Source organism: Symbiobacterium terraclitae (assembly GCF_017874315.1).
GTDB lineage: Bacteria > Bacillota > Sulfobacillia > Symbiobacteriales > Symbiobacteriaceae > Symbiobacterium > Symbiobacterium terraclitae.
Genome location: NZ_JAGGLG010000008.1, coordinates 1 through 113,353 on the forward strand (window position 1 = coordinate 1; position 113,353 = coordinate 113,353).

At 67.9% G+C, this 113,353-nt stretch carries 98 protein-coding genes, 12 tRNA genes, 1 rRNA gene and 1 riboswitch (1 of these 112 cut by a window edge); of the genes, 73 read left to right on the forward strand and 38 right to left on the reverse strand.

Going from position 1 to position 113,353, the window contains the following annotated elements; all coding sequences use genetic code 11:
* The first annotated feature begins 134 nt into the window (after window positions 1–134).
* The 16 genes from rrf to J2Z79_RS06255 all read left to right on the forward strand — a co-directional run bounded on the left by rrf (window position 135) and on the right by J2Z79_RS06255 (window position 6,924).
* Window positions 135–242, forward strand: a 5S ribosomal RNA gene (gene rrf / locus J2Z79_RS06180).
* Between the two features lie 124 nt (window positions 243–366).
* Window positions 367–440, forward strand: a tRNA-Gln gene (locus tag J2Z79_RS06185).
* Between the two features lie 5 nt (window positions 441–445).
* Window positions 446–521: transfer RNA gene (locus J2Z79_RS06190), tRNA-Glu, on the forward strand.
* Between the two features lie 59 nt (window positions 522–580).
* Window positions 581–663: transfer RNA gene (locus tag J2Z79_RS06195), tRNA-Leu, on the forward strand.
* A gap of 45 nt (window positions 664–708) precedes the next feature.
* A tRNA-Leu gene (locus J2Z79_RS06200) sits at window positions 709–799 on the forward strand.
* 5 nt (window positions 800–804) lie between these two features.
* Window positions 805–880: transfer RNA gene (locus J2Z79_RS06205), tRNA-Thr, on the forward strand.
* Between the two features lie 33 nt (window positions 881–913).
* Window positions 914–989 (forward strand) — tRNA-Arg (locus J2Z79_RS06210).
* Window positions 990–994: 5 nt separating this feature from the next.
* Window positions 995–1,070, forward strand: a tRNA-Arg gene (locus J2Z79_RS06215).
* Window positions 1,071–1,078: 8 nt separating this feature from the next.
* Window positions 1,079–1,154: transfer RNA gene (locus J2Z79_RS06220), tRNA-Trp, on the forward strand.
* A gap of 10 nt (window positions 1,155–1,164) precedes the next feature.
* Window positions 1,165–1,241: transfer RNA gene (locus J2Z79_RS06225), tRNA-His, on the forward strand.
* 3 nt (window positions 1,242–1,244) lie between these two features.
* Window positions 1,245–1,320, forward strand: a tRNA-Ala gene (locus tag J2Z79_RS06230).
* A 7-nt stretch (window positions 1,321–1,327) separates the two neighbouring features.
* Window positions 1,328–1,404, forward strand: a tRNA-Pro gene (locus J2Z79_RS06235).
* A 3-nt stretch (window positions 1,405–1,407) separates the two neighbouring features.
* Window positions 1,408–1,484: transfer RNA gene (locus J2Z79_RS06240), tRNA-Pro, on the forward strand.
* 465 nt (window positions 1,485–1,949) lie between these two features.
* Window positions 1,950–3,170: an MFS transporter gene (locus J2Z79_RS06245; RefSeq protein WP_209466006.1), complete on the forward strand. Its 1,221-nt coding sequence runs from the start codon at window positions 1,950–1,952 to the stop codon at window positions 3,168–3,170.
* Between the two features lie 95 nt (window positions 3,171–3,265).
* Window positions 3,266–4,828 carry an L-glutamate gamma-semialdehyde dehydrogenase gene (gene pruA, locus J2Z79_RS06250; RefSeq protein WP_209466007.1) on the forward strand — a complete coding sequence of 521 codons (1,563 nt, stop codon included), beginning with the start codon at window positions 3,266–3,268 and terminating at the stop codon, window positions 4,826–4,828.
* A 137-nt stretch (window positions 4,829–4,965) separates the two neighbouring features.
* Window positions 4,966–6,924, forward strand: a complete 1,959-nt coding sequence (locus J2Z79_RS06255; RefSeq protein WP_209466008.1) for an ATP-dependent DNA helicase — start codon at window positions 4,966–4,968, stop codon at window positions 6,922–6,924.
* Window positions 6,925–6,935: 11 nt separating this feature from the next.
* Here the strand turns inward: J2Z79_RS06255 and J2Z79_RS06260 are convergent, their stop codons facing one another.
* Window positions 6,936–7,583 (reverse strand): hypothetical protein, encoded by a 648-nt coding sequence (locus J2Z79_RS06260; RefSeq protein ID WP_209466009.1) that lies wholly within the window; start codon window positions 7,581–7,583, stop codon window positions 6,936–6,938.
* 122 nt (window positions 7,584–7,705) lie between these two features.
* On the opposite strand from J2Z79_RS06260, the gene J2Z79_RS06265 reads away from it, so the two are divergent.
* Genes J2Z79_RS06265 through J2Z79_RS06275 form a run of 3 tightly spaced genes read left to right on the forward strand, consistent with a single transcriptional unit; the run spans window position 7,706 to window position 10,637 of the window.
* On the forward strand, window positions 7,706–9,016 hold the full coding sequence (locus tag J2Z79_RS06265; protein WP_209466010.1) for a homoserine dehydrogenase: 1,311 nt from the start codon (window positions 7,706–7,708) through the stop codon (window positions 9,014–9,016).
* Between the two features lie 3 nt (window positions 9,017–9,019).
* The gene (locus J2Z79_RS06270) at window positions 9,020–9,673 is read left to right on the forward strand and encodes a LysE/ArgO family amino acid transporter (protein ID WP_209466011.1); all 654 of its coding nucleotides are present in this window, start codon (window positions 9,020–9,022) and stop codon (window positions 9,671–9,673) included.
* A 19-nt stretch (window positions 9,674–9,692) separates the two neighbouring features.
* Window positions 9,693–10,637 carry a glycerophosphodiester phosphodiesterase family protein gene (locus J2Z79_RS06275; RefSeq protein ID WP_209466012.1) on the forward strand — a complete coding sequence of 315 codons (945 nt, stop codon included), beginning with the start codon at window positions 9,693–9,695 and terminating at the stop codon, window positions 10,635–10,637.
* 134 nt (window positions 10,638–10,771) lie between these two features.
* Here the strand turns inward: J2Z79_RS06275 and J2Z79_RS06280 are convergent, their stop codons facing one another.
* Window positions 10,772–12,862 (reverse strand): stalk domain-containing protein, encoded by a 2,091-nt coding sequence (locus J2Z79_RS06280; RefSeq protein WP_209466013.1) that lies wholly within the window; start codon window positions 12,860–12,862, stop codon window positions 10,772–10,774.
* Between the two features lie 184 nt (window positions 12,863–13,046).
* Here J2Z79_RS06280 and J2Z79_RS06285 point away from each other — a divergent pair, with 184 nt between their 5' ends.
* From J2Z79_RS06285 to J2Z79_RS06315, 7 genes are all read left to right on the forward strand, one after another.
* A complete protein-coding gene (locus tag J2Z79_RS06285; protein ID WP_209466014.1) occupies window positions 13,047–13,535 on the forward strand; it encodes a BsuPI-related putative proteinase inhibitor in 489 nt (162 codons plus the stop codon).
* 163 nt (window positions 13,536–13,698) lie between these two features.
* Window positions 13,699–15,471 (forward strand): phospho-sugar mutase, encoded by a 1,773-nt coding sequence (locus J2Z79_RS06290; RefSeq protein WP_209466015.1) that lies wholly within the window; start codon window positions 13,699–13,701, stop codon window positions 15,469–15,471.
* Between the two features lie 979 nt (window positions 15,472–16,450).
* Complete coding sequence (locus J2Z79_RS06295; protein WP_209466016.1) at window positions 16,451–16,654, forward strand: hypothetical protein; 204 nt, start codon at window positions 16,451–16,453, stop codon at window positions 16,652–16,654.
* 220 nt (window positions 16,655–16,874) lie between these two features.
* Window positions 16,875–18,380: a UDP-N-acetylmuramoyl-L-alanyl-D-glutamate--2,6-diaminopimelate ligase gene (locus tag J2Z79_RS06300; protein WP_209466017.1), complete on the forward strand. Its 1,506-nt coding sequence runs from the start codon at window positions 16,875–16,877 to the stop codon at window positions 18,378–18,380.
* A 230-nt stretch (window positions 18,381–18,610) separates the two neighbouring features.
* On the forward strand, window positions 18,611–19,360 hold the full coding sequence (locus J2Z79_RS06305; protein ID WP_209466018.1) for a LiaF domain-containing protein: 750 nt from the start codon (window positions 18,611–18,613) through the stop codon (window positions 19,358–19,360).
* A gap of 1 nt (window position 19,361) precedes the next feature.
* A complete protein-coding gene (locus J2Z79_RS06310; RefSeq protein WP_209466019.1) occupies window positions 19,362–21,008 on the forward strand; it encodes an ATP-binding protein in 1,647 nt (548 codons plus the stop codon).
* Complete coding sequence (locus tag J2Z79_RS06315; protein ID WP_209466020.1) at window positions 21,005–21,637, forward strand: response regulator; 633 nt, start codon at window positions 21,005–21,007, stop codon at window positions 21,635–21,637. The genes J2Z79_RS06310 and J2Z79_RS06315 overlap by 4 nt, the downstream gene beginning before the upstream one ends.
* Here J2Z79_RS06315 and J2Z79_RS06320 read toward each other — a convergent pair.
* Entirely contained in the window at window positions 21,629–22,684 is a 1,056-nt protein-coding gene (locus J2Z79_RS06320) for an ArsR family transcriptional regulator (protein WP_209466021.1), read from the reverse strand. The genes J2Z79_RS06315 and J2Z79_RS06320 overlap by 9 nt on opposite strands.
* A 1,294-nt stretch (window positions 22,685–23,978) precedes the next feature.
* Window positions 23,979–24,554 (reverse strand): ECF transporter S component, encoded by a 576-nt coding sequence (locus J2Z79_RS06325; protein WP_209466022.1) that lies wholly within the window; start codon window positions 24,552–24,554, stop codon window positions 23,979–23,981.
* Between the two features lie 138 nt (window positions 24,555–24,692).
* Window positions 24,693–24,866: riboswitch (FMN riboswitch) on the reverse strand.
* Window positions 24,867–25,463: 597 nt separating this feature from the next.
* On the opposite strand from J2Z79_RS06325, the gene J2Z79_RS06330 reads away from it, so the two are divergent.
* Together J2Z79_RS06330 and J2Z79_RS06335 are read left to right on the forward strand one after the other, a co-directional pair.
* Window positions 25,464–27,206: an ABC transporter ATP-binding protein gene (locus J2Z79_RS06330; protein ID WP_209466023.1), complete on the forward strand. Its 1,743-nt coding sequence runs from the start codon at window positions 25,464–25,466 to the stop codon at window positions 27,204–27,206.
* Window positions 27,207–27,212: 6 nt separating this feature from the next.
* The gene (locus J2Z79_RS06335; protein WP_245302357.1) at window positions 27,213–29,009 is read left to right on the forward strand and encodes an ABC transporter ATP-binding protein; all 1,797 of its coding nucleotides are present in this window, start codon (window positions 27,213–27,215) and stop codon (window positions 29,007–29,009) included.
* A 307-nt stretch (window positions 29,010–29,316) separates the two neighbouring features.
* On the opposite strand, the gene J2Z79_RS06340 is transcribed toward J2Z79_RS06335, so the two are convergent.
* Complete coding sequence (locus J2Z79_RS06340) at window positions 29,317–31,515, reverse strand: O-antigen ligase family protein (protein ID WP_209466025.1); 2,199 nt, start codon at window positions 31,513–31,515, stop codon at window positions 29,317–29,319.
* A gap of 243 nt (window positions 31,516–31,758) precedes the next feature.
* Between J2Z79_RS06340 and J2Z79_RS06345 the strand changes: the two genes are divergently transcribed.
* The 4 genes from J2Z79_RS06345 (at window position 31,759) to J2Z79_RS06360 (ending at window position 39,632) form a co-directional block, all read left to right on the forward strand.
* Window positions 31,759–33,609, forward strand: coding sequence for a polysaccharide biosynthesis protein (locus tag J2Z79_RS06345; RefSeq protein WP_209466026.1), 1,851 nt, complete (start codon window positions 31,759–31,761; stop codon window positions 33,607–33,609).
* A gap of 1,152 nt (window positions 33,610–34,761) precedes the next feature.
* Window positions 34,762–35,670, forward strand: a complete 909-nt coding sequence (locus J2Z79_RS06350) for an ABC transporter permease (protein ID WP_245302345.1) — start codon at window positions 34,762–34,764, stop codon at window positions 35,668–35,670.
* 36 nt (window positions 35,671–35,706) lie between these two features.
* A complete protein-coding gene (locus tag J2Z79_RS06355) occupies window positions 35,707–36,450 on the forward strand; it encodes an ABC transporter ATP-binding protein (RefSeq protein WP_209466028.1) in 744 nt (247 codons plus the stop codon).
* A gap of 41 nt (window positions 36,451–36,491) precedes the next feature.
* Window positions 36,492–39,632, forward strand: a complete 3,141-nt coding sequence (locus J2Z79_RS06360; RefSeq protein WP_209466029.1) for a glycosyltransferase — start codon at window positions 36,492–36,494, stop codon at window positions 39,630–39,632.
* 197 nt (window positions 39,633–39,829) lie between these two features.
* On the opposite strand, the gene J2Z79_RS06365 is transcribed toward J2Z79_RS06360, so the two are convergent.
* On the reverse strand, window positions 39,830–41,131 hold the full coding sequence (locus J2Z79_RS06365) for a nucleotide sugar dehydrogenase (RefSeq protein WP_209466030.1): 1,302 nt from the start codon (window positions 41,129–41,131) through the stop codon (window positions 39,830–39,832).
* Between the two features lie 235 nt (window positions 41,132–41,366).
* Entirely contained in the window at window positions 41,367–42,671 is a 1,305-nt protein-coding gene (locus J2Z79_RS06370) for a glycosyltransferase family 4 protein (protein ID WP_209466031.1), read from the reverse strand.
* A gap of 235 nt (window positions 42,672–42,906) precedes the next feature.
* On the opposite strand from J2Z79_RS06370, the gene J2Z79_RS19120 reads away from it, so the two are divergent.
* The 4 genes from J2Z79_RS19120 to J2Z79_RS06390 are packed head-to-tail and all read left to right on the forward strand — an operon-like array spanning window position 42,907 to window position 46,602.
* The gene (locus J2Z79_RS19120; protein ID WP_342589433.1) at window positions 42,907–44,121 is read left to right on the forward strand and encodes a glycosyltransferase family 4 protein; all 1,215 of its coding nucleotides are present in this window, start codon (window positions 42,907–42,909) and stop codon (window positions 44,119–44,121) included.
* 38 nt (window positions 44,122–44,159) lie between these two features.
* The gene (locus J2Z79_RS06380; RefSeq protein WP_209466033.1) at window positions 44,160–45,296 is read left to right on the forward strand and encodes a DegT/DnrJ/EryC1/StrS family aminotransferase; all 1,137 of its coding nucleotides are present in this window, start codon (window positions 44,160–44,162) and stop codon (window positions 45,294–45,296) included.
* A 3-nt stretch (window positions 45,297–45,299) separates the two neighbouring features.
* Window positions 45,300–45,917, forward strand: a complete 618-nt coding sequence (locus tag J2Z79_RS06385; RefSeq protein ID WP_209466034.1) for a sugar transferase — start codon at window positions 45,300–45,302, stop codon at window positions 45,915–45,917.
* 28 nt (window positions 45,918–45,945) lie between these two features.
* A complete protein-coding gene (locus tag J2Z79_RS06390) occupies window positions 45,946–46,602 on the forward strand; it encodes an acetyltransferase (RefSeq protein ID WP_209466035.1) in 657 nt (218 codons plus the stop codon).
* Window positions 46,603–46,753: 151 nt separating this feature from the next.
* On the opposite strand, the gene J2Z79_RS06395 is transcribed toward J2Z79_RS06390, so the two are convergent.
* Window positions 46,754–48,052: an MFS transporter gene (locus tag J2Z79_RS06395; RefSeq protein ID WP_209466036.1), complete on the reverse strand. Its 1,299-nt coding sequence runs from the start codon at window positions 48,050–48,052 to the stop codon at window positions 46,754–46,756.
* A gap of 122 nt (window positions 48,053–48,174) precedes the next feature.
* Here J2Z79_RS06395 and J2Z79_RS06400 point away from each other — a divergent pair, with 122 nt between their 5' ends.
* Window positions 48,175–49,833: a putative polysaccharide biosynthesis protein gene (locus J2Z79_RS06400; protein ID WP_209466037.1), complete on the forward strand. Its 1,659-nt coding sequence runs from the start codon at window positions 48,175–48,177 to the stop codon at window positions 49,831–49,833.
* Window positions 49,834–49,872: 39 nt separating this feature from the next.
* Here J2Z79_RS06400 and J2Z79_RS06405 read toward each other — a convergent pair whose 3' ends face one another.
* The gene (locus J2Z79_RS06405) at window positions 49,873–50,382 is read right to left on the reverse strand and encodes a MarR family winged helix-turn-helix transcriptional regulator (RefSeq protein ID WP_209466038.1); all 510 of its coding nucleotides are present in this window, start codon (window positions 50,380–50,382) and stop codon (window positions 49,873–49,875) included.
* Between the two features lie 307 nt (window positions 50,383–50,689).
* Between J2Z79_RS06405 and pheA the strand changes: the two genes are divergently transcribed.
* From pheA to J2Z79_RS06470, 13 genes are all read left to right on the forward strand, one after another.
* Window positions 50,690–51,517 (forward strand): prephenate dehydratase, encoded by an 828-nt coding sequence (gene pheA, locus J2Z79_RS06410; RefSeq protein WP_209466039.1) that lies wholly within the window; start codon window positions 50,690–50,692, stop codon window positions 51,515–51,517.
* Between the two features lie 69 nt (window positions 51,518–51,586).
* On the forward strand, window positions 51,587–51,961 hold the full coding sequence (locus J2Z79_RS06415; protein WP_209466040.1) for a response regulator: 375 nt from the start codon (window positions 51,587–51,589) through the stop codon (window positions 51,959–51,961).
* Window positions 51,962–51,964: 3 nt separating this feature from the next.
* Window positions 51,965–52,795, forward strand: coding sequence for an HD-GYP domain-containing protein (locus J2Z79_RS06420; protein WP_209466041.1), 831 nt, complete (start codon window positions 51,965–51,967; stop codon window positions 52,793–52,795).
* Between the two features lie 598 nt (window positions 52,796–53,393).
* A complete protein-coding gene (ilvN, locus tag J2Z79_RS06425) occupies window positions 53,394–53,927 on the forward strand; it encodes an acetolactate synthase small subunit (protein WP_209466042.1) in 534 nt (177 codons plus the stop codon).
* Window positions 53,902–54,918, forward strand: a complete 1,017-nt coding sequence (ilvC, locus tag J2Z79_RS06430) for a ketol-acid reductoisomerase (protein WP_209466043.1) — start codon at window positions 53,902–53,904, stop codon at window positions 54,916–54,918. The genes ilvN and ilvC overlap by 26 nt, the downstream gene beginning before the upstream one ends.
* A 32-nt stretch (window positions 54,919–54,950) precedes the next feature.
* Window positions 54,951–56,522, forward strand: a complete 1,572-nt coding sequence (locus J2Z79_RS06435) for a 2-isopropylmalate synthase (protein WP_209466044.1) — start codon at window positions 54,951–54,953, stop codon at window positions 56,520–56,522.
* Between the two features lie 22 nt (window positions 56,523–56,544).
* Complete coding sequence (ilvE, locus tag J2Z79_RS06440; RefSeq protein WP_209466045.1) at window positions 56,545–57,417, forward strand: branched-chain-amino-acid transaminase; 873 nt, start codon at window positions 56,545–56,547, stop codon at window positions 57,415–57,417.
* Window positions 57,418–57,511: 94 nt separating this feature from the next.
* Window positions 57,512–59,191: a dihydroxy-acid dehydratase gene (ilvD, locus tag J2Z79_RS06445; RefSeq protein ID WP_209466046.1), complete on the forward strand. Its 1,680-nt coding sequence runs from the start codon at window positions 57,512–57,514 to the stop codon at window positions 59,189–59,191.
* 85 nt (window positions 59,192–59,276) lie between these two features.
* Complete coding sequence (gene ilvB, locus J2Z79_RS06450) at window positions 59,277–60,989, forward strand: biosynthetic-type acetolactate synthase large subunit (protein WP_209466047.1); 1,713 nt, start codon at window positions 59,277–59,279, stop codon at window positions 60,987–60,989.
* Between the two features lie 140 nt (window positions 60,990–61,129).
* Window positions 61,130–61,984: a class II fructose-1,6-bisphosphate aldolase gene (locus tag J2Z79_RS06455; protein ID WP_209466048.1), complete on the forward strand. Its 855-nt coding sequence runs from the start codon at window positions 61,130–61,132 to the stop codon at window positions 61,982–61,984.
* Between the two features lie 78 nt (window positions 61,985–62,062).
* On the forward strand, window positions 62,063–63,004 hold the full coding sequence (locus tag J2Z79_RS06460) for a carbohydrate kinase family protein (protein WP_209466049.1): 942 nt from the start codon (window positions 62,063–62,065) through the stop codon (window positions 63,002–63,004).
* Complete coding sequence (locus J2Z79_RS06465; RefSeq protein WP_209466050.1) at window positions 62,997–64,286, forward strand: O-acetylhomoserine aminocarboxypropyltransferase/cysteine synthase family protein; 1,290 nt, start codon at window positions 62,997–62,999, stop codon at window positions 64,284–64,286. The genes J2Z79_RS06460 and J2Z79_RS06465 overlap by 8 nt, the downstream gene beginning before the upstream one ends.
* 76 nt (window positions 64,287–64,362) lie before the next feature.
* Window positions 64,363–64,779 (forward strand): CoA-binding protein, encoded by a 417-nt coding sequence (locus J2Z79_RS06470; protein WP_209466051.1) that lies wholly within the window; start codon window positions 64,363–64,365, stop codon window positions 64,777–64,779.
* Window positions 64,780–64,936: 157 nt separating this feature from the next.
* On the opposite strand, the gene J2Z79_RS06475 is transcribed toward J2Z79_RS06470, so the two are convergent.
* Window positions 64,937–65,788 (reverse strand): 5'-3' exonuclease, encoded by an 852-nt coding sequence (locus tag J2Z79_RS06475; protein ID WP_209466052.1) that lies wholly within the window; start codon window positions 65,786–65,788, stop codon window positions 64,937–64,939.
* A 78-nt stretch (window positions 65,789–65,866) separates the two neighbouring features.
* Between J2Z79_RS06475 and J2Z79_RS06480 the strand changes: the two genes are divergently transcribed.
* Window positions 65,867–66,190, forward strand: a complete 324-nt coding sequence (locus tag J2Z79_RS06480) for a hypothetical protein (protein ID WP_209466053.1) — start codon at window positions 65,867–65,869, stop codon at window positions 66,188–66,190.
* Between the two features lie 374 nt (window positions 66,191–66,564).
* Here J2Z79_RS06480 and J2Z79_RS06485 read toward each other — a convergent pair whose 3' ends face one another.
* Both J2Z79_RS06485 and J2Z79_RS06490 read right to left on the reverse strand, forming a co-directional pair.
* Window positions 66,565–67,164: an RNA polymerase sigma factor gene (locus J2Z79_RS06485; protein ID WP_209466054.1), complete on the reverse strand. Its 600-nt coding sequence runs from the start codon at window positions 67,162–67,164 to the stop codon at window positions 66,565–66,567.
* A 385-nt stretch (window positions 67,165–67,549) separates the two neighbouring features.
* Window positions 67,550–68,440: a LysR family transcriptional regulator gene (locus J2Z79_RS06490; RefSeq protein ID WP_209466055.1), complete on the reverse strand. Its 891-nt coding sequence runs from the start codon at window positions 68,438–68,440 to the stop codon at window positions 67,550–67,552.
* Between the two features lie 206 nt (window positions 68,441–68,646).
* Between J2Z79_RS06490 and J2Z79_RS06495 the strand changes: the two genes are divergently transcribed.
* Window positions 68,647–69,723 carry a M42 family metallopeptidase gene (locus J2Z79_RS06495; protein WP_342589427.1) on the forward strand — a complete coding sequence of 359 codons (1,077 nt, stop codon included), beginning with the start codon at window positions 68,647–68,649 and terminating at the stop codon, window positions 69,721–69,723.
* On the opposite strand, the gene J2Z79_RS06500 is transcribed toward J2Z79_RS06495, so the two are convergent.
* Window positions 69,714–69,908, reverse strand: a complete 195-nt coding sequence (locus tag J2Z79_RS06500) for a hypothetical protein (RefSeq protein ID WP_209466056.1) — start codon at window positions 69,906–69,908, stop codon at window positions 69,714–69,716. The genes J2Z79_RS06495 and J2Z79_RS06500 overlap by 10 nt on opposite strands.
* 279 nt (window positions 69,909–70,187) lie before the next feature.
* Between J2Z79_RS06500 and hpt the strand changes: the two genes are divergently transcribed.
* Complete coding sequence (gene hpt / locus J2Z79_RS06505) at window positions 70,188–70,718, forward strand: hypoxanthine phosphoribosyltransferase (protein WP_209466057.1); 531 nt, start codon at window positions 70,188–70,190, stop codon at window positions 70,716–70,718.
* On the opposite strand, the gene J2Z79_RS06510 is transcribed toward hpt, so the two are convergent.
* On the reverse strand, window positions 70,715–71,677 hold the full coding sequence (locus J2Z79_RS06510; protein WP_209466058.1) for a GntR family transcriptional regulator: 963 nt from the start codon (window positions 71,675–71,677) through the stop codon (window positions 70,715–70,717). The genes hpt and J2Z79_RS06510 overlap by 4 nt on opposite strands.
* Window positions 71,678–71,946: 269 nt before the next feature.
* Here J2Z79_RS06510 and J2Z79_RS06515 point away from each other — a divergent pair, with 269 nt between their 5' ends.
* Window positions 71,947–72,228: a hypothetical protein gene (locus J2Z79_RS06515; RefSeq protein WP_209466059.1), complete on the forward strand. Its 282-nt coding sequence runs from the start codon at window positions 71,947–71,949 to the stop codon at window positions 72,226–72,228.
* Between the two features lie 31 nt (window positions 72,229–72,259).
* Here the strand turns inward: J2Z79_RS06515 and J2Z79_RS06520 are convergent, their stop codons facing one another.
* Window positions 72,260–72,718 carry an OsmC family protein gene (locus tag J2Z79_RS06520; RefSeq protein ID WP_209466060.1) on the reverse strand — a complete coding sequence of 153 codons (459 nt, stop codon included), beginning with the start codon at window positions 72,716–72,718 and terminating at the stop codon, window positions 72,260–72,262.
* Between the two features lie 208 nt (window positions 72,719–72,926).
* Here J2Z79_RS06520 and J2Z79_RS06525 point away from each other — a divergent pair, with 208 nt between their 5' ends.
* A complete protein-coding gene (locus J2Z79_RS06525; RefSeq protein WP_209466061.1) occupies window positions 72,927–73,166 on the forward strand; it encodes a hypothetical protein in 240 nt (79 codons plus the stop codon).
* 84 nt (window positions 73,167–73,250) lie between these two features.
* On the opposite strand, the gene J2Z79_RS06530 is transcribed toward J2Z79_RS06525, so the two are convergent.
* Window positions 73,251–74,765 (reverse strand): DEAD/DEAH box helicase, encoded by a 1,515-nt coding sequence (locus J2Z79_RS06530; RefSeq protein ID WP_209466062.1) that lies wholly within the window; start codon window positions 74,763–74,765, stop codon window positions 73,251–73,253.
* Window positions 74,766–74,878: 113 nt separating this feature from the next.
* Here J2Z79_RS06530 and J2Z79_RS06535 point away from each other — a divergent pair, with 113 nt between their 5' ends.
* Complete coding sequence (locus J2Z79_RS06535) at window positions 74,879–75,118, forward strand: hypothetical protein (RefSeq protein ID WP_209466063.1); 240 nt, start codon at window positions 74,879–74,881, stop codon at window positions 75,116–75,118.
* Between the two features lie 29 nt (window positions 75,119–75,147).
* Entirely contained in the window at window positions 75,148–75,660 is a 513-nt protein-coding gene (locus J2Z79_RS06540) for a putative periplasmic lipoprotein (RefSeq protein WP_209466064.1), read from the forward strand.
* A 69-nt stretch (window positions 75,661–75,729) separates the two neighbouring features.
* On the opposite strand, the gene gluQRS is transcribed toward J2Z79_RS06540, so the two are convergent.
* Window positions 75,730–76,701: a tRNA glutamyl-Q(34) synthetase GluQRS gene (gene gluQRS, locus J2Z79_RS06545; protein WP_209466065.1), complete on the reverse strand. Its 972-nt coding sequence runs from the start codon at window positions 76,699–76,701 to the stop codon at window positions 75,730–75,732.
* A 112-nt stretch (window positions 76,702–76,813) separates the two neighbouring features.
* Here gluQRS and J2Z79_RS06550 point away from each other — a divergent pair, with 112 nt between their 5' ends.
* From J2Z79_RS06550 to J2Z79_RS06570, 5 genes are all read left to right on the forward strand, one after another.
* Window positions 76,814–77,545: a peptidylprolyl isomerase gene (locus J2Z79_RS06550; RefSeq protein ID WP_245302347.1), complete on the forward strand. Its 732-nt coding sequence runs from the start codon at window positions 76,814–76,816 to the stop codon at window positions 77,543–77,545.
* A gap of 87 nt (window positions 77,546–77,632) precedes the next feature.
* A complete protein-coding gene (locus J2Z79_RS06555; RefSeq protein WP_245302349.1) occupies window positions 77,633–78,373 on the forward strand; it encodes an endonuclease III domain-containing protein in 741 nt (246 codons plus the stop codon).
* Window positions 78,374–78,386: 13 nt separating this feature from the next.
* Window positions 78,387–79,007 carry a M48 metallopeptidase family protein gene (locus J2Z79_RS18835; RefSeq protein ID WP_209466066.1) on the forward strand — a complete coding sequence of 207 codons (621 nt, stop codon included), beginning with the start codon at window positions 78,387–78,389 and terminating at the stop codon, window positions 79,005–79,007.
* Window positions 78,994–81,438, forward strand: coding sequence for an ATP-binding protein (locus J2Z79_RS06565; protein ID WP_209466067.1), 2,445 nt, complete (start codon window positions 78,994–78,996; stop codon window positions 81,436–81,438). Before J2Z79_RS18835 ends, J2Z79_RS06565 begins: the two co-directional genes overlap by 14 nt.
* A gap of 41 nt (window positions 81,439–81,479) precedes the next feature.
* Complete coding sequence (locus tag J2Z79_RS06570) at window positions 81,480–82,469, forward strand: ABC transporter ATP-binding protein (protein ID WP_209466068.1); 990 nt, start codon at window positions 81,480–81,482, stop codon at window positions 82,467–82,469.
* Between the two features lie 246 nt (window positions 82,470–82,715).
* On the opposite strand, the gene J2Z79_RS06575 is transcribed toward J2Z79_RS06570, so the two are convergent.
* Window positions 82,716–83,117, reverse strand: coding sequence for a GIY-YIG nuclease family protein (locus J2Z79_RS06575; RefSeq protein ID WP_209466069.1), 402 nt, complete (start codon window positions 83,115–83,117; stop codon window positions 82,716–82,718).
* A gap of 290 nt (window positions 83,118–83,407) precedes the next feature.
* Between J2Z79_RS06575 and J2Z79_RS06580 the strand changes: the two genes are divergently transcribed.
* Both J2Z79_RS06580 and J2Z79_RS06585 read left to right on the forward strand, forming a co-directional pair.
* Entirely contained in the window at window positions 83,408–84,559 is a 1,152-nt protein-coding gene (locus J2Z79_RS06580) for a CapA family protein (RefSeq protein ID WP_209466070.1), read from the forward strand.
* Between the two features lie 153 nt (window positions 84,560–84,712).
* A complete protein-coding gene (locus J2Z79_RS06585) occupies window positions 84,713–84,961 on the forward strand; it encodes a hypothetical protein (RefSeq protein ID WP_209466071.1) in 249 nt (82 codons plus the stop codon).
* Between the two features lie 56 nt (window positions 84,962–85,017).
* Here J2Z79_RS06585 and J2Z79_RS06590 read toward each other — a convergent pair whose 3' ends face one another.
* A complete protein-coding gene (locus tag J2Z79_RS06590) occupies window positions 85,018–85,626 on the reverse strand; it encodes a hypothetical protein (protein WP_209466072.1) in 609 nt (202 codons plus the stop codon).
* Between the two features lie 22 nt (window positions 85,627–85,648).
* A complete protein-coding gene (locus J2Z79_RS06595) occupies window positions 85,649–86,548 on the reverse strand; it encodes an arginase (protein WP_209466073.1) in 900 nt (299 codons plus the stop codon).
* Between the two features lie 145 nt (window positions 86,549–86,693).
* On the opposite strand from J2Z79_RS06595, the gene J2Z79_RS06600 reads away from it, so the two are divergent.
* Window positions 86,694–86,939, forward strand: a complete 246-nt coding sequence (locus J2Z79_RS06600) for an alpha/beta-type small acid-soluble spore protein (protein WP_209466074.1) — start codon at window positions 86,694–86,696, stop codon at window positions 86,937–86,939.
* 226 nt (window positions 86,940–87,165) lie between these two features.
* Here the strand turns inward: J2Z79_RS06600 and J2Z79_RS06605 are convergent, their stop codons facing one another.
* The gene (locus J2Z79_RS06605; protein ID WP_209466075.1) at window positions 87,166–87,759 is read right to left on the reverse strand and encodes a DNA-3-methyladenine glycosylase I; all 594 of its coding nucleotides are present in this window, start codon (window positions 87,757–87,759) and stop codon (window positions 87,166–87,168) included.
* Between the two features lie 363 nt (window positions 87,760–88,122).
* Between J2Z79_RS06605 and J2Z79_RS06610 the strand changes: the two genes are divergently transcribed.
* Window positions 88,123–89,358 (forward strand): IS110 family RNA-guided transposase, encoded by a 1,236-nt coding sequence (locus J2Z79_RS06610; protein WP_209466076.1) that lies wholly within the window; start codon window positions 88,123–88,125, stop codon window positions 89,356–89,358.
* 361 nt (window positions 89,359–89,719) lie between these two features.
* On the opposite strand, the gene J2Z79_RS06615 is transcribed toward J2Z79_RS06610, so the two are convergent.
* The 4 genes from J2Z79_RS06615 to J2Z79_RS06630 form a co-directional block, all read right to left on the reverse strand.
* Window positions 89,720–90,421 carry an SDR family NAD(P)-dependent oxidoreductase gene (locus J2Z79_RS06615; protein ID WP_209466077.1) on the reverse strand — a complete coding sequence of 234 codons (702 nt, stop codon included), beginning with the start codon at window positions 90,419–90,421 and terminating at the stop codon, window positions 89,720–89,722.
* 140 nt (window positions 90,422–90,561) lie between these two features.
* A complete protein-coding gene (nikC, locus tag J2Z79_RS06620) occupies window positions 90,562–91,395 on the reverse strand; it encodes a nickel transporter permease (protein WP_209466078.1) in 834 nt (277 codons plus the stop codon).
* Window positions 91,388–92,317, reverse strand: coding sequence for a nickel ABC transporter permease (gene nikB, locus J2Z79_RS06625; RefSeq protein WP_209466079.1), 930 nt, complete (start codon window positions 92,315–92,317; stop codon window positions 91,388–91,390). Before nikB ends, nikC begins: the two co-directional genes overlap by 8 nt.
* Window positions 92,318–92,322: 5 nt before the next feature.
* Window positions 92,323–93,876 (reverse strand): glutathione ABC transporter substrate-binding protein, encoded by a 1,554-nt coding sequence (locus tag J2Z79_RS06630; RefSeq protein WP_209466080.1) that lies wholly within the window; start codon window positions 93,874–93,876, stop codon window positions 92,323–92,325.
* A gap of 418 nt (window positions 93,877–94,294) precedes the next feature.
* On the opposite strand from J2Z79_RS06630, the gene J2Z79_RS06635 reads away from it, so the two are divergent.
* Window positions 94,295–95,614, forward strand: coding sequence for an NAD(P)/FAD-dependent oxidoreductase (locus tag J2Z79_RS06635; RefSeq protein WP_342589428.1), 1,320 nt, complete (start codon window positions 94,295–94,297; stop codon window positions 95,612–95,614).
* A gap of 8 nt (window positions 95,615–95,622) precedes the next feature.
* Here the strand turns inward: J2Z79_RS06635 and J2Z79_RS06640 are convergent, their stop codons facing one another.
* The 3 genes from J2Z79_RS06640 to J2Z79_RS06650 all read right to left on the reverse strand — a co-directional run bounded on the left by J2Z79_RS06640 (window position 95,623) and on the right by J2Z79_RS06650 (window position 97,620).
* Window positions 95,623–96,783 carry a DUF4097 family beta strand repeat-containing protein gene (locus J2Z79_RS06640; protein WP_209466082.1) on the reverse strand — a complete coding sequence of 387 codons (1,161 nt, stop codon included), beginning with the start codon at window positions 96,781–96,783 and terminating at the stop codon, window positions 95,623–95,625.
* A 111-nt stretch (window positions 96,784–96,894) separates the two neighbouring features.
* The gene (locus tag J2Z79_RS06645) at window positions 96,895–97,155 is read right to left on the reverse strand and encodes a YqhV family protein (protein ID WP_209466083.1); all 261 of its coding nucleotides are present in this window, start codon (window positions 97,153–97,155) and stop codon (window positions 96,895–96,897) included.
* Window positions 97,156–97,167: 12 nt separating this feature from the next.
* Entirely contained in the window at window positions 97,168–97,620 is a 453-nt protein-coding gene (locus J2Z79_RS06650; RefSeq protein WP_209466084.1) for a DUF441 domain-containing protein, read from the reverse strand.
* A 115-nt stretch (window positions 97,621–97,735) separates the two neighbouring features.
* Between J2Z79_RS06650 and J2Z79_RS06655 the strand changes: the two genes are divergently transcribed.
* The 5 genes from J2Z79_RS06655 to comA all read left to right on the forward strand — a co-directional run bounded on the left by J2Z79_RS06655 (window position 97,736) and on the right by comA (window position 102,435).
* Window positions 97,736–99,088 carry an MFS transporter gene (locus J2Z79_RS06655; RefSeq protein ID WP_342589429.1) on the forward strand — a complete coding sequence of 451 codons (1,353 nt, stop codon included), beginning with the start codon at window positions 97,736–97,738 and terminating at the stop codon, window positions 99,086–99,088.
* A 77-nt stretch (window positions 99,089–99,165) separates the two neighbouring features.
* Window positions 99,166–99,966: a GNAT family N-acetyltransferase gene (locus tag J2Z79_RS06660; RefSeq protein ID WP_209466086.1), complete on the forward strand. Its 801-nt coding sequence runs from the start codon at window positions 99,166–99,168 to the stop codon at window positions 99,964–99,966.
* A 70-nt stretch (window positions 99,967–100,036) separates the two neighbouring features.
* A complete protein-coding gene (locus J2Z79_RS06665; RefSeq protein WP_209466087.1) occupies window positions 100,037–100,909 on the forward strand; it encodes a PH domain-containing protein in 873 nt (290 codons plus the stop codon).
* A 109-nt stretch (window positions 100,910–101,018) separates the two neighbouring features.
* Window positions 101,019–101,507, forward strand: coding sequence for a DinB family protein (locus J2Z79_RS06670; RefSeq protein WP_209466088.1), 489 nt, complete (start codon window positions 101,019–101,021; stop codon window positions 101,505–101,507).
* Between the two features lie 118 nt (window positions 101,508–101,625).
* The gene (gene comA, locus J2Z79_RS06675) at window positions 101,626–102,435 is read left to right on the forward strand and encodes a phosphosulfolactate synthase (RefSeq protein ID WP_342589430.1); all 810 of its coding nucleotides are present in this window, start codon (window positions 101,626–101,628) and stop codon (window positions 102,433–102,435) included.
* A 48-nt stretch (window positions 102,436–102,483) separates the two neighbouring features.
* On the opposite strand, the gene J2Z79_RS06680 is transcribed toward comA, so the two are convergent.
* From J2Z79_RS06680 to J2Z79_RS06700, 5 genes are all read right to left on the reverse strand, one after another.
* On the reverse strand, window positions 102,484–103,851 hold the full coding sequence (locus tag J2Z79_RS06680; RefSeq protein WP_209466089.1) for a GH1 family beta-glucosidase: 1,368 nt from the start codon (window positions 103,849–103,851) through the stop codon (window positions 102,484–102,486).
* A gap of 13 nt (window positions 103,852–103,864) precedes the next feature.
* Entirely contained in the window at window positions 103,865–104,716 is an 852-nt protein-coding gene (locus J2Z79_RS06685) for a carbohydrate ABC transporter permease (RefSeq protein WP_209466090.1), read from the reverse strand.
* Window positions 104,713–105,744 (reverse strand): carbohydrate ABC transporter permease, encoded by a 1,032-nt coding sequence (locus J2Z79_RS06690; protein ID WP_209466091.1) that lies wholly within the window; start codon window positions 105,742–105,744, stop codon window positions 104,713–104,715. The genes J2Z79_RS06685 and J2Z79_RS06690 overlap by 4 nt, the downstream gene beginning before the upstream one ends.
* 103 nt (window positions 105,745–105,847) lie before the next feature.
* On the reverse strand, window positions 105,848–107,266 hold the full coding sequence (locus J2Z79_RS06695) for a sugar ABC transporter substrate-binding protein (RefSeq protein ID WP_209466092.1): 1,419 nt from the start codon (window positions 107,264–107,266) through the stop codon (window positions 105,848–105,850).
* A gap of 120 nt (window positions 107,267–107,386) precedes the next feature.
* Entirely contained in the window at window positions 107,387–108,400 is a 1,014-nt protein-coding gene (locus J2Z79_RS06700) for a LacI family DNA-binding transcriptional regulator (RefSeq protein WP_209466093.1), read from the reverse strand.
* A gap of 381 nt (window positions 108,401–108,781) precedes the next feature.
* On the opposite strand from J2Z79_RS06700, the gene J2Z79_RS06705 reads away from it, so the two are divergent.
* Window positions 108,782–109,156: a hypothetical protein gene (locus J2Z79_RS06705; protein ID WP_209466094.1), complete on the forward strand. Its 375-nt coding sequence runs from the start codon at window positions 108,782–108,784 to the stop codon at window positions 109,154–109,156.
* 440 nt (window positions 109,157–109,596) lie between these two features.
* On the opposite strand, the gene J2Z79_RS06710 is transcribed toward J2Z79_RS06705, so the two are convergent.
* From J2Z79_RS06710 to J2Z79_RS06730, 5 genes are all read right to left on the reverse strand, one after another.
* Window positions 109,597–109,755, reverse strand: coding sequence for a hypothetical protein (locus tag J2Z79_RS06710; protein ID WP_209466095.1), 159 nt, complete (start codon window positions 109,753–109,755; stop codon window positions 109,597–109,599).
* A gap of 282 nt (window positions 109,756–110,037) precedes the next feature.
* Window positions 110,038–110,613 (reverse strand): Fe-S-containing hydro-lyase, encoded by a 576-nt coding sequence (locus J2Z79_RS06715; protein ID WP_209466096.1) that lies wholly within the window; start codon window positions 110,611–110,613, stop codon window positions 110,038–110,040.
* On the reverse strand, window positions 110,613–111,455 hold the full coding sequence (locus J2Z79_RS06720) for a fumarate hydratase (RefSeq protein WP_209466097.1): 843 nt from the start codon (window positions 111,453–111,455) through the stop codon (window positions 110,613–110,615). Before J2Z79_RS06720 ends, J2Z79_RS06715 begins: the two co-directional genes overlap by 1 nt.
* A 19-nt stretch (window positions 111,456–111,474) precedes the next feature.
* Window positions 111,475–112,194, reverse strand: coding sequence for a succinate dehydrogenase/fumarate reductase iron-sulfur subunit (locus J2Z79_RS06725; protein WP_209466098.1), 720 nt, complete (start codon window positions 112,192–112,194; stop codon window positions 111,475–111,477).
* 18 nt (window positions 112,195–112,212) lie between these two features.
* A protein-coding gene (locus J2Z79_RS06730) for an FAD-binding protein (RefSeq protein WP_209466099.1) crosses the window boundary here: on the reverse strand, window positions 112,213–113,353 show its 3' portion. It continues 581 nt past the right edge of the window; only the last 1,141 of its 1,722 coding nucleotides appear in the window; its start codon lies off the right edge, out of view; its stop codon occupies window positions 112,213–112,215.

The window sequence follows — 113,353 nt, forward strand, 5'->3', positions numbered from 1 at the left end:
AGACCAGGTAGATAGGCCGGGAGTGGAAGCGGCGTAAGTCGTGGAGCGGACCGGTACTAATCGGCCGAGGGCTTGATTTCGCAAGAGCCGATGCGAGTTCACTGTACAGTTTTGAGGGTGTGACCTCAGAGATTTCGGGTGGCTATGCCGGAGGGGATCACCCGTTCCCATTCCGAACACGGAAGTTAAGCCCTCCAGGGCCGAAGGTACTCCGCAAGGGGGAGAATAGGTCGCTGCCCGAGCTAGTTTCAGCGGTAAGCGACCCCCTGGCGACGCAGCGTCGCCAGGGGGAGCGCAGCCGGGTGACAGGTCCGGTAGGCCTGTACACAAGTCCCGGCTTCACGGGAGCCTGTTTCGCGTGTATACTGGGGATTGGGGTAACGGTAGCCCGCCTGACTCTGGATCAGGTAGTCTAGGTTCGAATCCTAGATCCCCAACCAATCCCGGCCCCATCGTCTAGAGGCCTAGGACGGCGCCCTCTCACGGCGCAAACAGGGGTTCGAATCCCCTTGGGGTCACCAAGGCGTCCGCAGGGGGTGCGCCAGCACCCCCGAGGATCGCCTACCGCAAGCAGGATATTGTCGGAGTGGCGGAATTGGCAGACGCGTACGTTTGAGGGGCGTATGGGCAACCGTGCGGGTTCAAGTCCCGCCTCCGACACCAAGAGCGCCTCGTGAAGGGGCACCAGCCCCTTCACGAGCGCACAATGCAGATGTGGCGGAATTGGCAGACGCGCACGGCTCAGGACCGTGTCGGGTAACCACTCCCGGTGGGAGTTCGAGTCTCCCCATCTGCACCACAGGCGCTGATGTAGCTCAGTAGGTAGAGCACGTCCTTGGTAAGGACGAGGTCACCGGTTCGATCCCGGTCATCAGCTCCAGGCGCGGCGGGCCCGGCTCGCCGCACAAGAGATGCGCCGGTAGCTCAGTGGATAGAGTACCTGACTACGAATCAGGTGGTCGTAGGTTCGAATCCTGCCCGGCGCGCCAGGGTTGCGCCCGTAGCTCAGCGGATAGAGCGCTTGCCTCCGGAGCAAGAGGTCGTAGGTTCGAGTCCTGCCGGGCGCGCCAGTTCCCTCAGGGGTGTAGCTCAATTGGTAGAGCAACGGTCTCCAAAACCGTAGGTTGCGGGTTCAAGTCCTGCCGCCCCTGCCAGACAGACATGCAGACCGTAGCTCAGTTGGCTAGAGCGCCAGATTGTGGCTCTGGAGGTCGCCGGTTCGACCCCGGTCGGTCTGCCCATACGGGGCTGTAGCTCAGATGGGAGAGCGCTTGAATGGCATTCAAGAGGTCAGGGGTTCGATTCCCCTCAGCTCCACCAGGTTCCTCGGGCTGTGGCGCAGCTTGGTAGCGCGCTTCCTTGGGGTGGAAGAGGTCGTGGGTTCAAATCCCGCCAGCCCGACCAATTCGGGGTGTGGCTCAGCTTGGTAGAGCGCACGGTTCGGGACCGTGAGGTCGCAGGTTCAAATCCTGTCACCCCGACCAAATCGAAGGCAGGCATGCTCTGCATGCCTGCCTTCGATTTGGGGGGCCCGACAGCCCTTTGCGGAGCAAAGGGCGAGAGGGCCGACCATTCAAGGGCCGTGAGGACGTGCTTCCGCAGTCTGGGACTACACTGGCCCGACAGCCCTTTGCGCAGCAAAGGGCGAGAGGGCCGACCAACAACACCTGAGCCATCCCGTGCATGCCTGCTTTCGTTTTGGGGGGCCCGACAGCCCTTTGCGCAGCAAAGGGCGAGAGAGCCGACCACATCCAGAACTGATGAGAGACGTGCAACGGCACGTCTTCTTGCATGTCCGCACGCCCCCATGCGGCGGGGGCGCGGGCGGTGTTCTTCGGCTATGCAGCGGCCGGATACGGCCATGACGATTTCCGAGCAGGAATCCGGCGCGCGGCCGAGCAATACTTTACACTGCAAAGTAACCCGGGGACCGGGTGGAGGTTTACGCGATGAGTACTGACCACGGCGTACTGGCACTGATGCGCCACCGCAACTACATGCTCTACTGGTTCGGCTTCCTCATCTCCAACGCCGGCGCGTGGATTCAGTCGGTGGCCCAGGGGTGGCTGGTCTACGAGATCTCGGACAGCGCCGCCTGGCTGGGTACCGTGGGCTTCGTGCGGGCGTTCCCGCTGATCCTCCTCTCGCTGATCGGGGGCACCGTGGCAGACCGCTTCCCGAAGCGCCGCATCCTCTACATCACCCAGTCGGTGCAGCTGCTGAGCGCGTTCATCCTCGGCACGCTGACGCTGCTCGGCCACATCCAGGTCTGGCACGTCGTGCTGCTCTCCGCCGTCTCGGCAGCGGCGCAGGCCTTCGACCAGCCCACCCGCCACGCGCTCGTGCCGCAGCTCGTGCCCAGGTCCATCCTGCACTCCGCCATCTCGTTCAACTCCATCGCCTTCAACGGCGCCGCGCTCTTCGGACCGTCGCTCACGGGCGTGCTGGTGCCGCTCATCGGCTTCGCCGGCTGCTTCTACGTCAACGCCGCCAGCTTCGTTGCCGTGTTCATCGCCCTGGCGCTGATGGACTTCCCGCCGCACCGGCCGGGCGAGCGGAAGCAGTCCATGCTCCAGGACCTGCGGGAAGGGCTCGCCTTCATCCGCCACAGCCCGATCATCCTGGCGCTGATCTCCATGGCGGCGGTGACCTCGTTCTTCGCCCGGCCGTACCAGCAGTTTATCACGGTCTTCGCCAAGGACGTGGTGCACGGGGACGTGGGCATCGCCGGACTGATGCAGGCGGCCCCCGCGCTGGGCACCGTCATCTTCATGCTGGCCATCGTGTCGGCGCCGGACATCCAGTGGAAGGGCAAGATGCTGCTGGGTTCGGGCGTGCTCTTCAGCCTGGCGCTCGTCGCCTTCAGCTGGTCGTCCAACCTGTACCTCTCGCTGGCCCTGCTGGTCATCGTCGGCGGGTGTGCCATGACCTGGCAGACCACGCTGAACACCCTGCTGCAGACCAACGTCGACGACCGCATGCGCGGCCGCGTCATGTCGGCCTACACCATGACGGCGCTGGCGATGATGCCGCTGGGCCAGGGGCCGCTGGGCGTGGCCGTGGACTACCTGGGCCCGTCGCTGGCGGTCACCCTCGGTGCCCTGATCTCGCTGGCCTGGCTCGTCTACATGGGGATCCTGCGGGTGCGGGAGATCCGCGCGCTGCCGTAGCCGCGATGACGAATGGTGCTTTGTGCCTGCAGGAAGGATGGCAGCCGTCAGGGAATATTCATTCTTGAATACCCCGCGAAGGAGGTTGCCGCTGGATGGCTGTCGTACCGTTCAGGAATGAGCCGCTGACCGATTTCTCCCGTCCCGAGAATCGCGATGCCTTCCGCCAGGCCCTGGAACTGGTGCAGAGCCGCTTCGGGCGCGAGTACCCGCTCGTGATCGGCGGGGAGCGGATCATGACCAAGGACCGCATCGTCTCCACCAACCCCGCCAAGCCCGATGAGGTCGTGGGTTACGTCGGCAAGGCTGACCGTGAGCTGGCCGACAAGGCCATGGCCGCGGCGCTCGCCGCCTTCGAGGAGTGGAGCCACGTCAACCCCAAGGCCCGGGCGCGGATCCTCCTGAAGGCCGCCGCCATCATGCGCCGCCGCAAGCACGAGTTCTCGGCGACCATGGTGGTGGAGATCGGCAAGAACTGGGCCGAGGCGGACGCCGACACGGCCGAGGCCATCGACTTCCTCGAGTACTACGCCCGGGAGATGTACCGGCTCTCCGAGCCGCACGAGCTCACCCGCATCCCCGGCGAGGACAACGAGCTCTACTACATCCCGCTGGGCGTGGGCCTGATCATCCCGCCGTGGAACTTCCCGTGCGCGATCATGGTCGGCATGACCTCGGCGGCGATCGTGACGGGCAACACCGTCATCCTGAAGCCGGCGTCCATCACACCCGTCATCGCCGGGCTGTTCGTCGAGGTGATGGAGGAGGCCGGCCTGCCGCCCGGCGTGCTCAACTTCCTGCCCGGCCCCGGCGGCTCGGTGGGCGACTACCTCGTCGCGCACCCGAAGACCCGCTTCATCTCCTTCACCGGCTCCAAGGAGGTCGGCCTCCGGATCAACGAGGTGGCCGCCAGGACGGCCCCCGGCCAGGTCTGGATCAAGCGGGTCATCGCCGAGATGGGCGGCAAGGACGCCATCGTCGTCGACAAGGACTGCGACCTGGATGAGGCCGCGGCCGGCATCGTCACTTCGGCCTTCGGCTTCCAGGGCCAGAAGTGCTCGGCCTGCTCCCGGGCGATCATCCACGAGGACGTCTACGAGCCGATGATCGACCTGATCGTCGAGAAGACCAAGGCCCTGCTGCAGGGCGATCCGCGCAACCCGGACGTCCACCAGGGACCCGTGGCTGACAAGAACGCCTACGAGTCGATCCTGCGCTACATCGAGATCGGCAGGGGCGAGGGCCGGCTGCTGCTGGGCGGCGGCCCATCGGCGCTGGCGAAGGAGACGGGCGGCTACTTCATCGAGCCGACGGTCATCGCCGACGTGGACACCAAGGCCCGCATCGCCCAGGAGGAGATCTTCGGGCCGGTCCTGGCCGTCATCAAGGCCAAGGACTTCAAGGACGCCATCCGCATCGCCAACGACACCGAGTTCGGCCTCACCGGCTCGGTCTACTCCCGCAACCGGGCCAACCTGGAGTATGCCCGCCGCCACTTCTTCGTGGGCAACCTCTACCTGAACCGGAAGTCCACCGGTGCCCTGGTCGGCGTCCACCCGTTCGGGGGGTTCAACATGAGCGGCACCGATTCCAAGGCCGGCGGCCCGGACTACCTGCTGCTCTTCACCCAGCCGAAGGCGGTCAGCGAGAAGCTGTAGCGCTCTGGCGGCGGCCGGGCGATCGAGTTGGCTGTACCGGTAGGAACTTGGGGAGGCGACGTCCGCCTCCCCTTTCCAATGGCTGCCTTCTTGGGTATCCTTTTTAGACGACTAGCGTGTCGCCAGGAGGGGTCCCGTTGCAGATTCGCTGGACGAAGCTCCCGTTCACCGCCCACAACGAGGCCGAGTACCGGAAGGGGCTGAACGACTGGCTGGGACACGTCTTCTACGACCTGCTGCCGGAGCACGGCTTCGAGGTGCGGGAGGAGCAGATCTACACCGCCTTCCGGATCGCCCGCGCGCTGACCGAGGGCGCCACGCTGCTGGCCGAGGCCGGCCCCGGCACCGGCAAGACTTTCGCCTACCTGCTGCCGGCGGTCTGCCACGCCCGGATGCGGGGCGCCCCGGTGGTGGTGGCCAGCGCGTCCGGCGTGCTGAAGGCGCAGCTGACGGGCCCGGACGGCGACATCCACACGCTCTCCCGCCTGCTGGGCCTCGACATCGACGTGCGGGTGGCCGGCGACCCCGCCGACTACGTCTGCGAGCTGAAGGTGGAGACGGCCGACCTCTCCGTCGACCGCGAGCCCGAGGGCTGGCACGAACTGGTCGACTGGGCCCGGCGCACGGCCACCGGCGCACGCTCGGAGGTGCCCGGGGTCGACGACGAGCTCTGGGAGCTGGTGGGCTGGGACCCGTCGCTCAGCTGCGACACCTGCCCGCGCCGCGGCCACTGCCTGATGATGGCCGCGCGGCGCCACCACCGGGAGGCGGCGGACCTGGTGGTCTGCGACCACCGGCTCTTCGCCCAGGACCTGCTCACCCGGAACGACCTGCTGGAGGGCGGTCTGGTGCCGGTCCTGCCCGCCTACTCCGCCGTGATCTTCGACGAGGGCCACTACCTGCCCGAGACGTGGCAGCGGCTCCAGGGCTGGTCGCTCAGCGCCGACCGGCTCCGCCGGACGCTCGGGCGGCTGGAGGCCTGGCAGGCCCGGGAGCAGATGGCCTGGCGGCTGGAGGCCGCGCTGCGCGCCGCGGAGAACTTCATGCGCGGCATGGACGCCCACACCCGCCCCGGCGAGGGCAAGCGCGACGTGGACCGCTCGGACCTGCTCCTCAAGGCCGCGGCCCGGCTGGACAGGGCCCTGGACGACCTGCAGACCGAGCTGGTCACCGAGGAGGCCATGAGCGAGGGGCAGACGGCCGAGACCGAGCTCAACGCCTACCAGGCGCGCATCGACGAGATCCGGGCCGCGCTGCGGCTCTTCCGCCAGCCGGCGTCTGTGGTTTGGCGGGAGGGCGACGAGCTCTGGGTGGTCCCCCAGCGGCCGAAGCCGCTCTTCGGCGGCCAGCACCTGAAGCCGGGCACGCCCGTCGTCTTCTCCTCGGCCACCCTGGAGCCGGCCTACCAGGCCCGGGTGCTGGGGCTCACCAAGTTCGACCAGATGCAGGTGGGCGTGCCCTTCGACCTGGGCCGGCAGGCGCTGGTCTACCTGCCGGCGGGTGGTGCAGGCGCCGGGGAAGGTACCGCCGGGGAGGAGGCACTGATCGACGAGGCGGTGCGGGTGCTGCACGCCACCGACGGCCGGGCGCTGATCCTGCTGCGGTCCCTGGCCGAGGTCGGCCGCTGGCGGCGGGCGCTGACCGCCCGGAACCTGCCCTGGCCGGTGCTCTACGAGGGTGAGGGCGACCGCGGGGCGCAGCTGGTGCGCTTCCGGACGGAGGTGCACTCGGTGCTGGTCGGGGCCAGCTTCTGGGAAGGGGTGGACGTGCCCGGGGAGTCGCTCTCCTGCGTCATCATCCCCCACCTGCCCTTCCCGGAGCACGACCCGCTCATCCGGGAGCGGCGGGCCCAGGCGCAGGCGGCCGGCGATGACCCCTTCCGGGCCGTGGACCTGCCCGAGATGCTGATCAAGCTGAAGCAGGGCGTCGGCCGGCTGATCCGCACCGCCGCGGACCGGGGCGTCATCGCCCTGCTGGACCGCTCCCACGCGGGCACCGACTGGGAGGAGGCCGTCGAGGCGGCCTGCCCCGAGGACGCCAGGCGCGTCTCGGACCTGGCGGCGGTGAGGGCGTTCCTCGCCGGCGGGGAGGCGTGAGCGCCCAGGGCTCACATCAGGCGGAACAGCGACGCCATCTCCTTCATCCGCCGGTCGCCGACCTGGTGACCCCAGTTCCAGAGCACCAGGTCCACCACCCGGATGCGCTCGCCCACCTCCTCGGCCGTCCGCCGGACGAGGTCGTCGGGCGTGGTCTCCAGGAAGGCCGCCAGGCGGGGCACGGGGCCGGTCTGCACGACCACGTCCCAGCCCAGGTTGCGGGCGAGGTGGTACCGGCTGGTGGGGCCGACCCAGGGCAGGGTCTGGAGCCACGCCAGCGCCTCCGGCACGGGGCGCGCCGCCAGGCGGGCCATCTGCCCCGGCTGCTCCGCCAGCGAGTCGGCCATGGCGAGGATCGCGCCGATCTTGCGGGGGTGCTTGAGGACCGACAGCGCCTCGATCTGCGCATCCCGGGCAGCGGTAGCCACCGCCGCGGGATCCCAGTTGCGGAAGGCCGCGCTGAGTCCCGGCCAGAGCCGGTCGGTCACGTGGGCGGTCATGCCGCACGAGACCACCACCCAGGCATACTCGGCGAGCAGGTCCCGGTCGGTGCGGTTCTCCGGTCGCTCCCGGCGCCACTGGTCCAGCAGGCCGTCGGGGTCCGGTTCGGTCGCCCGGAGGTGGTCCAGGGCGTGTTCGTACAGGGCGCGGTGGTTCATCGGGATACCTCCTCGTGTGCGTCGGGAGTCAGGCGCTGCCTTCAGCGGTGCGCAGTGGTGCAGGAGGTCGCGGATTTTACACGAATCCATCTTGCGGGGGAAGGTCAAAGGGGGAGCTTTGGATGGAGAAACAGACGATGCGGATCGCAATCCTGGGCCTGGGCACCGTGGGGAGCGGCGTGGTCCGCCTGCTCCGGGAGAGCAGGGAGATGCTCCACCTGAAGACGGGCCTCAACCTCGAGCTGGCCAAGGTGCTGGTGCGCGACGCGCGGCGGCCGCGCCCCGGGTTCGAGGATCTCCCGCTCACGGACGACGTGGACGAGATCCTCGGCGATCCCTCGATACGCATCGTGGTCGAGCTGATGGGCGGCATCGAGCCGGCCCGCACCTACATGGTCGAGGCGCTGAAGCGGGGCAAGACCGTCGTCACCGCGAACAAGGACGTGATGGCGGATTACGACAAGGACCTGTACGACGCCGGCGAGATCGGCGATGCGGAGCTTTACTTCGAGGCGTCCGTGGGCGGCGGCATCCCCATCATCCGGCCGCTGAAGGAGTCGCTGGCGGCCAACCGGATGGAGCTGGTGATGGGCATCGTCAACGGGACCACCAACTACATCCTGACCCAGATGAGCCAGTACGGCAAGAGCTACGAGGAGGCCCTGCGGGAGGCGCAGGAACTGGGGTACGCCGAGCCCGACCCCACCAACGACGTGCAGGGGTACGACGCCGCCCGCAAGCTGGCGATCCTCTCCTCCATCTGCTTCCTCTCCCGCGTCAAGCCGGGGATGGTCTACACCGAGGGCATCACCCGCATCACGCCCCGGGACATCGAGTACGGGCGCCGCTTCGGCTGGGTCGTGAAGCTCCTGGCGATCGGCAAGGAGGTGGACGGGAAGATCGAGGCGCGGGTCCACCCCGCCTTCATCCCCGAGGGGCACCCGCTGGCCAATGTCTCCGGCTCGCTGAACGCGGTGTTCACCGTCGGCGACCCCGTGGGCGAGTCGATGTTCTTCGGCCGCGGCGCGGGCGCCGGCCCCACGGCCTCGGCGGTGGTCTCCGACCTGATCGCCGCCGCGCTCTCCAAGCGCACCCCGGGCCGCCGGGCCGGCGACGCCAGCACGGTCTTTTTCGAGAAGCCGGTGCTGCCGATCTCCGAGACGCGCAGCCGCTACTACCTGCGCCTGCACGCCACCGACGCCCCGGGCAGCCTCGCCCGCATCGCCGAGCGGTTCGGCTTGCACGAGGTCTCCCTCGCCCAGGTGGTGCAGGGCTCCGGCGGGCCCGACCGGCCCAACGGGCGCGGCTCCGCCGAGCTGGTCCTGGTCACCCACACGGTGCAGGACGCCAACATGCAGGCCGTCGTCCGCGACCTGAAGGAGATGGCCGACACCGTGATCAGCGTCGACAACGTCATCCGGGTGGAGGGGTAGCCCGTGGCGGCGGCGCTGATACACGGGCTGCTGCTCGCCTTCGGCCTGATCCTCCCGCTGGGCGCACAGAACACGTTCATCCTCAGTCAGGGCGCGCTGCACCGGCGCTGGGCGGGGGCCCTGCCGGCGGTGCTCACCGCCGCGGTCAGCGACACGCTGCTGATCGCACTGGCGGTCTCCGGGCTCTCGCTGGTGCTGCTCACCGTTCCCTGGCTCCAGTCCGCGCTCCAGTGGGCCGGGGTGCTCTTCCTCGCCTACATGGGCTGGTCCACGTGGCGCTCCGCCGCCAGCCTCGCCGCCGTCACCGGCGCCGCGCCCGGCGCGGTCGCCGCAGCGGGTTCCGCCGACGAGGCCTGGCCCGCCCGGCGGCAGGTCGCCTTCGCCGCGTCGGTCTCGCTCCTCAACCCCCATGCGATCCTCGACACGGTGGCCGTGATCGGCACCAGCGCGCTGCAGTACGACGGCGGCGCCCGCCTGGCCTTTGCGCTGGCCTGCATCGGGGTCTCGTGGGTCTGGTTCTTCGGACTCGCCACCGCCGGCCACCTGATGGGCGTCCTCGCGGCAGGCGCCAACCTGCAGCGGGGGCTGGTCCGGATCTCCGCGCTCATCATGTGGGGGGTGGCCCTTCAGCTGCTCCGTTCGCTCCTGACCGCGTGAACTACGGGGGGCATGCTTCATGGAGACTGTTGCGCTGAGCCGCCGCCTCCGGCGCCGCCAGCGCCGCTGGCCGCGGGTGCTCCTGGGGATCGTGGTGCTCCTGGTGGCCCTTGGCCTCGTCCGGGCGTTCACCATCCAGCCGCTGCCCGACCGGGCGTACACCGCGCCCCGGCCGGTGGTCCTCGCCCACCAGGGCGCCTCGGGACACGCACCCTCCAACACGATGGAGGCGTTCCGGCTCGCCCTGGAGCAGGGGGCGGACATCCTGGAGCTGGACGTCCACATGACCAGGGACGGCGTGGTGGTCGTCAGCCACGACGAGACCATCGACCGCATGAGCGACGGCTCGGGGCTGATCAAGGAGATGACGCTGGCCGAGCTGCGCCAGTACGACTTCGGCTACGACTTCACGCCGGACGGCGGCTTCAGCTACCCGTACCGGGGAAAGGGCGTCACCATCCCGACCCTGGAGGAGGTCTTTCAGGCCTTCCCCGGCGTACCGGTGAACATCGAGATCAAGCAGGCGGACCCGCCCATGGAGCAGCAGGTGTGGGAGCTGGTCCAGAAGTACGGGGCGGAGGACCGGGTGCTGGTCGCCTCCTTCGACGGCACCGTGGCCCGGCGGTGGCGGGAGCTGGCGGGCACCCGGGTGGCCACGTCGGCGCCGGCCAGCCACATGTACCTGGTGACGGCGCTCCACCTGCCGTATCTCGACCGGCTCTACGCCCCGGTGTACGACGCGTTTCAGCTGCCGGTAGCGCAGAAGGCCGGACCGATCACCGTGCGGTTCGACACGCCCCGGTTCCTGGCCATGGCCGAGCGGCTGAACATCGCGGTGCACTACTGGACGGTGAACGACGAGGCGGAGATGAAGCGGCTCTATGCCCTGGGCGCCCACGGCATCATCACCGACTACCCCGACCGGGCGGTGAAGGTACTGCGGGAGCTGGGACTGCGGGACTAGCGCGGGCCACGGGAGGAGCCCGCCGCGACAGCACGGGAGCTCCCCCCGGCTGTTGGGCGCAGCGTTTCGAGGCAGCGTGAGCGGTCTGCGCGCAGAGGCGGCCCCCATTCGGGGGCCGCCCTTCTCGCTTTCGATCAGAACTGGATCTCATCCAGTGCGAACAGGTCGTTCTCCTTCATGATGTTGATCAGCTTCACCGGGTAGTTGGGGTCGGTGGCGTAGCCGCCCTTGCGGAGCCCCCAGGCGCCCAGGACCGGGTCGCTCATCACCGCCCGGAACACGTCGTACCACGAGGCGGTGAGCAGCAGGTCCTTGTGATCCTGCCAGCTCTCGGCGGGGCTGTAGTAAGCCCGGAACCGGGCGTCCACGGTGTAGCTCTGCCCGTTGTAGACCTCCCACGTGGTGGAGACGATCGACCCGGCGCTGCCGGTGCCCTTGATGCCGAACAGGTTGTTGGACATCTGGCCCGTGTACTTGTCCACCGGGATGTACTGGCCCCAGCCGGTCTCCAGGATCGCCTGCGCCACCTGCAGCGCCGCGGACATGCCGGTGTCCCGGTAGGACCTGACCGCCATCTCGGCGGCGAAGTCCTTGAAGCGGGACTTCTCCACGATGGGCCGCGGCCCGTAGGTGGGCTCCATGTAGGCGGTGACGTAGAACGGGGCGGTCGCGACGACCCATTGGCCGTTCAGCCAGGCGTTGGCGTAGATCTTCAGGCCGCCGCTGCGGGGCGGGGTCCACGCCACGTACTGACCGGGCTTCGCCTCGCTGATCAGGGTGATAACGCCGTCCTGCTCCGCGTAGAACTTGATGGTGTCGGCGGGGACGTTGGGCATGGCCATCAGCTGGACCTCGCCGGTGATCACCTGGCCGGGCCCGACGCCGTAGAGCCAGAGGCCGGGCTCCGTGTCGATCTCGAAGCGGATCGGTCCGACGGTGTGCACGACTCCCCGGTCGTCGGTGACCTCCACCGTCAGCGTGTGGCTGCCGTTGTCCGAGGGGCCGTAGGTCCACCAGTAGTTGTTCTCCGTGGCCAGCACCCGGCCGTCCAGGATGAAGCGCACGGACTGGATCGGGTAGTTGGCCGAGACGGAGAGGGTCCGCGCCCGTCCGGTGACCCGCTCGCCCTCCGAGACCGAGGAGAAGGCGGTGCGGTAGCCGGTGTTGACCAGCACCGGGACCGGGTCGGAGTGGTAGGCGTTGCCGTCGCGGTCGTAGGCCACCACCTGGAAGGCCTTGGCGCCGTTGGCGGTCGTCGGCGGGTACCAGGTGAAGCTCTCCCCCGGACCCAGGGTCGCCAGGTGGGTCACCGAGCCGGTGGCCGTGTCGATCATCTGGTAGACCACGTGGGTCGCCACGAAGTTGATGGTGTGGCCGATGGTGGCGGGGTCCGTGAAGGTGCCGCCCGGCGTCAGCCCGGTGAGCTGGATGCGGGTGTCGGGCCGGACCGTGACCGAGACCGGGGCGGAGTAGACCAGGGTGCCGTCGCTGCGGCGCACCGCCGCGATGATCTCCCGCGGTCCCGCCAGCGTCGGGTCGGGGGTGTAGGTGTAGGCGGCGCCGACGTCGGCCCCGGCTGCGATGACGCGTCCCTTCCGGGTGACCGGGTCCACCAGGTAGAAGAAGGCGTAGGTGCCGTCAAGCCCGACGGCCCGCAGGGCGGTGGGGCCGGTGATCACCTGGCCCTGGGTCACGCCCTCGAGCGTCACGGGCGAGGCCGGGATCCCGGGCCCGGGGGTGCCGGGCGTGCCAGGGTCGGGCGTGCCGGGCACCTCGGTGCCGGGCTCGGTGCTGAGGCGCACGGTGCGCGTCGCCTCGTCCCACTCGATCCCGAGGCCCATGGCCTCCGCCAGCGCCCGGACGGGGATGAACGTCCGGCCGGCGACGATGGTGGCGGGGACGTCCAGCAGCTGGGTGACCGCACATTCGGGGGCGACGCAGGCCAGGCGGTTGCCGATCTGCAGCCGGAGGTAGCGGTCGCCGTCGGTGACGACGACGGTGCGGTCCGTCTCGTTCCAGATGGGTTCGGTCCCCAGCGCCTCGGCGATCGGGCGCACCGGCGCCAGGGTACGGCCGTCCTGGATGAAGGCGCCGGGGTCCAGCGCGAGCGGCTGGCCGTTCAGGGTCACCTGCACCGGCGCCGCGGCCAGCGTGACGGGGGCGGGAACAAGGGAGGTGAGCACGGCCAGGCCGACGGCTGCGGCGAGCCAGTCTCGGGTGCGCATGGTTGGCATTCCTCCGCTCGGATAGATACACGAGTTCTGTCACCTTGGACGTGTTTTAGCCCCGCAATGTTTCACACCAGATTCCGGCATGCTGCTACCCATCAGGGAGGAGGAACCGCACAGGTGTCGTATCGTTGGTGGGTAGGGCAAGATAACGCGAAACCACAACAGAAGAGGTGCAGACATGCGGCGTTTTCGGTTCCCTGTACTTCTCACCCTCGCGCTCGTCCTGCTCCTGTCGGCCTGTGGCGGGAAGCAGGGCCCGGAGTGGGGGAATCTGCGCCTGACGCTGGAGGGCATCCAGCAGAGTGACACCCAGTGGTCGGCGCGCATGGTGCTGACAAATCCCACGGATAAAGTGCAAGTGATTCAGTATACCGGGCCCTACCGCTACACGATGATCGTCACGCAGAATGGCAAGGAGATCCTCACCCGGCCCTTTGACAAGCGCACCAAGGAGACGCCCGAGATCCTGAACCTGACCAAGGGCGTGTCTACGGAGTACGCGGTGGCCTGGACCTACCTCGACCAGGACGGCAACCGGGTCCCGCCGGGCACCTACGAGGTCTCCGTCCGGCTGGAGGCCATCACCGTCGTGCAGAAGACCGGCCAGTCCGAGCCCACCGTGATCGAGCCGAAGACCGTGGGCCCGGTGCGGGTGAAAGTCCAGTAACACGGCCCTGCCCTTCGAATCAGCAGGAGAGGGGGGAGAGGTGCAGGACCTCTCCCCCTCGGTCTGCGTTCCCCGGGCGCCAGCCCGGCGGCCAGGCCGTCCGCCCCCCGGCGGCGGGTGCCGCCGATCCTGAGATGCATGCGACTGGAGGGAAACATGACCCATGGCCACGGCAGCTGAACAGTACCGGTTGTGGAGTCAGGACCCCTACTTCGACGCGGCGACGCGCGCCGAACTGGCGGCGATCGCCGGCGATCCCGCCGCCATCGAGGACCGCTTCTACCAGATGCTCGCCTTCGGCACCGGCGGGCTGCGGGGTGTCATCGGCGCCGGGACCAGCCGAATGAACCGCTACATGGTGCGCCTGGCCACGCAGGCGCTGGCCGACTGCATCCGCCCCCTGGGCGAGGCGGCGATGGCCCGGGGCGTGGTCATCGCGCACGACTCCCGCCGCTTTTCCGCCGAGTTCGCCCGCGAGGCGGCGCTGACGCTGGCGGCGAACGGCGTCGTGGCCTGGCTGTGGGACGGGCTCCGCCCCACGCCGATGCTCTCCTTCGCCGTCCGGGAGCTCGGCGCGGTCGCCGGGATCGTCATCACCGCCAGCCACAACCCGCCCGAGTACAACGGCTACAAGGTCTACTGGGAGGACGGCGGCCAGGTCCCGCCCGACCGCGCCGGTGCGATCCAGGCGGCGATGCGGGCCATCGCCGACATCCGGACCATCCGGCCCCTGCCGGAGGACGAGGCCCGGGCCCGAGGGCTGCTCAGGCCGGTCCCGGCGGCGGTGGACGAGGCCTACACGCAGCGGCTGCTCTCGCTGGCCACTGCCGCGCCCGGGCAGCGGGCCGCCCTGCGCATCCTCTACAGCCCGCTGCACGGTGCCGGGCACCGTCCGGTGGTGACGGCGCTGGAGCGGGCCGGCTTCCCCGTCACCGTGGTCGCGGAGCAGGCCCAGCCCGACCCGGACTTCCCGACGGTGGCGAAGCCGAACCCGGAGGAGCCCGAGGTGTACGAGATCGCGCTGCGGTATGCCACAGGGCTGCCTGGTGCGGGTGCAGGGGCGGCGCCCGGGCCTGCCGCCGGGGCAGGCTCCTTCGACCTGATCATGGCCACCGATCCCGACGCCGACCGGCTCGGGGTGCTGGTCCGCGACCGGGACGGCCAGTACCGGATGCTCACCGGCAACCAGCTCGGCGCCATCCTCACCGAGCACATCCTGCGCTCCCGCAAGGCGGCAGGCACCCTGCCCGCCAACGGAGCCGTGATCAAGACCATCGCCACCTCCAACCTGGTGGCCCCGCTCTGCCGGGAGTACGGCGTGACCCTGCTGGAGACCCACACGGGCTTCAAGTTCATCGGCGACAAGATCAAGGAGTTCGAGGAGACCGGCGCCCACGAGTTCCTGTTCGGCTTTGAGGAGAGCTACGGCTACCTGGGCGCGACCTTCGTCCGGGACAAGGACGCCGTCATGGCGGCCCTGCTGGTGGCCGACGCCGCCGCCCACCACCGGGCGGAGGGCCGCACCCTGATCGACGCCCTGGAGGCCATCTGGCAGCGCTGCGGCTACTTCCAGGAGGGGCTGCACAACGTGACGCTGCCGGGCCGGGACGGCCAGGCGCGCATCGCGGCGCTGATGGCCGGGCTGCGGTCCAACCCGCCGGAGGCCTTCGCCGGGATCCCGGTGGCCTTCCGCGACGACTACGCCACCGGCACGGGGGTGGAGCCGGCCACCGGGCGCACCTACGCCCTCGCCCTGGGCCGGGCCGACGTGCTGCACTACCGCTTCGCCGACGGCGGGTTCGTGATGGTCCGGCCGTCGGGCACCGAGCCGAAGCTGAAGCTCTACGTCTCGGTGGTCGGGCCCGACGAGGCCTCGGCGGTGCAGCTGCGGGACCGGGTGATGGCGGACGCACTGGAGCGGATGGGGCTGCGCTGAGTCGATTCGTGCGGCGACCGGGGCCGCGTGGGGCCCCGGTCGCCCTGTGTTCTGTTCGTGGGGGCTGTTGGCGATGACGGGGGAGGGCACGTTGCCGCCTTGCGTTCCGTCCGTGTGGGCTGTTGAAGACGACGGTGGAGGGGGCACCCATCCCCCCTTGCGGTCTGTTCGTGGGGGCTGTTGGCGGCGACGGGGGAGGGGGCACCCATCCCCCTTGCGCTCTGTTCGTGGGGGCTGTTGGCGGCGACGGGGAAGAGCACGTTGCCGCCTTGCGTTCCGTTCGTGTGGGCTGTTGATGACGAAGGGGGAGGGGGCACCCGGCCCCCCTTGCGTTCTGTTCGTCGGGGCTGTTGGCGACGACGGGGAAGGGCACGTTGCCGCCTTGCGTTCCGTTCGTGGGGGCTGTTGAAGACGACGGTGGAGGGGGCACCCATCCCCCCTGCGCCCTGTTCGTCGGGGCTGTTGGCGGCGACGGGGAAGAGCACGTTGCCGCCTTGCGTTCTGTTCGTGAGGGCTGTTGAAGACGACGGTGGAGGGGGCACCCATCCCCCTTTCGTTCTGTTCGTGGGGGCTGTTGGCGACGACGGGGGAGGGTACCCTGTCGCCGCACGATCTGTTCGCGTTGGATGTTGGTGCGCGACGGATGGAGCCCCGGACGCCCTATGTTCTGACTGTGCGCGCACCGAGAGCTCGTGGACGAGGGCGGGCCGCTGGCCCATCCCCCACTGACCTGGGGGCGGGGGGAGCAGCCACAGAAGGGGGCGGTCCGTCGGGCAGCGGTCCACCAACACGCAGTGCGAACAGACACTACGCGGCGGGAAACGGGTGGCCCCGGCGGGCACGTCGTTTCAGCGCAGAAACGTTCGTAGAAGGATGTGTCGATCCAAGACTATTACAGCATGCAGGTGCGGGGGTGGTATGGAATACTGCCGTAGTGGTTAGAATTGGGATGAACAGGTCCTGAGAGGTTGGTGAGCAGATGCGTCTGATCAGGCTCAACGAGGCGGCCAGAATGCTGGGCGTGGACGGCGACACGCTGCGCCGGCGCGCCCGGAACCGGGACTACGTGGAGATCTACGGGCTCAGGTTCCGGGTCTACCGGATGGACCCCAGGCCCGACGCCGAGCGCCGGTTCGATGCCGACGAGATCCGCGCGGCGCTGGAGCAGCTGAAGCAGGCGTAGCCAGGTCCTCGGTGCGCCGCCCTGCGCGCACGGTGCGCAAACGTGGGGGGTCAACGTCCGGCGCGGCCCAGAATCGACCTGCGGGCGGTATGTCTTATGTCGCCGGCGGATACAATTTCGGTGTGTCCCCGAATTGCCCGCCTCGGTCGACAGGATGGATGACATACGCGTCGAAAGAGGCTTAGACAGTCAGGGCTTGTACTACCAGGAGGGACCACCGTTGAAGCTTGCCGATTTGCTGCTCGCCCTGGATTCCGCCCAGGTGCTGGCCGTCCCGGACGTGACCGTGACCGGGATCACCGCCGACTCCCGCCAGGTGTCGCCCGGCGACCTGTTTGTCTCGATTCCCGGTGCCCGCGTGGACGCGCACCGGTTCATCCCCGATGCCATCGAGCGCGGGGCGGTCGCCGTCGTGAGCCAGCGGCCCTTCGAGGTGCCGGCGGGCACCGGCGCGGCCGTCGTGCCTGACGCCCGGCGGGCTCTGAGCGCACTGGCGGACCGCTTCTACGGCTACCCCTCCTGCACGCTCAAGATGGTGGGCGTCACCGGCACCAACGGCAAGACCACCACGGCTTTCCTGCTGGAGGCGATCGCCCGGGAGGCCGGCAAGACCATGGGGGTCATCGGGACCGCCGGGATGATGCTGGGCCGGGAGGTCCTCGAGGGCAAGGCAGGCTACACCACCCCCGAGCCGCAGACCATCCACCGGCTCCTGGCGACCATGCTGGAGCGGGGCGCCTGGGGCGCGGTGATGGAGGTCTCCAGCCACGCCCTGGAGCAGCACCGGACCGACCACTGCCGGTTCGACGTCGCGGTCTTTACCAACCTCACCCACGAGCACCTCGACTACCACGGTGACATGGAGTCGTACTACGCCGCCAAGGCGCGCCTCTTCCACGAACTCCGGCCCGGCGCCACGGCGGTGATCAACATCGACGACCCCTACGGGCGGCGCCTGGCCGGTGAACTGCCCCGCGGGGTTCGGCTGTACACCTACGGCTTCGCCGCGGACGCCGAGGTCCGGGCGGAGGAGGTCCACCTGACGGCCGGCGGGGCGCGCTACCGCCTCGTCACGCCGGTCGGGGCGGTGGACGTCGAGGCGCCTTACCTGTTCGGCGCCTACAACGTCTCCAACGCGATGGCGGCCGTCGGCGCAGGGCTGGCGCTGGGCTTCGGGCTCAACACGGCGGCCCGGGCGCTGCGCACCGCCAAGGGCGCCCCCGGCCGGTTCGAGCGCATCGACGAGGGGCAGGACTTCACGGTCGTTGTCGACTACGCCCACACCCCCGACGGGTTCGAGAAGCTGCTGTCGGACGTGGCCCGGCTGAAGGAGCCGGGGACGCGGGTGATCATGGTCTTCGGCTCGGCCGGCCACCGGGACCGGTCCAAGCGGCCGGACATGGGCCGGATCGCCGGCGACTACTGCGATGTACTGGTACTTACCGAGGAGGACCCCCGCACGGAGGACGCGCTGGAAATCGCCCGGGAGATCGCTGCGGGCGTCACCCGCGACGACGTGGAGATCCACCTGATCGAGGACCGGGTGGAGGCGATCGAGCATGCGATCCGCATGGCGCAGCCCGGCGACATCGTGCTGATCACCGGCAAGGGGCACGAGACCGACCTGGAGGTGCAGCACCCCACCACCTGGCGGGGCGACGTCCCTGCAGCGGTGGCCGCCCTGCAGAGCCGGGCCCGGGAGGAAGCCCGGGGCGTGCGGGCGTAGTGCGCTGAGACTGGTGCTGGATGCAGGCCCAGCGCTGCGGACCTGGCGCTGGCCGGGCGCCGGATGCGGACTCGGCGCCGGGTGCGGGTGAACCGCAGCGCACTGACGGGAAGTACAGCAGAGGGGCATCGTACCCAGGTACGATGCCCCTTTTCACACCCTCGTACCTATTCAGTTGCTCTCCTTTCCGGTAGGATAGAACCGGGCTCACCGGAGGGAGGAGATTCTGCATGGGCCGTTACGCCGTGGGCCTGCTGCTGATCATCATGGGCGGGCTCTTTCTGATGCAGACGCTGGGCCTGGCCAGCGGTATCTCGTTCGGGTCGCTGGTGCTCGTTTTCGTGGGACTCGTCATCGCCGGCGATGGCCCCCGCCGTCGACGTTTCAGCCTGTTCAGCACGGGCCTTGGGCTCTGGCTGGCGGCGATCGGACTGTTCAACATGCTGTCCCGCGCCGGGATCACCACCACGACTGGCGGTGACATCCTCCGCGTGGGCTGGCCGCTGCTCCTGATCCTCCTCGGCCTGTCCATGCTGCTCGGCCGGGGGATGCGGGTCTACGTGACTGCCATCCGTCCGCGCAAGTCCACCCAGTTCTCCAGCTTCGTAGGCGACCTGAATCTCGGCACCGAACCCTGGGTCCTGGACAAGGATCTGCAGGTGCAGACCTTCGCCGGCGACCTGCGCCTCGACCTGACCACCGCCACCATCGCCCCCGGCGTGCACCGGATCGAGGTGACGCAGTTCGTGGGCGACACCCTGGTACGGGTGCCCGACACGGTTTCGGTCCGGGCGAGGGCCGAGGCTTTTGCGGGGGAGGTATCCATCTTCGGCGTGGAGCGATCCGACGTCGGCATGGTCTACCTGGAGCGGGAGGAGATCGTGCCAGGCGCGGATGCGGAACTGATCATCGATGCCCGCGTACGCTTCGGAGAGGTCACGATCGAGCGGGTGCCGATCTCTGACTTCCGGGTGTTCTGACATGGAGGAACGGCGGAATCTCGGGCTGCAGTGGCGGCTGGTGGCGGTCACCCTGGCCGCCGGCGTGTTGAGCAGCGGTCTGGCAGTCTTCGGCTTCTGGGCGGCCGACGAGTACGGACTGGGGCGGGAAGACGCCCTCCTGGTCGGTGCGATCGCAGGGCTCGCCGGTGGGCTGGTCGCCTCGGTCTGGAGCTTCTGGCTCGCCCGCCGCATCAAGTACCGTCTGTGGAAGGCGGGCGACCTGGCCCTGCGGATCCGGCGGGGGGACCTTTCCGCACGGCTGCCGGTGGGCGACGACGACGAGATCGGCGAGCTGGAGAGGCAGCTGAACCAGATGGCCGCCTACCTGGAGCAGGCGGTGGGCGACCTCTCCCGCATGGCGGAGCAGAACCGGCTGCTGGCCGAGGAGGCCGGCCGGGGCGCCGCCCTGGAGGAGCGCGCACGCCTGGCCCGGGACCTGCACGACACGGTGAACCAGCAGCTCTTCGTCCTCTCGCTCCGCGCCGCGGCGGTGCGCAAGCGGGTGAGTCGCGAGCTGTCCCGCGATGGCGCCGGGCAGACGGTGGGTGACGGGCCCAGACCGCCGGGCGACGGCGTCGTGCCCACGGCGGGTGACGGGCCCAGACCGCCGGGCGATGGCGTCGTGCCAACTGCGGGTAACGGGCCCAGACCGCCGGGCGATGGCGGCGTGCCAACTGCGGGTGACGAGCCCAGACCGCCGGGTGATGGCGTCGTGCCCACGGCAGGTGACGGGCCCAGTTCGCCGGGCGGTGGCGTCGCGCCCACGGCGGGTGACGGACCCAGACCAACGGGCGGTGGCGCCGGGCAGACGACGGGTAACGGGATCAGACCGACGAGCGACGGCACCGTGTCAACGGCGGGTGACGGACCCAGACCGACGGGTGACGGCACCGTGCCGGCGGCCGGTGACGGGGCCTCCCCGGCTGATGGGTCCGGGGCCGCAACTGCAGCCGGGTCTGGCGGTTCCGCACCGACTCCCGGTGGCGTCCTCCTGTCGTGGCTGGCGTCGCTACCCGACGAACTGGCCGCGCTGGAGGAGCTGGCGCGGGCGGCCCACAGCCAGACGCGGGAGCTGATCCTGCAGCTGCGGCCGACCACCCTGGAGCAGCAGGGGCTGGGACCGGCGCTGGCCGAGTACGTGCGGACCGCGGCGACCCGTGAGGGGTGGGAGGTCGAGACCGAGATCGACCCCGCACTGCGGCTGCGCGGCCCGGAGGGCGAGGCGCTCTTCCGCGTGGCCCAGGAGGCGCTGAACAACGCCGCGAAGCACGCCAGGGCGAGCCGCATCCGGGTCGCACTGCAGCGGGTGGACGGCGAGGTCCGGCTGCGCGTCGCCGACGACGGGGTTGGCTTCGACCGGAGCAGCGGCATCCGGCCCACCGCCGTGGGGCTCGTGGGCATGCGGGAGCGGATGGCGGCGCTGGGCGGGCGCATCCAGGTGCGCACCGCACCGGGCAAGGGGACGGAGATCACGGCCATCCTGCCGGCACCCCATCCCGCAGAACCGGGAGAGGCAGGGAGCCGGCGCGCCGAGCCCGCCGAGCAGCGCAGCGAGCCGGTTGGGGGCGCACGGTCGGAGGAGCGCGCAGAGCACGAAGCAGGGCATCCAGGAGGTGTCGCAGGATGATCCGCCTGTTGATCGTTGACGACCACAAGATGGTCCGTGAGGGGCTGAAGATCTACCTCTCCACCGAACCCGAGATCCATGTGGTGGGCGAGGCGGAGAACGGCGAGGAGGCGGCGCGCCTGGCCGCTGAGCTGCGGCCCGACGTGATCCTGATGGACCTGATCATGCCCGGGGTGGACGGCATCGAGGGGACGAAGCGCTGCCTGGCGGCCTGTCCCGAGACCCGGGTGATCGTGCTGACCTCCATGCCCGACGACGAGCTGGTCGTCCCCGCGATCCGGGCCGGCGCCCTGTCGTACATCCTGAAGGACATCTCGGCCGACGAACTGGCCGAGACCATCAAGAAAGCGGTCTCCGGCAAGCCGACCCTCCATCCCGTCGCCGCCCAGCGCATGATGCAGGAGCTCACCGCACCGCCGAAACCGCGGCCGGGGGTGGACGAGATCAGCCCCCGGGAGATGGAGGTCCTCCGGCTGATTGCCCAGGGGCTGTCCAACAAGGAGATCGGCGACCGGCTGTTCATCGGCGAGCGGACGGTGAAGACCCATGTCTCGCACCTGCTGGAAAAGCTTCAGCTCCAGGACCGGACACAGCTCGCCATCTACGCGCTGCAGAACAAGTTAGTATAGGCCCTGTCGTAGCTGCGGCAGGTTCGGGTCCCCCCGGGCGCTGAGCCCCGGGGGATCTTTTTTTGTGGGCGGGGGAAGAGGGGTACGCTGGCGATAGGCGGCGGAGAGGGCTTCCAGGTGGGCGACGAGTATCTCCTGGCCTTCGAGGCAGCGCAGCGGCAGTCGATCCGGGATCAGGCGCAGCATGCCGGCCAGTGACAGGTCGTCGCTGTGGACGGGAATGAGCAGGATGCCGCGCTGCCTGCAGATCGCCTGCTTGATGAGGTCGCGTCCCTGTTGGCGCCGCGCCGCCTCAGGGTCCGGGTAGAGCGGCGTGGGGCCGTAGTGCTGCGCTCCGTTGAACTCGAAGCCCACGAGAAACTGCCAGTACAGGCGGTCGATCTGCATCTCTTCGGATGTATACGGGTTGATGAGAAAGCCGGGTGTGGCGTTGTCTTCGAAGTCGGTGCTGTCGACGAGAATGTTGAGCCATTCTCGCATGAGGCCCTCGCCGAAGTAAGGAGCCTTCCGCAGGCGGTGCTCGACGGCCGCGATCTGCTGCTGCTGTGCCTCAACGTGGGGGTTGCGTACCGTGATCGAAAAAGCGCGCCGGGCACCCGGGCGGTCGATGATGATCCATCCAGAATCGTGGAGGTGTTGAAGCGACTTCCTGATGGTCGGGTGACTCCTTCCGGTGACCTCGCGCAACTGGCTGTACCCAGTGATGACCGCGGAGGACTGGTATCCCGGGAGCACCTGGAGAACGGCGTACAGCACCTTCTGTGATGCCAGGGTGGTGGTGCTTCTCAGCAGGTCTACGGGAATTGTGGCGAACAGCCCGGGGCGCTTCGGAATGGGGAGGCTCCGCAGCAATCCAAACTGCCTCAACAAGGAAAGACTGTAAACTGCACTGTGTCGACAGAGGCCGGCTAGTTCTGCAAGCTGTCGCTGGCTGGCAGGACCCAGCTGATAGGCCGCCCAGGCGATCTTCGCTTGGTCGGTCAGGCGGGGGTCGAGCAGGATCGACCGGGGGACATAAACCTGTCCTGGACGGATAGGGATCTCCATGTCAGATCACCGGAATACCTGTTCGCTCCACGGAAGGTAATTCCTGCCATGCACGGAAATCGATTGTGTCTATCCTGCCGTGTCGCGGGGTTGGCAGGGCCGACCGCCAACACCGCAAGCCACGGAGTCGGTCTGGACTCTCCCTGCCGGGGTGCGGATGGGGTTGGGTGCTCCGCTCGAGGTGGTCGTTGAACGGTGAAGTGAAACTCCATGAGCCATGTCGTGATCGAGGGTGGCTCATGGAGTTACAGTTGCGGCAGGGTGGAGGGCGGCGCCGGTGTCGACGAGCTGGTGCCGGGGCGGGTTGGAAGGGCGGCTGAACAGTTTGGTCCCCGCTGCCGGGGTTAGGGGGCTCCGCTCGATGTGGTAGTTAACGGTGAAGTGAAACTCCATGAGCCACGTCGTGGGCGAGGGTGGCTCATGGAGTTACAGTTGCGGCAGCGTGGAGGGCGGCGTCGGTGTCGACGAGCTGGTGGCAGGGCGGGTTGGAAGGGCGGCTGAACAGTTTGGTCCCCGCTGCCGGGGTTAGGGGCTCCGCTCGATGTGGTAGTTTAACGGTGAAGTGAAACTCCATGAGCCACGTCGTGGGCGAGGGTGGCTCATGGAGTTACAGTTGCGGCAGGGTGGAGGGCGGCGTCGGTGTCGACGAGCAGGTGTCGGGACCGGTTGGAAGGGCGAGACAACAGTTTGGTCCCCGCTACCGGGGTTAGGGGCTCCGCTCGATGTGGTCGTTTAACGGTGAAGTGAAACTCCATGAGCCACGTCGTTGGCGAGGGTGGCGCATGGAGTTCCAGTTGCGGCAGGGAGGAGGGCGGTGCCGGTGTCGACGAGCTGGTGGCAGGGCGGGTTGGAAGGGCGGCTGAACAGTTTGGTCCCCGCTGCCGGGGTTAGGGGCTCCGCTCGATGTGGTCGTCTAACGGTGAAGTGAAACTCCATGAGCCACGTCGTAGGCGAGGGTGGCTCATGGAGTTACAGTTGCGGCAGGGTGGAGAGCGGCGCCGGTGTCGACGAGCAGGTGTTGGGGCCGGTTGGAAGGGCGGGAGAACAGTTTGGCCCCCGCTGACGGGGTTGGGTGCTCCGCACGAGGTGGTCGTTGAACGGTGAAGTGAAACTCCATGAGCCACGTCGTTGGCGAGGATGCCGCATGGAGTTTCAGTTGCGAAAGAGTGGAGGACGGCTCGCATATCGTCTCGTGGCGCGGTGGAGCAGATGCGGGCGCACGCGAGGCGTGCTCGGTCAGCGAATCAGACAAGCAACAGCCCTGCGGCGTACGCCGCAGGGCTTACTCCACTGTTTACGCAACCCGGTCCCTCGCACGGCCCAGGAGGAACGGCTCGAGCCGGCGGTAGAAGGCGAGGCTGAGGCTGGTGGAGAGCAGCCCCTTGAACAGGTTGAAGGGCGTTGACAGCGTGAGCGCTCCGGCCCAGGCAGCGGCGCCCTTCATCCCCCACAGCGGGTAGATGAACAGGGCGTTGGCCGGGATGAGGATGGCGGTCATGATCACCGTGCCGATGGCGGCGGAGAGGAAGGTCCAGCCCCAGTGCCGCAGTCCGGCCCGCTCGAACATCTGCTGCGAGGCGCCGGCGCCGATCACGAGCGCCGCACCCGCCACGAAGTTGGCCAGGGCGCCGATCCAGCCCGAGGAACCCTTGCCCGAGAGGAAGAAGAGCCCCGCCTTGATGCCCTGAATCGCCACGCCCGCGCCCGGGCCCAGCGTGTAGGTGGCCACCACCGCCGGCACGTCGCCGGGGTCGTACTTGAGGAACTCCGCAAACGGGGGAATGTAGACCTCGCCGAAGAACATCAGCAGGAAGGCCATGGCGCCCAGCATCGCAATCATGACGAGACGGTGGAGTCGTTCGTTCCGCATCGAAATCCCACTCCTTCTTGATCTGCGCCTGGAGAGCCACAACCCGTCCCGTCCGGGAAAAGACAAACACCCCGGGCCTTCCGGGGTGCGGGTTGCGGGCACAGCAAGAAAGAGCCTCCCTGCGCGCAGGGCTGCCTCTCTCGCCTTCTCCCATCCGGACTGTACCGTCGGCCCCGGATTCTCACCGGAGTCTGCGCAGAACGCCACCAGGTGGTGGCGACGCGCTCGCGGCGCTCGTCTCCCCGCTCAGGGAGCATCACCGCCGGTCGGGAATTGGCGGCATCACCGCCTCACCCTGCCCTGAAGGCGCTTCTTTGCCTGCCATGATACCACGGTAACGAGCCCGATGCAATATGCGGGAGGACCATGAATGCATTGCTGTTGGACCGGAAATTCAAGTACGTTTGACTCATGGAAGATTGGCCGGGCGGCGCTCAGTAGGAGGGCCGCCCAAAGCACCGCGGGCGGATACACAACACGACAGGCAGGCTGCTCGAACACCCAGGGGGGATAGACAACACGACAGGCAGGCAGCCCTCAGCGCCAGGGGAGATGCACAACACGACAGGCAGGCTGCCCGCAGCGCCCGGGGGAGATGCACAACACGGCAGGCAGGCTGCCCGCAGCGCCCGGGGGAGATGCACAACACGGCAGGCGGGCTGACCGCTACTCCCGCCGTGCATGCCCAACTAGACAGGCGGAGGCGGCCGGTGGGGACCGCTGGATGACCGCCCGCCGGCATCCCCCGGGGATCTGAGGGGTCGCCACGGATGGCCGACCTCATGCCCCTGTGCTGCGGCGTGTCGCACCCCACGCCGTTCACCCGCAGAACAGTCAACTATACTAGTTATTAATATTGCCCACAATCCGTCCGGCAGGCTATACTGGTGCCACGGAGGTGAGCGGGCCGTGCAGATCATCAAGCGGCTCTGGCCCCTGTACCGCCCTGGTCTGCCGCTGGTCCTGTTCAGCTTGGTCCAGATCGGGCTGGTCTCCCTGCTCAACACCGCCCAGCCGCAGATCATCCGGTTCGTCACCGACCGCGTCCTCGAGGCCGGCCAGTGGCAGTGGCTGGTGCCCGGAGCTCTCGCCGTCATCGGCGTGGCGCTGGTGCAGGGCGCGATGCGGTTCGGCCAGCGCTACTCCATGGAGGCGGTCTCCACCCGCGTCGTGGCCACGATGCGGTCGCAGCTGTACAGCCATCTGCAGCGGCTCTCCTTCGCCTTCTACGACCGGGCCCAGACCGGTGAGCTCATGTCCCGGGTCACCGCGGACGTCGACGCCGTGCGGATGGCGGCGGGCATGGCCCTGGTCAACGGGCTGACCCACCTCGGCACCATCCTCTCCGTCGTGGTTGCCATGTTCCTCATGGACTGGCGGCTGGCCGTCGTCTCGCTGCTGTTTCTCCCCCTGCTGGTCCACGCCATCGCCCGGTTTCAGCGGGGCTCCCGCGAGGCGTGGGGCGAGGTCCAGGCGGACCTGGCCCACCTCTCGGCCACGCTCCAGGAGAACATCGCCGGCGTGCGGGTGGTGAAGGCCTTCGCCCGGGAGGAGGACGAGGCCGCCCGGTTCCAGGCGGCCAACAGCGCATTCCAGGCGGCAAACCTGCGGGCGATCCGGCTGAACGCCTTCTGGACCAACTACATGAACTTCCTCACCGCCGTCGGAGCGGTGGCCGTGCTCTGGTACGGCGGCCGCCGGGCGATGACCGGGGCGATCTCGATGGGTACGCTCGTCGCCTTCAACGCGTACGTCGCGCAGCTGACCGGCCCGGTGCGCATGCTGGGCATGGCCATCTCCCACTTCACCCGGGCGGCGGCGGGGCTGAAGCGGATCTACGCCCTGCTGGACACCCCGGTGGAGATCGCCGACCACCCCGGCGCCGCGGACCTGGGACCTGCCCGAGTCACCGGCCGCGTCACCTTCGAGGGTGTATCCTTCCACTACCCCGGCGGTGAGACGGTGCTCGAGGACATCAACCTCGACGTCGCCCCCGGCACGCGGGTGGCGGTGCTGGGCCTCACCGGCTCCGGCAAGTCGACGCTGCTCCACCTGATCCCCCGGTTTTACGAGCCCACGGCGGGGCGGGTCTGCATCGACGGCGTGGACGTGCGGGACGTCACCCTCGCCTCCCTGCGGCGGCAGATCGCCATCGTGCCGCAGGAGACCTTCCTCTTCTCCGCTACGCTGCGGGAGAACATCGCCTACGGCCGTCCCGACGCCACGCCCGAAGAAGTCGAAGCGGCGGCCCGGGCGGCGCAGATCCACGACTTCATCCAGTCCCTGCCCCAGGGCTACGAGACCGTGGTCGGCGAGCGGGGAGTGGGGCTCTCCGGCGGCCAGAAGCAGCGCATCGCCATCGCCCGGGCGCTGCTGACCGACGCGCCCATCCTCCTCCTGGACGAGTCGACCTCGGCGGTGGACGTGGCCACCGAGCGGCTGATCCAGCAGGCCCTGGACCGGCTGATGACCGGCCGGACCACCTTCATCATCGCCTCCCGCCTCTCCACGGTCATGAAGGCCGACCTGGTGCTGGTCTTGCAGGACGGCCGCATCGCCGCACGGGGCACCCACGACGAGCTCATCCGCCAGGACGGGCTCTACCGGCGCATCTACGACCTGCAGCTGAGGCCCGCCGAGGAGGTGGTCTAGGTGGCGATGCGCGGCGGTCCCGGCGCCTTCCGGCTGGACGACTACAACGTGAAGCTGAGCGAGGTGGACCCCCGGGTCTACCGGCTCCTGCGCGACCTCATCCGCCCCTACCTGGGCCGGCTCGGCCTGGGCGTGGCGATGATGGTCGTCACCGCGGTCACCGGCCTGGTGGGGCCCTACCTCACCCAGGTGGCCATCGACCGGTTCATCGCCGGCGGCGACCCCGCCGGGCTCGACCTCGTCGCCCTAGCCTTCCTGGCCACCGCCCTGCTCAACTGGTGGTCCAGCTACGGGCAGACCTACATCGTCTCCTTCGTGGGCCAGTCCATCATCTACGACCTGCGCGACCGGATGTTCCGCCACCTGCAGCGGCTCTCCTTCCGCTTCTTCGACTCCATGGCCACCGGCCGCATCATGTCCCGCCTGATCTCCGACGTGGACGCCGTCAACCAGCTGGTCTCCTCGGGCCTGGTGACGCTCTTTGCCGACTCGCTGGTCCTCATCACCATCATGGGCACGATGCTCTGGATGAACTGGCGGCTGGCCCTGGTCTCCTTCATCACCATCCCGACGCTGCTGCTGGTGCTGCGCGGCTTCCGGGGCTGGATGCGCGACGCCTTCATGACCATGCGCCGCCGTGCGGCCGACCTGAACGCCCACCTGGCGGAGGCCATCGCCGGGATCCGGGTCACGCAGGCCTACAGCCGGGAGGCCCGCAACCAGGCGGAGTTCGACGGGATCAACGAGCGGTTCCGCCAGGCGAACATGCGGGCCGTGCAGGTGTGGGCGACCCTGATGCCCGCCATCGAGGTGGTGTCGGCCTTCGGCGTGACGCTGGTGCTCTGGTACGGCGGCGTGCTGCTGCGGGGCGGGACGGCCGACGTCACCGTGGGCCAGGTGGCCGCCTTCATCCTCTACCTGAACCGCTTCTTCATGCCCATCCGGGACCTGTCGCAGGTCTTCAACGTCTTCCAGGCCGCGGTCGTCTCTGCGGAGCGGGTGGCCGAGCTGCTGAACCAGCAGCCGGAGATCGCGGACCGGCCCGACGCCCGTCCGCTGCCGCGGGTCAGGGGCGCCGTGGAGTTCCGGGACGTGGTCTTCGGCTACGAGCCGGGCCAGGCCGTGCTGCACGGCGTCAACCTGCGGGCGGAACCAGGCGAGACCGTAGCCCTGGTGGGGCCGACCGGCGCGGGGAAGTCGTCGATCATCAACCTGCTGGCCCGCTTCTATGAGCCCTGGGAGGGGCAGGTGCTGGTGGACGGGGTGGACCTCAGCGCCGTGACGCAGCGGTCCTGGCGGTCGCAGCTGGGCATCGTGCTGCAGGACACCTTCCTCTTCTCCGGTACGATCCGGGAGAACATCCGCTACGGCCGGCCGGACGCCACCGACGCCGAGGTGGAGGCCGCCGCCCGGGCGGTGGGGGCGCACGACTTCATCGTCCGGCTGGAGCAGGGGTACGAGACGGAGGTGCAGGAGCGGGGGGCCAAGCTCTCCGTGGGCCAGCGGCAGCTGATCGCCTTCGCCCGGGCGCTCTGCGCCGACCCGGCGGTGCTGATCCTGGACGAGGCCACGTCCAACATCGACACCTACACCGAGTCGGTGCTCCAGGAGGCCCTGCGCACGCTGCTGCACGGGCGGACGGCGTTCGTGATCGCCCACCGGCTCTCCACCATCCGGCAGGCGGACCGGATCTATTACATCGAAGACGGCCAGGTGGTGGAGGAGGGCCGGCACGAGGAGCTGCTGGCCCTGGGCGGCCGGTATGCGCAGCTCTACCGGGGGCAGTGGGCGGGGGAGGAGTAGGAGTAGGGCACCTCACGCGGAGTCGTGTGGTCGGTGCGGCTTGACAGGGGCTGGGTTCGGGGGAGGGCCTTGAAGCTGATCTTCGGAAGCGATGGGGGAGCCGTAGGGTTCGGCAGTGTCATGGAGCCCCGCCGCGCAGGCGGGGCTCTTTGCCGTGGTGGACGGGTATGCCCACACGCGTAAGAGAGGCGTCGGGGAGTGGTTCACGTGGCGAGACACCGGGGGCCGCGAGGATTGCCAAGTGATAGGAACATGAAAAGGGACCCGACGAGTACCGGGTCCCCTTTCCTCTGTCGATATGTTCGCCTTACCGAATGGCAGTCAACGCTGCGTACAGGCTGGAACTGAGTGACGTCTCCGACGGCAACGGGCGCAGTGTTCTCAAAGCCTCCTCGTCCCCCGTCCGGGTGTAGAGGGCATGCAGCCAAAGGGCGGCGTCGGCGGCGGTCTGTTCATCTTCCAGAGCTGCAGCCAACCTTTCCTGTGCTGCTGGCAGGTCACCGGACACTAAGTACGCCTTGCCCACGGCCAGGTTGAGGCGGCTCGTCCAGGTCAGCGCAGGGTAGGCATAAAATGTGCTCTTCTGCCGCTCGAGGGATGGTGCCCCCCGCTCTTCCACGGCTTGCCCGAGAGCGACTAGGTCGTTTGCAATGGTAACTGCTTCGCTGGTCTGCCCCTTCTCAAGAAAACCTGTCATCTTGGCAACCATCAGCTGGGCGACCCGTTCGTAGTGGTTGATCGACATCGGGCGCAGCTGCAGAGCTTGCTGGGCCGCGGCAAGGGCAGCTTCAGAGTCGCCTTGCTCCTCGAAGAGGTCAGAGACGAACCGCCAGAGCTCCTCGTTTCGCGGGTCGAGGTCGAGGGCGCGGCGGATATTCTCAGGGGTGGGGATCATGGTACGGAACTGGCTGTTGAGGGGATCGAGCTGAATCGCTCTGGTACCGGCCCTGAGGGCGGTGTCGTTGTCGCCAAGGAGGACGGCCGTTGCTGCTCTATCGTAGGCGCGCGCGGCCGTCAACAGGCTGCTCGAAAGCAGAAGCACCGCTGTGGACACGACGAGCAGGGCCGGGAAAACGACAGGCCGTTCCACCTTGAGAGGTCTGGGTTCGGGATCGGGCTGAGAGGCTCCGAGCAGCGCCCAGAGGAGCAGCCAGAGCATGTAGTACGACAGATCGATGTCGATGGCGGCATGTACGGCCAGCGTCAGGGCTACCGCCGCCATGGCCCAGCGGAGCGGATCCGCCTTCCGGTGGCGGAACGAGGTATACGTGGACAGGGCGACGGGAGCCAACATGAGGAGCAGACCTGGCACCCCGGCCTCGACGAGCATCAGGGCGTAATGGCTGTGCGGATCGCGGGCGACGTAGTGCACCGTCTGCACCTGCTGGTAGGTGCGCAGCCACGCCCCGCCGCCGTGGCCCCACGGGCGCCGGGCCGTAAGCTTCAGGGCATCCCGCAGGTATTCGAACCGCGCGTTTTGTGTCAGGTCAGAGGCGTCCAGTTGCGTGATGCGGCCGAACACCCTGGGAAGGGCACCGTCCAGCGTCCGTGCTGCAGCCAGTCCGCCGATGGCCAGGACGGCAACCAGAGCTGCAAGGGCAATCACCCTCGCCTGCCGCGGCAACCGCTCGACCACTTCCAGTCCCCAGGTGGCAAGGGCGCCGACCGCACCCGCAGCCGCAGCCCAGAGCAGCACAGCGGCCCAGTTGTCCGCCGGGGCGGCCTTGAGGATCGGGTAGAAAGCCACGCCGGCCGGGAGGGCAACCGCACTGATGAGATGGAGGAGCGAGGGGACCAGGTGCTCGCGCGATAACCCAACCCAGAGCAGAAGCACGGCTATGGGTGCGACGAGGATGCCGCCCCGGGAGAGGGTGAAGAGGAACGTGGCCGCGATGATCCCGGAGACGGCGGCCAGCGACAGCTTTTCGGCCCGCGGTCTGGACTGGATGAGCGCGGCGTTCTGAAGCACGATGGTTGCCACGAAGAAGGCGGCTGCGGTGTTCGGGTACTGGAACAGGGTGTAGATGCGGGACCGCTGAGGCTCGATGCCGAGCAGGTTGCCCAGGGCAGGGTACTCCATGAAGAAGCCAGAGTACTCCAGGAGACCGGCGATGGCCACCAGCAACGCCGAGGCGCTCAGGATCCGGACGATCCAGACACGGGTGACAGGGCTGCTCTCCTGCCGCAGCATGAGATGGACCAGGTAGGCACTGATCGTCATCAGCAGCAGGTCGATCGTGCCCCGGAGGTAGATGGACCAGAGCGCAACCAGGATGACCCAGCCGCTCAGCGCCAGCAGCGTACGATCAGCCCACCCGTCGAAGAGGGGGGTGGCGATGCGCTCCTTGCGCCTCCCGTATAGCCAAACGCCGAACGAGAGGGAGAGCACCGACGTCGCGGCGAGCGTGGGGATGGGGAAGAAGTAGCCGTGGAACAGCGGACCAGCCGCAATCGTGATCAGCACTAGGGCCAGGCCCAGCCGGCGGATCGTGAGACTGTTCGTCATGGCGTCCTCCAACGTGGGGCTAATTCGTTACCCAGATACATTTGACGCCATGACTTATGAGACCTGTTGCGAGAAGCAGAATGTCGCCCGTCGACTTCGTCCAGCGTCATCCGACAGGACTTGGTGTCCGCGCCGCACTTGCATTCGGTCGGTGATCTCAGTACATTGAGGATGGTCTAGTAGTCGCCTGGATTATTCAGCCATAGCAAGGGTGTTGACAGCGTGCGGAGACATGGGCGAGCGATGCTGATGATCCTGTTTGACCAGGTTGTCTCCGTCGGTGCCGTCTTCCTGGCGCTGCTCGTCAGGTATGCCTTCGAGGGACGGGCGGTGCCCGACGGGGTGGTGCAGGCGTACCTGTGGTCGCTGCCCTTTATCATCCCGGCCAGGGTGGCGGTTTTTTCAGCCTGCGGGCTGTACAGGCAGGTGTGGTCTCAGGCCAGCCTTCCCGAGTTGGGGCAGATCATGGCCGCCACGACGGGCGACGCCGTGCTGGCGGCCATCGTGATTTACGGCCTGGTCCAGCACTGGATCTACCCGGGACCGTTCATGCCCCGGAGCATCCTGATCATCGCGTGGATGCTGAACACGGCCTGTATTGGCGGTTCGCGGCTGGTTCTGCGCCTGCGGCGCGAGTGGCTGCTTACCCGCAAATCGGCTGCAGGCATGCAGCATCCTACCCTGGTCTTCGGTGCTGGCGACGCAGGTGCCTTGATCTGTCGCGAGATCAAGCGCCATGGCGAGTCCGGCTACCGGGTGGTCGGCTTCCTGGATGATGATCCTGCCAAGCAGGGCATGCGGGTGGCCGGTGTGCCGGTTCTGGGGTCGCGGAAGGACCTCGGGCGCATCGTGAAGCAGCACAAGATCACGCACCTGATTATCGCTATGCCGAGTGCCAAGGGAAGGGCGGTGCGGGAGATCTCCAGCCTCGCACTCGACCTGGGGGTTCACGTCAAGGTGTTACCCGGTCTGTACGAACTGGTGGAGGGCAGGGTCTCGGTCTCGCAGATCCGGGATGTGCAGATCGAGGATCTGCTGGGCCGCGAGGAGGTCTCAGTGGACCTCGAGGCCATCGCTGCCTACCTCTCCGGCGAGACCGTGCTGGTAACGGGCGCCGGTGGCTCCATCGGGTCGGAGCTGTGCCGGCAGATCGCCCAGTTTGGTCCGCGCAGACTTGTGTTGCTGGGCCATGGAGAGAACAGCATCTACGATATCCACCTGGAACTGCGGGAGAAGTACCCCGATTTGGACCTGGTTCCCGTCATCGCCGATGTCAAGGACAAGGCCCGCATCGATACAGTGTTCGACGAGTTCCGGCCTGGCGTCGTGTTCCACGCTGCGGCACACAAGCACGTGCCGCTGATGGAGATGAACCCGACCGAGGCCATCAAGAACAACGTGTTCGGCACGCTGAACGTTGCCCAGGCCGCCGACCGCGTGGGCGTGGGCCGCTTCGTCATGCTCTCCTCCGACAAGGCGGTGAACCCAACGAGCGTGATGGGCGCGACCAAGCGCGCCGCCGAACTGGTGATCCAGTGGCTGAACCGGCAGAGCAAGACGGTCTTCGTGGCTGTCCGCTTCGGCAACGTGCTCGGAAGCCGCGGCAGCGTGGTGCCGCTCTTCCAGCGGCAGATCGCTGCCGGCGGGCCGGTGACGGTGACAGACCCGCGAATGGTCCGCTACTTCATGACGATCCCCGAGGCGGTTCAGTTGGTTATCCAGGCTGGGGCCATGGGCACTGGCGGCGAGGTGTTCGTGCTTGACATGGGAGAGCCGGTGAAGATCGTCGACCTGGCGCGAGACCTGATCCGGCTCTCGGGGTACGAGCCCGATGTGGACATCCCGATCGTCTTCACCGGCGCGAGGCCGGGGGAGAAACTGTATGAGGAACTGTTGACCACGGAAGAAGGGACCCGGGCGACGAGTCACGAGCGCATTTTCATCGCACCGGATTCATCAAGTGACGTGTCAATCGACGGTCTGCTAGCGGACCTGTGGTGCGATGTAGACACGGGTTGTGTAGAGAATGACAGGCTGGTGAGCTTGGTAAACTCGTACAACCGGGAACGGCGGCATGCTCCCCTTCGAGGTTAGGGCCCGAGTCCTTCGTTCGTATTTTCGGTGGATTGGCAGACGCGTAGGTGACCGGCATGCCTCCGTACCGGTTCAGCTTTGCTCTCAGCTAAGGAGTGTGCACATGCAAGGCATCAGGATCAGTGATGTGGCCAGAGCTATTGGGTGTATGGATTCGGGACAAACACAGGAGTTTTCGGTCGTTTTGGACGGTGTGATGTTTCCCATTTTTGTCCGACGGCATCCTGGCAGTAAGTGGGTCGTGTTTGGTCAAGGAGCCGTTGATCGGAATCGATCCCAACTGCCAGTGTTCCAACGGAAAACCTGGGTGGAGGATATATGCGCATCTTGCGTGATCGTCTCTGACCCGACCCTGGCACTCGACCCCACAATGAGGCTTGGTTGGTTTCAAGGGGACGGTACGCGATTCTACCTTGCCGAGTTGGCCTCGGTCGTGGCCGAAGTGACTGGTTTTCCGATGAACGAACGTGCTGACGATCTGTGTTTTTACGGTTCGTCTGCCGGAGGGTTCACTTCCCTCTTCCTTGCTCGGTACTTCCCAGGTTCGTGCGTTATTGTAAACAATCCCCAGACCGACGTCCTTGAGTACCATGAAGGACCGGTTAACAAGCTCTTGCGGGTCTGTTATCCCGGATTGTCCCGAGAACAGGTTCGGGTTCGCTTCCAGGATCGGCTCAGTGTACGCCATCACTACTTACGAGATCAATGTGTCCATTACTTCCAAAACGTGGCGGATACCTTCCACTATGAGGTTCACTATCGCCCCTTTGTCCAGGGGTACCCGCAGGGGACGGTCAAACGAGGACCGTTGACGGGACCTGCCCCCAGGGGCTCCATGGTTTGCTACGAGTACAACGAACCAACTCAAGGGCACAATCCCCTGGATCGCAGATGCACTACGGTCCTAATCAACTCCATTCTGCAAGACCAACCGATTAGTTTGGACCTACTCCCGTTCGTCCACAGCGACTGAGCCCAGGTGCTTAACAATGCTAGGCCCCATCATGCAATCGCTGGTCATGCCGGGAGAGCCCACGGTTGAATGCCCGCCATTCGGTTCCGAGCATTCGGAGCACTATGTAGGTCGAAGGAGTCTACTTTGGAGGCGTTTGGCGAGCGTTTCATTCTTGACTAGGGGCCGATGAGGGCAACATGGGGTCGTGGAGTCCATCCGGATTGTGGGGCTGGGAGAAATCCGCTGTATGCTGCCCTAAACTTACTGCACGGGGAGGCCCTGCATTGCGCTTCTTTTCAATTTCAAAGGTTTTTGCCAGGAATGAGGGGTCACCGGCCTTCTCCGATATTCGACGCACGTTGCTGGAGTGGCCTCGTTGGCTTACCCTAGGCTGGTATGATTTTCGGACACAAAATAGCCGAACCATTCTGGGGCCCTTCTGGAACACGGTATCGACAGCATTATGGGTGTTAGGCCTAGTGCTCGTCTTCCGGCCGCACATGCTGGCTGCCGATTCAGCCTATCCAGTATATGTGGCTGGCGGGATAGTAGTCTGGAACCTGTTATCGTCTGCCCTTTCGGGTGGTTCCAAGGTGTTTGTGAGTAGAGCGGGAGTCATTAGAAACATCAACGCACCGATGATGAGTCACATCCTGCACTATGTCATGCTTCTGAACTGCAGGGCCATATTTCAGCTGCCGGTGGTCGCTGTAGCGTTCATGCTCCAGAATGAGCCCAACTTCGCAGTGGCATGGATGGCCGTGCCGGGATACGCGCTCGTGGTCTTGGCGGTCATACCCCTCACCTTGATCACTGCGATTACGGGGGCACGTTTCCGTGATCTGTCGAATCTAATTTCATCTACGATGCGTTTTCTGTTCTTCATGTCCCCTGTGTTCTGGCAGCCGAATGGGAGCAACTGGAGGACATCACTCGCCCTCGTTAACCCCCTAACCTATTTTCTTGAGGTCGTTCGGTCCCCTCTTCTCGGTGTATACCCGTCGGGCTTGTCCTGGCTCGTGGTCCTGTCAGTTGCAGCAGTGGCGTGGCTGGTTGGAATTGGAGCGCTCAATCGCTTTAGAAACGACATCGTATTCTGGCTCTAGATGGGTTGCTGTGCACTCTTATGAGGGGGTCTGGCTGTGATTTCACTGCGGAATGTGACACTGCAGTTTCCGGTCTACGCCAAGAAGCGCGGCGCGACCGGGCGACCAGGCCGGGCCAGCGTCGGTGGTGAGATCTCGCACTGTGGGACTGGAGGAACTCGAGTAATTGCTCTCGATGGCATTACAATTGATATCCCGTCTGGCGCTAGAGTGGCCGTGATAGGGCACAACGGCGCCGGCAAGAGCTCACTTCTTAGACTCATTGCCGGAATATACCAGCCCTCTTCGGGGGACTGCAGAGTCGACGGCAAGGTGTCAACGCTGTTCTCGACGTCGCTGGGCATGAACCAGGATGCTACTGGGTACGAGAACATCTACAGGGCTGGGCTGATGCTTGGCCTACGTCACGACGAGATAGTCCGTGTACTACCAGAGATCATAGAACTATGTGATTTAGGGAGCTTCATCGACATGCCCTTCCGTACGTACTCGTCAGGGATGCGAATGCGCCTCGGCTTTGCCATAGCCACCAGCATGGAGCCAGACATCCTGCTGATTGACGAGGTGTTCGGTGCGGGTGACCGAAGCTTTATGGAAAAGGCCAAAGAGCGATTCTCCAACATGATGTCCAAGGCTCGAACGGTGGTGATGGTCTCGCACTCGGAATCTCTGGCCAAGCGGTTCTGTGACAGGGGTCTGTGGCTTGAGAAAGGCAGGCTGCGGATGTACGGTGACCTTGATGAAGTATTGAACGCCTACAGGGAGCACATGAGGAGATAACAGCTGGTACGCGGAGACGTGAACGAGGAGGGGGCATTTTTGTGCTTGACGTGCGGTTAAAGTTCACTACGCTAGCCAGCAATGAGGCAGATCTGGCCAAGGAGTACTGGCGAGGGCCACATGTGCACCCTACGGATTTTAGGGAAGGCGTTCCGACGTTCTACTCCGAGATGATCGCACAGGTGATTTTCCAACTCCAAGCGACATCGATCTTCGAGTTTGGCTGTAACGCTGGTCGCAACCTGGTCACGATCAGACGACTTCATCAACTGAATGAGAAGCCGGTTCCTCGCCTGGCTGGGTGCGATATCAACCCACATGCTGTGGAGTACGGGCGGACCAAATGGGGACTCGATATCCAGGTTGGTGACGAGACGCTCCTAGAGGAAATTCCTCGGGACAGCTTTGATGTCAGTATTACGGTATCGGTACTCGACCATCTACCGGATTTCACAGGGACGCTCGGGGGACTTGTTCGTGTTACCAAGAAACACCTTGTTTTGCTTGAGCCTCACTCGACTGCAGGTAGCGGAAAGGTGGCAGAGATAAAGAGCAGCGTCAACACTGTGGGCGGTGACGGGTGGATACCGTCCACACCGTTCACGTATATTCACAACTATGACCGTGCATTCCTGCACCATCCGCTTAGGCAGCTAGTTGATATGTCACTTCCAACGCACCTAAACAAAGTAGGACCGCTGTATCGCCTCCGGGTGATGGAAAAGGTAGACCGCCCTGCTTGGCCCGACCGGGTCATAGAGATGCTGCTGGACCGGACTCCAGGGTCGATGGAGGTAGGACCTTACGGTTCTTGGATCCAGTGGTTACAAGCGTGCAGGGAACGCGCTTTGCCAATACGCCTCATCCTTGGCCCGGAAGACCTGATGAAACCCAGCGAGATAGAGGACTCTGACCTGATCCTCTCAACGGTCAGAATGGCTGAGATTTTGGAGATGAATGGCCTCTGCCATGATCGTGCCACCCTGGTATCAGACGGATACGTCTACTTGCTGGGTCCGAGAGGCCGTTCTGCTCCCCCTGGTTGGCAGGCTGCAGCCCATACCGAGCTTCTACTTAGCGCAAGGTGGCTTCGCATTGTCGATCGCGTTCTTCAGAGCTCTGTCATCCGGTTACTTCAGATGGAAAACGCGAAGCGAGGCCTGGAGCAAGCGAACGAACGGCTTAGGGGACCCAAAGCAAGAGAAGGTCAGCAAGGAGCGGCCAGGTTGCACGCACACTTTGATCAGGGGAACGCAGATCACAGGGATGTAGCGATTCCAGATCTAGTTCCGTCTCAGGTGACTGGAGAGCGTCGAGAGCTTGAAGCTCGTGTTGCAGAGGCTGAGGCTCGTGTTGCAGAGGCTGAGGCTCGTGTTGCAGAGGCTGAGGCTCGTGTTGCAGAGGCTGAGGCTTGTGCCGCAGAGGCTGAAGCGAATCGTCGTAAGGCTGAAGTGGAACTTGACCAGTACAAGACGTGGGCGCAACACACAATTGCTGACCTGCAGATCAAACACAGCGCTAGTCTCCGGACGGTAAGCCGGTTGCGCAATAGTGTCACCTACCGAGTCGGTCGTGCCATGGTTGAGGCAGCCTGCCCATCACGGAACACCTTGTTGCTTCCGGTCCGCCTGGTAAGGATTGCACTCCAGCACTACAGGGATACCCGCCGCAGGGCGTCGGCCCCCTCCGCCTCACCGACTAGTTCCAAGGCACAGAAGCACCTGGTCGTCGACTCGGATACGGGTGATGTGCGAAAGCGTGCGCAAGAGTTAGTCCGACAAGGGCGGCTGACAGACGCCTTTGAGTTGCTTGAGAGGTCGACGCGGCTTACCGAAAAACAGACGAGACAGTTCGACATGCTTCAGGACAAGTTAAGGCTACTGCGTGGTGAGGTGCAGTTCTCCGCAGGTCAACATCATCCCCCGTTGGAAGGCTACACGGGGCGACCGCGGACTGCGCTATACGTGCTTCACAACTCGTTGCCATATAATTCTGGAGGCTATGCAACGCGTGCCCATGGCATTCTCACAGGACTCACCGCCACCGAATGGGATGTCACTGCAGTCACCCGATTGGGGTACCCAAGTGATCGTGTCCATGCAGCTCTCCCGCCTGTCGGTAGAGTCATCGACGGCGCGAAATATACCTACCTGGATGACCCGGATCTCAACCTCAAGACACTATCGCTTACGGAGTATATCAGTCAGTTTAGCTCAAGACTCGAGGAAGTCGCACGCAGCGTTCGACCGGTCGTACTCCATGCGGCCTCGTTCTTCCACAACGGAATTGCAGCAAATCTTGTTGGGCAACGCCTGGGCATTCCCTCGATCTACGAGATCCGTGGCATGCACTACTTGACTCGGTCTTCTCATGATCCTGGGTGGAAGGACTCTGACGAAAGCCGCCTCTATCGCAAACTCGAGTTACAGGCTGCTCAGGACGCGGACTTGGTGCTCACCTTGACGGGGGCCTTGCGCGAGTTGATCGCGAATTGGGGGGTCCCTAGGGATAAGATCTATGTCTTTCCAAATGGTGTAGACACCCAGCGCTTTGCTCCCACGCCACCAGACCGTGAGCTTCAAGCGCGTCTGGGGTTGGAAGGCAAGGTTGTTATCGGTTATGTGGGGTCGTTCGTCTTCTATGAGGGACTTGACTACCTCCTAGAGGCCGCTGCTATCCTGAAAACCAGGCGTGATGACTTCAAGCTGCTCTTGGTCGGCGATGGTGAACATTTCGACCAGATCGCCGCCTTGGTGCGCCAACTCGGTCTGGAGGGACTCACGGTCCTGACAGGTCGAGTGCCGCACGAAGAAGTCGTACGGTACCATTCGCTTGTGGATATCGCCCCATTCCCGCGCAAGGGCCTACTAGTGTGCGAGACTGTGTCGCCAATCAAACCGTTGGAAGCAATGGCTATGGGGAAGGCGGTCGTTGCCTCCAGCGTAGCTGCGCTCTGCGAGATGGTGCACGACTCAACCACGGGGCTGGTTCATGAGAAGGACAAGGTAGAGCACTTGGCAGCGGTTCTTGAGCAGTTGATCCGAGACCCTGGGCTCAGGAAGGCTCTGGGGGTGCGGGCCAGAGATTGGGTGGTTCAGCATCGGGATTGGCGCGTCCTTACCAGGGAACTTGCCAGAACGTACGAACGACTCACCGAGGGCAGTATTGCACACCGGAGGTAGTGAGTTCACTCTCTATAATCCGGAACGTCCAGTGCCCTATCGCTCCAAGGGTCGTGCAAGTGGATCACCCGGTAGTTAGTCTTTCCCGAACTCTCCCATGAACCTGATTAGGCTACCATCATCAGGAAGAGTAGGCTCCCCTGCCTAACCCCTCACGTAGAGGAAAGGCAGGGGAGCGCTGCCTTCTGACTAGTGCTCTAGACCATCACCAATTGCTGACCACACCCGAGTATTTTGACCTGAAAGCCAGCTGCACACCAATTATCCAAAGAGACTACCCCGCGTGCATCAACGAGCAAAGGCCTGGACACCAACTCTCGCACCCAGTTCGGGTCCAGAGATGCATACACCGCATGATCAGTGAGAAGAAGCAGGGCTTCTGCGCCGCGGAGCATGTCCTCCAGAGGCAGATTGTAGCGGGCAATAAAGGGATCGTGGACTTTAACCTCGATTCCTTCTGACTCGAGCAACTGGGCGATTTCCAGGGAAGGGCTTTCGCGATCATCACCGACATCTGCCTTGTATGACGCCCCAAGGATAGCCACTCGCTGTACTGGTTGGTTGCCTTCCAGCTCATGCAGCAGCTTCACGACATGTAGCGGCATGCGCCGGTTGATTCGACGAGCAGTTTGAATCAGGTCCGTCAGCGTCGGGGCCGCTTCTACGACAAAATAGGGATCCACCGCAATGCAGTGGCCGCCCACCCCGGGCCCGGGACGCAGAAACTGGACTCTTGGGTGGCGGTTAGCAAGGCTCATTGCTTCCCAGGCGTTTACCTTCAGGTGCTCGCATACCAGAGCAAACTCGTTGGCCAGGGCTATGTTGACGTCGCGATAGGTGTTTTCCATCAACTTCACCAACTCGGCCGTCTTTGCATCGGTAATGCTAATACACCCACGTACGAAAGATCGGTACAAGGCGGCTGCGGCCTCTCCTGCGGCCGGCGTCAGTCCGCCGATAACGCGGTCATTCTGAACCAGTTCCGCGAGCAAATTCCCAGGTAGTACGCGTTCCGGAGCGTGCGCCACTAGCAGTTGGGAGGTGTCAACCCCTTCCTCCCGCAGTGTCCCTACGACGACCTCTTCAGTCGTGCCGGGCGGAACTGTGGACTCCAAAATAACAAGGTTTCCAGGTTGGACGAACGGGGCGATCGCCCTCGTCGCGCTGATTACGTATCCCAGATCAGCCTGGTACGATGCTTCGGGGCGGAAGATGCGTTCGCGAATGTTGTCGTTGCTGTGCTTGAAGGGTGTAGGGACGGCAATAATGAACGCATCAGCTCTACTCGGTTGATCGCAGACCGTCAGACTACCGTCACTGAACACCTTTTGTGCCAGTGCGGCGAGACCTTCCTCGTTAACGATATGAAGCTGACCCTCATGGAGGGAGTTAATGATCGCAGTGTTTACGTCCACACCTACTACGTGATGTCCCGCGTTAGCCAGGAGGCAAGCTGTTGGGAAGCCGATATACCCCATACCCATAATGCAGACTTTCATTGAGATTCCGATACCCCCTACGAGATAGTACATGTACCACAATCAAATGCATGGGTCAAGGAGCATCGCTCTTGCTACGGTGCCTGCCTCGAAAGCTGCTAGCACTTCGTCGCCAGCGGGGCCGAACTCTCAAAGACAGTTCCCGTAGAATCGGTGTACATGACGCACCACACAGCGCGTGTTGGTTCAGCTTGCGAACGGTGTACAACTTACCTCGGGATGAACGCTGACCGAATCAGTTACCTCGTAGCTTATTGTACAACTGAATAAGTTTGCTAGACTCAACTTGCCAGTTGTACTGCTGAACTACGTTTCGGGTATTGGCGGACTTTGTTCCCCAGGGTTCGGGCGTGAGAAGAGTGTTAATCGCCTGTGCAATCTGGCCCGGGTCATGGGGGTCAACCAGGATACCGACATCGAACTCTTCGACCACCCGCCGGATCTCCGGATAGTCGGCCGCCACAACGGGCAGGCCGGCAGCGAAGTACTCGAAGAGCTTGTTGGAGTCGGTGGAGTAGTGGTTGAAGCAGGTGTTCTGCAGTACCTGCACACCAATCCGCGCGGCACGGGTATACCCGAGTAGGTCCTTCAGGGGAACACGGCCGGTGAACCGCACACGGTCCGTCACCCCCAGCTCGACCGCCAGTTGCTGCACCTTGCCCATCAGGTTGCCGTCGCCGACGACGACGAAGCAGCCGCTCCGCCACATGGGGATGCTCTGCAGCACTTGCTCGATGCCGCGGCCTGCCTGCACCCCGCCCTGGTAGATGATGATGGGCTGGTCGGCGGGAATCCGCAGCTCGGTATGGAGATCGCGGGCCGGAACAGCGGCGAGGTTGAGATCGATCACGTTGCCCACCACCAATGGCCTGACCCCGTACTTGGCGGTCATGAACTCCGCGCGCGTCCGGGTGGTCGCGATCACCGCATCGGCAAACGGGATGGTCACCCTCTCGATCAGGTGCACGTACCACACGTCATGACCGACGCGACCGGTTGCAGCTTCGTGCGAGTCGTAGACCAGGGGCCTCCAGCGCAGGAGCTTCGCCAGCACGGCGGCCGGCATGGTGTTGAGGTCATGAGCGTGATAAAAGTCCGCCCGCAGGCGGACGGCGGTGAGGGCCATGCGCCAGAGGATCCCAGCGCGCCGCAGAAAACGCAGTACCCGCCGGAGGCTGCTCTCGCTGGCCGGCGGAAACTCAGTGCGCCCTTGTTGAAGTTCGCCTGGACGGCCTGCGCTGCGGCCCCGGACAACCGGCTTCAGCCCTGACCAGACCCGCTTCAGCGCGCGGAACACGATCCCCTGCCGTTCAATGCGGATGACCTCTAGACCGTCCACCCACTCGTGCTGCGGGAGGACCGTCGGCCCGGTCCCGGCCAGCGCGAGGATGGTGACATGATAACCGGCAGATGCCAGGGCCGTCCCCTCACGGTGGACCCTGGCATCATTCGTGAAGGGGTTGAGGAGAAACATCACAATCTTGGGTTTGATAAGCCATTCCTCCACGCGACCTGCGGACAGGCGTCGGTGAAGCGACAACGCCGTTCTCTTCGGTACCGAAGACTTACAATACGACTTTGAACGGTTGATTCCTGTTGGTCGGGCACAAGGTTATGGCCATTTGTCGGTTCTTCTGGGAAGAAGACCACTGCAACCGTTCCATGGTGCAGTAGAGGATTCGCCTTGAAAAGCGCCAACCTATATCATACACACATATTAGCGCCGCGATGGCTCCCAAGGCGCCTGGGGGTGGCCGATTATCTACATCTGGTGGATCAACCAATACGCGGTCACGCCCGACCTTCCCGGAGGTACACGCCACTACGACCTTGGCGTGGAACTGGGGCGCATGGGCCACCGCGTCTATATCTTCGCGTCCGATCTGAACCTGGCCCTTCGCCGCCGCACCAGGCTCCGCCCGGGGGAGTTGTACAGCGTTGAGCAACGGGATGGAGCGGCGTTCGTCTGGGTCGGGTCGGCCGAGTACCGGAGGAACGACTGGCGGCGGGCCTGGAACATGCTCTCGTTCGCCTGGAACCTCCTGCGCACGGCATCGTCGATGCGGCGTGAAGGCCCGCCGGACGTGATCATCGGCTCCTCGCCCCATCCCTTCGCTGCGCTCGCAGCTGCGTACCTGGCCCGAAAACTCGGCTCGCGGTTCGTGCTCGAGGTGCGGGACCTGTGGCCTCAGGCGCTGGTCGACATGGGAGGGCTCCGGGAGTCGCATCCAGGAGTGAAGCTCCTGCGCTTCATCGAGCGCCGACTCTACGCCCGGGCCGAGCGCATCGTCGTGCTGGCCGCCGGTGCGGAGCGCTATCTGACGGAACGGGGGGTGGATCCCGAGCGGATCGTGTACGTGCCCAACGGGGTGCACCTGGACAACTTCCGCGTCTCGCCTGATCGAAGGCAGAGCCGTGCTCGCTTCGGGTTCGACTGCTTTACGATCGTCTACGCAGGAGCCCACGGCCCCGCGAACGCACTGGAGACGATCGTCAAGGCGGCGCAGATGGTCTCGGACCTGCCAGTGAAGTTTGTACTGGTGGGTGACGGACCCGCCAAGGATTCCCTCGTCGAGTTGGCCCGGAGCCTTGCCGTCAGGAACGTACAGTTCCTGGATCCCGTTCCCAAGAGCGAGATGGCGGACCTGCTTTCGGCCGCAGACGCCGCGGTCATTACCCTCAGGAACGCCCAGGCGTTCTCGTACGCGGTAAGCCCGAACAAGCTCTTCGATTACATGGCAGCGGGCCGACCCATTCTGTGTGCCGTACCCGGAGAGGTCGCACAGCTTGTCCGGACCGCCGGGGCGGGGATACCTGTGGAGCCCGAGAACGAGGCTCAGCTGGCGGATGCCGTGCGCCAGTTGGTCGCCCTCCCGCAAACCGAGCGGGAGCAGATGGGGCACAGGGGCAGAGCGTACCTGGAAGCGCACTTTGACCGGAGGGCTCTGGCCGGGCGGCTGGCCGAGGCCCTGGCCTCCATCTGGACGTAAGCAGTGAAATCGAGGCTGGTGGTAAGGTGACTCAGCGGGTGGCCGAAAGGCCGCGCATCTATCTCTCGCCGCCTCATCTGACGGGATCGGAGGCGCAATATGTCCAGGAGGCATTCGCGACCAACTGGGTCGCGCCGCTGGGACCCCACGTAGAGGCGTTTGAGCGCGAGTTCGCCTCCACGGTGGGGAGTCCGTATGCCCTGGCGGTCAGCTCCGGCACTGCCGGACTTCACCTGGCGCTGATCGAGGCCGGCGTTGGCCCGGGCGACGAGGTGCTGGTCTCCACCCTGACCTTCGCAGCCAGCGTGAACCCGATCTGCTACCTCGGGGCGCGCCCGGTGTTCATTGACAGCGAGCGCACCTCCTGGAACATGGACCCAGCGCTGCTTGAAGAAGAGCTTGAAAGGCGCGCACGGGTCGGCCGCCTGCCCAAGGCGGTGGTCCTTGTCCATCTCTATGGGCAGAGCGCTGATATCGACCCGATCGCGGCTGCGTGTGCGCGCTACGAGGTGCCCCTGATCGAGGACGCCGCTGAGGCGCTCGGGGCCACCTACAAAGGGCGGGCCCCCGGCACCTTCGGTCTCGCCGGGGTCTACTCGTTCAACGGCAACAAGATCATTACCACCTCCGGCGGCGGGATGCTGGTCTCCGCTGACGAGGCCCTGGTGCAGCATGCCCGCAAGCTGGCCACCCAGGCGCGCGATCCGGCGCCGCACTACGAGCACTCCGAGATCGGCTACAACTACCGGATGAGCAACGTCCTGGCCGGCATCGGGCGAGCCCAGCTGCAGGTGCTGAACGATCGGGTGAGCGCCCGCCGGCGGAACTTCGACCTGTACCGACGGGCGCTGGGAGACCTGGCGGGGCTCTCGTTCCAGGAGGAGGCTCCCTGGGGTCTGCATACGCGCTGGCTGACCTGCGTGCTGATCGACCCCGAGGAGTTCGGAGCGGACCGCGAGGCCCTCCGGTTGGCGCTGCAGGCGGAGAACATCGAGTCACGTCCGGTGTGGAAGCCGATGCACCTGCAGCCGGTCTTCCGGGACTACCCCTGCGTCGGCGGCCAGGTTGCCGAGGACCTCTTCCGCCGAGGGCTCTGCCTGCCCTCGGGTTCGAGCCTCACCGAGGCCGACCTCGACCGGGTGGTGGATGTGGTCCGGCGCTGCGCGGGGAGATGAGCGATGAGACGAGTTGCCAAACGGATGCTGGATCTCCTCCTCGCCGTCCCGGGGTTCATCCTCCTCATGCCGGTGATGATCACCGTGGCCCTCGTGGTAGCCATCCATCTGGGCAGGCCCGTCATATTCGCCCAGGTTCGGCCAGGCTATCGGGGCAAGCCATTTCGCATGTACAAGTTCCGGACGATGCTGGATGCGCGGGATCCCAGCGGCGCCCTTCTCCCCGACGAGCACCGGCTCACGCCGCTCGGGCGGTTCCTGCGCAGCACGAGCCTCGACGAACTGCCCGAACTCTGGAACGTCATCCGGGGTGACATGAGCCTCGTCGGGCCCCGTCCGCTGCTGATGGAGTACCTGGACCTCTACACCCCGGAGCAGGCGCGCAGGCATGAGGTTCCCCCCGGCATCACGGGATGGGCGCAGGTGAACGGCCGCAATGCGCTCTCCTGGGAGGAGAAGTTCGCGCTGGACGTCTGGTACGTGGACAACTGGTCGCTCTGGCTGGACATCAAGATTTTGTGGAGAACGGTGGCTGCGGTGCTGCTCCGGCGCGGTGTGAGCGCGGAAGGGCACGTGACGATGCCGCCCTTTACCGGCACCAGAAAGCAGGAGAACGCATGAGCCCACAGATCGGACCGAGGTGAGATCGTTGCAGGATCTGGTGATTTTTGGCGCCGGGGGGCACGCGCGCGAGCTGCACCAACTGGTGGAGGACGTCAACCGCTGCGAGCCCACCTGGAACTTCCTGGGCTTCCTGGACGGGAACCCTGCGCTGCACGGAACCCACGTTCACGGCTTTCCCGTGCTTGGTGACCTGGGCTGGCTCCAGGGACGACCCGAGGTTGCACTGGTCATCGGCGTGGGCAACCCCGGGGCCCGCAAGCGCATCGCCGAGGAGGCGAGCGCAATGGGCCACCGGGACTTCGCCACGCTCATCCACCCCTCGGCTCAGGTGGGCACGCGCGTCTCGGTGGGAGCCGGGACGGTGATCTGCGCCGGCGTGGTGGTGACGACGGACGTGCAGATCGGGCGCTTCGTCATCCTCAACGTGGGCAGCACGGTCAGCCACGATTCGGTGCTTGAGGACTATGCCACGCTGGCCCCCGGGACGCACATCCCGGGCAGCGTGAGGGTCTGTGAGGGAGCGGACCTGGGTACGGCGATGACTGTCCTCCCCGGACGGACCATCGGACCGTGGGCCGTGGTCGGCGCCGGCGCGGTCGTGACCGAAGACGTGCCGGCCGCCGTGACCGTCGCCGGTGTTCCTGCGCGGATCCTCTCCGGGCGGAGCACACCGCGGCCGTAAACGGGGGTTGGGTTGCCAAGGGAATGTTGCGCCAGCTGGTGAGTTGGGGACGGGAATGAAAGGCGACTGGCGAAGCCGGACTCCGGCTTCACCAGTCGCTTTCCCTGTTGCTCATGCGACCCAAAGAAATCACCCGCCCGACCCAAAGAAATCACCCGCCGGCAGGAGCGTCAGCCCCCCTGTCAGACCCGTTACCCGCCATCCCCTCCTCCGGCCCACCGACCAGCGGCTCGTCCGGGCGCCGGTTCACCAGCATCCGCTGCACCCAGACCGAGGCGAACATCATCATCAGCCCCGTGACCACAAACACCGCCCGGGGGCCGAAGGCGTCGGCGACCCAGCCGCCCAGCGACGGACCCACGACAGACCCCAAGTTATTCGCACTCGTATTGATCCCATACGCCCGCCCCCGGAAACTCGGATGCACAACCTCCGCCAGCGCCGCGTTCACCGACGGCTGCACGGCGGCGGTGGCGATGCCGAAGACGAACCGCAGCAGCATCAGCCAGCCCACGGTCTGGACCAGCGACTGCGGCAGGAGCAGGATCCCGGCCGCCATCAGGCCCAGCGAGAGCAGCTTGGCGAAGCCCATGCGGTCGCCCAGGCGGGCCCAGCGGGGGGCGGTGAGCACCGTCGCGAGGGCAGGCAGGGCGAAGACGAAGCCCACGAGGAAGTCCGCCGCGTCCCCCTCGCCGAAGACTAGGTGCGTGAAGGCGGTGATCCACCCCTCCCGGACCAGGGTGGGGATGAAGTTCGAGAGGATCGGCTGCAGCGACTGCAGCGCGGCCTGGATCAGCAGGGCCGAGATCATGAGGGCCAGCAGCCCCCGGTTGGTGACGGCCAGCTTGATGTCCGAAACCACGCTGGTGCGCGCCTTGCTCGCACCGATGATCTTCTCCTTCACCAGGAACGCGGCCAGCAGGATGGCGACGAAGACCAGCACCGCGGCCACCCGCATCGTCCAGCGGATGCCCATCAGCTCCGCCAGCGTGCCGCCCAGCAGGGGCCCCAGGATGGTGCCGGTGGCCATGCCCGTCTGCAGGATCGCCAGGTAGCGGCCCACGCGGTCCTCGGGGGTGTTGGTGGCCACCAGGGCGACGGCGGAGGGGATGTAGCCCGAGAAGGCCCCGTTGAGCAGCCGCAGCCAGAAGAGCTGCACGTGGTTGGTCACCAGGCTCATCAGGAAATAGACGATGCTGATCGAGATGCCGGCGCGGACCAGCATCGGCTTGCGCCCGTACCGGTCCGCCAGGTTGCCCCAGATGGGGGCCATGATGGAGCTGGAGAGGAAGGTGACCGCGAAGATCACGCCGGACCAGGTGTAGAGGTTCTCCGCAACACCCAGCTCGGCGATGAACCGGGGCAGGAACGGCATCACCAGGGAGAAGCTGCAGGCCGTGAGGAAGTTGCCGACCCAGAGCACGTACAGGTTTTTCGCCGCCTGATCCATGTGGATTAGTTCGCCTCCCCGAATAGTGACTGGATTAGCCACCGGGAGACGAACTCCTGCCGTCGCCTGTCCATCATCTACGGTTCGCCCCCCGCATACGTTGCTCAGGAGGGGGGACGAGCATGAGCCGGAGGGAGTCGCTGCTGAAGGGGGCCGCAGCCCTGGCGCTGGCCGGGCTGATCATCAAGGTCGGCAACCTCCTGGTCCGGCTTCCCCTCACGCGCATGATCGGATCCGAGGGGCTGGGCATCTACCAGATGGCCCTGCCGGCGTACAACGCCGTGCTCCACCTCGCGGTGGGCGGCGTGCCGGTGGCCGTGCAGAACCTGGTGGCCGAGTACAGCGAGCGGGGCCGGCGGGACGTGGTCCGGGAGGTGCTGCGCCTCGCCCTCACCTACGGCCTGCTGGCCGGCGGGGCGGCCGCCTGCATCCTGCTCGTCGGCGCGCCGTTCCTGGCCCGGGCCCTGGGCGACCCCCGTTCGTACTGGCCGCTGGCGGCGCTGGCGCCGGCCGTCATCCTCAACGGCCTGGACTCGGTCTTCCGCCACTACCTGCAGGGGCAGAAGCAGATGACCCCCAGCGCGGTGGCTTCCGTCCTGGAGCAGGGGACCAAGATCGCCGTCACCATGGCCGCCGCCGCCCTCCTCATGCCGATGGGGCTCGAGTACGCCGCCGCCGGAGCGGCCCTGGGGATCACCGGCGGGGCGCTGGCATCGGTGCTCTTCATGCTCTGGCGGCTCAGCCGGGAGCGGGCGCTGGAGGAGGGGGCGGAGCGGTTCTCGACCACGCGGGCGAACCTGCGCCGGACCCCAGCGTCGGGCAGGCGCCCGACCGGCTGGCCGACGGAGCCTGCAGAACGCGCACTACCCCGGGGGCTGGGCTGGCGGATGCTGCGCCTCGCCTGGCCCGTCACCCTCGGGTCGGTGACGATGCCGCTGCTCAACGTCCTGGACGTCTCCATCGTCCAGCGGGGCTTTCTCCGGGCCGGCTACCCGCCCGCCGAGGCCACGGCGCTCTACGGCGCCTACGCCGGGATCGCCGTGCAGGTGGTCTGGTTCCCCTTCGTGCTCACCAACGCCGTCGCCAACGCCACGGTGCCCACGCTCACCGCCGCCCAGGCCCGGGGCGACCTGGAGGGCGTCCGGCAGCGGGTGCTGATCGGCCTGCGCACGGCCGGCCTCATCTGCCTGCCGGTGGCCATCGGCGCGATGGTGCTGGCGACGCCGATCGTGCTGCTCTTCGGCGAGCCGCTGGCGGCCGACCCGCTCCGCCACCTGGGTCCGGTGGCGCTGCTCGGGCCGCTGACCTGGATGACCGTCGCCCAGCTGCAGGCGCTGGGCGAGACCGGAGCCCCGATGCGGAACCTCACCGTGGCGATGGGGGTGAAGCTGGCGCTGGACGGGCTGCTCGCCCCGATCCGGGGGCTGGACGTCAACGGTGTGGCCATGGCCTCGACAGCGATGTTCATGGTCGCCCTCTGGCTCAACGCCCGGGACCTCGGGCGCCTGCTGGAGGAGCCCGTGCCCTGGGGCCGCATCCTGGTGGGGCCGCTGGTGGCCTCGCTGGTGATGGGCTTCGGCCTCGCCGGGTTGACCGTTTCCCTGTGGGGGTCGGCGGGGCGGCTGGAAGCCCTCGCCATGGCCCTGGTGGTGGCGCCGGTGCTCTACGGCGGGACGCTGATCGCCACCCGGTCCATCACCCGCACCGAGCTGCTGGCGATGGCCGGCCCCTTCGCCCCGCGGCTGGAGCGGTGGCTGGCCATCGTGTGGCCCTTCAGCTAGCGCGCAAGGACCACCTGGCCTCCACCAGGTGGTCCGCGCTTACATCGCTTCGGTCTTGGGTGGCTCGCTGGCGGTCCGGGGAGCCTCGCCCTTGAGCTCGCCGTAGAGCCGTTCCAGCGCCCGCAGCATGATGGCCGTCTCGTCGGGAGACCAGATCTTCGCGATCTCGGCCATCTCCTTGGCCAGCGCGTTCTTGATCTCCCACACCTTCATGCCCTTCTCGGTGAGCCGGATGTTCACGACCCGCCGGTCCTCGGTGCTGCGCTCCCGCACCAGCCAGCCGTCCCGCTCCAGACGGTCCGCCACCCCGGTGAGGTTGCCCCGTGAGCAGTTCAGCTCGTCGGCCAGGCTGCCGAGCGTGGTGGCCTCGCCGTACATCGCCGCCAGGAGCAGTTGGTACTGCGGCATCGTCAGTCCGTAGTTGCGACTGAGGAACCGGTGGCACCGCTTCTCCACCAGGTCGGCGATGGTTTGAAGCAGAGGCAGAATGTTCTCCGGGGTAAAACGGTCTGCCGGGGCCGAATCGGCCTGCTGTCTCAAGCCCTTCACCAGCCTTTCTCTTTGTCGGTGGCACGGCCTTGGACCTCCTGGCCGCCGGCCGGTCCATCGCACCGCAAAGCAATTATCCCATGCTAGCCAAATAATGTCAATAATGGGAGTACGTGAAACTGGATTTCTTTCCTCATTTCCCGCCGGGCAGGTTCACATGGGACTCATCGCTCTGTCATCACTATGATTCCCATTTACCGTATAGTCATACATATTATCCCGCGCCAATTCGCATACCGTTTTGCTCGCCCGCCGGCCGGAGGGTGTGGTAGAATTACCGGAAAACGCTTGTTCAGGAGTGAGCGAGATGGCGGTCGTCGCCTTCCAGGGGGAGTTGGGGGCCTACGGGGACGAGGCGGTGCGCGCCCGGTTCGGCCCGTCGGTGGAACCCTATCCCTGCAAGTCCTTTGCAGATCTCTTCGAGGCGGTGGCCAGCGGCAGGGTCGACTACGGGCTCGCCCCAGTAGAGAATTCGCAAGCCGGCTCGATTAATGACGTGTACGATCTGCTGCGCCAACACGATCTTTACGTGGCCGGCGAGGTGCTCCATCCCGTCAACCACGCCCTGCTGGCCCTGCCCGGGCAGACCCTGGCCGATATCCGCCGGGTCATCTCGCATCCCCAGGCGCTTGCCCAGTGCGACCGCTTCCTGCGGGAGCTGGGCGTGGAGGTGGTGGCCACGTACGACACCGCGGGATCGGCCAAGCTCATCCGGGAGGAGGGGCTGACCGGCGTGGCGGCGGTCGCCGGGCTCGGCGCGGCGGAGCGGTACGGCCTTGCGGTCCTGGCCGAGTCGATCCAGACCATCAAGGACAACGTCACCCGGTTCGTGCAGCTGCAGCGCGCCCCGGCGCCCCGCGAGGAGGGGCCGCAGAAGACGATGCTCTTCTTCGCCGTGGCCCACCAGCCCGGCTCGCTCTACCAGGCGCTGGGCGCGCTGGCCAGGCGGAACATCAACCTGCTGAAGCTGGAGTCCCGCCCGTCGCGCAACCGCCCCTGGGAGTACGTGTTCTACCTCGACTTCGAGGGCCACCGGGACGACGAGCCCGTCCGGGAGGCCCTGGCGGAGTTGGCGCAGTATACAAACTTCTGTAAAGTTTTAGGTTCTTTCAGGCGTGCGACACCGCAGGCGTAGGAGGATTTCCCTGGGTGCACAGCGAAGTGCACATCTTGGTGGCGTTATCCTCGTAAGGAGGAAGGGCGTTTGACCAAGAAGATTCTGATCGCCGATGCTAACCACACGCGCCGCAATCTGCTCCGGGCCACTCTGCACGACCCGCGCTACCAGATTATCGAGGCGTCGGGCGGCGTTCAGGCGCTCGCACTGCGGGAGGTGCACCGGCCGGATCTGGTGATCCTCGACGAGTCGATGCCTGGGATCAGCGGGTTCGAGGTGTGCCGCGCCATCAAGCAGAACGCGGCGGCGGGGAACACGCCTGTCATCCTGCTCACCGACAAAGAGCGGCCGGAGCCCGCCGCCGACGGCGCGGCGGAGCCCGACGTTTACCTGTCCAAGCCCTACAGCCCGCTGCGCCTCCTCACTGCGGTCGAGGAGCTGCTCGGTCCGGTGGGGGACTGAGCCATGAGGGACGACCTGTCGACGCTGACGCGGGAAGAACTGGAGCGTGAAGTCCGCTACTGGCGGGCTCAGAGCCTGCTCCTCGCCGAGGATTTCGGCGGGCTGCGGGCTCAACTCGCGAGCCATGCCGACGAGGTGGAGACCCTGCGGGCGCAGCTGCTGTCGTACGCGCAGGACCTGAACCGGGAGTACCAGCTGGTGCGGCAGCGCACCGGCGAGATCGAGCGGCTGCTGGTGGCCACCGTGGGCGCCCTGGCCAACTCGATCGAGGCCCGCGACCCGTACACCCGCGGCCACACCGACCGGGTGAGCCGCGTCACGCTGGCCTTCTGCAGCCGGCTGGGCTGGAAGCGGGAGCAGCTCTCCATCGCCCGGATGGGCGCGCTGCTGCACGACATCGGCAAGATCGGCGTCCCCGACGCCATCCTGCGCAAGCCGGGCCGCCTGAGCCCTGCCGAGTACGAGCAGATGAAGCAGCATCCCCAGATCGGGGCGCAGATCCTGCAGGGCATCGACGCCCTGGTGCCGGCGATCCCCTTCGTGCTCAGCCACCACGAGCGCTGGGACGGCAAGGGGTACCCCCAGGGGCTGGCGGGCCGGGAGATTCCCATCGAGGGTCGGATTCTGGCCATCGTCGACGCCTTCGACGCCATGACCAGCACCCGGGTCTACCGCGCACCCCTGGCCATGGAGGCCGCCATGGCGGAGATCGTCCGCTGCTCCGGCACGCAGTTCGACCCCGAGCTGGTGCCCGTGTTTGAGCGCCTGTTCGCGGACGGGCTGATCCACCAGGCGCTGGAGAGCGAGCTCACCCTGGAGCTGTACGTGGTCTAGCCGGGCAGGGCCTGAAAAGCAAGGCCGGGCTGCTGGAGAGTAAGAAAACCCTGGAGGACGGGGAACCCCCGTCCTCCTTTGCTGTTCGCTGTCCGGCGACCGCCCGTCTTTCACCGCCCGGCGGCCGCCACTCCCCTGGAAAATGTGAAAAAGTGTTCAAGAGGAGTTGACACGCTCGTGATGCCCGAGTAAAATCGCTATCAATACCTCGGGCCGTTAGCATGGTAAAGTGAACGAGCCGGGGTAATCGCTTAATCGATTAATATTGCCAAAAGCAATGACGGGGCAAGTAGGACCGGGGAGCGGGTTCCAGAGAGCGGCCGGTGCTGGGAAGGCCGTACTCGTCCGGGTCTGAACCTCACCCCGTAGCTGCCCCGCTGAACGCCCGTGCGCCCCGGCCCCGGTGCCGGACCGGCCGGGTCAGTAGGCGGCGGCCGGCCGCAAGGCCGTTATGCATACGAGGTTCCCTTCCCTGCGCGCGGGGAGGGGACGAAGTAGGGTGGTACCACGAAGGCCAAGTCGTCCCTATCGCTCAGTATTGGCTCTGGGCGGTAGGGATCTTCTTTTTCTCCGAGCAGGCTTGAGGAGGTGAGGTCGGGTGAGGCGCATCCTGTCGGTGCTGGTGGAGAATCACCCGGGCGTGCTGGCACGGGTGGCAGGGCTGATTCGGCGGCGCGGGTTCAACATCGAGAGCCTGGCGGTCGGGGTGACAGACGACCCGGCCATCTCCCGGATGACGCTGGTGGTGGAGGGCGACGAGCCCACGCTCAACCAGGTCTCCAAGCAGCTTGACAAGCTGATCGAGGTGATCCGGGTGACCGACCTTGAGGCCGAGAGCAGCGTGGCCCGGGAGCTGGCCCTCATCAAGGTCAGCGCAGACCCCGAGCGGCGGCCGCAGATCCTGCAGCTGGCCTCGGTCTTCCGGGCCAGCGTGGTCGATGTGGGCCACGAGGCGGTCATCCTCGAGGTGACGGGCACCCACGACAAGGTCGAGGCGCTGATCAGCCTGGCGCAGGAGTTCGGCGTGCAGGAGGTCGCCCGCACAGGCATCATCGCCCTGGCGCGGGGGGCGCAGTCCATGAAGGTGGCAAGGGAGGAGCGGTATCATGACGCGGCTGTACTACGAGTCTGATGCGAACCTGGGTGCCCTGCAGGGCAAGAAGATCGCGGTCATCGGTTTCGGCAGCCAGGGTCATGCCCACGCGCTCAACCTGAAGGACTCCGGACTCGACGTGACGGTGGGCCTGCGGGAGGGCCGCCCGAGCTGGAGGCGGGCCGAGGAGGCGGGCCTGAAGGTCGCCCCGGTGGCGGTGGCGGCCGAGGTGGCGGACGTGATCATGCTGCTCATCAACGACGAGAAGCAGGGGCAGGTCTACGAGCAGGAGATCCGGCCCCACCTGAAGGCCGGCAAGGCGCTCGGCTTCGGCCACGGGTTCGCCATCCACTTCGGCCAGGTACAGCCGCCCCCCGACGTGGACGTCTTCATGATCGCCCCCAAGGGTCCGGGCCACCTGGTGCGCCGGCAGTACGTGGAGGGGCGGGGGGTGCCCTGCCTGATGGCGGTCCACCAGGACGCCACCGGCCGCTGCCGGGACATCGCCCTGGCCTGGGCGAAGGGCATCGGCGGCACCCGGGCCGGCGTGATCGAGACGACCTTCAAGGAGGAGTGCGAGTCCGACCTCTTCGGCGAGCAGGCCGTGCTGTGCGGCGGCCTGACCCAGCTGGTGAAGTACGGGTTCGAGACGCTGACCGAGGCCGGCTACGCCCCCGAGATCGCCTACTTCGAGTGCCTGCACGAGCTGAAGCTGATCGTGGACCTGATGTACGAGGGCGGCATGGCCTCCATGCGCTACTCCATCAGCGACACGGCCGAGTTCGGCGACTACGTCAGCGGCCCCCGGGTGATCGGGCCCGAGGTGAAGGAGCGGATGAAGCAGGTCCTGGCCGAGATCCAGAACGGCACCTTCGCCAAGAACTGGATCCTCGAGAACCAGGTCGGCCGGCCGCAGTTCAACGCCCTCCGGCGGCAGAACGCCGAGCACCCGGTGGAGCAGGTCGGCGCCCGCCTGCGGGCGATGATGCCCTGGCTCCCGAAGCCCGTGGGAGCCCAGGGGAACGAGTAAACCAGCAACGACGAGAGAGGATGGTGACGGCGATGACGCGGCGGATTCGGATCTTCGACACCACCCTGCGGGATGGTGAACAGGCTCCGGGGTTCGGCATGACGGCAGAGGCCAAGCTGGAGGTGGCCCGCCAGCTTGCCCGCCTGGGTGTGGACGTGATGGAGGCCGGCTTTCCCGCCGCATCGCCCGGCGATTTCGAGGCCGTGCGCAAGATCGCCGAGACCGTATCCGGGCCCACGATCGCAGGTCTGGCCCGTGCCAACGAGGCGGACATCCGCCGCTGCTACGAGGCGGTGAAGGGGGCGGCCAAGCCCCGGATCCACACCTTTATCGCCACCTCGCCGATCCACATGCAGTACAAGCTCCGCAAGAGCCCCGACGAGGTGGTGAAGGCGGCCCGCGACGCGGTGGCCCTGGCCCGCTCGCTGGGCCCGGAGGTGGAGTTCTCCGCCGAGGACGCGACCCGCTCGGACTGGAACTTCCTGGTGCAGATCTTCACCGTGGCCGCCCGCGCCGGGGCGACGGTGCTCAACGTGCCGGACACGGTCGGTTACACCACGCCCAAGGAGTACTACGACCTGATCCGCTACCTGATCGAGCACGTGGACGCCCCCGAGGGGGTGCAGTTCTCGGTCCACTGCCACGACGACCTGGGCCTGGCCGTCGCCAACACCCTGGCCGCCGTCGAGGCGGGCGCCACCCAGGTGGAGTGCACCGTCAACGGCATCGGCGAGCGGGCGGGCAACGCCTCGCTGGAGGAGATCGTGATGGCGCTCCGGGTGCGGCACGACCAGTGGGGCGTCGAGACCGGCATCAACACCAGGGAGATCTACCGCACCTCGCGGCTCCTGCAGAGCGTCACCGGCGTCGCCGTCCAGCCCAACAAGGCCATCGTGGGCGCCAACGCCTTCGCCCACGAGTCCGGCATCCACCAGGACGGCATGCTGAAGCACCGCGACACCTACGAGATCATGAAGCCCGAGGACGTGGGCGTGCCCGAGTCGGCGCTGGTGCTGGGCAAGCACTCCGGGCGGGCGGCCTTCCGGGCCCGGCTGGAGCACCTGGGCTACCAGCTCACCGACGCCGAAATCGACTCCGCCTTCCAGCGGTTCAAGGAGGTGGCCGACCGCAAGAAGGCGGTCACCGACCACGACCTGCTGGCTATCATCGGCGAGGAGCAGGCACACCGGACGGTGACCGAGGTCTGCCGGCTCCTCACCTTCCAGGTGGTGGCGGGCAACGAGACGATGGCGACCGCGACGGTCCGGCTGGTGCGGGACGCCGCCGTGCAGCAGGAGGCCGCCTCCGGCGACGGGCCGGTGAACGCCCTCTACCACGCCATCGACCGGGCGGCCCGCTTCGAGGGCCAGCTGCTGGACTACCGGCTGAACGCCGTCACCGAGGGGCAGGACGCCCTGGGCGAGGTGACCGTGCGGGTGCGGTCCGGCGACCGGGTGGCGTCGGGCCGGGGCACCTCCACGGACGTCCTCGAGGCCTCTGCCCGTGCCTACATCAACGCCATCAACAAGATCCTGTCCGGGGCGGCCCTGGCGGTCGCCGACGACCCGGCCCCGGGCTGGCAGATGCGGGCCTACGGAGACTGAGCAGGCAGAAGGAGGGGCGGCAGTGTCGATTCAGGTTTACGTGGACGGCAAATGGTATCCGAAGGATGAGGCCAAGGTCTCGGTGTTCGACCACGGTTTCCTGTACGGCGACGGCATCTTCGAGGGCATCCGGGCCTACGGCGGACGGGTCTTCCGCCTGACCGAGCACCTGGATCGGCTCTACGACTCGGCCAAGGCGATCTGGCTGGAGATCCCGCTCTCGTGGAAAGAGATGGAGGAAGTGGTACTGGAGACGCTGCGCCGCTCCGACCTGCGGGACGCCTACATCCGGCTGGTCGTCTCCCGGGGCAAGGGCGACCTGGGCCTCGATCCCCGCAAGTGCCCCCGGCCGACGGTCGTCTGCATCGCCGACGCCATCAGCCTCTACCCGGAGGAGGTCTACACCAAGGGGATGCGGGTGATCTCGGTGAGCACCCGGCGCAACCCCGCGGACACCCTCTCGCCCCAGGTGAAGAGCCTCAACTACCTGACAAGCATCTCCGCCAAGATCAGCGCCGTCACCCTCGGCTACCCCGAGGTGGTGATGCTGAACAAGGAGGGCTACGTCTGCGAGGGCACGGGCGACAACATCTTCATCGTGAAGAAGGGCCGGGTGATCACCCCGCCCGTCCACCTGGGCATCCTGCCGGGCATCACCCGGGCGGCGGTCATGGAGTACGCCCGTGAGCTGGGCTACCCCGTGGAGGAGGCGACGTTTACCCTCTACGACCTCTACACCGCGGACGAGTGCTTCCTCACCGGCACCGCCGCCGAGATCGTGCCCGTGGTCGAGTGCGACGCCCGGAAGATTGGCTCCGGCGAGCCCGGTCCGGTGACCTGGCGGCTCATCGAGACGTTCCGGGAGCGCACCACCGTCGAAGGCACGCCTATCTAACGCAGACTGCGCACGGCCCAGCACCCCCCACGCCAAGAGACACAGCCTGCACACAGAGGGGGCGTGCGGAACGACAGAGACGGAGGGGTACACGATGCGCAGCGACACCATCAAGAAGGGGCACGACCGGGCGCCGCACCGGGCGCTGCTCAAGGCGACCGGCGTGACCGACGCCGACATGGGGAAGCCCTTCATTGGCATCGCCAACAGCTACATTGATATTGTGCCCGGCCACGTCCACCTGAAGGAGTTCGGCGACCTGGTGAAGGAGGCCGTGCGGGAGGCCGGCGGCGTCCCCTTCATCTTCAACACCATCGGCGTGGACGACGGCATCGCGATGGGCCACATCGGCATGCGCTACAGCCTGCCCAGCCGGGAGCTGATCGCCGACGCCGTGGAGACGGTGATGGAGGCGCACCAGCTGGATGCGATGATCTGCATCCCCAACTGCGACAAGATCACCCCCGGCATGCTGATGGCCGCCATGCGGGTGAACGTGCCCACGATCTTCATCTCGGGCGGGCCCATGGCGGCGGGGCGGCTGAAGGACGGCCGCCGGTCGGACCTGATCAGCGTCTTCGAGGGCGTCGGCGCCCACAGCCGCGGCATGATCACGGATGCGGAGCTGAAGGAGATGGAGGACCTCTCCTGCCCCACCTGCGGCTCGTGCTCGGGCATGTTCACCGCCAACTCGATGAACTGCCTCTGCGAGGCCCTGGGGCTGGCGCTGCCGGGCAACGGCACGGCGCTGGCCCGGTCGGCGGAGCGGGAGGCGCTGGCCCGGGCAGCGGCCCGGCGGATCGTCGAGATGGCGCTGGCGGGCGGGCCCCGGCCCCGGGAGATCGTGACGGCGGAGGCCATCGACAACGCCTTCGCCCTGGACATCGCCATGGGCGGCTCCACCAACACGGTGCTCCACACGCTGGCCATCGCCACCGAGGCGGGGGTCGACTACCCGCTCTCCCGCATCAACGAGCTCTCGGCACGGGTACCTTACCTCTGCAAGGTCTCGCCGGCCACGACCGAGGTGCACATCGAGGACGTGCACGCGGCCGGCGGCGTGATGGCGATCCTCAAGGAGCTCGCCCGCAAGCCGGGCACGCTCCACCCCGACTGCCCGACGGTGGCGGGGAAGACCATCGGCGAGCTCTGGGAGGCGGCCGCGAACCGGAACCGGGAGGTCATCCGGCCGGTGGAGGCGCCTTACGCCGAGACCGGCGGCCTGGCGATGCTCTTCGGCAACCTGGCGCCCGACGGCGCGGCGCTGAAGGTCGGCGCGGTGGACCCGTCCATCACCACCTTCACCGGCCGGGCCATCTGCTTCGACTCACAGGACGAGGCGCTGCAGGGGATCTTCGGCGGCAAGGTGCAGCCGGGCCACGTGGTGGTCATCCGCTACGAGGGGCCCAAGGGGGGGCCCGGCATGCCGGAGATGCTGGCGCCGACCTCCGCGATCGTCGGCATGGGCCTCGGCACGCAGGTCGCCCTGATCACCGACGGGCGGTTCTCGGGCGGCACCCGGGGCATCTGCCTCGGCCACATCTCGCCCGAGGCGGCCGAGGGCGGCCCCATCGCCCTGGTGGAGGACGGCGACCCGATCACCATCGACATCCCCGGGCGGCGGCTGACGCTGGATGTGCCGGAGGAGGAGCTGGAGCGCCGCCGGGCCCGGTGGGTGAAGCCGGCGCCCAAGGTCCGCCGGGGCTGGCTGGGGCGCTACGCCGCCATGGTGACGTCCGCCAACACGGGGGCCGTGCTGCGCACGCCTGACTGACTGACCTCGCCGGGGCCCGGCTGAGCGACCCGGCTGAGTGAGGAGGAACTTCGGGGCTGGTTCCCCGACCAAAGGAGGACGTGAGATGGAGATGCAGGCGGCTGCCGCCCTGCTCAAGGCGTTGGAGGCGGAAGGGGTCGAGGTCATCTTCGGCTACCCCGGCGGGGCGAGTCTCTACATCTACGACGCCCTCTACGACAGCCCCGTCCGGCACGTGCTGACCCGCCACGAGCAGGGCGCGATTCACGCGGCTGAGGGATACGCCCGGACGACGGGCCGGGTGGGGGTGGTGCTGGCCACCTCCGGCCCCGGCGCCACCAACCTGGTGACCGGGCTCTGCGACGCCATGATGGACTCGACGCCCATCGTGGCCATCACCGGCCAGGTGCCGCGCCAGCTCATCGGGCGGGACGCCTTCCAGGAGGCCGACGTGACCGGCATCACGATGCCGGTGACCAAGCACAACTACCTCGTCACCGACCCGGGCGACCTGCTGCGGGTGGTGCGCGAGGCCTTCCACATCGCCCGCACGGGCCGTCCGGGGCCGGTGCTGATCGACATCCCCAAGGACGTGACCAGCGCCCCGGTGCGTTACGACTACCCGCCGCCCATCCACCTGCCGGGCTACCGCATCCCGGGCGAGGCGGCGCCGGAGGCGGTGGCCGCGGCGGCCGAGGCCATCCGGACCGCGCAGCGCCCGGTGCTCATCTGCGGCGGCGGCGTGGTCTCCTCGGAGGACGCCGCAGGCCCCTTCCGGGCGCTGGCCGAGCGGATGGACGCCCCGGTGGTCGAGACGCTGATGGGCCTCGGGGGCTTCCCGATGGACCACCCGCAGTGCCTGGGGCTGCTGGGTATGCACGGCACCTTCGCCGCCAACCGGGCGGTGGCCAACTCCGACCTGCTCATCGCCTGCGGGATGCGCTTCGACGACCGGGTGACCGGCATGGCCGCCCGGTTCGCCCCCAAGGCCCGGGTGATCCACATCGACATTGACCCGGCGGAGATGTCGAAGAACCTGCCGTCGCACATCCAGCTGGTGGGCGACTGCGGCCTGGTCCTGGCGCAGCTGAACGAGGCCCTGGGCGACTGGTCGCAGAAGCTCCCCGAGTGGCGGGCGCAGGTGCAGGCCTGGCACGAGCAGTACCCGCTCTGGGGCGTGCGCCGGGGGGAGGAGATCCCCACCGACCCGGCCGGCGTGCCCAAGCCGCAGCAGGTGATCCAGGCGGTGCAGGAGACCTTCGGCCCGCAGGCGATCGTCGCCACCGACGTGGGCCAGCACCAGATGTGGGCCGCGCACTACTGCACCCGGACCGAGCCCCGAACCTGGCTCTCCTCGTGCGGCCTGGGCACCATGGGCTTCGGCCTGCCGGCGGCGATCGGCGCCGCCATCGGGCGCCCTGACCGGGAGGTCGTCCTGATCACCGGCGACGGCTCGATCCAGATGTGCATCCAGGAGCTGGCCACCGTGGTGCAGGAGAACCTGCCGGTGAAGATCGTGCTCCTGAACAACGGCTACCTGGGCATGGTGCGCCAGTGGCAGGAGATGTTCTACAAGGGACGGTACAAGGAGGTCGACCTGCGCCGGGGCATGCCGGACTTCGTGAAGCTGGCCGAGGCCTACGGCATCCGGGGGATGCGGGTCCGGCGGCTCGGGGAGCTGACCGGCGCCATGGCCGAGGTCCGGGAGCACAGGGGTCCGGTCTTCCTGGACGTGCAGGTGCAGCAGGAGGAGAACGTCTTCCCCATCGTGCCGCCCGGCGGCGCCAACACCGAGGCGCTGCTGGACGCCAAGCGATAGCTGGGGCCCGTTATGATAGGGAAACTCTATATGCAGCATCCAAAGAATTGATCTTTATGCCGGTAGGAGGGCGACTTCCTGTCGGCATAACTGTCCCTAGAAGCAACGGCGCCCGCGGGCGCAGTGGGGAGGCATTGTCGATGGCGCTCGTCTCTTTGCGAACGCTCCTGGATGCGGCACAGCAGGGGAAGTATGCGGTCGGAGCGTTTAACTGCAACAACATGGAGATCGTCCAGGCGATCGTGGCCGCGGCGGAGGAGACCCGCTCGCCGGTGATCCTGCAGGCGAGCCAGGGGGCCATCAAGTACGCAGGCCTGGAGTACATCGTCGGCATGGTGAAGACGGCCGCCCAGAAGGCCACGGTGCCCATCTGCCTGCACCTCGACCACGGCACGGACTTCAACACGGTGGTCGCCTGCATCCGGGCGGGCTTCACCTCGGTGATGTTCGACGGCTCGCAGTACGAGAAGGAGGAGAACATCAACCGCACCCGCGAGGTCGTGAAGATCGCCCACGCCGTGGGCGTCTCCGTGGAGGGCGAGATCGGCAAGATCGGGGGCGTCGAGGACGACATCGCCGTCGACGAGCGGGACGCGATGCTCACCCCCGTGCCCGACGCGATCGAGTTTTACGAGGCCACCGGCGTCGACGCCCTGGCGATGTCCTTCGGCACCGCCCACGGGCCGTACAAGCTGCCGCCCAAGCTGGCGCTGGACCGCATCGCCGCCGTCCACGAGCAGACCGGGGCCTACCTGGTGATGCACGGCGGCTCGGGCGTGCCGGCCGAGGACGTGAAGAAGGGCATCGAGCTGGGCATCCGCAAGATCAACATCGACACGGAGCTCCGCCAGGCCTTCCTGGGCGAGGTGCGCCGGCAGCTGGCGGAGAAGCCCGACGAGATCGACCCCCGCAAGATCTTCGCCCCCGCCCGGGACGTGCTGAAGGAGCACATCAAGGCGAAGATGGCGCTGTTCGGCTCGGTGGGCAAGGCGTAGGAATTGGGATCGCCGCTGGGGAAATCTACCCAACGGCGATCTTTCCTTATCCACATCTACCTCCGGGGAGGGCAGGGGATGCAGCACCTGTTTACCTTCGGCGACCTCGTCCTGGACGTGGTCGCCACCGCAGCGGGCGCGCTGGAGCCCGACACCGACACCCCGGGCGAGGTGCGCTCCGCCCCCGGCGGGTCGGCGGCCAACTTCGCCGTCTGGACCCGCCGCCTGGGCGATCCGGTCTGCTTTGCGACCCGGGTGGGCGACGACCTGCTGGGCCGGGCGCTGGTGGCGGACATGCGGGACGAGGGCGTCGAGGTCCACGCCGCCCGGGATCCCGTGCACCCCACCGCGGTGCTGGTGCTCTTCAGCGACGGCGTGCAGCGGCACATGATGGTCCCCCGGGGCGCCAGTCACTTCCTGGAGCCGGCGGACCTGCCCGAGGAGCGGATCCGCACCGCCGGGTGGCTGCACGTCACCGGCTACGCCTGCTTCTGGGAGGCGACCCGCCGGACGCTGCAGCGGGCCGTGGCGGTGGCCCGGGAGGCCGGCGTGCCCATCTCGTTCGACCCCTCGTCCGCGGGGTTCATCCGGCGTCACGGCATGGCGCTGCCGGAGGGGATCAGGGTGCTCCTCCCCAACCGGGACGAGGCCCTGGCCCTGACCGGCTGCACCGACCTGGAGGAGGCCGCCCGCCGCCTGGCCCGCAAGGCGGAGCTGGTCGCCGTGAAGCTGGGCCCGGAGGGGGCGCTGTTGGCGGCTGCGGAGGGCGCCGGCGCCGTGCGGCCCGTCCGGCTGACCTACGTGCCCCCGGCAAAGCCTTCGGGCCCGCCCGTGGACGGCACGGGGGCCGGCGACGCCTGGGGCGCCGCCCTGATCCACGGCCTGCGCCGGGGCCTGGACCCGTACCGGGCCGCCCTGTGCGCCAACCGCCTCGGGGCCGAGGTGGTCACCCGGGTGGGCGCCCGCCCGGCGCTGCCCCCCGGGATTCTGAGGCAGACGGAGGGTGACAGCGATGCATGACCGCAGAGGCTTTTCGCCGGAGACGCTGGCGGTGCACGGCAGCTACCGTTCGGACCCGGTGACCGGCGCCCACGCGGTGCCCATCTACCAGACCACCGCCTACGCCTTCCAGTCCACCGAGCACGCCCGGCAGCTCTTCTCGCTGGAGGCGGAGGGCAACATCTACACCCGCATCAACAACCCCACCACCGCCGCCTTCGAGGAGCGCATCGCCGCGCTGGAGGGCGGGGTGGGGGCGGTGGCCTTCGCGTCCGGCCACGCCGCCCTGGCGGCCACCGTCATGGCCATCTGCAACGCGGGCGACGAGATCGTCACGTCGTCCAGCCTCTACGGCGGCACCTACAACCTGTTCGCCACCACGCTGCCCAAGTGGGGCATCACCGCCCGGTTCGTCGACTCCGGCGACCCCGAGGACTTCCGCCGGGCGATCACCCCCCGCACCCGCCTGATCTTCGGCGAGATCATCGGCAACCCGCGGCTCGACCTGTTCGACATCGCCGGCGTTGCGGCCGTCGCCCACGAGCACGGGATCCCGCTCGTCATCGACAACACCTTCGCCACGCCCATCCTCTGCCGGCCCTTCGAGCACGGGGCCGACCTGGTGATCCATTCGGCCACCAAGTGGCTGGGCGGCCACGGGGTTGCGATGGGCGGGGTGGTGGTCGACTCCGGCAACTTCGACTGGAACTCGCCGCGCTTCCCGGGCTTCACCGAGCCCGACGCCTCCTATCACGGGGTGCGCTACGCGGTGGACTTCGGGCCCGCCGGGTTCATCACGAAGGTGCGGGTCCAGATGCTGCGCGACCTGGGCGCCTGCCAGTCGCCCTTCAACTCGTTCCTGCTGCTGCTGGGCCTGGACACCCTCGCCCTGCGGATGCGGGCCATCAGCGAGAACGCCATGGCCATCGCCCGGCACCTGGCCGCGCACCCGGCCGTGGCCTGGGTCCAGTACCCGGGCCTGCCGGACCACCCCGGCCACGTCCTGGCGCAGCGCTACCTGAAGGGCGGCTTCGGCGGCATGCTGGTCTTCGGCCTCAAGGGTGGGCTGGAGGCGGGCGCCCGCTTCATCGACTCCGTGCGGCTCTTCTCCCACGTGGCCAACGTGGGCGACGCCAAGTCCCTGGTGATCCACCCGGCCTCCACCACGCACAGCCAGCTCAGCCCCGCCCAGCGGGAGGCCGCCGGCGTGGGGGACGACCTGATCCGGGTCTCGGTGGGCATCGAGGGCGTGGCGGACCTGCTCGCCGACCTGGACCAGGCCCTGGAGAAGGCGATGGGCTGAGCGGTGCTGCCCGTCTCGCCGTGCGCCCGGGCACGTCTCACTATTAAGGCAGGGTTCAACAGGGGGGACGCTGGCCATGGCGGTGAATGATCCGAAGACGATCGCGTGGGTGCTCGAGCGACCGCGGGTGCTGGCGGTGGTGGGGCTGTCCGACAACCCCGAGCGCCCGAGCCACCGGGTGAGCAAGGCGATGCAGCAGCGGGGCTACCGCATCGTGCCCGTAACGCCCAAGGGGGGCGAGATCCTGGGGGAGAAGGTCTACGCATCCCTCACCGAGATTCCCTTCCCGGTGGACGTGGTGCAGGTTTTCCGCGCGCCCCAGTACGCGGTAGACGTGGTGCGGGAGGTCGCGCAGATGAAGGCGCCGCCCAGGGTCCTGTGGATGCAGGAGGGCGTGGTCAACGACCAGGCGGTGGCCGAGGCTGAGGCGCTGGGCCTGGCCGTGGTGCAGGACCGCTGCCTGTACAAGGAGGCTGTCAGGGCTGGGCGCTAGGCCGGCGCCATACGTAAGGGGGGTCCGCCGTGCTGGCGGGCCCCCTGGCTCGCTTTCGGAGGTGAGCTGGGGCCGGCCCGCCGGGCCCCGTCGGCGGTGTTACCCCACACGGAAGACGAACAAACGGCGCTGACGCGTCGGACAGCAAGCCAGGGGGTCACCCGATCGCGCGTTGAAACGCGCCCAGCAGCGAGCGGAACCGCAGTGCTTCCAGCGCGGCGGCTCCCCCCGCGCGGTCCAGCCGCAGGGCGCAGTCCGCCGGCGCGCAGAGGCCGGGGACGTGGCGGTCGATGGTGGCCAGCTGCTTGGAGAGCAGGGCGACCTCCCGCCCCTCCTCCAGCAGTTGTCGGAGGCGGCCCCGCTGGGTGTGGGCCTGGGCGAGGACCTGCTCCAGCGTGGCGAACTCCTGCAGGAGCTTCACGGCGGTCTTGGTCCCGATGCCCCGGATGCCGGGGATGTTGTCCGAGGCGTCGCCGGCAAGCCCCTTGAGGTCGACCAGCTGCCCCGGGAGGATGCCCCATTCCTGGACGAAGCGCGGCACATCGTACGTGACGGTCTGGTTCATCTTCTTGACGTACTGGACCGTCGTCCGGCCCGACAGCAGCTGGAGGTTGTCGCGGTCGCCGGTGAGGATTGTCACCTCCATGCCGCCCTCCTCGGCCAGGCGGGCCATGGTGCCCATCAGGTCGTCGGCCTCGTAGCCCGGCGCGCCCAGGACGGCGATGTTCAGGGCGGCGAGGGTCTCGCGCAGCAGGTCGAACTGCGGCGCCAGGTCGGCGGGGCACTCCGGACGGTGGGCCTTGTACGCCGGGTAGAGCCGCGTCCGCCGGTTCTCCGGAACGGGCACGTCCATCGCCACCGCCAGGTGGCTCGGGCGGGCCGCCGCCAGGGCGCGCAGCAGCATGGCCAGGAAGCCGTACACGGCGTTGACCGGTCGCCCGTGCGGGTCGGTCATGGGCGGGAGCGCGAAGAATGCGCGGAAGATCAGTCCGCCGTCGACGAGCAGCATGGAGTTGATCGCGATCGTTCCTTTCCAGATTGTGTTGTGGACCGGCGGGGAAGAATAGGGGCACAGGGGGGAGGCAGGATGATCTGGCTCTTGATGTGCCTGGCCGTAATTGCCATCGCCTGGTTCATGTACGCGCCCCGGTTCGGCAGGAACGAGACCCTAATCCCCATGGGCGATCCCGCACCCAGGGGCGACACCGCGTGGGAGGAGGGCACCGGCAGGGGTGACGGAGTGCTGACCGGAGACGCCCATCCTGCCCATGCGTACGAGACCGGCGCGCACGCGACCGGCGCCTTTCCGATCAGCGCCGAGCAGCCGGGGGCGTCGGGTTTCGACGCCTATGTTGCGGCTGCCGACGGGGGCGACGCCGGCGGGGTTCCGGACGGGCTGGCCAAGGACTGAGCCTCACCATGCCGTATTCGTCCCGGGCGGGTGCAATCCCTGTGCGGAAACTCACGGCAGGGGGCGGTGCGCGAACAACCCCCTGAAGGGGTTACCCTTCAGGGGGTTGCGGTGACCCGGGGGAGCATCTCTCCTGCTCGACTCTTCCCCTTACCCCGGTCACCCAAAAAGGAGCGCCAGAGGATATGGGAACAACGGGTTCCAGAAACCGGGCCGGGTTCGCGATTGCGGAATCCTGAGATCCGAAATCACTGGCTTCCGACGATCAGCCATCCCCTGCGCCCCTTGCAACTACAGTCTAACATGTCGGACAGTACTGTGAACAGCGAACGGAGGATTACGATTCTGAAAGAATTGGACAAACCATGCGAACACTATCCGGCGATCTCGAGGCACTTGCCCTCGGTGTCGGCGATGATCGTCCGCAGGGCCTGGCGGGCCCGGTGCAACCTCGACTTCACGGTGCCCAGCGTCGTGTCCAGTACGGCGGCGATCTCCTGGTAGGAGAGGTCCTGGATGTCACGCAGGATCACGACCACCCGGTACTCGTAGGGCAGCCTGGCGATCGCCCGCTGCACCGCGGCCTGCACCTCGTGCCGCTCGGCGTACTCGACGGGCCCCTGCGCCTCGTCGGCCGCCTGGCGGGGGAGCGTGCCCTCTTCCATCGGCATCCCGTCGTCCAGCGAGGCGTGGCGCAGCCGGCCTCTGCGCCGCAGCTCGTCCAGACAGGTGTTGGTGACCACCCGGTACAGCCAGGTGGAGAAGGCGGATTCGCCGCGGAAGTTATGCAAGCGGATGCAGACGCGCACCAGCGCCTCCTGTGCCGCGTCACACGCATCGGCGTGATTTCCCATTAAGCGAAAAGCCAAGTTGTATGTCCGCCGCTCGTACCGCTCAAGCAGCTCGCCCAGTGCGCCCCGGTCGCCCGCCTGGGCCCGTACCACTAACTGTTCGTCCGTCAAGGCCGCCGTCATCGCTTCGGTCCCCCCGTTCAGTCGACGCAACCCTGTTCGCCGCAAGCTCGCCCGTCGCGCAGCGTGGCTCGCTGCGGCGTCAGTGGTTGCGTTATATCTTCACTGTTCTGTGTTCACGCGTTACAAGTTCACCCATTGCAACAAGATAGAGTTTCAAACGTTACAGGTTCGTTCGTCGCAATGGATGCCACTGCCCTCGGCGCAGCCAGTCCCTGGCGGTTTCCCGCCCTTGTGCCTCGCCCTTACTAACGAACTTGGACGCCGAAGGTTACGGGTTACCCGTCGATTTCTTGCTTACGATCGGTATAGAAGTTCGCAAGCCGCGCGTTATATATGACCTGGGCGGCGCCCCCGCGTTGGGGACGCCGCCCTGTGATCCGCATCCTCAGTTCTCTTCCCGCTGGGTCAGGATGCCGATGAACTTCTGCAGCGTGTTGCTGAAGCTCTTGCCCCGCTTGTAGATCACGCCGACGGGCCGCTCGATGCGCAGGTCCGCGATGGGCAGGGCGCAGAGCGAGCCGGACCGGATCTCCCAGCGGGCGCATCGGCGGGGGATGATCGAGACGCCCAGCTCGGCCTCCACCGAGCGCTTGATGGTCTCGACGTTATCGAACTCCTGGACGACCTCGACCTCCACGCCCTGGTCGTGCAGCACCCGGTCGGTGGCCTTCCGGGTGGGGATGTCCGGGTCGAAGGCGATGAAGGGCATCCGATGGAGCTGGCGCAGCTCCACCGGGGCGCCGGCGACCGCCAGCGGGTGGTTGGGGGGGACGATGACCACCAGTTCGTCCGAGGGCAGGGGGATGACCCCCATCTGCCGGCTCTCCTGCGGGTAGGCCACGATGCCGATGTCCACCTGGTTCTGCCGCACCGCCTCGTAGATCTTGTTGGTGCGGCTGTACTCCACGTGGACCCGGGCTTGCGGATACGCCTGCATGAACTTCTTGATATAGGGGGGCAGGTCGTGGAGGCCGACGGAGTACACGGTGGCGACCCGGATGGAGCCGGAGACGGTCTGCGTGAGGTCGGCCATCTGCCGTTCCAGGGCCTGGTACCGCTCGACGATCTCGCGCGCGCCCTCGTAGAAGATCCGGCCGGCTTCGGTGGGGTAGATGCCCTGGGGCGACCGCTCGATCAGCCGTTGGTGAAACTGCTCCTCCAGCGCCTTCACCTGCTGGCTGACCGCAGGCTGGGAGATGAAGTTGCGCGCAGCTGCCTTCGAGAAGCTGCGGGTTTCAATAATGTCGCAGTAGACCTGGAGGTAGGACAGCAGCATCCGAGGTATCCCCCCTGCTTCCGGTTGCCGCTCCGTCGGGAACGGCCCAAGTTCTGCTTATGATCAGATTAGGACGATGAAAGGCTCCCGGCAATAGTCCGAAAGACCGTATTGCGCTAGGGTGGCGGCAGGGGATTGTCTTCCGGTGGTGGAAGAAAGCTCATAAGAATCATTGTACCTGGGCAAAAAAAGGGAGGCCAGCTCTCGTGGATCAGCGGCTGAAGATGTACGAGGAACTGACGAGCGCTTACGGAGTTCCGGGTTTCGAGGAGCCGGTGCGCCAGGTGATGCGCAAGTACCTGGAGCCGCTCTCCGATGAGATCATCTACGACAACCTGGGGTCGATCGCGGGCGTCAAGCGCGGCAAGGCCGGGGGTCCCCGCATCATGGTGGCCGGCCACCTGGACGAGGTGGGCTGGATGGTCACCCAGATCACCGACAAGGGCTTCCTGAAGCTCCAGCCTCTCGGCGGCTGGTGGAGCCAGGTGATGCTCTCCCAGCGGGTGAAGGTGCTGACGCGCAAGGGTGAGCTGGTGGGCGTCATCGGCTCCAAGCCGCCGCACGCCCTCAGCCAGGAGGAGCGCAACAAGGTCGTCCAGATCAAGGACATGTTCGTCGACATCGGCGCCAGCTCGCGGGACGAGGCGAAGGAGTGGGGCGTCCGCCCGGGCGACCCCGTCGTGCCGCACTGCGACTTCCACGTGATGCCCAACCCGAAGATCCTGCTGAACAAGGCGTGGGACAACCGGGCCGGCTGCGCGGCGGCCATCATGGTGCTCGAGGAGCTCAAGGGCCAGGAGCATCCCAATGAGGTCTACGCGGTGGGCAACGTGCAGGAGGAGGTCGGCCTGCGGGGGGCGACCACCATGGCCAACACGATCGAGCCCGACATCGCCTTCGCGCTGGACGTGGGCATCGCCGGCGACGTCCCCGGCAGCGACGGCCAGTATCAGGGGAACCTGGGCGAGGGGCCGCTGATCGTGGTCTACGACGCCTCGATGGTGCCGCACCGCGGCCTGCGCGACCTCGTGATCGACACCGCCGAGGAGCTGAACATCCCGCTCCAGTTCCAGTCCATGGCGGGCGGCGGAACCGACGCGGGCAAGATGCACCTGTTCGGCCGGGGCGTGCCGTCGCTGGCCATCGGGTTCGCCACGCGGTACATCCACAGCCACGTGTCGCTGATCCACCGCGACGACATGGAGAACGCCGCCAAGCTGGTGGCGGCGGTCATCAAGAAGCTGGACGCGGATACCGTGGCTCAGCTCAGGCGCTACGTGTAACCCGCCCGGCGGCGGTGCTCGGCCAGCAGCCGCCGCAGGGCCTCCAACGAGGGGGCCTGGCGGGCCTGCTCCTTCAGTTCCTCGCTGAACTGATCGGAGTAGATGATGGCCAGGCGCAGCGCCGTCGGGTCTTCGGAACGCTCCAGGATCTCCAGGTAGACCTGGTTGGGCACCGGCTGGCCCATCCACACGCACCTCCACCGGCTGACGTTACCGTCATGATACACCGGGCGGAGGTCCCGCAGTACGGCAGCGTGGTGAAATGCGGCCCGCAAGCGGCGAACCGCGTGCGGGACCGGGCGGGGCTTGTGGTCGGCCCCCGGGCGCCGGCGGGGCAGGCGTGATGCCTGCGGCCGGCCTGCCCAACGGCGCCGCGGGGAATGCGCGGTACCTGGAAGCGTCCGGTGGCCGGGCGCCGGTCACCGCGAGCACGGGATTCGGACGAGGCACGGGGAGGTCGGGCGATGGCCAGGAAACTCAAGGGGCAGCTGCTGTCCGCTGAGCAGATCGCCGCGCGCGTGCGCGAACTGGGGGCCGAGATCAGCCGCGACCTGGCGGGGCAGACCGTCCTGGTGGTGGGCGTCCTCAAGGGTGCGTTCGTCTTCTGCGCCGATCTGCTGCGCTGCCTGACGGTGCCGGCGGAGGTCGACTTCATGGCGGTCTCCAGCTACGGCAGCGCCACGGAGTCGTCGGGCGTCATCCGCATCCTGAAGGACCTGGATGCGTCCGTGACCGGCAAGCACGTGCTGCTGGTGGAGGACATCGTGGACAGCGGCCTGACCCTGCGGTACCTGAAGGAGTACCTCGAACACCAGAACCCCGCCAGCCTGAGGGTCTGCGTGCTGCTGGACAAGCCCGCACGCAGGCAGACCCAGGTGGCGGTGGACTACGTGGGGTTCACGATTCCCGACGAGTTCATCGTCGGCTACGGCATCGACTATGCCGAGCAGTACCGGCACCTGCCGTACATCGGCATCGTCGGCGAGGACGGTTAGACCCAGGAGGAGCGCACCGCCACCCGGGACGGGCGCTGCGGCGCACTGAGGCGGTGGCGCAGGGCGCTGACGGCCTCGGGAGGCGGGCTGATGGGTTCGAACAGGCAGGGGAGGTCCGGGCGCGCAGCCCGGGCCTCCTCGGCCATTCTGCGGCCGCTGGGAGCCGCCAGCAGGACAGCCGCGCCGTCCAGGGCGGCGGCGAGATCGACGGGGCTGGTCGCGAGGCGGAAGGCGAGGTGGCCCATCCCGCCGCGCTCCAGGCTCTGCCGGACGCGGGCGGCCTGCACCCAGTCGGCGGCGGCCACGGCCACCGGCGTGCCCCGCGGGAGGGCCGCCAGCCGGCGCAGGGCCTCCAGATCCTCCTTCCCGGCGAGGGCGACCGCCCCCCGCTCCTCCAGCGCCGCCGCGTGGAACAGCGTGGCGGCCACCGGGGTGGAGGGCGCCGTGTGGCCCAGCTCCTCAGGCAGCGAGGGGACCACCGTCGTCCCCGGCAGCACGGCCTCCAGCTGCCGCTGGAGCGCCCGCAGGTCGGCCCGGGACGTGGCCGCCAGCACCACCCGCCCCGATGCGGGCTGGGGCGACCGCGCCAGCTGGGACTGGGCCGTCACGGCCTCGGCCAGGGCGGACGGGGACATGCCCCACTCGGACGCCGAGGCCAGCGCCCCCGCCAGCAGGGAGCGCAGGGCTGCGCCCGGTGCGGCGCCGGGGGGATCCTCGGCGACGAAGACGCCCCGCCCCTGATGGCTGACGAGGTAGCCCTCCCGCACCAGGTCCTCGACGGCCCGGACCGCCGTGTTGACGTTCACGGCCAGGCCCGCCGCCAGGTCCCGCAGCGAGGGCAGCTGGTCGCCGGGGTAGAGCAGCCCGGCGGCGACCTGGTACCGGATCTGTGCCTTGATCTGCTCCCGCACGGGGAGGCTGCTGGTGGGATCCAGCCGGAAGGCCTGCACGCTGATCACCCCCACTGTTCTCACGTTAGCGTACAGTCTATCCGCACGCGGCCGGTTTCGTCAATGCGCAGCGCCATACGTAAAGGAGCCCTAGCAGAGAGGGCTCCCCCGCGCATGGCGGAGGATCCTCGGGCGCACCTGCGAGGCGGCGCCCGGTGAGAGGTCCGCCCGCACACGGCGCTGGCTCCCAGGGCGTGCTCGGCGTGGGCTGGATGCCCGCTCCCCGGCGCATAGCGCGGGCAATGGCAGGGGCATCCTACAGAGGGGGGTGAAGGCGGATGGGTCAGGAGGAGGAGCGGTCACAGCAGGAGACCGGGATGGTGCGGCCGGGCGTCTTCTACGGTGCGCGCATTGAGGGGCCGCTCGGACGGGTGCCGCGCGTGGGCGACGACCGTCCGAGCGGTTCTGCGCGTCGGACGGAGTCGACGATGAACATCCCCCGGGCCCGCCAGATCCCGGTGGAGGGCGCGGTCTTAGGCCCCGACGCGCCGGCACCGCCGCAGGTCGACCTGATCCGGGGGCAGATGAGCCTCGAGCAGCTGGACGATCTGGCCCGGTAGGCGGCAGACGGGGCGAAGGCGCGGCGCCCGCCTAGCGGTAGGTGGGCTCCACCAGCAGCCGCACGGCGGGCGCCAGCGCGCGCAGGATGGGGGACTGCTGCCGGGCCAGCGCCGTGGCCCGGCGGAACATGTCGTGCACCTTCTCGAAGCCCAGTCCGGTGCGCAGCGTCACCTCGGGCCTGATCACGATCTCCTCCACCCGGTGGCCCTCGATCTCGTCGAAGGTGCGGGTCAGCTCGCCGGACAGGGACACGTCGGCCACGTCCAGCACCATCTGGCCCGCCACGCGGAGGAAGGCGGTGCACCACGCCGTCAGCGCGGCGGCCAGCAGCAGCTCCTCCGGCGAGGTGAGGCCAGGATCGCCGCCGTCCACCACGGGAGACGTGAACGCGAGGCGCAGGTTGGAGAAGCTGCTGGAGACCTCGCCGCGGGTGGCGGTGATGCCTTTCCAGGATGCGTAGGCGCGCATGGTGAGTGTTCCTTCGTGCAAGGGGATCGCCTCCTGTGGTTTGGTCGCCGCCCCCGGGGGGAGGGATGCGCGCGGGCCTGTGGGATGAGCGCCCCTCATCCGTCCCGACGGGGCATGGTCTCGACGGCGGTGCCGGGAACGCGCAGCGTTGTGCCACGTGCCGAAACAGGGGTTGGCACCCCACCCGCCGAATAGTCTGTCCACCAGCGCAATCGAGGAGGTCTGGAACATGGCAAAGGGTGGGCTGACGCAGCAGGACCTGATGATCTGGGTGATGAACCACCCCAACGGGACGAAGTACTATTACCTGATCGAGAAGGAGCCCTTCGAGCGCGAGGGAGTGAAGAAGGCGGTACACCGGTTTGGCACCACGGGGGATGCTGTCTTCCGGTACCGCGATCAGGCGGAGGCGGAGCTGGCCAAGTTCCCGCCGGGCGACGCCGGCGAGCCGGCCGGGGCTGCCGGGTAGTCTGCCGCGCCGGGCCATTCGCAGCCCCGCGGGGCGCCGTGGGGACGCCACAGGGGTGCGGAGCCGCGGGCTCCGCACCCCTTCTCAGTGCACGCCGAAAAGGCCCAGGATCTCCTCCCGGGTCAAGCGCTGCAGCACGAACTGCTGCTCCTGGTCCTCGTTCAGCTCGGTGAGCGGGTCCATCACCTGGTGGAAGAGCTCCCGCTTCTGCTCCACCAGCTGGGCGATGCGCTCTTCCACCGTGCCCCGGGTCAGCAGGCTGGTCACGTGGACGGTGCGGCGCTGGCCGATGCGGTGGGTGCGGTCCTCGGCCTGCTGGGCGACGGCAGGGTTCCACCAGTGATCCAGATGGTAGACGTGGTTGGCCCGGGTGAGGGTGATGCCGACCCCGCCGGCCTTCAGCGACATCGCCAGCACCCGGGGCATCTCCTTGTGCTGGAAGTGGTGCACCACCAGCTGCCGGTTCCAGTCGCTGAGCGAGCCGTCGAAGAGGATGGCACCGAACGGCTCCAGCCGGGGCATGAGCCGCTCCAGGGTCACCTTCGGGTACTGGGAGAAGATGAGTACCTTCTCGCCCCGGTCGATCAGTTCGGCCAGCTCCTGCTCCAGGTAGTCCACCTTGCAGGAGGCGCCGGTTTCGGGGTCGAGGTTGCAGATCTGCTTCAGCTTGTTGAGCAGGGTGAGGGCGATCATCGGGGCGGCGGCGTGGCCGGCCTGCCGGATGGCCAGCACGCCGGCCCGCTCGGCGGCCTCGTAGGCCAGCCGCTGGGCCGGCGCCAGGTCCAGCCAGACGGTGCGGTACTCCTTGGGCGGCAGGTGGCGGAGCACGTCGGCCTTGCGCCGCCGGAGCACATAGGGCGCGATCCGCCGGTGGATCTCCTCCACCGGGCAGCCCTTCCGACTGGGCAGCAGGCCCGGCTTCAGGTAATGGAAGATGGCCAGCAGCTCCTCCACCCGGTTCTCCAGGGGCGTGCCCGAGAGCCCCCAGCGCCACCGGGCCTCCACCCGGGCCACCGCCCGGTGCGTCGCGGTCTCGGGGTTCTTGATCCGCTGGATCTCGTCCAGGAGGATCAGGTCGTAGGCGGCGGGATCGGCCAGACCGGCCTTCAGGTCCTCCCGCCAGGTCTCGTAACCGGTCACGTGAACGTGCGCCTGGCTGCGCCAGTACCACTGGCGCCGCTTCCGGGGCCCCTCCACCGGCACCGCACGCAGGTCGGGCGCCCACCGCCGCAGCTTGTAGTACCAGTCGAAGATCAGCGTCTTGGGACACAGGATCAGGGCCCGCCCGACCTCGCCCCGGCGGATCAGCAGCCGCAGCGCGGCGATGGCCTGGATCGACTTGCCCAGCCCCATCTCGTCGCCCAGCAGGGCGACGGGGTGCTCCATCAGATACCGGGCCCCCTCCTCCTGATAGTCGTACAGCTCCTCGCCGGGCGGAGCGTAGAGGGCGCCCGGGTCCGGTGCCGCACCCTCCGGCGCTGCCGGCAGGTCAAAAAACAGCAGGGGTGCGTCCGGACTCTGGCTGCCCCACTCACTCTCGGCGAAGATGGCGGGGGCGGGCGGCAACCCGAGGCTCTGGGTGACCGTCGACAGACTCACGGCGCAGACTCCCCCCGTTCGCTGCATTCTTCGTCCGGGATAGTCTGCGCCGTGCGCATGTAAACATAACAGGGATGTTCTGGTCAAACGCACGTGCGGAGGTGTTGCTCACGATGGCCGATGCGGCGGAGATTCGCAAGTTCGGTGTGGAGCCGGATTTCGAGCGGTACACGTACGATCCCAACGCCTGCTCCTGGTGCGGCCAGCCGGTGCTGATCATCCAGTCCAAGGAGCGCATGCCGGGCTACCGCACCGAGGCGACGGCGTGCGAGAACTGCATGTCGAAGCTCTCGAAGCGGACGCGCGCCAAGGAGTTTCGCTGGGTCTTCCTGCAGGACTGGCGGCCCGAGTAGGCGGGCACAACTGGGTGAGGTGTTCGGCGGTGAAGCGGTGCATGCCGCTGCTTGCGGCTCTGGTTCTGCTGCACGGATGTTCGTCCGTCCCGACTCCCCAGCAGGTCACCGAAGCGCAGGCCCGGTCTTTCTTTGACCAGGCCGTACATGCAGCGCTCACTCATGATGATGTGACCACACTGTGCGATCTCGCCGGGTCTCGCACCAACTGTCTCCTTGACCTGGAAAGGTTGCAGGAACGAACCCCGACGGAGGCGCCGGAGATCCTGTGCACGTATGAGCTGCCATCGCAGCAGACGGAGCGAGCCGCGCTCGTCGGGGGTCAGGTCCTGGTCGTTGCCGGTGCGGACGGGAAAGGTGACCCGTATCAGACGGAAGTGCTGGTCTTCCACGATGGTCAGGACTTGAAGGGGACCAACATCGTCTGGTGGTCGAACCGAGGCATCGGGGCAGCGAAGCTGGTGGAAGACGGCGAGGGCAACGTGTATGCCATGGCTGCCACGGCCGGGCCGGAGGAACGCGATCCGTGCCGGGACCGCTGATCCGGAAGAACGGGCCGTTGAACAGAGCCATCCTCATGCCGGGCTTCACCTGGAGCTTGGAAGCGAAGCTCACCCTATCCCTCCGTTCAGGGCCGCAATCGTCTCCTGCGGCACCCGCACGGGTTCCCGGGGGATCCGGGCAAGGTCGAAGCACGGGATCAACTCCTGCGGCCGGACGGGCTCGGGACGGTCGATGAGGCCGGCCAGGTATGCGAGGTGGCCCGCCACCGCCTCGGGCCGGGTCCCCGCCGCCCGGATGCCTGCGAGGGTCACCGCGCCGTGGCGCTTGGCCAGGCGGGCGCCGTCCGGCCCCAGCAGGAGCGGCAGGTGTCCGAACTGCGGCACCGGCCAGCCGAGGGCGCGGTAGAGCAGGATCTGGCGAGGGGTGGAGTCCAGCAGGTCCCCGCCCCGCAGCACGTGGGTGACTCCCATCAGGGCGTCGTCCACCACCACGGCCAACTGGTAGCCGATCACCCCGTCGGCCCGCCGCACGACGAAGTCGCCGCCGGCCCCCGGCGGGAAGTGCTGCGGCCCGGCCACGAGGTCGACGAAGGCGACGGGCTCGTCGGGCAGGGCGAAGCGGAGCGAGGGCGTCTTGCCGCCGGCCTCCCGGGCGCGGCGCTCCTCGGGCGTCAGGCGGCGGCAGGTGCCGGGGTAGACCGGCCCCTCGGCGGCCAGCCCGTGGGGGGCGGAGGCGATGGCCATCAACTGCGCCCGGCTGCAGTAGCAGGGGTAGAGGTGACCGGCGGCCTGGAGCCGGGCCAGGGCCTCCGCGTACAGCTCCGTCCGCTCGGACTGGTAGTAGGGCCCGTGAGGGCCGCCCGCGCCGGGCCCCTCGTCCCAGTCGAGGCCCAGCCACCGGAGGTCATCGCAGGCCTGCCGGGCCAGCTCCGCCCGGGAGCGGGCCCGGTCGATATCCTCGATGCGCAGGATGTACCGGCCGCCCGCCCGGCGCACGTGGAGCCAGGACAGGAGGGCGGTGAGGGCGTTTCCCAGGTGGAGTACCCCGGACGGGGTGGGAGCGAATCGGCCGCAGAGCATGATGCGATCACCCGGCCTACCTATTCTGCGCCGGGGACCGGCTTGCCCTGCACGGCGGGGACAGGTTATTCTGTTCAGGAGCACACGGGACAAGGTTGGAGGGAATCGGTCGATGCACAGGCGTTGGCAGGCGGCCGCCGCGCTGCTCCTCACCCTGGCCCTGCTGGCCGGGTGCGGCGGGGCGGGCAGGCCGCAGGACGTGTACCGCAACCGGCCCCCCGCGGGCCAGGACAGCGCCCGGACCGGAGGCCAGCCGGGCGGCAGCCAGGCGGGCGGACAGAGCGACGTCGGGCAGCGTGAACCCAAGCAGTGGGACGCACCCCCGGCGATGGCCATCGACCCGGAGAAGCGCTACATCGCTACGATGGAGACCAGCATGGGCACCATGACCTTCGAGCTCTTCGCCAAGGAGGTGCCCCAGACCGTCAACAACTTCGTCTTCCTCGCCCGTGAGGGCTTCTACGACGGGGTGGTCTTCCACCGGATCATCAAGGACTTCATGATCCAGGGCGGCGACCCGACCGGCACCGGCACCGGCGGCCCGGGCTACACCATCCCGGACGAGTACCCGGTGCAGCGGCCCTACAAGCGTGGCACCCTGGCCATGGCCCGCACCAGCCTGCCCAACTCCGCCGGCAGCCAGTTCTTCATCTGCACCGGGCTGGAGTGCGGCGGCCTCGGCCGGCAGCCGGTCTACGTGATCTTCGGCCAGCTGCTGGAGGGCGACGACGTGCTGACGCAGCTGGAAGACGTTGAGGTCACCAAGGGCAACGACTTCGACCCGGTGCCCTCCACGCCGGTGGAGCCGCCGGTGATCAAGCGGGTGACCATCACCGAAGAGTGAGTGCCCACGCGCCCCTGCCCGCATCCGGGCGGGGGCGCTGCGTGAGGGCGCTGCACCCCGGGGCATGCGGCGGAGGGAGGAGTGCGGATGGCGGATGTAAGGCTGCTCCTGCCGGAGCCGGAGGCGGGCTGGGCCGCCTGGCTCGGGGAGGTGTTCCGGCGGCTGTCGGACGCGTTCGGGCCGCGCCACTGGTGGCCCTCGGCCCTGGCGCCGGCGCCGGCGAAGGCCGGGCCGTTGGAGATGATCGCGGGGGCGATCCTGGTGCAGAACGTGGCCTGGACCAACGCGGAGAAGGCGGTGCGGGCCCTGGCGGAGGCGGGGCTCCTGGACGTGGCGGCGCTCCACGCGGCCCCCGTGGAGAAGATCGAAGTGCTCATCCGGCCGGCGGCCTACTTCCGGCAGAAGGCCCGGCGGCTGAAGGAGTTGGCCGCGCACGTGACCGCACGCCACGGGGGCGAGCTGGCCGCGATGCTGCGCCAGCCCCTGGCCGACCTGCGGGCGGAGCTGCTGGCGCTCAAGGGTATCGGGCCCGAGACGGCCGACTGCATCCTCTGCTATGCCGCAGGCCTCCCCGTGATGGCGATGGACGCCTACACCCGGCGCATCTTCTCCCGGGTGGGCCTCTTCGACCCCGGCGTGCGCTACGGCGAGATGCAGGCCTTCTTCCACGCCCACCTGCCTGAGGACCCCGACCTGCGGGGCGAGTTCCACGCCCTGATCGACGCCCTGGGCAACCGCCTCTGCCGAAAGCGGGAGCCCCGCTGCGCCGAGTGTCCGCTGCGGGACCTCTGCGGGCGCGTGGGCGTGGATGCGGATGCGGGATCGTGAGGGAGGAGCGCCCGTGCGCATCATCTTCAAGGACAAGAAGAACTCGTCGGGCACGATCAAGGACGGCGAGATCGTGCTCTACATCTCCAGCCGCCTGCCGAAGGCGGTCCAGGCGCGCCACATCGAGCAGTTGACGCAGCGGCTGGCCCCCCGGCTGGAGCGGGCCCGCCGTGCCGCCCTCTCTGGGCAGGACCCGCTGCTCGGCCTCACCCCCTCGCCCGTCACCGACGACGCCGCGCTGGAGGCCTGGGCGCGGCGGATCAACGCGCAGTTCTACGGGTTCCGCATGGGCCGGGTCCGCTTCCGCAAGCAGGAGTCCCGCTGGGGCTCCTGCAGCGGCCGGACCCGGAACATCCAGATCAGCCACCGGCTCCGGGGCGGCCCCCACGAGCTGCTGGAGTATGTGCTGATCCACGAGATCGCCCACCTGGGCGAGCTGAACCACAGTTCCCGCTTCTGGGCGCTGGTGGAGCGGGCCTGCCCCGACTGGCGGGAGCGGCGCCGCCTGCTGCGCCGCTATGAGGAGTACCTGAAGAGCCTGCCTGCGGCAGAAGGTTCCTTATCCACCACAGCGAACTTCTCCAGGCAACGTGCGTTCGCCGAAGAGGGGGATGGACGCGATGGCCGACTTTGAGCGGCTGGGCCTGTTCTACCTGGGACGCAACTACGACCCGGAACGGCAGCAGCCCACCGATGAGCTCACGCTCTACAACGCCCGGGACCTGACCACCCATGCGATCTGCGTGGGCATGACGGGCAGCGGCAAGACCGGCCTCTGCATCACCCTGCTGGAAGAGGCAGCCATCGACGAGATTCCGGCGATCGTCATCGACCCGAAGGGCGACATCGCCAACCTGCTGCTCACCTTCCCGGACCTGCGCCCCGAGGACTTTGCGCCCTGGGTCGATGAGGACGAGGCCCGCCGCCAGGGGCGCACCGTACAGGAGTATGCGGCCCAGCAGGCGTCCCTGTGGGAGGAGGGGCTGCGGGAGTGGGGGCAGGGTCCCGAGCGGATCCGCAGGCTGCGCGCAAGCGCCGATTTTGCCATCTACACGCCGGCCAGCAGCGCCGGCATCCCGGTCTCGGTCCTGGGCTCCTTCGCCGCCCCGCCGGCCGCCGTGCTCGAGGACGCGGAGGCGCTCCGAGAGCGGGTGACCGCCACCGCCAGCAGCCTGCTGGCCCTGCTGGGCATCGAAGGGGACCCCAACCTCAGCCGGGAGCACCTGCTCATCGCCCGGATCCTGGACCACAACTGGCGGGCCGGGCAGAGCCTGGACCTGATCGCGCTGATCCAGCAGATCCAGTCGCCGCCCTTCGACCGGGTGGGCGCCCTCGAACTTAACGCCTTCTATCCCGCCGCAGAACGCTTTGCCCTGGCGATGAAGCTGAACACCCTCATCGCCTCGCCCGGCTTCGAGGCCTGGCTGACGGGCGTGCCGCTGGAGATCGATCAGCTGCTCTACACGCCGCAGGGCAAGCCCAGGGTCGCCATCTTCTCGATTGCCCACCTGGGCGATGCGGAGCGGATGTTCTTCGTGTCGCTCCTGCTCGAGCAGGTCCTGGGCTGGATGCGGGCCCAGCCCGGCACCAGCTCCCTCAGGGCGCTGCTGTACATCGACGAACTGTTCGGCTACCTGCCGCCCGGGTCCAACCCGCCGTCCAAACGGCCGCTGCTCACGCTGCTCAAGCAGGCCCGGGCCTTCGGGCTGGGCGTCGTGCTGGCCACGCAGAACCCGGTCGACCTGGACTACAAGGCCATCTCCAACGCCGGCACCTGGTTCATCGGCCGCCTGCAGACCGAGCGGGACAAGCAGCGCCTCATGGACGGGCTGGAGAGCGCCGACGGCGGCCTGCCCCGTGCCGAGCTGGAGCGGCTGCTCTCGCACCTCGGCAACCGGGTGTTCCTGCTGCACAACGTCCATGCCGACGGGCCGGTCCTCTTCACCGCCCGCTGGGCGATGTCCTACCTGCGGGGCCCGCTGACCCGGCAGCAGATCCAGCGGCTGATGGATCCCTACAAGGCGGCGCAGGCCGCCGCGCCCGCAGGCGGGGTTCCTGCGGCGGCGAGCAGGACAGCCGCTGCCGGCGGGCCTGTCGCGGCCCCCCACCCCCCGTCCGGTGCGTCGGGTGCCGCCCGCCCGGTCCTTCCGCCCGATGTGCCCCAGTACTATGCCCCGCTGCGCCGGCGGCCACCGTCGGCCGGCTCCGTGGAGTACCGGCCCTACTGTCTGGGGGCGGCACGGGTGCGGGTCTACGACCGGAAGGCGGGGGTCGACGAGACGCAGGACGTCCTGCTCGTGGCGCCCCTGCGCGACGGCGTGCTCCCGCTCTCGTGGGAGGAGGCGGAGAGGCCCGCCTTCGCACTGGACGACCTGGATCGTGAGCCCCCGGCCGATGGGTCGTACGGTCCGCTGCCCCCCGAGGCCGCGAGTGCCCGCAGCTACACCCGGTGGAAGAACGAGCTGATCAGCGAGCTGCCCAGGCTGCACGGGGTCCCCCTCTTCAGGAGCCCCTCGCTGGGCCTGGTCTCCGCGCCGGGCGAATCCGAGCGGGAGTTCCGCCTGCGGGTGCAGACCCGCGCCCGGGAGCAGCGCGATGCCAAGATGGACGCCCTGCGGAACCGCTACGCCAGCAAGCTGCGGACGCTGGAGGACCGGCTCCGGCGGGCCGAGGAGCGGTACCAGAAGGAAGTGCAGGAGTCCCGCAGCGAGCTGTTCAACACAGCCCTCTCGGTGGGATCGAGCCTGCTGCGAGCCCTCACCGGCAGCCGCTCGATCACACAGGCGACCACGGCCGGCCGGTCGGTGAGCAGGGCCTGGCAGCAGCAGCAGGATGTCAGCCGGGCGGCCTCGAACGTCGAGGCGGTGCGGGCGCAGATCGCCGAGCTCGAGGCGGAGCTGGAGCGGGAGGCACGGGCGGTCGAGGAGCAGTTCCAGGCCATGGCGCACGAGGTGGAACCGATCACGATCCGGCCCGGCAAGGCCAACATCGATGTCCGGCTGGTGGCGCTGGTCTGGATGCCCTTTGGCCGGGACGAGTCGGGCGCCCCCGTGCCGCTCTGGTAGCCAGATCTGCCGCAGGCCAACAGGGGAAGGGTGGATATGGGTTGAGCGCGATCATCGAGGTCAAGGGGCTGCGCAAGGAGTTCAAGGTGGCCCGCCGGAAGGAGGGCGCCTTCGCGGCGCTGCGGACGCTCTTCTCCCGCGAGTTCGACACCAAGGTGGCCGTCAACGACGTCTCCTTCACCATCCAGCCCGGCGAGCTTGTGGGCTACATCGGGCCCAATGGGGCCGGCAAGTCGACCACCATCAAGATCCTGACCGGCATCCTCGTGCCCACGGCGGGGGAGGTGCGGGTGCGGGGGTTGGTGCCGTATCACCGGCGGGTGGAGAACGCCCGCCAGATCGGCGTGGTCTTCGGCCAGCGCACGCAGCTCTGGTGGGACCTGCCGACCATCGAGTCGTTCCAGCTGCTGCAGCACATCTACAAGGTTCCCAAGGAGCGGTACCAGCGCAACATGGACCGGTTCCGGGAGCTGCTGGGCCTGGACGAGTTCCTGAACACCCCGGTGCGGCAGCTCTCGCTGGGCCAGCGGATGCGCGCCGACCTGGCCGCGGCCCTGCTGCACGACCCGGAGGTCGTCTACCTGGACGAGCCCACCATCGGCCTGGACGTGGTGGCCAAGGAGAAGATCCGGGACTTCATCCGGGCCATCAACCGGGAGCGGGGCGTGACGGTGATCCTGACCACCCACGACATGCAGGACATCGAGAAGATCTGCGAGCGCATGATCCTGATCGACCGCGGCACGGTGATCTACGACGGACCGGTGGCGCAGATCAAGGAGCGGTTCGGCAAGCAGCGGACGCTGGTCGTGGACCTGGAGCCCAACGGCCAGCTGCCGGAAGTTGCGGTGGAGGGGGCGGAGGTGGTCCGCCGGGAGGCGAACCGGATCTGGCTGCGCTTCAACCGGGACGAGCTCTCGGCCAGCGAGCTGATCTCCCGGGTCTCGGCCCGCTACGCCATCCGCGACCTGACGGTGGAGGAGCCGGAGATCGAAGGGATCATCTCCCGCATCTACCAGGAAGGGATATAGCGCGGGATCCAGGGCATCCGCGGGTGCAGCGACCAGGAAGGGATACGGCTCGGGATCCAGGGCAAGCCTCGGATGCAACTGCCAGGAAGGGATACAGCTCGGGATCCAGGGAGTCCGCGGGTACAGCTGCTCGGAAGGGCTGCAGCCCGGGGTCGTGGGCATCGCGGCGGCACGCGCAAGACGGGGGCTGCCCCGGCAGAGGTCTCTCTGCGGGGGCAGCCCCTGAAATGTCCTGTGGTCTGCCGCCTAGTATGGATTGCAGGCGATGCCCTCCACGTCGGGCACCTGCTCGGGCGAGTTGCAGGCGGGCCGGTAGTACTCGAAGAGGCTCCGCACGCAGCCCTTGCGCTCGGTCTCGTCGGCCACCACGGCGTAGGAGTAGGCCACCTCGTCCGTGGCGATGCGCGCCTTGGCACACGGGCTGATGCCGGCGGCCTGCGGATCGCCCTCCACGATGGTGCCCATGTAGGCCAGCAGCGTGCTGTACAGGTTGCTCGCCTGGCCCACGTAGAAGACCTCCCATGCGCCGTCGGCCAGGCGCGCGTGCAGCTTGAAAACGCCGGGCTTCTGCGGAACGTCTACAATGTCGAGGGGATGGGCGAACCGCCCGCCCTTCCAGTCCAGCCCCAGGATGGTCATCCAAGCCACGGGTTGCTCCCCTTTCGCGCAGGGTCTTCGCGACGATTCCGTCCTACTTGGTGACTATTTCACCACGCACCATTGGCCTGTATCGTAGCACAAACTGCCCATTCCGTCCAGAGGAGGCGGCTCGCAGGCGCCAGACGATGGCAGCCTGCCGGGGAAGGGAGAACAGGCGAAAGCGGCGAATCCAGCCTCGGTTCCCTCTAAGTCTTGATGGTGTATGCTTTGATAATGCTTGCCCGACGCCGCGTCGTGGAACCCATGGCGCCGCGGGCTCTGCCAGGGGAGTTATGCGTGTGAAGCGTGCGCTGATATGGCCTGTGCTGCTTATGATCCTGGTCGGCTGCACCGCCCTTTCCGCCGTGCCGGCGGACGGGCCGGGCAGCGGCCCGCCTGCGGAGGGGCCGGCGGATCCCGGCGCAGCGCCCGTGACGGGATCCGGTGCCGGGGACGCCGAAGCACCTGGTTCGACGGCCGGTCCGGAGCCCGGCGGCTCTGCCGGCGAACCGGGGACCGCGCCCGGCGACGACCGCCAGGTGACCATCACGTTCGTGGGGGACATCATGCTGGGCCGCATTCCGGGCGAGCACATCGCCAGGGGCGAGGATCCTTTCGCCGGCGTGGCCGACGTGCTGACCCAGGCCGACCTGACCGTCGGCAACCTGGAGTGCGTCATGTCCACACTGGGAGAGCCCATCCCCAAGTGGTTCAACCTCCGCTGCGACCCGAGCGCCGTGACGGTGCTGGCCCGGTACATGGACGCCGTCTCCGTGGCGAACAACCACTCCGGCGACTACGGCAAGGAGGCCTTCGTCGATCAGCTCCAGCAGCTGAGGGCGGGCGGGGTGCCCTACTTCGGCGGCGGCATGAACTTCGCCGAGGCGCACCAGCCGCTGATCCTGGAGCGGAACGGCCTCAAGGTGGCGCTCCTGGGCTACAACAACGTGGAGCTGCGCAGCTACGAGGCCGGCCCCGACACGCCCGGGCTCGCCTGGATCGAGCTGGACCAGCTGGCCGCGGACGTGCGGTCGGCCAGGGAGCAGGCCGACATCGTGGTGGTCTACCCGCACTGGGGCTACGACTACATGCCCTGGCACGCCGAGGACCAGGCTGAGATCGCCCGGGTGGCCATCGACGCGGGGGCCGACCTGGTGGTGGGCACCCACCCGCACGTGACGCAGCCCGTGGAGATCTACAACGACCGGCTGATCGCCTACAGCCTGGGCAACTTCATCTTCGACGACTTCGTGGATGTGGGCCCCGAGCTGGACGAGCCGTCCCGCATCAGCTGGGTCCTGACCGTGACCCTGGGCCGGGACGGCATCAGCCGCTGGGAGACGCGGGTGGCCCGAACGGACGACCGCGGCTTCCCGCAGTGGCTGGAGGGGGTCGCCTCGCCGTGCAGCGACGGGGCGCCCGAAGAGGGGTACCTCTGCTACCCGGGCTAGAAGGCTGGCGGATCAGTGTGTAATCACCGTTGTCCAATCGTGTGTCTGGTGGGCTGCAGGCGCCCGTGGGTGGCGCCGGCAGCCCACCTCGTCGCTGCGGGACCGTCCGTCGCCTCCGCGGGGCAGAATAACGCCGGAAGGAGGCGATGGGCCATGACGCGTGCAGAGGCGCTGGAGCGGCTCAAGTTCCTGTACGACCAGGTGCACCAGACGGCGGAGCGGCAGGAGCACCTGCAGGCGCGCCTGCCGCTGGATATCGAGCCCCAGTCGCTGAACTACGACGAGGATCTGGAGCGATTGCGCGGGGAGTACAACCGGTTGGTGCAGGCGGCAGAGGCCGAGGGGATCCTCTCCGCCGCCGACCTGGAGCAGCAGGGCCTCCCTGCCCGCATGGAATCCTGAGCGCGCACCGCTGCGGTGCGCAGCCCACAGCCCCGGATCTGGCGATGCGCCGGCGCCTACCCGAGCTGAATCGGCAGATCGAGCGCGATGGCGGAGCGGCAGAGCCGCGTGAGGGCGTACCAGACGCCCACGGGCCCCCCGAGGGCGGCGATCTCCTCATCGTCCTCGGGCAGCGCCCGCGCCCGGGCCATCGCCGCGGGGAACCGCTCGGCCAGGACCGGCTCCAGGGCGGTCAGCTCGGCCAGCAGGGCGACGGCCGAGCCCAGCGAGAGATCGCCCAGCACGAAGGACTGGGGGAAGTCGTAGGGGACGTAGAGGCCCGAGTCGCCGGCGTGGTTGATCAGGTGGTTGAACTGGAGCCCGGCCTTCACCCGCCCCTCCTGGTAGTCCGCGACGGAGTGGCCGTGCTGTGCCGCGGCCAGCGCACGCAGGGCCTCCAGGTCGTCCATGGTCCCGACGACCGCCGACGGCCCTTCTTCGGTGCGCGGCTCGGCGAGGTGGGTCTCCAGGAAGTACAGCAGGTTCAGCGCCTCGTCGATCGCGCGGGCCCTCTCCCGGTCTTCGAGCTGCATGAGGGCCAGCTCCTCGGGGTCCTCCTCGCCGGTGGTCAGGCGGTAGCTCTCGATGGTCAGGACCAGCGGGGCGACGGCAGCTAGAATTTCCAAGGGTGTTGCGCTTCCTTTCTGCTCAGAACGGATGGGGCGACGCCATCGGCCACTGGTGCGCGTCGGACGCCTCGCGGTCGCACCGGCTCCAGGCGCCGAGCGCGGCCTCGAGCACCGCGCAGGCCAGGCGGTTGGTGAGGCCGCCGGCGTCCCGGTCGGGGTGATACTCGACCAGGTCCATGGCGATCAGGTTCCGTCCGCGGACGATGGCCTTCACCAGGTCGACGGCCTCATCCCGGGTGAAGCCGCCGGGCACTGGCGTCATCGTGCCGGGGGCATCAGCCGGGTCGACGGAGTCGATGTCGAAGGAGAGGAAGACGTTGGGCCGCAGCCCGGCCAGGATCTGCTCCCTCCGGGCCCTGACCTCGGCGGGCGTGAGCACCTCGACCCGCTTTGCGGCCAGGAGGCGCCGCTCGCCCGGATCCAGATCGCGGATGCCCCAGAGGTGCAGCCGGTCCGGCGTGATGACCCGGCCCAGGGCGTCCGGCAGGAGGCCGGCGGCCAGCGAGAGCACCATGCCGTGGGGGTTGCCCGTGGGCGAGGTCTCGATGGTGTTGAAGTCGCCGTGGGCGTCGACCCAGACCACGTCAAAGTCGTCGCCAAGCTCTGCCAGGGCCATGATGGTGCCCAGCGAGGTGGAGTGGTCGCCGCCGATGGTGAGGAGCAGGTCGCCGGGCCGGGTGACCCGGAGCCAGTGATCCCGCTGCCGCCGGGCGGCCTCGACCACCTTCGCCACGCGGGTGGGAGCCGGGTCGGAGGTGAGCCCGGGCGGCACGGCCATGTCGCCGTGGTCGACGACGTGGGGGTCGTGGCGCCGGAGCGCCTGCAGCAGGCCGGAAGCCCGCAGCGCCTCGGGCCCGTGGCGCACGGCGCTGCGCGGAAGGCCGAGAGTGGTGGGAAAGCCGAGTACGTGTATGGTCATCGCGTGACTGCGCCCCCAGTATTCGAAAGAGTATATTCAATGTGGTATATGCACTTCTGCATATTCGTGTTCCACCGGGGCGATTCCTTCCCGATCGGTTATTGAATGGCTTCCGGGCGAAAGCTAGGGTCAGGAGGGTGGTCAGATGCCGAAGAAGGCTAAGGGCACGGCGAACAAGGCCCGGCAGAAGAAGCCGAAGGAGCTGACGCCGCTGGACCGTCTGAAGCTGGAGATCGCACAGGAGCTGGGGCTGAGCGAGAAGATCGCCCGGGCCGGCTGGGCGGAGCTGACCGCTGCGGAGTCCGGCCGGCTGGGCGGCATCCTGAACCGGCGGCTGAAGGAGCTGCAGTGCGTCATCGGCCCCAAGGGCACGCTCATTCCCAGGGCATAGGATGCCCCGGCCGTCCGGGCGCCGCCCGCGCACGGCGCCGGTGCGGACCCCCTGGCCGTTCCGCGGCCAGGGGGTCTGTCTGTCAGGCTCGTCGACCGCACATCAGGTTGGACTGAGCGACGGGCGAAAAAGTGTTGGCATTAGCCGATTAAGTTAGCGCGTGTGCCGGCGGCGGAGTCGCGCAGGGGGACGGGGCGGCACCTCCCATGGGCGCAGGGCGAGAGGACTAGGCCTCCACCGGCGCCCCCGCTGCAACCCGGGCGAGTTCCCCGTGGCGGAAGCAGTCGACCAGGTGGTCGTTGACCATCCCGACGGCCTGCATGTACGCGTAGCAGATCGTGGGCCCCACGAAGGCGAAGCCCCGCTTCTTCAGGTCACGGCTCATCGCCACGGATTCCGGGCTGCTGGAGGGCACCTCGGCGGGGTCGGTCCAGTGGTTGACCCGCGGCACACCGTCCACGAAGCGCCAGATGTAGTCGGCGAAGGTGCCGAACTCCTCCTGGACCTTGAGGAAGGCGCGGGCGTTCCGGATCGCGGCCTCGATCTTCATGCGGTTGCGGATGATCGTGGGATCGGCCAGCAGAGCCGCAACCTCTTCCGGGCCGAAGCGGGCCACCGCCTCCGGGTGGAAGTCGGCGAACGCCCTGCGGTAGGCGGGGCGGCGCTGCAGGATCGTCGTCCAGCTGAGGCCGGCCTGTGCGCCTTCTAGCACCAGGAACTCGAACAGGGTGCGGTCGTCGCGGACGGGTGCGCCCCACTCGGCGTCGTGGTAGGCGACGAGGAGCGGAGTGGTGGCCCAGCTGCACCGGTGCGTGACCATGGGGGACACTCCTCGTATGCTAGCGGTCAGAGACCGCTAGTTTACTTTTTCGGGTCATTTCTCGGAAACTGGTCTTGAAGGCCAGAGAGGGGGAAGAGCTGCCACACTCCTGCAGGGCGATGAGGAGGCGGGAAGCTGCCTCGGAGTCGCTGCTTCGAAAGACTGCTCCCCTCGGCCAGGCGCCAGTTGCCAACACGCTGGTTGCGCACCCGGCAGTTTGCGGGCGCCGGAACGCAGCAGGCCCGGCGGTGCACCCCCGCACCCGGGACGGTGCTGATCACACGCGAGGCTGCATTCACGCCTGGCCCCGAGGGCGACCCGATCCCTCTTTGCGCCTCAGTCCCTCAGAAGGGAGGTGACAGCGTGCACACCCTGTTTGTTGGCATTGACGTCAGCATGCACACCAACGAGGTGCTGGCGATGCTCCAGGACGGGCGGGAGGTGGACAGCTTCCGGGTCGCCAACGACCTGCCAGGTGCGGAAGCCCTGGTGGAGCGCCTGGTAAAACTGGTAACCTCCCGCCGACTGGAGCGGGTGGTGCTCGGGGTCGAGGCGACCGGCATTTACTCCTGGCACCTCGTCCAGCACCTGCGGCAGGCACCGGCTCTACAGCCCTTTCAGCCTGTCGTCCACACCTTCAACCCCAAGGTGGTACGCGGCTTCAAGCAAGCGTACCCGGAGCTACCCAAGACCGACCGGGTTGACGCCTGGGTCATCGCTGACCGGCTGCGGTTCGGCCGCCTGCCGGCTCCAGGGGTTCTGGAGGACCGTTACGAGGCGTTGCGGCGCCTCACGCGGACCCGGTACCACTTGGTGCAGGATCTCGTCCGGGCGAAGCAGCGCTTCTTGAACGCTCTGTTCCTGAAGTTCAGTAGCTTTGCCCAGGACAAGCCGGTGGGAAGGACCTTCGGCGCCACCGCCCTGGCCTTCACGGTCGAGACGGAGTGCATCGAAGTGCTGGCCGCCACGCCCATCGAGGAACTGGTGGAGCGTGTGGCCCGGTACAGCCGGGGCCGGATCGGCGATCCGGAGGCGGTGGCTGCGGCGGTGCAGAAGGCCGCCCGCAGTTCCTACCGGCTGCCTAAGGCCCTGGCGGATCCGGTCAACCTGGAGCTGGCAACTCACCTGAGGCTGATCCGCTCCCTGGAGGAGCAGATCGAGACCCTGTCCAGGCCCATCGAGGAACTGCTGGCGACCATCCCCAACACGCTGGGGTCGGTCAAGGGCCTGGGACCGGTCTACGTGGCCGGCATCGTGGCAGAGATCGCCGACATCTGGCGCTTCCGTAACCACAACGCCGTGGCCAAGTACGCCGGCCTGGCCTGGTCTCGCCACCAGTCTGGCAAGTTCGAGTCTGAGGAGACCCGCCTGATCCGCACGGGAAACCGCTACCTGCGGTATTACCTGATCGAAGCCGCTTGCAGCCTCGCGGTGCACGACGCTGAGTTCAAGCGGTACTATCAGCGGAAGAAGGCCGAGTCCAAGACCCATGCCCACCAACGTGCCCTCGCGCTGACGGCCCGCAAACTGGTCCGGCTGGTGGACCACCTGCTGAGGTCCAACCGGCTGTACAACCCACTCGGGGCACCCACCCGGTAGAAACAGGGTGGCATGCCATCTAGCTCCACCCACAACCCTGGTTGGTGTGGGTCAGGTTGGTTATTGCCTTCACACCGCTGAACCTTGATAAATCACCTGCATTATGTCAACTCACCCCTCTTGACATGTCACCGCTGGTCTTCCCACTGTGTGGTTGGCTGAGTCAGCCGTACTCTCGCGATCATCATCTGGATCTGCTGGCTATATTCTCCACCTTCATCCGAACTCCTGCTCGGTGCAGGGAGAAAATTCGTTCCCCCATTCTGAGGCAAGGGCGGCCCCGTAGCGATACTGGCCACGGGGCTGAAGCGGCGCCTGTTGCCACGGCCGGCAGCGGCGCCGGCCACCGCCGCGGGCGGTGTTACTCGATGTAGATCATCTTCCGGGTCATGCCGCCGTCCACCACCAGCTGCTGGCCGGTGATGAAGCCGGACTGCAGCGGGTCGGCCAGGAAGAGCGCGGCCGCGGCGATATCCTCGGGCCGCCCCACCCGGCCCACCGGGTGCTGGGCGTGGTCCTCGGGGCGCAGCTCCTCGCCGACGACGTCGATCCAGCCCGGCAGGATGGCGTTCACCCGGACCGCCGGCCCCAGCGTCATGGCCAGGGCGTGGGTGAGGGCGAGGATGCCCCCCTTGCTGGCGGAGTACGCCTCGGTGTTGGGCTCGGACATCAGGGCCCGGGTGGAGGCGATGTTCACGATGGCGGCCTGCCCCGCCGCCCGCAGGAGGGGCGCGGCGTAGCGGGACATCAGATACGTGCCCCGCAGGTTGACGGCGATCACCCGGTCGAACTGGGCCACCGGGGTCGACTCCAGGGGGCCGAACTGCGAGATGCCGGCGTTGTTTACCAGCACGTGCAACACGGGGCCGACCTGGTTCAGGAAGCCGCGAACCTGTTCCTCGTCCGCCACGTCGCAGCGGTGCATCTCCACCCCGTCCACCGGCAGCGGGTCCACGTCGGCCCCCAGGACCCGGGCGCCCTCGGCGGCGAAGGCCAGGGCGGTCGCCCGGCCGATGCCCCGGGCGGCGCCTGTGACGACCACGACCTTGTCTGCGAACCGCATCTGAGACCTCTCCTTCGTCGGTACTCCGATTCGTCTTCCACGTTCGCTTCGAGGAATGCTTCTCCCTCTCTGGCAGCACGCGGGAGCCGTCCCAGGCCATCGCGCAGCAGAGCCGGGGGTCCGCCCCCCGGCTCCCTTCACTAGCGCTCATTCTTCGCCTTCGGATCAAAATAGTCGCGTAACCCGTCGCCCAGCAGGTTCACCGACAGCACAGCCAGCATCACGAAGAGCCCCGGGAACACCGCCAGCCACCAGGCCTCCGGCAGGTACTGCCGGCCCGAGGCCAGCATCTCGCCCCAGTCCGACGTGGGGGGCTGGGTGCCCAGGCCCAGGAAGGAGAGCGAGGCGGTGGTGAGGATGGCGGAGCCGACGGAGAGCGTGGCCTGCACCAGCAGCGGGCTCAGGATGTTGGGCAGCAGGTGGCGCATCAGGACCCTGCCGTGCGAGGCGCCGGCCGCCTGGGCGGCGGCGACGTACTCCCGCTCCCTCAGCGTCAGGACCTGCCCCCGCACCAGCCGGGCGTAGCCGGGCAGCGAGACCACGGCCACGGCCAGCATGGCGTTCAAGAGCCCCGGGCCCAGCGTGCCCACGATGGCCAGCGCCAGGAAGATCATCGGGAAGGCCAGCAGCACGTCCAGCAGCCGCATCAGGACCTGATCCCAGCGGCCGCCCATGTAGCCGGCGACCAGGCCGATCAGGGTGCCGGCGGTGGCGCCCAGCACCACCGGCACCACACCGGCCACCAGGCTCACCCGGCCGCCGTACAGCACCCGGGAGAGCAGGTCCCGGCCGAACTCGTCGGTGCCGAAGGGGTGGCCGGCCGAGGGCGGCTGCAGCCGGATCTTCCAGTCCTGCAGGTTCGGGTCGTGGGGGGCCAGGTGCGGTGCCAAGAGGGCCGAGAGCACGAGCAGGAGGAAGACCACCAGCCCGGCCACGGCCAGCCGGTTGCGCGCGAAGCGCCTCCAATTAGTCATAGCGTATCCGCGGGTCTAGCCCCGCGTACCCCAGGTCGACGATCAGGTTGACCAGGCTGAAGACCACCGCCACGAACAGGATGCAGCCCTGGATCAGCGGCAGGTCGCGCCCCCGGATGGCGTCCACCGTCAGCCGGCCCAGGCCCGGCAGGCTGAAGACCGACTCCACCACCACGGCGCCGCCCAGGAGGCCGCCGAACTCCAGCCCCAGGGTGGTCAGCACCGGGATGAAGGCGTTGCGCAGGGCGTGGCGGAACACCACGCTGCGCTCCGCCAGCCCCTTGGAGCGGGCGGTGCGCACATAGTCGTCCCGCAGCGACTCGATCAGCGACGAGCGGGTCATCCGGGCGATGAAGGCGATGGAGGCCAGCGCCACGGTCGTGGCCGGCAGCACCATGTGCCGCCAGGTGCCGGTCCCCGAGGGCGGCAGCAGCCGCAGCTCCAGGGCGAAGAGCTGCATCAGCAGGATCCCCACCCAGAAGGTGGGCATGGAGACGCCCAGCAGGACGATCAGCATCACCAGGTAGTCGAGCCAGGTGTTCCGCCTGACCGCCCCCACCACGCCCAGCGGGATGCCTACCAGCGCGGCCAGGGTCAGGGAGATCACCGTCAGCCGCAGCGTGGTGGGGAAGCGGGCTGCGATCTCGCCCGCCACGGGCCGGTCGCCCCGGAAGGAGCGGCCCAGGTCGCCCTGGACCGCTCCCGCGAGGAAGTCGAAGTACTGCTCATACCATGGGCGGTCGAGCCCCAGCTGGTGCCGCAGCCGCTCGATGTCCTCCGCCGACGCCCCCTGCGCCTCCTGCCCGAGGATCGCCCGGGTCGGGTCGCCGGGGGTGAGGTAGAAGAGGAGGAAGACCAGCAGCGTCACCCCGAACAGCACGGGCAGCACCAGCAGGAGCCGCCGCGCGGCGTAGCGCAGCATGGGTGCTACTTCACTTCGGCCTGGCGCAGGTCGAGGTTGATGCTGGAGAACGGGTAGACCTCGCCCTGCAGCCGGTCGTTCTTGGCGTAGGAGGAGAGCGGGTAGTACAGGTTCAGGTACGGCAGGTCGGCCTGCACCTGCTCCTGAATCTGCCGGTAGAGGGCCTTCCGCTGGCCCTCGTCGGTGGTCGACCGGGCCTCCTCCAGCCACTGGTCCACCTGGGTGTTGGCGTAGAACGCCTTGTTGTCGGCCCCGTGCTGCAGCGAGTGGAGCAGGGCGTAGAATGTGTAGTCGGCGTCCATCGTCACGGTGCCCCAGGAGGAGAGCCAGAGGCCGTGGTCGTCGGCGGCGATCGCCTCGGCGAAGGCGCCGTAGTCGGTGACCACCACTTCGAGGTCGATGCCGATCTGGCTCAGCTGCGCCTGGATCGCCTGGGCGATCTGCTGGTTCTCGGCGCCCTCGTAGGTGTTGAGCCGGAGCTTCAGCGGCGTGGTCACGCCGGCCCGGGCCAGGAGCGCCTTGGCGCCCTCGGGATCGTACTCGGGGCCGTCCAGGTCAACCGCAGCGCCGAACACGGTGGGCGGCACCAGGGCGTTGCCGAACTGGGCCATGCCCTGCCGGAGCGTCTGCACGATGCCCTCGCGGTCGATGGCCATGGCGATGGCCTCCCGGACCTCAGGTGTGGCCAGCGGGCCGGTCTTCATGTTGAAGCCCAGGAACATGGAGCCCCAGCCCAGGAAGCGGGTGGCGGAGAGCTGCGGGTCGTTCTCGATCTCGGCGAACCGCTCGGGCTGCACGCCCGTGATCAGGTCGACGGTGCCCGCCTTCAGCTCGGTCAGCTGGGTGCCGGCCTCGGGGATGACCCGCAGGACCACGGTCTCCAGCTTGGGCTTGCCGCCCCAGTAGTCGGGGTTCGCCTTCAGGGTGACGGAGTCGCCGGCCTTCCAGTCAGCCAGGAGGAAGGGGCCGGTGCCCGCCGGGTTCTTGGAGAGGTCACCCTCCGCCGCCTTGGGGCTGACGATGGCCGTCACCGGGTGGGAGAGGTGGGCCAGCAGCGGCGCGAAGGGCGTGCTGGTGCGGATGCGGACCGTGGTCTCGTCCACCGGCGTGATCTCCTCGATCATGTTGACGATGAAGGCGCCGGGGCCCTTGGTCTCCGGGTTCGCCAGCCGCTCCAGGCTGAACTTCACGGCCTCCGCGTTGAACGGGGTGCCGTCGGAGAACTTCACGCCCTCCCGCAGCTTGAACTCCCAGGTGGTCTCGTCCACCGGGGTCCACTCGGTGGCCAGCCGCGGCTGCAGCGACCCGTCGGCCGCCCGGAAGAGCAGCGTCTCGTAGAGCTGGTTGGTGACGGTGAAGACGTAGCCGTTGAAGCTCTTGTGCGGATCCAGCGTGGTGGGGTCGCCGCTGATGGCGATGGTGATGGACTGCGCCGGCGGGGTCGTCTGGCCGCCGGTCTGCGGGGACGGGGTCTGATTCTGGTTCTGGTTGTTGGCGCCGCAGGCGGAGAGCACAGCCAGGCTCAGCGCCAGCAGCAGGGGAAGCAGCCTCTTCTTCACAGGGCAGCACCTCACTTGATCACTGGAATGTGGCGTCGTTAGGGGGTTTCCGGGAATCCCGGAACCGGTGTGGCGGAAGGGTGCGAATTTGAGTTTGTTGATCGGATACATCGGGATTCTGCGTGCCGCCACTGGGTTATTATGCCTTACAACCTCGCAAATTTCCATAACGAATTAGGCCCAGTTTGGCGGGCGGGCTGCATCCTTCAGTGTTCCCGCACGAGGCGGCGCCGCACCCGCCTTCTCCGCCGGCGCTGCTGAACGCCCGACCCGCACTGGCGGAGGCACGATCCAGTCGATTGGCCGCGCAACCAGGTCGAATGGCCGCCGGACCTGCGGCATGGCAAACCTGACGAGCGAACGGCGGCGTCCGGAGCGGCAGCCCGTCAGGGCAGGAAACGATACAGGGGGCGGAAGCGTGGACTACCGGGAGAAGAGCTTCTGGCTTGAGACCGCGGGGGCGTACGCGGAGCGGCCGCCCCTCGCGGGCGATCACGTGGCGGACGTGTGCATCATCGGCGGCGGGTTCACCGGGATCTCCGCCGCGCTCCACCTGAAGGAGCGGGAGCCCGGGCTGCGGGTGGTGGTGCTGGAGTCGGCGGTGGTGGGATACGGCGCCAGCGGCCGCAACGCCGGCTTCAGCATGACCCTCTTCGGCCTCTCGCCGGAGGTGACCCGCTGGCGCTTCGGCCTGCAGGGGCTCCGGGAGGCCGATGCGTACATGGTCCGGGCGGTGGCGGAGGTGCGCCGCCGGGTGGCCGAGCACGGCATCGACTGCGACTACGAGGAGAACGGCCTGCTGACGGTCGCGGCCAGCGACGCCCAGCGGCGCCGCCTGCAGCGGGAGATGGAGCTGGCCCGGAGGGCCGGGGCGCACGAGACGACCTGGCTCGAGGCCGAGGCGGTGCGGGACCTGGTGAACTCGCCCGCTTTCTGCGGCGCCCGCCTGGACCCGGTCTGCGCCATCCTCAACCCGGCCAGGCTGGTGCGGGGCCTGGCCCGGGCCGCGGAGGAGGCCGGGGCAGTCATCTGCGAGCGCACGCCGGCGCTGGAGGTGGAGCCCGGACCCAAGGTGCGCATCCGCACGGCGCAGGGCCAGGTGGTGGCGGAGAAGGCGATCCTGGCCACCAACGCCTACTCGCATCAGTTCCGTCCGGTGCGCAGCCGCCAGCTGCCGGTCCACACCTACATCGTGCTCACGGAGCCGCTCTCCCCGGCGCAGCTGGAGGCCATCGGCTGGCGGCAGCGGCAGGGCATCGAGGACGGCCGCAACCTCATCCACTACTTCCGGCTCACCGCCGACAACCGGCTGCTGATGGGCGGCGAGGACGCGCACTACTACTGGGGCAGCGCCGTCGGGCGCGACCGGAACCCGGTCCTGCAGCAGCGGCTGCAAGAAGCGGTAGAGCGGACCTTTCCCGCGCTCGCGGGGGTCCGCTTCACACACCACTGGGGCGGGCCGATCTCAGCCACCCTCGACCTGGCGCCGGCGATCGGCCGCATCGGATCCAACCTGCTCTACAGCGTGGGCTGCATGGGACACGGGGTGTCGCTCTGCACCCTGAACGGGGCGACGCTGGCCGACCTGGCCCTGGAGCGGCAGACCGACCTGACGGACGTCTTCTTCGTCAACCGGCGGATGCTGCCGGTGCCCCCCGAGCCGCTCCGCTTCGCGGTGGCCGGCGCGATCCTGGCCGGGATGCGCCTGGGGGACCGGTGGGACGAGCGCCGTCGCTGAGCGGCCGGTCAGCGGGTGGAGAACTGGATGGTGCCCATGTTGGCCTCCAGCGTGACCCGGTGGGTGCCCGCGCCCAGCGTGCGGCTGGCCGACCGGGCGAGGCCATCGCCCCCGCCGCCGTTCATGCCGAGAATGCGGCCCGTGCCGGTGCTGGCCCGGACGGTGGCGTCGGATGACGCGGGCATGGTGAGGTGGATGGAGCCGGTGTTGGTGCGCAGGGTGACGGGGCCGCCGGGCGGGGACACCAGGATCGCCGTGATGGTGCCGGTCCGGGTCTCCGCCGTCACCTCGGCCCCGCCGTGATCATCCACGGTGATGACGCCGGTGCCCGAGCGCAGCGTGAGCGCGCCGTCCACCTGCCGCGCCGTGATGGCGCCGGCATCGGTGGTGGCGGCTACCGGACCGGCAAAGCGCACCACCTGGATGCTGCCCGAATCGGCCCGGGCCACCAGGCTGCCGGAGCCGTCGGTGACGGTGATCGAGCCCGCGTCGGCGGCCAGGTCCAGGCTGCCGTCATACCCCTGCACGGCGATCGTCCCGGCGTCCGTCCGCACCGTCACCGCCATGCCGGCCGGCGCGTAGATGCGGTAGGTGGTCTGCCACAAGCCGGGGCTGAAGCCCCGGGCCGACACCCGGCCGGTGACCCGCACGGTCGCGCCGCCCTCGGCCGTCAGGTTCAGCCGGGGCGCAGCGCCCTCCCGGGGGAAGGCCAGGCCGCGGGCGGTCTGCCTGGCCTCCACCCGCACCTCGTCCGCCTGGTGGGGGAGCAGCGTCACCTGCCCGACGTCGATGTTCACCTCCAGCGCGGCCGCGCCGGCGGTCGGGACCGTGCGCACCTCGGTCTGGGTGGCGCCGTCATCGAGGGAAAGCGAGATTTCGGGGCTCGCGCCCGAGAAGGCGTGCACCACGGAGGTCAGCGCCAGGGCGCCGGCCAGCAGGAAGGCGCCGCCCACGTCCAACCGGAGCGGGCGCCGGCCGGCCCGGTCCAGCAGGCCCCAGATCAGGTACTCCAGCCCGAAGCCGATGAGGAAGACGGGCCAGAGGCGCAGCAGCAGCTCCGTGTAGCGGGGGCCGGCGGCGGCGATGTTATCGCTGAGCAGTGCGGCGCCGGCAGCGACGAGGCCGATGGCCACGGTTGCGCGGCCCACGCGGCGCGGGCTGGTGTTCATGCCGGGAATCCTCCTTCGGTTGCGTCTTGAACGTTCCACGGGTGCGTCTCGTTCGCTTCACCCGGTTTGACGCTGCTCCGCCGGGGATTCCTTCACCGCCTTCGCTGCACTTCAGCGCGTCCCCCACACCACCAGCGCGACGCCCAGCAGCACGATCAGCACCCGGCCGGGCTGGAGCCTGCCGAGGCTGGCGGCGAGGCCGAGCGCGCTGACCGTGATGAAGATGACCGGCCCCACCAGCCCCAGCAGCGAGTTGAGCCGCAGCATCGCCCTGGGGTCGGCCATGCGCAGGAGCAGCACCGCGGCGCAGACCTCGATGCAGGCCGAGAGCATGCGGGCGAGCCGCATTCCCCAGATCAGCTTCTCCTCCACGGACCGGCCCCCCTATTGCCAGCGCACCAGCGCCAGCAGGATGGCGGTGAAGCCTGCGGCGGCCAGGGGGCCGACGGGGATGCCCTTGAACAGCACCACGCCCAGGATGGTGCCGACCACCATGCCGACGATCACCTCGGGCTTCACCTGCAGCAGCGTCACGCCGTAGCCGCTGAGCACGGCGGCGATGATGCCGCCCAGGATGGCCGCGAGGCCGCTCCAGGAGGTGAAGGACTGCCGGATCTCGGCCCAGCCCACCTCGCCGGTGGCGAACGGGACCAGCACGGCCATCAGGAGGAAGATCAGCCCGGCCTCCAGCCCCCGCCTCTCCAGGAGCGGGAAGAAGCGATCGAGGCTGAGCACGCGCATGATGAGCACGACGCCTGCGGCGGTGACGATCAGCGAGTTGCGCGCCGCGACGCCCAGCGCCATCAGGGCGAGGAGGATCACCCGATCGCTCGGCATGGACATCCCTCCCGTTGCGATTCTATCGGAGGCCTGGACGAAAAATGCCTGGGGGTGTCGCACCACCCGGGTTCGGGGAATCTAATCAGTGGATCGCGCAGGGAGGGATTTGCCGGTGGGGCAGTTGAAGGCGCCGGCGGGGCCGAACCGCTGGCTGCAGCTGGCGGCGCTCTGTACCGTTCCGCTGATCATGGTTCTCGGCAACTCGATGCTCATCCCGGTCCTGCCCGACATGGGGCGGGTGATGAACATCAGCAAGGCGACCACCGGGCTGGCCGTCACCGCGTTCTCGCTCTCGGCCGGCGTTGCCATCGCCGTGGCCGGCTTCCTGGCCGACCGCTACGGCCGCAAGCTGGTGGTGGTGCCCAGCCTGGTGCTCTACGGCCTGGGCGGGATCGTCTCGGGGCTGGCGGGCTGGAGGCTCGGCGCGGGCGGCTTCACCATGGTGATGGTGGGCCGGGTGATTCAGGGCATCGGCGCGGCGGGCACCGCCCCGGTGGCCATGGCCTTTGTCGGCGACCTGTTCCGGGGCGGCAGCCGCGTGACGGCCCTGGGCATCTTCGAGGCCTCCAACGGCCTGGGCAAAGTCATCTCGCCGATCCTGGGGGCGCTGATCGGCCAGGTCTTCGTCTGGTGGGCGGTCTTCTTCGCCTACGCCCTCCTCGCCATCCCCTTCGCCCTGGGGGTCTGGTTCCTCACCCGTGAGCCAAGGCGCCAGAAGGCGCCGCCGGCCCGGGAGTACTTCCGGCAGGTGATCGGGATCTTCCGGCAGAAGGGCGTGCCTTTGGTGGCCTGCTTCTGGGCCGGCACCGTGGCCCTCTTCGTGCTCTTCGGCGTGCTCTTCTTCCTCTCGGAGCACCTGGAGAACGCCCACGGCATCGACGGCGTGCCCAAGGGCGTGCGCATCATGTGGCCGGTGCTGGCCATGTCGGTGGTCTCCTTCAGCTCGGGGCTCTACCTGCAGAACCACAAGGGCCTGCTGAAGCCGGCGGTGATCGCCGGGCTGATCATGGCCATCGGCGGGACGCTGCTCATCGCCTTCATCCGGGTGGACTGGGCCTTCTACACGGGCCTGGTCATCGCCGGGCTGGGCACCGGGCTGCAGCTTCCGGGGCTGAACAACCTGATCACCTCGTCGGCCCGGTCCGAGCAGCGGGCGATGATCACCTCCATCTACGGTGCCGTGCGCTTCATCGGCGTCGCCTTCGGCCCGCCCATCTACGGCGCGCTGATGCGCCGCAGCGAGGCGGTGCCCTTCTGGTTCTCCGCCGGGGTCCTGGCCTCGTCGCTGGCCGCCACGCTCCTCCTCATCCGGCCGGAGCAGCTGGTGGAGGAGGAGGGCGAGGAGGAGGAGGCCGGCGGGGCGGAGACCGGGGGGAAGCGGGGCGGACCCGGCCGGACCGTCGAGATCCCTCCCTGGGAGCCGCCCGCCGACGTGCCCCTGGGCACCCGGGCGCCGCTGCATTGATGTGCAGACCGGGGATACAGGGATGGGCGGGGGAAAGGGCGAACTCTTACGGAAAGTGCAACCGTGGAGGGAGCCGCATGGACGTGGCCCTGCTGGCCGACCTGTGGGAGGAGAATCAGGAGCACCTGAAGCAGCACCTGGGCGAGTCGACGCAGGAAGCGTTCGGCGCCCGCTGGGTGCTCATGCCCTCCGCGCCCTATCCGCGCTACAACCACGTGGGCTACATCCGCGTGGGCTGCGACGAGGCGGAGGAGCTGATCGCCGCGGCGCGCGTCTACTTCCGGGAGCAGGGGCTCCCCCAGGTCGCGTTCCTGACGACCCCGGCCACGCAGCCGGCCGACCTGGCGCAGCGGCTGCTGCGGCAGGGGTACCGGAGCGAGGCGGTCCCCGTGATGGTGTGGGACGGCACCCCGCTGCCGCTGCCCCGCCGTCCGGACCTCAGGGTGGTGCGGCTGCGGCAGGGCGACTTCGAGCTGTTCTGGCAGGTGATGCGCCAGGTCTTCTTCCCCGGCGCCACCGGCGGCTACCTGGCGGCCGGGCGGAAGGGGGTCGAGGTGGCCGACGCCCTGGGCGCCTTCCACTACGTGGCCTTCCTGGGCGGGCGGCCCGTCGGCGGCGGCACGCTCTACCGGCGGGGCCGGATGGGGGGCATCTACAACCTCTGCACCCTGCCGGCCTACCAGCGGCTGGGCGTGGCTACGGAGGTGCTGCGGACGGCGATCGCCGACGCGCTGGAGAACGGCTGCGACTACGTGGGCCTGACCCCCACGGCCATGGGCCGCCGGCTCTACCAGCGGCTGGGCTTCCGCGACGTGTACCACGAGATCTACCTGTCGCAGCGGTTCCAGCGGCCCGAGGAGCGGTGGCGCGTTCACTGAGCGGTCCCGGCCGGACGGGCCTATGGTATGATGTGGTTATGAATCCCCTCCAGAGGAAGGCGGTCACCCGATGAACGAGACCTTCTATCCGGCACAACCCGCACCCTCGTCCGGTCTCAAGGGCATCAACTTCGTCACGCTGTTGGCGCTCCTGGTGGCGGTCATCGCCCTGGCCAGCAGCATGCTCTCCGCCATGAACATGCAGTACGCGGTGACGCCCGAGTCCATCCGGATCCGCAGCGGCTTCAGCACCAAGGAGATCCCGCTGGATGCGGTCACGGACGTCTGGCGGCCCGACCGGCTGACCGGCGGCGTGCGCCTCTTCGGCACGGCCACGTCCAACCTGCGGACGGGGCGCTTCCGCTTCAATGAGACCGGCGACATCACGCTCTACGCGACGAAGCTGGACTCGCTGGTGGTGATCGACGTCTCCGACGCCCGCTACGGGCTCACCCCTGTGGATCCCGAGCGGCTGATGGAAGCCATCGAGACCCGGTCGCCCGGAACGTTCCAGCCCGCGGGCGGAACGGGGCGGGCCACCGCCTCGATGCTGATCCCGCTGGCGCTGGTGGCGGTGGCCGCCGTGTCCGCGCTGTACGTCACGGGCGCGGTGGGCCGCTTCCCGAAGGCGCTCCGGTACGAACTGGGGCCTGACGGGGTGACGATCCGCACCGGCCTGAGCCCGGTCCGCATCGGCTACGACGAGCTGGAGCGGGTGGAGGTGGCCTCGCCGAAGGGGTTCCCGCTGCGCCTCTACGGTACGGCGGTGGGCAGCCTCCTCTGGGGCCGGTTCCGGTGGCCCGACGCCGGCCCGAACCTGCGGCTGTACGCCACGCGCATCAAGCCGCTGGTGCTGATGCACCTGCGCGACGGCCGGACCTTCGGGATCACGCCGGAGGAGGACGAGCGGTTCGTAGAGGCGGTCCGGCAGCGGATGCGGTGATCGTTGGATTCGGCGCTCGCGCCCGGCAGGCCGGCAGCACGCGCCGTGCCGGAGACAGCGAAGATCAGCGGCCGACAAGCAGTCTTAGACAGAGAGGAGCGGCATCGGCATGCAGGGACGGACGGGGCTCCTGACGCTTCTGCGGGAGTACAGCTGGGACCGGGAGGGCTGGTTCGCACCGCTGGAGGCGGCGCTGGAAGGCGTGACGGCCCGCGAGGCGGCCTGGCAGCCGCCCGGCGGCGGCAACACGATCTGGCAGACCCTGAGGCACCTGAACTTCTGGAACGAGTTCATGTGGCACCGCATCACCGGCACCCCAGGCGGCCCTGCGATGACCGCCAACGAGGAGACCTTCGGCCCGGCGGCAGGCCCGGAAGCGGAGGACGCGTGGCAGGCGGAGGTCGCCCGGGCCCGCGACCTGGCCCGGCGGCTCCGGGAGGCCGTCGCGAACCTGTCCGAGGACGACCTGGAGAAGCCGCTCCAGGACATGGGAACTGTTGCGGAATCCCTGGCCGCATGGGTGATGCACGACACCTACCACACGGGGCAGATCGTGCTGATCCGCAAGATGCAGGGCTCCTGGCCGGCGACGCGGTAACCGGCCAATCGCACCAGGGCGGCCATCCTGATGTTGCACCCTGTTCCTTCGGCGCTCATACCCTGCACCGAAGGCCGCGCACGGCGCGGCCTTCAAGCGCAGGGAGAGGAGGCCGGGCGTGATCCAGGAGTTGCGCGCCTACGCCGGGGTGCTGCGCCATCCGCTGGCCGGGCGCACCGCAAAGCCCCGGAGCGTAGGGCAGACGATGGTCATCGACAAGGGGCTGGGACTCGACCAGACCCGGGCCCTGCTGGAGCTGGCAGGGGAGTACATCGACTACATCAAGCTGGGCTTCGGCACGGCCGCCCTCTACCCGGAAAGGATGCTCCGGGAGAAGGTGGCCCTGATTCGCGCGCACGGCGTGGAGCCTTACCCGGGCGGGACGTTCCTCGAGGTGGCCGTGCTCCAGGGCCGGCTGGAGGCGTACCTGGAGGAGACGTGGGAGCTGGGATTCCGCACGGTGGAGGTGAGCGACGGCACGATCGAGCTGGGCCCCGGGGCCCGGGAGCACGCCATCCGGACCGCCCGGGCGCTGGGCTTCACCGTCATCACCGAGGTGGGGAAGAAGGACGGTGCGCAGGAGCTGGACCCCGCCGCCGCCCTGGAGCAGCTGCAGGCGGACCTGGGTGCCGGCGCGGCCAAGGTGATCCTCGAGGGGCGGGAGTCGGGCAAGGGGGTCGGCATCTACGACCGGGAGGGCCGCCTGAAGATGGGGGCGGTGGAGCGGCTGGTCGCCGGGCTGCCGGATCCGGGGGCGGTGATGTGGGAGGCGCCCCTGAAGGCGCAGCAGCAGGAGCTGATCGCCCTCTTCGGGCCCAACGTCAACCTGGGCAACGTGGCGCCGGACGAGGTGATCGCCCTGGAGGCGCTGCGCTGCGGGCTGCGGAGCGACACGCTGCGGCTGGCGCTTGTCAACGGAAAGTGCTGAGGCGGCACCGGCGGGCCAGGACCCGCCGGTGCCGCCTGGTCATGCACCTCACCACCCGTTCTGCCGGATCACCTCCCGGTACCAGAAGGCCGAATCCTTGGGGAGGCGGCGCTGGGTGGCGTAGTCCACGTAGACGATGCCGAACCGCTTGGCGTACCCCCAGGCCCACTCGAAGTTGTCCAGCAGGGACCAGACGAAGTAGCCCCTGAGGTTGACCCCGTCGGCGATGGCCTGTCCGGCGGCCTCCAGGTGGTCCCGGAGGAAGGCGATGCGGTCGGTGTCGTGCACCCGCCCGTCCTCCGTCAGCACGTCGCGCATGGCGGCGCCGTTCTCGTGGATGTAGACCGGCAGGCCCCGCGTCCAATCCCGCTGGATTCGCACCAGCAGGTCCCGCAGGCAGCCGGGCACGATCTCCCAGCCCTGGTCCGTCACGGGGCCCCGGGGCGGCAGCGTGCGCAGTCCGAAGAAGGGGCTGTGCGGGTCATCCTGGCAGATGGTGCGGGTGTAGTAGTTGAGGCCGAAGAAGTCGATGGGTGCGCTGATCAGCGCCATGTCGCCGGGGGGCGGCCAGTCGGGTGCGCCCGCTCCCGCGGCCGTGCCCGGCAGTGCGCCGGCGGCCCCGTACCAGGCCAGCATGTCCTCAGGGTAGCGGCCCAGGAAGAGGGGGTCGGCGAACCAGCGGTTGAAGAAGCCGTCGTACCGGCGGGCAGCGGCCCGGTCGGCCTCGCTGTCGCCGGCCGGCTCGGCGACGGTCATGTTCAGCGTGATGCCCACCCGCTGGTCCCGTCGCATCAGATCCCGGAAGGCCTGCACGGCCAGCCCGTGGGCCAGCAGGAGGTGGTGGGAGGCCCGCACTGCCGCCGGCCAGTCCGTGAGGCCGGGGGCGTGCTGGCCAAGGGCGTGGCCCAGGAAGGCGGCGCACCAGGGCTCGTTGATGGTGGTCCAGTCGTCCACGCCGTCGCCCAGCTCCCGGAGGGCGGCTGCGGCGTACTCCTGGAACCGGTACGCGGTGTCCCGGTTGACCCAGCCGCCGGCCTCCTGGAGCGCCTGCGGCAGGTCCCAGTGATACAGGGTGGCCACCGGCTTGATGGACCGGGCGCGGAGCCGCTCCACCAGCCGCTTGTAGAAGTCGAACCCCCGGGAGTTGGGCCGGCCCGCCCCCTCGGGGAAGAGGCGGGGCCAGGCGATGGAGAAGCGGTAGGCCTGCAGGCCGAGGTCGGCCATCAGGTCGACGTCCTCGGCCCAGCGATGGTAATGGTCGCAGGCCACGTCGCCGGTGTCGCCCCCGGCCACCTTGCCGGGGGTGTGCGCGAACCGGTCCCAGATCGACTCGCCCCGGCCGTCCTCCCGGACGGCCCCTTCGACCTGGTAGGCGGCCGTGGCCGCGCCCCAGAGGAAGTCAGCGGGAAAGCGCATGGTACTCCTCCTGTCACCCCTTGACGCTGCCGGCCGTCATGCCGCTGATGAACCACCTCTGGGTGAGGAGGAAAGTGACCACCACCGGGATCGTGGTGACGGTGGCTGCGGCCATGAGCAGGTCGTAGCGGTTCTGGAACTGTCCGATGTAAAGCCGGATGCCGATGGGGATGGTCGCCACCTCGGCCGTGCTGGTCATCACCCAGGCGAAGAGCAGCTCGTCCCAGGCGTTGAGGAAGATGTAGACCCCGGTGGCGATCAGCCCGGGCGCCGAGAGCGGGAGGATCACCCGCCAGAAGGCGCCGAACAGGGTAGCGCCGTCGATCAGGGCCGCCTCCTCCAGCTCGTGCGGGATCGCGGCGAAGAACCCCCGCATGATCCAGATCGACATGGGCGTGAAGAACGCGGTGTAGATCAGGATCATGCCCCAGTACGTGTTGACCATCGGCAGGCCGAAGGTCTGCCGGATCCAGAGGAAGATGAAGTAGATGGGCAGCAGGAACATGATTCCGGGGATCATCTGGGTGCTGAGCACGGCCATGCTGAAGAGGTCGGCCCCCCGGAAGCGGAACCGGGCCAGGGCGTAGCCCGCCAGGGTGGCGAAGGCGCAGGCCGTCAGCGTGGTGATGCCGGAGATGATCAGGCTGTTGCGCAGGTAGACGCCGAACCGGACGTTGGCCCACATCTGCCGGTAGTTCTCCCAGCGGGGGTTGGCGAGGCTGATCTGCCCCAGCTGCAGATCGGCCGTGGACTGGAGCGAGGAGAGGACCATCCAGGCGATGGGGAAGAGGGTCGCCACCACCACCAGGGCGGTCAGCAGCGTCAGGAGGGCGTTGTGCACCCGCTTCCAGGCCTGCGGCGTCATCGGATGATCAACTCCTGTCGGAAGATGCGGTACCAGAGCGCCACCACGCCCATCATCGCCAGCATCAGCAGCACCGAGGCGGCAGCGCCGTAGCCGAAGAGCCAGCTCTGGAAGGACTGGCGCTGGATGGCGATCATCAGGAGGTCGCCCCACTCGCCGGCGTACCCCGATCCGTTGCCGAACATCATCACGACGATGTTGAAGGCGTACACGCTCTGGATGATCTGGAACAGCAGCTGGATCGCGATGGCCGGGCGGAGCAAGGGCAGGGTGATGTGGCGGAAGCGCCGCCAGGGCCCGGCGCCGTCGATGGCGGCCGCCTCGTAGAGCTCGCCGGGGATGGTCTGCAGCGCGGCCAGGAAGACGATGAAGACGTACGGCCACGACCGCCACACCGTCGGGAGGATGATGGCCCAGATCGTGTTGGGGCCCATCAGCCAGAAGGGCTTCTCCGGCAGCAGGTGGAGCCAGTCCACGAGGATCCGGTTGATGATGCCGGTATCCCGGTGCCACATGAAGCTCCAGAGGATGCCCACCACGTAGCTGGGCACCACCCACGGCAGCAGCATCAGGGTCCGCACCAGGGCCCGCCCGCGGAAGTTCCGGTTCATCAGCAGGGCCACGCCCAGGCCGGTGGCGAGCACGAGCAGCGTGACCACCGCGGAGAAGATGGCGGTGTTCCGGGCGGCGATGGCCAGCCCGGCACGCACCGGGTTTTCCGGGTCAAACAGGACGCTTCGGTAGTTGGCGAGCCCCACGAAGGGGGCGCGCAGGAAGCGGCGGAGCGTGAACTGGTTGAGCTGCAGGAACGACATGGCGATCCCCTGCAGCATCGGCACCAGGTGGACCATGAGCATGAAGAGAAACGCCGGCGCCACCATGGCGTAGGCCAGCCGGTTGTTCCGCCAGCTTCCGGCCCGGCGGTGCCGGGCGTCCCCGGCCGGGCCCCTGCCGGCGGGCGCGCCGGCGGAAGGCAAGGCCGGCCGTGCTCTGCCGGCGGGGTGCGGACTCGGGACGGACGTGGACATGGTCGGTCACCTCTTCCCGGGCAGGGGGGCGGGGCGACCGCCCCCCGCTCTTGGGCGCGTGCGCCGGTTCCAACGGCGGCCGGGCATGCAGGCTGGTCCGGCGTTACTGGTTCAGGAGGCTGGTGGCCTCACGGGCCGCCTCGTCGAGCACCTGCTTCACCGCCTCCCGGCTGTAGGTGCCGCTCACGCCCGCCGTCAGGTCCCAGATGGTGGAGAGGTGCTTCGTGTACACGGTCTCCACCGGCCCCCACTGCGGGATGGAGGCGTAGCTGCGGCCGTACCGGGCTGCCTCGTAGAAGGGGGCGAAGTTGGCGTTGAGCGCCACCATGTCGGGCTCAAGGGCCTTGAGGGCGGGCAGCATGCCGGCCATTTCGCCGTAGGCCATCTGCGCCTCCTTGCCGACGAGGAACTTGACCAGCTCCCAGCTCAGCTCCTTGTGGCGGGAGGCATTGAAGATGGCCAGGTTGGAGCCGCCGAAGAAGGTGTAGCGCCCCCGGGGCCCCTCGGGAATCGGGGCCACCCCGTAGTTCTGGGCGGCGATCTTGTCAGCGTGGCCGTTCTCCGACTCGGGGCGGGTGTACTGGCTCACCATCCACGGGCCGTTGAAGAAGACGGCGAACTCGCCGGTGTGGAAGGCCATCTCGGCGTCGGAGGTGTTCTTCTCCAGCACCCCCGGCGGCACCAGCCCCTCCCGGACCAGCCCGGTGTAGAACATCACGCCGTCCAGGGCCTCCTCGCTGTTGATGGCCGAGGACCGGAGGTCAGCGCTCAGCTCAGAACCGCCCGCTCCCCAGACCCAGGGCATGATGTTGTGCGTCACGTTCCAGTCGTTCTTGCCGGGGAAGCCGATGGCGGCCACCGGCCGTCCCTCGATCTCGGTGCCGTTGATCTGGTGGAGGGCAGCCTTGAAGCTCTCCCAGTCGCGGAATGCGGTCTGCGGATCCACGCCGGCCTTCTGGAAGACGTCGGTCCGGTAGTAGGCGGCCCGCACGTCGATGAACCAGGGAACGGCGTAGACCTCCGGGTCGCCGGCGATGGAGACGGTGTTCCACGAGGCGGGGTAGAAGGCATCGGCGCCGCCGATCTCCGCCACCTTGCCGCTCAGCGGCTCAAGGGCGCCCATCGCCGCGATGGCCGGCACCCAGGTGGTGCCCAGCTGCAGCACGTCCGGCCCCTCGCCCGAGGTGGCCGCGGCCGTGATGCGGGTCCAGGCCGACGACCAGTCGATCACCGTCACCTGCACGTCGACGTTGTGCTGGGCCATGAACGGCTGCAGCAGCTGGAGCATGTCCTGCTCCGACTGGGTGGTGTTGGGCATGATCCACATCTGGAGCGTGGTGCGCCCCGACGGGGCCGGAGTCGCCGGCGCCTGCGGCTGGGTGCCAGCGGCGGGCGGGCTCTGCTGGTCGCCGGAGCCGGACGGCCCGTCGCCGCCGCCCGCCGGCTGGCCGCTGCTGCCGCAGCCGGCCACCAGCATCACCAGGGACAGGAGGAGACCAAGTGTGCGGGACCACTTCGCCATTTGCGGAACCTCCCTCTCTGCTAGCCTCTATGGATCATGGGGGCCATCCCCCCAGTTCCCGCGCTGTGCCGCGTTCGGTGCCGCCGTACGCGGCGAAAACGTTTTCGGTTTTCGGCGCGGCTATGCGCCGCAGGATTCCCGTACCACCAGTTCGGTGGGCAGCGTGACGACCGGAGGTCGGGCGTCCGGCTCCTCGATCAGCCGGATCAGCGCTTCGCCGGCCTCCCGGCCCAACCCCTCCTTGTCCTGCCGGACCGTGGTGAGGGCCGGATGGACCATCGACGCCATCTGGATGTCGTCGAAGCCCACCACCGCCACATCCCCGGGCACCCGGAGCCCCCGTTCCTGGATGGCCTTGATGGCACCGATGGCGGTGTAGTCCGCGGCCGCGAAGATCGCGGTGGGCGGCTCGGGCAGGTCCAGCAGCCGCCGGGCTGCGTTGTAGCCGTGCTCCCAGGTGAAGTCATGGTCGAGGACGTACTCGCTGCGGTAGGGGATGCCGGCCTGAGCCAGCGCCTCGCAGTAGCCCAGGAAGCGGTCGTGGCCCACCCGGTGGTTGGCGATGCCGTTGATCAGGGCGATGCGCCTGTGGCCGAGACCTGCCAGGTGCGCAACGGCCGACCGGGCGCCGCCGGTGTTGTCGGAGATGACGTAGCCGGTGCGGGGGCCCAGGATGTCCACGTCGACCGCCACGCAGGGGATGCCGCTGCTGCCCAGCTCCGCCACACCGGGGTCGGCCCGGTCCACGCCCAGCAGCACCACCCCGTCCACCCGGTGGTGGAGGCAGCGCTTGACGTAGGTGTAGCTCTCGTCGCCAGGGGCCTGGCTCGTGAAGAAGAGCATGTCGAAGCCGGCCCGGCCCACCGTGCGCTTCAGCCCCACGAGGACCTCCTGGAAGAAGGGGTGCAGCACCACGTTGTTCTCGTGCTCGTGGAGGTAGAAGACGCCGATGACGTTGGAGCGGCGCGTGACCAGTGCGCGGGCCGCGGCGCTGGGGCGGTAGTCGAGTTGGGCGGCCACCTGCAGCACCCGCTGTTTCGTCTCCTCGCTGACGTCGGGGTAGTGGTTGAGCACGCGCGAGACCGTTGCGACGGAGACGCCAGCCAGCCGTGCGATATCCCGTATCGTGGTCATGAGTGCGATCGCTCCCGAAAACGTTTTCGAGAAAGTATACGCCGCGACGTGGTCGATATCCTGCAAGAATAGCCGCGATTTCGACAAGAATTATTGGTGTGCGCCGCAGCTGTGTTCCGGGGAGTCAATAGACTGTGGGTTGATGCCTTGGTCTTGATGCTTCGCGCCCGTTTGCTTGTTGCGGGGTTGCCCCCCGGCTGAAAAACGGTGGTGCGCAACTGCGGCAGCAGCCTACCTGGATGCGCGGATTTCCTTGTCGGGAACGCACTCCGTCATGTAGACTGAGACACGTCGCAGGACTCCCGTCGCGGTCACCTCGACCGCCGTCAACGACGTCGCTGCGGCGGACCGCACAGCCGGGACAGGCCGCGCCATGGGGTGATGGACAACGTGGGTGGCTGCACACCAGCCGAACTGCAGCAAGCGCTCCGCCCGATCGCGTCACTGATCAGCAAGTCGGGGAAGGCACAGCAGAGACTGGCGCCCGGAACCTGGCAACACCGGATGCTCGCGGCCAACCTCAAGGCGCTGCACCTGGCCAAGGTGCTGATGACGAGCGGGACCGACGGTGCCCATGGGTACACCAGGGAAGACTTGCAGGAAGCCCTCCGCGCCCTGGCCGCGCTGATCGGCAAGGCGGAGAGGGCGCAGGCCAAGTTCGCACCGGGAACCGCCCCGCACACGTTGCAGCAGAACCGGCTCAAGGCGCTGCGCATGGCGGAGGCGCTGACGCGGGCGGCGCTGGATGAGAGATGAACGGGGGGCGGCTTCGCCGCCCCCCGCACGTTGCAGACCAGGGCTTGCCGGCGCGGGTCGAGACGAGACAGGGCACCGGCCTCACGAGCGCCGCAACGCCAGCCCACGTCCATCGGCCGGCTCCAGAGTGCGCACAGCTCGGGCCTGACCGACTGATATGGGCGTCCGCGGACCCTCGAGCTAGCGGCTTCGGTCCTTGGGAGAGCGTGTTCGACCGAATGCGACAGCGTTCGACTACGAGTTGGCCGTGGCCAAGTTGACATCACGGAAATACAGGGAGAATCTCCCTGTACTTCGTGAAAAATACGGGGAGGATTTCCCCATATTTCGCTGTCTCGCAGGAACCCTGCTCATCCGGACGCCGGCGGGCGGTGGCCAGGAGCTCTGCTACAGGCAGAGGGGGCGGCAAGGCCGCCCCCTCTGCGCTATTCTGCTCGTGTCTACCCTTCCGACGGGTACAGGACGACCAGCAGGAAGGTGGCCACGGGTCCCAGGATGAGCGAGAGCAGGAACCAGAGCAGGCCGCTCTTCCGTTTGGCCTGAGCCAGCCCCGCGTTGATCAGCGCCAGCGTACCCCATCCGATCGCGTACTCCTGCATGTCGGCGACCCCCTCCTGCCGGATCGTGTTGCATGACCGCTTCAGTAAAGATGATCGCCGAGCTGGCAGCGAAGGTTCGGGCCCCCCGGTGCCGAGGGCCGTGCTGAACCCCCCACCGGGCGAGGCCCGCCCCGATAGACGCGCCGATCGAACCGACGGCCTGTCCGGCGGGCCGCACAGCGAGTGACACGGCCCCCGGGGCGGGTCCGGGAGAGCGCCAGGAAAAGAGGAAAGGGCTGCCCACGGGATGACCGGGGACAGCCCTGTTCACAGCTCAACTGCCTACTTCGGCTTCACCATCGCATCGGGCGCCACCCACTCCGACTGCCCGTCGCGGTACTGGTCGCCGCCGTGGGCGTCGTTGATGCAGACGGCGGGGAAGTCCTTCACCCTGAGCCGGCGGATGGCCTCGGGGCCCAGGTCCTCGTAGGCGATGACCTCGGCCTCTTCGATGCGCTTCGCCAGCAGCGCGCCGGCGCCGCCGGTGGCGGCCAGGTAGACGGCGCCGTTCGCAACGAGGGCCGCCTTGACCTCCGGGCCGCGGTAGCCCTTGCCGATGACCGCCTTCACCCCCTGCTGCAGCATGGTGGGGGTGTACTTGTCCATGCGATACGAGGTGGTGGGACCTGCAGAGCCCAGCACCTGCCCCGGCTTCGGCGGGGTCGGACCCACGTAGTAGATCACGGCGCCCCGGGGGTCGAAGGGGAGGGGCCGCCCGGCCGCCAGGTCCTCGACCATCCGCTTGTGGGCGGCATCACGGGCGGTGTAGATGGTGCCGGTGATGTAGACCTCGTCGCCGGAGCGGATCGCCTTCGCCTGCTCCGGAGAGATCGGCGTGGTGATGTAGTGCCTGGCCATTACAGGACCACCTCCTTGTGCCGGTGGGCATGGCACTCGATGTTCACGGCCACCGGCAGCGAGGTGATGTGGCACGGCATGGTCTCGATGTGCACCGCAAACGCCGTCACCTTGCCGCCCAGGCCCATCGGGCCGACGCCCAGCTTGTTGATCTCGGTGAGCAGGTCCTGCTCCCGGGCCGCCCACTCGGGGTCCGGATGCGGCTGGCCGACAGGGCGCAGCAGGGCCTTCTTGGCCAGCAGGGCGACCTTGTCGAAGTTGCCGCCCACGCCGACGCCCACCAGCAGCGGCGGGCAGGCGTTGGGGCCGGCGGCCGCCACGGCCTCGACGATGAACCTCCTGGCGCCCTCCCAGCCGGCCGACGGGGGCAGCATGCGCAGCTGCCCCATGTTCTCCGCGCCGCCGCCCTTGGTGACGACCCGGATGCGCAGCCTGTCGCCGGGGACGATGTCGGTGTAGATGAACGCAGGCGTGTTGTCGCCGGTGTTCTTACGGCGGATCGGGTCGTCGAGGATCGACTTGCGCAGGTAGCCCTCAACGTAGCCCCGGGAGACACCGCGGTTCACGGCCTCGGACAGGTCGCCGCCCACCAGGTGCAGGTCCTGTCCGACCTCCAGGAAAACCAGCGCATTGCCGGTGTCCTGGCACATCGGAACCCGCTCGCTGCAGGCCAGCTCGGCGTTTTCCACCAGCTGCTGCAGCACTGCCTGGCCGACGGGTGACGGCTCGTCTGCGCGGGCCTTCTCCAGGGCTGCCATAACGTCAGGTTCCAGGACGTAGTTGGCTTCCATGACAAGGTTGGCGATGGCCTCAGCAACCTGGTCGACGTGGAGTTCGCGCACGGTGCCTCCCCTCCTCGGGCTACTTCCGCAGACCCAGCTTGTAGGCCATGGCGGCCTTCTTCAGGTTCTGGATCGCCTCGGTCGGGTTAAGGTGCTTCGGGCAGGCCTCGACGCAGTTGAAGATGGTGTGGCAGCGGAAGACGCCGTACTCGCTGGCCACGATCTCCAGCCGCTCGCGGTCGGCGGTATCCCGGGTATCCACGAAGAAGCGGTTGGCCCAGTTGAGGGCGTGGGGCCCCAGGTACTCGTCGTTGTTGGCGCCGCTCGGGCACGACGAGAAACAGGAGCCGCAGAGGATGCAGTCGATCTCCTTGTTGTACTTGGCCCGGTCGGCCGGGCTCTGGCGCCGCTCCCGCTCGGGCGGCGGCTCGTCGTTGATCAGCCAGGGCTTCACCCGGGCGTAGTTCTCCCAGAGCTTGGTCTGGTCGACCACCAGGTCCTTGATCACCCGCATGTGCGGCAGGGGCGATACCGTCACCGTGTCGCCCTCGAGGGCGTCTTTCACCTGCACCCGGCAGGCCAGCCGGTAGCTGCCCGAGACGTACATGGCGCAGGAGCCGCAGATGGCCTCACGGCAGCTGTAGCGGAAGGCCAGCGACCCGTCCAGGTTCTCGAACACCCAGAGCAGGGCCTCGAGCACGGTCATGCCCTCGCGGTAGGGAACGGTGTAGGTCTCGTAGTGCTGCTGTGCGTCCTTCTCCGGGTCGTAGCGGAAGACCCGCAGCTTGAACTCTTTCATGGTCCTTTCACACCCCCTCTAGTACTTCCGCGCCTGAGGCTGGAAGCGGGTGATGGTGACCGGGGAGTAATCCAGCCGCACCCCTTCCGGCGTGTGGAAGGCCAGGGTGTGCTTCAGGAAGTTCTGGTCGTCCCGCTCCGGGTAGTCCCGGCGGGCGTGCGAACCGCGGCTCTCCTTGCGGGCCAGCGCCCCGGCCGCGATGGCCTCGGCCACGTCGAGCATGCCGCGCAGTTCATAGGCCCGGATCAGCTCCATGTTGTAGATCCGGCCGGTGTGGTGCACCTTCACGTTGCGGTAGCGCTCCCGCAGCTCCCGCACCTTGGCCAGGCCGGCCTCGAGCGTGTCCGCCTGGCGGAAGATGCCTACGTTGTGGAACATGTTCTGCTGCAGCTCCACCCGCAGCGCGGACTCGCGCTCGGTGCCCGGGTTGTCGAACAGCTCCCGGAACCGGCGCTCCACCTCGGCCTTCTTCTCCTCCAGGAGCTTGTCCACCGAGCCCTGCAGGGGCTGCTCCGCCACGAACCTCGCCATGTGCTGGCCGGCCAGCTTGCCGAAGACGATGGTGTCCAGCAGCGAGTTGCCGCCGAGCCGGTTGGCGCCGTGCACGCTGACGCAGGCGCACTCGCCGGCGGCGTAGAGGCCCTTCAGCACGGTGGCGCCGTTGATGTCCGTGGAGATGCCGCCCATGGTGTAGTGCTGGCTGGGCTGCACCGGGATCGGCTGGTAGACCGGGTCGATGCCCGCGAAGTTCTTACAGATCTCGCGGACCTCCGGCAGCCGCTCGTTGATCTTGGCCTCGCCCAGGTGGCGCAGGTCGAGGTGGACGTAGCCGCCGCCGGGGCCGCCCTGGTTGAAGCCCCGCCCCTCCAGGATCTCGGTGAGGATGGAGCGGGCGACGATGTCGCGCGGCCCCAGCTCCATCGCCTTCGGGGCGTACCGGGCCATGAACCGCTCGCCCTGGTTGTTCACCAGGTAGCCGCCCTCGCCCCGGCAGCCCTCGGTCATGAGGATGTTGGTGCCCCAGAGGCCGGTGGGGTGGAACTGGATGAACTCCATGTCCTTGAGCGGCACGCCGGCCCAGTAGGCGATGGCCATGCCGAGGCCGGTGTTCAGCAGGTTGTTGGTGGAGTGGGCGTAGATCTTGCCGGCGCCTCCCGTG

What these genes read in the sequence shown, in the direction of transcription:
- J2Z79_RS06245 (WP_209466006.1), top strand. Translation starts at nt 1,950, where the DNA reads ATGAGTACTGACCACGGCGTACTGGCACTGATGCGCCACCGCAACTAC.
- pruA (WP_209466007.1), top strand. Translation starts at nt 3,266, where the DNA reads ATGGCTGTCGTACCGTTCAGGAATGAGCCGCTGACCGATTTCTCCCGT.
- J2Z79_RS06260 (WP_209466009.1), bottom strand. Translation starts at nt 7,583, where the DNA reads ATGAACCACCGCGCCCTGTACGAACACGCCCTGGACCACCTCCGGGCG.
- J2Z79_RS06265 (WP_209466010.1), top strand. Translation starts at nt 7,706, where the DNA reads ATGGAGAAACAGACGATGCGGATCGCAATCCTGGGCCTGGGCACCGTG.
- J2Z79_RS06275 (WP_209466012.1), top strand. Translation starts at nt 9,693, where the DNA reads ATGGAGACTGTTGCGCTGAGCCGCCGCCTCCGGCGCCGCCAGCGCCGC.
- J2Z79_RS06280 (WP_209466013.1), bottom strand. Translation starts at nt 12,862, where the DNA reads ATGCGCACCCGAGACTGGCTCGCCGCAGCCGTCGGCCTGGCCGTGCTC.
- J2Z79_RS06285 (WP_209466014.1), top strand. Translation starts at nt 13,047, where the DNA reads ATGCGGCGTTTTCGGTTCCCTGTACTTCTCACCCTCGCGCTCGTCCTG.
- J2Z79_RS06290 (WP_209466015.1), top strand. Translation starts at nt 13,699, where the DNA reads ATGGCCACGGCAGCTGAACAGTACCGGTTGTGGAGTCAGGACCCCTAC.
- J2Z79_RS06295 (WP_209466016.1), top strand. Translation starts at nt 16,451, where the DNA reads ATGCGTCTGATCAGGCTCAACGAGGCGGCCAGAATGCTGGGCGTGGAC.
- J2Z79_RS06305 (WP_209466018.1), top strand. Translation starts at nt 18,611, where the DNA reads ATGGGCCGTTACGCCGTGGGCCTGCTGCTGATCATCATGGGCGGGCTC.
- J2Z79_RS06310 (WP_209466019.1), top strand. Translation starts at nt 19,362, where the DNA reads ATGGAGGAACGGCGGAATCTCGGGCTGCAGTGGCGGCTGGTGGCGGTC.
- J2Z79_RS06315 (WP_209466020.1), top strand. Translation starts at nt 21,005, where the DNA reads ATGATCCGCCTGTTGATCGTTGACGACCACAAGATGGTCCGTGAGGGG.
- J2Z79_RS06320 (WP_209466021.1), bottom strand. Translation starts at nt 22,684, where the DNA reads ATGGAGATCCCTATCCGTCCAGGACAGGTTTATGTCCCCCGGTCGATC.
- J2Z79_RS06325 (WP_209466022.1), bottom strand. Translation starts at nt 24,554, where the DNA reads ATGCGGAACGAACGACTCCACCGTCTCGTCATGATTGCGATGCTGGGC.
- J2Z79_RS06335 (WP_245302357.1), top strand. Translation starts at nt 27,213, where the DNA reads ATGCGCGGCGGTCCCGGCGCCTTCCGGCTGGACGACTACAACGTGAAG.
- J2Z79_RS06340 (WP_209466025.1), bottom strand. Translation starts at nt 31,515, where the DNA reads ATGACGAACAGTCTCACGATCCGCCGGCTGGGCCTGGCCCTAGTGCTG.
- J2Z79_RS06345 (WP_209466026.1), top strand. Translation starts at nt 31,759, where the DNA reads ATGCTGATGATCCTGTTTGACCAGGTTGTCTCCGTCGGTGCCGTCTTC.
- J2Z79_RS06350 (WP_245302345.1), top strand. Translation starts at nt 34,762, where the DNA reads ATGGGGTCGTGGAGTCCATCCGGATTGTGGGGCTGGGAGAAATCCGCT.
- J2Z79_RS06365 (WP_209466030.1), bottom strand. Translation starts at nt 41,131, where the DNA reads ATGAAAGTCTGCATTATGGGTATGGGGTATATCGGCTTCCCAACAGCT.
- J2Z79_RS06385 (WP_209466034.1), top strand. Translation starts at nt 45,300, where the DNA reads ATGAGACGAGTTGCCAAACGGATGCTGGATCTCCTCCTCGCCGTCCCG.
- J2Z79_RS06395 (WP_209466036.1), bottom strand. Translation starts at nt 48,052, where the DNA reads ATGGATCAGGCGGCGAAAAACCTGTACGTGCTCTGGGTCGGCAACTTC.
- J2Z79_RS06400 (WP_209466037.1), top strand. Translation starts at nt 48,175, where the DNA reads ATGAGCCGGAGGGAGTCGCTGCTGAAGGGGGCCGCAGCCCTGGCGCTG.
- pheA (WP_209466039.1), top strand. Translation starts at nt 50,690, where the DNA reads ATGGCGGTCGTCGCCTTCCAGGGGGAGTTGGGGGCCTACGGGGACGAG.
- J2Z79_RS06420 (WP_209466041.1), top strand. Translation starts at nt 51,965, where the DNA reads ATGAGGGACGACCTGTCGACGCTGACGCGGGAAGAACTGGAGCGTGAA.
- ilvC (WP_209466043.1), top strand. Translation starts at nt 53,902, where the DNA reads ATGACGCGGCTGTACTACGAGTCTGATGCGAACCTGGGTGCCCTGCAG.
- J2Z79_RS06435 (WP_209466044.1), top strand. Translation starts at nt 54,951, where the DNA reads ATGACGCGGCGGATTCGGATCTTCGACACCACCCTGCGGGATGGTGAA.
- ilvD (WP_209466046.1), top strand. Translation starts at nt 57,512, where the DNA reads ATGCGCAGCGACACCATCAAGAAGGGGCACGACCGGGCGCCGCACCGG.
- ilvB (WP_209466047.1), top strand. Translation starts at nt 59,277, where the DNA reads ATGGAGATGCAGGCGGCTGCCGCCCTGCTCAAGGCGTTGGAGGCGGAA.
- J2Z79_RS06455 (WP_209466048.1), top strand. Translation starts at nt 61,130, where the DNA reads ATGGCGCTCGTCTCTTTGCGAACGCTCCTGGATGCGGCACAGCAGGGG.
- J2Z79_RS06460 (WP_209466049.1), top strand. Translation starts at nt 62,063, where the DNA reads ATGCAGCACCTGTTTACCTTCGGCGACCTCGTCCTGGACGTGGTCGCC.
- J2Z79_RS06465 (WP_209466050.1), top strand. Translation starts at nt 62,997, where the DNA reads ATGCATGACCGCAGAGGCTTTTCGCCGGAGACGCTGGCGGTGCACGGC.
- J2Z79_RS06470 (WP_209466051.1), top strand. Translation starts at nt 64,363, where the DNA reads ATGGCGGTGAATGATCCGAAGACGATCGCGTGGGTGCTCGAGCGACCG.
- J2Z79_RS06475 (WP_209466052.1), bottom strand. Translation starts at nt 65,788, where the DNA reads ATGCTGCTCGTCGACGGCGGACTGATCTTCCGCGCATTCTTCGCGCTC.
- J2Z79_RS06480 (WP_209466053.1), top strand. Translation starts at nt 65,867, where the DNA reads ATGATCTGGCTCTTGATGTGCCTGGCCGTAATTGCCATCGCCTGGTTC.
- J2Z79_RS06485 (WP_209466054.1), bottom strand. Translation starts at nt 67,164, where the DNA reads ATGACGGCGGCCTTGACGGACGAACAGTTAGTGGTACGGGCCCAGGCG.
- J2Z79_RS06490 (WP_209466055.1), bottom strand. Translation starts at nt 68,440, where the DNA reads ATGCTGCTGTCCTACCTCCAGGTCTACTGCGACATTATTGAAACCCGC.
- J2Z79_RS06500 (WP_209466056.1), bottom strand. Translation starts at nt 69,908, where the DNA reads ATGGGCCAGCCGGTGCCCAACCAGGTCTACCTGGAGATCCTGGAGCGT.
- hpt (WP_209466057.1), top strand. Translation starts at nt 70,188, where the DNA reads ATGGCCAGGAAACTCAAGGGGCAGCTGCTGTCCGCTGAGCAGATCGCC.
- J2Z79_RS06515 (WP_209466059.1), top strand. Translation starts at nt 71,947, where the DNA reads ATGGGTCAGGAGGAGGAGCGGTCACAGCAGGAGACCGGGATGGTGCGG.
- J2Z79_RS06525 (WP_209466061.1), top strand. Translation starts at nt 72,927, where the DNA reads ATGGCAAAGGGTGGGCTGACGCAGCAGGACCTGATGATCTGGGTGATG.
- J2Z79_RS06535 (WP_209466063.1), top strand. Translation starts at nt 74,879, where the DNA reads ATGGCCGATGCGGCGGAGATTCGCAAGTTCGGTGTGGAGCCGGATTTC.
- gluQRS (WP_209466065.1), bottom strand. Translation starts at nt 76,701, where the DNA reads ATGCTCTGCGGCCGATTCGCTCCCACCCCGTCCGGGGTACTCCACCTG.
- J2Z79_RS06550 (WP_245302347.1), top strand. Translation starts at nt 76,814, where the DNA reads ATGCACAGGCGTTGGCAGGCGGCCGCCGCGCTGCTCCTCACCCTGGCC.
- J2Z79_RS06555 (WP_245302349.1), top strand. Translation starts at nt 77,633, where the DNA reads ATGGCGGATGTAAGGCTGCTCCTGCCGGAGCCGGAGGCGGGCTGGGCC.
- J2Z79_RS06565 (WP_209466067.1), top strand. Translation starts at nt 78,994, where the DNA reads ATGGCCGACTTTGAGCGGCTGGGCCTGTTCTACCTGGGACGCAACTAC.
- J2Z79_RS06585 (WP_209466071.1), top strand. Translation starts at nt 84,713, where the DNA reads ATGACGCGTGCAGAGGCGCTGGAGCGGCTCAAGTTCCTGTACGACCAG.
- J2Z79_RS06595 (WP_209466073.1), bottom strand. Translation starts at nt 86,548, where the DNA reads ATGACCATACACGTACTCGGCTTTCCCACCACTCTCGGCCTTCCGCGC.
- J2Z79_RS06600 (WP_209466074.1), top strand. Translation starts at nt 86,694, where the DNA reads ATGCCGAAGAAGGCTAAGGGCACGGCGAACAAGGCCCGGCAGAAGAAG.
- J2Z79_RS06605 (WP_209466075.1), bottom strand. Translation starts at nt 87,759, where the DNA reads ATGGTCACGCACCGGTGCAGCTGGGCCACCACTCCGCTCCTCGTCGCC.
- J2Z79_RS06615 (WP_209466077.1), bottom strand. Translation starts at nt 90,421, where the DNA reads ATGCGGTTCGCAGACAAGGTCGTGGTCGTCACAGGCGCCGCCCGGGGC.
- nikC (WP_209466078.1), bottom strand. Translation starts at nt 91,395, where the DNA reads ATGACTAATTGGAGGCGCTTCGCGCGCAACCGGCTGGCCGTGGCCGGG.
- nikB (WP_209466079.1), bottom strand. Translation starts at nt 92,317, where the DNA reads ATGCTGCGCTACGCCGCGCGGCGGCTCCTGCTGGTGCTGCCCGTGCTG.
- J2Z79_RS06640 (WP_209466082.1), bottom strand. Translation starts at nt 96,783, where the DNA reads ATGAACACCAGCCCGCGCCGCGTGGGCCGCGCAACCGTGGCCATCGGC.
- J2Z79_RS06650 (WP_209466084.1), bottom strand. Translation starts at nt 97,620, where the DNA reads ATGCCGAGCGATCGGGTGATCCTCCTCGCCCTGATGGCGCTGGGCGTC.
- J2Z79_RS06660 (WP_209466086.1), top strand. Translation starts at nt 99,166, where the DNA reads ATGGACGTGGCCCTGCTGGCCGACCTGTGGGAGGAGAATCAGGAGCAC.
- J2Z79_RS06665 (WP_209466087.1), top strand. Translation starts at nt 100,037, where the DNA reads ATGAACGAGACCTTCTATCCGGCACAACCCGCACCCTCGTCCGGTCTC.
- J2Z79_RS06670 (WP_209466088.1), top strand. Translation starts at nt 101,019, where the DNA reads ATGCAGGGACGGACGGGGCTCCTGACGCTTCTGCGGGAGTACAGCTGG.
- J2Z79_RS06680 (WP_209466089.1), bottom strand. Translation starts at nt 103,851, where the DNA reads ATGCGCTTTCCCGCTGACTTCCTCTGGGGCGCGGCCACGGCCGCCTAC.
- J2Z79_RS06685 (WP_209466090.1), bottom strand. Translation starts at nt 104,716, where the DNA reads ATGACGCCGCAGGCCTGGAAGCGGGTGCACAACGCCCTCCTGACGCTG.
- J2Z79_RS06690 (WP_209466091.1), bottom strand. Translation starts at nt 105,744, where the DNA reads ATGTCCACGTCCGTCCCGAGTCCGCACCCCGCCGGCAGAGCACGGCCG.
- J2Z79_RS06695 (WP_209466092.1), bottom strand. Translation starts at nt 107,266, where the DNA reads ATGGCGAAGTGGTCCCGCACACTTGGTCTCCTCCTGTCCCTGGTGATG.
- J2Z79_RS06700 (WP_209466093.1), bottom strand. Translation starts at nt 108,400, where the DNA reads ATGACCACGATACGGGATATCGCACGGCTGGCTGGCGTCTCCGTCGCA.
- J2Z79_RS06705 (WP_209466094.1), top strand. Translation starts at nt 108,782, where the DNA reads ATGGACAACGTGGGTGGCTGCACACCAGCCGAACTGCAGCAAGCGCTC.
- J2Z79_RS06710 (WP_209466095.1), bottom strand. Translation starts at nt 109,755, where the DNA reads ATGCAGGAGTACGCGATCGGATGGGGTACGCTGGCGCTGATCAACGCG.
- J2Z79_RS06715 (WP_209466096.1), bottom strand. Translation starts at nt 110,613, where the DNA reads ATGGCCAGGCACTACATCACCACGCCGATCTCTCCGGAGCAGGCGAAG.
- J2Z79_RS06725 (WP_209466098.1), bottom strand. Translation starts at nt 112,194, where the DNA reads ATGAAAGAGTTCAAGCTGCGGGTCTTCCGCTACGACCCGGAGAAGGAC.